General features: G+C 39.4%; 97 protein-coding genes, 23 tRNA genes, 6 rRNA genes, 1 pseudogene and 1 other annotated feature (2 of these 128 only partly in view). Of the genes and pseudogenes, 105 read left to right on the plus strand and 22 right to left on the minus strand.

Features of this window, described 5'->3' with window-relative positions; all coding sequences use genetic code 11:
* The 11 genes from QNH29_RS01065 to QNH29_RS01115 all read left to right on the plus strand — a co-directional run.
* Positions 1-710, plus strand: partial view of a hypothetical protein gene (locus tag QNH29_RS01065; RefSeq protein ID WP_283863064.1) — the 3' portion only. It extends 472 nt beyond the left edge of the window; only the last 710 of its 1,182 coding nucleotides appear in the window; its start codon lies beyond the left edge, outside the window; its stop codon occupies positions 708-710.
* A 111-nt stretch (positions 711-821) separates the two neighbouring features.
* A complete protein-coding gene (locus QNH29_RS01070) occupies positions 822-1,769 on the plus strand; it encodes an NAD-dependent epimerase/dehydratase family protein (RefSeq protein WP_283863065.1) in 948 nt (315 codons plus the stop codon).
* Entirely contained in the window at positions 1,753-2,688 is a 936-nt protein-coding gene (locus tag QNH29_RS01075) for a lysylphosphatidylglycerol synthase transmembrane domain-containing protein (protein ID WP_283865508.1), read from the plus strand. The genes QNH29_RS01070 and QNH29_RS01075 overlap by 17 nt, the downstream gene beginning before the upstream one ends.
* The gene (locus tag QNH29_RS01080) at positions 2,685-4,154 is read left to right on the plus strand and encodes an alkaline phosphatase family protein (RefSeq protein ID WP_283863066.1); all 1,470 of its coding nucleotides are present in this window, start codon (positions 2,685-2,687) and stop codon (positions 4,152-4,154) included. Before QNH29_RS01075 ends, QNH29_RS01080 begins: the two co-directional genes overlap by 4 nt.
* Entirely contained in the window at positions 4,147-4,920 is a 774-nt protein-coding gene (locus QNH29_RS01085; RefSeq protein WP_283865509.1) for a glycosyltransferase family 2 protein, read from the plus strand. Before QNH29_RS01080 ends, QNH29_RS01085 begins: the two co-directional genes overlap by 8 nt.
* A gap of 67 nt (positions 4,921-4,987) precedes the next feature.
* Entirely contained in the window at positions 4,988-5,749 is a 762-nt protein-coding gene (locus QNH29_RS01090) for a hypothetical protein (RefSeq protein ID WP_283863067.1), read from the plus strand.
* Between the two features lie 30 nt (positions 5,750-5,779).
* The gene (locus tag QNH29_RS01095; RefSeq protein ID WP_283863068.1) at positions 5,780-6,709 is read left to right on the plus strand and encodes an FTR1 family iron permease; all 930 of its coding nucleotides are present in this window, start codon (positions 5,780-5,782) and stop codon (positions 6,707-6,709) included.
* A 71-nt stretch (positions 6,710-6,780) separates the two neighbouring features.
* The gene (locus QNH29_RS01100; protein ID WP_283863069.1) at positions 6,781-8,238 is read left to right on the plus strand and encodes a glycosyltransferase family 39 protein; all 1,458 of its coding nucleotides are present in this window, start codon (positions 6,781-6,783) and stop codon (positions 8,236-8,238) included.
* Positions 8,239-8,426: 188 nt separating this feature from the next.
* Positions 8,427-8,870 (plus strand): YbaK family protein, encoded by a 444-nt coding sequence (locus tag QNH29_RS01105; RefSeq protein ID WP_034676180.1) that lies wholly within the window; start codon positions 8,427-8,429, stop codon positions 8,868-8,870.
* A 126-nt stretch (positions 8,871-8,996) separates the two neighbouring features.
* Complete coding sequence (gene cwlD, locus QNH29_RS01110; protein WP_283863070.1) at positions 8,997-9,725, plus strand: N-acetylmuramoyl-L-alanine amidase CwlD; 729 nt, start codon at positions 8,997-8,999, stop codon at positions 9,723-9,725.
* Positions 9,726-9,848: 123 nt separating this feature from the next.
* The gene (locus tag QNH29_RS01115; protein WP_283863071.1) at positions 9,849-10,904 is read left to right on the plus strand and encodes an Mrp/NBP35 family ATP-binding protein; all 1,056 of its coding nucleotides are present in this window, start codon (positions 9,849-9,851) and stop codon (positions 10,902-10,904) included.
* A 47-nt stretch (positions 10,905-10,951) separates the two neighbouring features.
* Here the strand turns inward: QNH29_RS01115 and gerD are convergent, their stop codons facing one another.
* Positions 10,952-11,518, minus strand: coding sequence for a spore germination lipoprotein GerD (gerD, locus tag QNH29_RS01120; protein WP_283863072.1), 567 nt, complete (start codon positions 11,516-11,518; stop codon positions 10,952-10,954).
* 152 nt (positions 11,519-11,670) lie between these two features.
* Here gerD and QNH29_RS01125 point away from each other — a divergent pair, with 152 nt between their 5' ends.
* A complete protein-coding gene (locus QNH29_RS01125) occupies positions 11,671-12,351 on the plus strand; it encodes a KinB-signaling pathway activation protein (RefSeq protein ID WP_283863073.1) in 681 nt (226 codons plus the stop codon).
* A 25-nt stretch (positions 12,352-12,376) separates the two neighbouring features.
* Here the strand turns inward: QNH29_RS01125 and pdaB are convergent, their stop codons facing one another.
* A complete protein-coding gene (pdaB, locus tag QNH29_RS01130) occupies positions 12,377-13,129 on the minus strand; it encodes a polysaccharide deacetylase family sporulation protein PdaB (RefSeq protein WP_283863074.1) in 753 nt (250 codons plus the stop codon).
* Positions 13,130-13,269: 140 nt separating this feature from the next.
* Here pdaB and QNH29_RS01135 point away from each other — a divergent pair, with 140 nt between their 5' ends.
* The 22 genes from QNH29_RS01135 to glmS all read left to right on the plus strand — a co-directional run bounded on the left by QNH29_RS01135 (position 13,270) and on the right by glmS (position 28,225).
* Positions 13,270-13,500, plus strand: a complete 231-nt coding sequence (locus QNH29_RS01135) for a hypothetical protein (protein ID WP_283863075.1) — start codon at positions 13,270-13,272, stop codon at positions 13,498-13,500.
* 274 nt (positions 13,501-13,774) lie between these two features.
* Positions 13,775-15,324, plus strand: a 16S ribosomal RNA gene (locus QNH29_RS01140).
* 301 nt (positions 15,325-15,625) lie between these two features.
* A 23S ribosomal RNA gene (locus QNH29_RS01145) occupies positions 15,626-18,560 on the plus strand.
* Positions 18,561-18,691: 131 nt separating this feature from the next.
* A 5S ribosomal RNA gene (gene rrf, locus QNH29_RS01150) occupies positions 18,692-18,807 on the plus strand.
* Together the 16S, 23S and 5S rRNA genes with 10 tRNA genes alongside form the textbook arrangement of a ribosomal RNA operon.
* 10 nt (positions 18,808-18,817) lie before the next feature.
* Positions 18,818-18,892: transfer RNA gene (locus QNH29_RS01155), tRNA-Asn, on the plus strand.
* A gap of 26 nt (positions 18,893-18,918) precedes the next feature.
* Positions 18,919-18,991, plus strand: a tRNA-Thr gene (locus QNH29_RS01160).
* Between the two features lie 20 nt (positions 18,992-19,011).
* Positions 19,012-19,086, plus strand: a tRNA-Glu gene (locus tag QNH29_RS01165).
* Positions 19,087-19,121: 35 nt separating this feature from the next.
* Positions 19,122-19,197 (plus strand) — tRNA-Val (locus QNH29_RS01170).
* Positions 19,198-19,235: 38 nt separating this feature from the next.
* A tRNA-Thr gene (locus QNH29_RS01175) sits at positions 19,236-19,311 on the plus strand.
* Between the two features lie 32 nt (positions 19,312-19,343).
* Positions 19,344-19,428: transfer RNA gene (locus QNH29_RS01180), tRNA-Tyr, on the plus strand.
* A gap of 48 nt (positions 19,429-19,476) precedes the next feature.
* A tRNA-Gln gene (locus QNH29_RS01185) sits at positions 19,477-19,551 on the plus strand.
* A gap of 1 nt (position 19,552) precedes the next feature.
* Positions 19,553-19,625: transfer RNA gene (locus QNH29_RS01190), tRNA-Lys, on the plus strand.
* 59 nt (positions 19,626-19,684) lie between these two features.
* A tRNA-Gly gene (locus QNH29_RS01195) sits at positions 19,685-19,760 on the plus strand.
* Between the two features lie 3 nt (positions 19,761-19,763).
* A tRNA-Ala gene (locus QNH29_RS01200) sits at positions 19,764-19,839 on the plus strand.
* A 237-nt stretch (positions 19,840-20,076) separates the two neighbouring features.
* On the plus strand, positions 20,077-20,973 hold the full coding sequence (gene rocF / locus QNH29_RS01205) for an arginase (protein WP_283863076.1): 897 nt from the start codon (positions 20,077-20,079) through the stop codon (positions 20,971-20,973).
* Between the two features lie 208 nt (positions 20,974-21,181).
* Entirely contained in the window at positions 21,182-21,745 is a 564-nt protein-coding gene (sigW, locus tag QNH29_RS01210; protein WP_283863077.1) for an RNA polymerase sigma factor SigW, read from the plus strand.
* A 16-nt stretch (positions 21,746-21,761) separates the two neighbouring features.
* Positions 21,762-22,385 (plus strand): anti-sigma factor family protein, encoded by a 624-nt coding sequence (locus tag QNH29_RS01215; RefSeq protein WP_283863078.1) that lies wholly within the window; start codon positions 21,762-21,764, stop codon positions 22,383-22,385.
* Positions 22,386-22,517: 132 nt separating this feature from the next.
* Positions 22,518-23,351 (plus strand): diadenylate cyclase CdaA, encoded by an 834-nt coding sequence (cdaA, locus tag QNH29_RS01220; RefSeq protein WP_283863079.1) that lies wholly within the window; start codon positions 22,518-22,520, stop codon positions 23,349-23,351.
* Positions 23,344-24,573 (plus strand): CdaR family protein, encoded by a 1,230-nt coding sequence (locus QNH29_RS01225; protein ID WP_283863080.1) that lies wholly within the window; start codon positions 23,344-23,346, stop codon positions 24,571-24,573. The genes cdaA and QNH29_RS01225 overlap by 8 nt, the downstream gene beginning before the upstream one ends.
* Before the next feature lie 37 nt (positions 24,574-24,610).
* Complete coding sequence (gene glmM / locus QNH29_RS01230) at positions 24,611-25,960, plus strand: phosphoglucosamine mutase (protein WP_283863081.1); 1,350 nt, start codon at positions 24,611-24,613, stop codon at positions 25,958-25,960.
* Between the two features lie 248 nt (positions 25,961-26,208).
* Entirely contained in the window at positions 26,209-26,352 is a 144-nt protein-coding gene (locus tag QNH29_RS01235; RefSeq protein WP_283863082.1) for a hypothetical protein, read from the plus strand.
* A 70-nt stretch (positions 26,353-26,422) separates the two neighbouring features.
* On the plus strand, positions 26,423-28,225 hold the full coding sequence (gene glmS / locus QNH29_RS01240; RefSeq protein ID WP_283863083.1) for a glutamine--fructose-6-phosphate transaminase (isomerizing): 1,803 nt from the start codon (positions 26,423-26,425) through the stop codon (positions 28,223-28,225).
* Positions 28,226-28,631: 406 nt separating this feature from the next.
* Here the strand turns inward: glmS and QNH29_RS01245 are convergent, their stop codons facing one another.
* Positions 28,632-29,492 (minus strand): nuclease-related domain-containing protein, encoded by an 861-nt coding sequence (locus QNH29_RS01245; RefSeq protein ID WP_283863084.1) that lies wholly within the window; start codon positions 29,490-29,492, stop codon positions 28,632-28,634.
* A 147-nt stretch (positions 29,493-29,639) separates the two neighbouring features.
* On the opposite strand from QNH29_RS01245, the gene QNH29_RS01250 reads away from it, so the two are divergent.
* The 3 genes from QNH29_RS01250 to QNH29_RS01260 are packed head-to-tail and all read left to right on the plus strand — an operon-like array spanning position 29,640 to position 32,204.
* Positions 29,640-30,617, plus strand: coding sequence for an ABC transporter ATP-binding protein (locus QNH29_RS01250; protein WP_283863085.1), 978 nt, complete (start codon positions 29,640-29,642; stop codon positions 30,615-30,617).
* Positions 30,614-31,417 carry an ABC transporter permease gene (locus QNH29_RS01255; protein WP_283863086.1) on the plus strand — a complete coding sequence of 268 codons (804 nt, stop codon included), beginning with the start codon at positions 30,614-30,616 and terminating at the stop codon, positions 31,415-31,417. The genes QNH29_RS01250 and QNH29_RS01255 overlap by 4 nt, the downstream gene beginning before the upstream one ends.
* A gap of 4 nt (positions 31,418-31,421) precedes the next feature.
* Positions 31,422-32,204, plus strand: a complete 783-nt coding sequence (locus tag QNH29_RS01260) for an ABC transporter permease (protein WP_283863087.1) — start codon at positions 31,422-31,424, stop codon at positions 32,202-32,204.
* 21 nt (positions 32,205-32,225) lie between these two features.
* On the opposite strand, the gene QNH29_RS01265 is transcribed toward QNH29_RS01260, so the two are convergent.
* On the minus strand, positions 32,226-32,486 hold the full coding sequence (locus QNH29_RS01265; RefSeq protein ID WP_283863088.1) for an alpha/beta-type small acid-soluble spore protein: 261 nt from the start codon (positions 32,484-32,486) through the stop codon (positions 32,226-32,228).
* A 101-nt stretch (positions 32,487-32,587) separates the two neighbouring features.
* Positions 32,588-32,796, plus strand: a binding site (T-box leader).
* A gap of 57 nt (positions 32,797-32,853) precedes the next feature.
* On the opposite strand from QNH29_RS01265, the gene argS reads away from it, so the two are divergent.
* Both argS and QNH29_RS01275 read left to right on the plus strand, forming a co-directional pair.
* A complete protein-coding gene (gene argS / locus QNH29_RS01270) occupies positions 32,854-34,548 on the plus strand; it encodes an arginine--tRNA ligase (protein ID WP_283863089.1) in 1,695 nt (564 codons plus the stop codon).
* Between the two features lie 255 nt (positions 34,549-34,803).
* Complete coding sequence (locus tag QNH29_RS01275; RefSeq protein ID WP_283863090.1) at positions 34,804-35,985, plus strand: NupC/NupG family nucleoside CNT transporter; 1,182 nt, start codon at positions 34,804-34,806, stop codon at positions 35,983-35,985.
* A 44-nt stretch (positions 35,986-36,029) separates the two neighbouring features.
* Here the strand turns inward: QNH29_RS01275 and gltP are convergent, their stop codons facing one another.
* The 4 genes from gltP to mgtE all read right to left on the minus strand — a co-directional run bounded on the left by gltP (position 36,030) and on the right by mgtE (position 41,041).
* On the minus strand, positions 36,030-37,307 hold the full coding sequence (gene gltP, locus QNH29_RS01280) for a glutamate/aspartate:proton symporter GltP (protein WP_283863091.1): 1,278 nt from the start codon (positions 37,305-37,307) through the stop codon (positions 36,030-36,032).
* 126 nt (positions 37,308-37,433) lie between these two features.
* Complete coding sequence (uptA, locus tag QNH29_RS01285; RefSeq protein WP_283863092.1) at positions 37,434-38,030, minus strand: undecaprenyl phosphate transporter UptA; 597 nt, start codon at positions 38,028-38,030, stop codon at positions 37,434-37,436.
* Positions 38,031-38,341: 311 nt separating this feature from the next.
* Positions 38,342-39,523, minus strand: coding sequence for an FtsW/RodA/SpoVE family cell cycle protein (locus tag QNH29_RS01290; protein ID WP_283863093.1), 1,182 nt, complete (start codon positions 39,521-39,523; stop codon positions 38,342-38,344).
* 159 nt (positions 39,524-39,682) lie between these two features.
* Positions 39,683-41,041, minus strand: coding sequence for a magnesium transporter (gene mgtE / locus QNH29_RS01295; RefSeq protein WP_283863094.1), 1,359 nt, complete (start codon positions 41,039-41,041; stop codon positions 39,683-39,685).
* 297 nt (positions 41,042-41,338) lie between these two features.
* Between mgtE and QNH29_RS01300 the strand changes: the two genes are divergently transcribed.
* The 8 genes from QNH29_RS01300 (at position 41,339) to QNH29_RS01335 (ending at position 50,707) form a co-directional block, all read left to right on the plus strand.
* Positions 41,339-42,115 (plus strand): hypothetical protein, encoded by a 777-nt coding sequence (locus QNH29_RS01300; protein WP_283863095.1) that lies wholly within the window; start codon positions 41,339-41,341, stop codon positions 42,113-42,115.
* 126 nt (positions 42,116-42,241) lie between these two features.
* A complete protein-coding gene (locus QNH29_RS01305; protein WP_283863096.1) occupies positions 42,242-43,324 on the plus strand; it encodes a D-alanine--D-alanine ligase in 1,083 nt (360 codons plus the stop codon).
* Between the two features lie 131 nt (positions 43,325-43,455).
* Positions 43,456-44,835 carry a UDP-N-acetylmuramoyl-tripeptide--D-alanyl-D-alanine ligase gene (locus QNH29_RS01310; protein WP_283863097.1) on the plus strand — a complete coding sequence of 460 codons (1,380 nt, stop codon included), beginning with the start codon at positions 43,456-43,458 and terminating at the stop codon, positions 44,833-44,835.
* A 96-nt stretch (positions 44,836-44,931) separates the two neighbouring features.
* Positions 44,932-45,621, plus strand: coding sequence for an alpha/beta hydrolase (locus QNH29_RS01315; RefSeq protein ID WP_283863098.1), 690 nt, complete (start codon positions 44,932-44,934; stop codon positions 45,619-45,621).
* A 286-nt stretch (positions 45,622-45,907) separates the two neighbouring features.
* Positions 45,908-47,341 (plus strand): degradosome RNA helicase CshA, encoded by a 1,434-nt coding sequence (gene cshA / locus QNH29_RS01320; protein WP_481858807.1) that lies wholly within the window; start codon positions 45,908-45,910, stop codon positions 47,339-47,341.
* 418 nt (positions 47,342-47,759) lie between these two features.
* Entirely contained in the window at positions 47,760-48,722 is a 963-nt protein-coding gene (uvsE, locus tag QNH29_RS01325; protein ID WP_283863100.1) for a UV DNA damage repair endonuclease UvsE, read from the plus strand.
* Positions 48,723-48,789: 67 nt separating this feature from the next.
* Positions 48,790-49,269: a PH domain-containing protein gene (locus QNH29_RS01330; RefSeq protein WP_283863101.1), complete on the plus strand. Its 480-nt coding sequence runs from the start codon at positions 48,790-48,792 to the stop codon at positions 49,267-49,269.
* A complete protein-coding gene (locus QNH29_RS01335) occupies positions 49,262-50,707 on the plus strand; it encodes a PH domain-containing protein (protein ID WP_283863102.1) in 1,446 nt (481 codons plus the stop codon). The genes QNH29_RS01330 and QNH29_RS01335 overlap by 8 nt, the downstream gene beginning before the upstream one ends.
* Positions 50,708-50,719: 12 nt before the next feature.
* Here the strand turns inward: QNH29_RS01335 and QNH29_RS01340 are convergent, their stop codons facing one another.
* Entirely contained in the window at positions 50,720-51,313 is a 594-nt protein-coding gene (locus QNH29_RS01340) for a rhomboid family intramembrane serine protease (protein ID WP_283863103.1), read from the minus strand.
* A 98-nt stretch (positions 51,314-51,411) separates the two neighbouring features.
* Between QNH29_RS01340 and acpS the strand changes: the two genes are divergently transcribed.
* From acpS to QNH29_RS01370, 6 genes are all read left to right on the plus strand, one after another.
* Positions 51,412-51,762 (plus strand): holo-ACP synthase, encoded by a 351-nt coding sequence (gene acpS, locus QNH29_RS01345; protein ID WP_283863104.1) that lies wholly within the window; start codon positions 51,412-51,414, stop codon positions 51,760-51,762.
* A gap of 128 nt (positions 51,763-51,890) precedes the next feature.
* The gene (locus QNH29_RS01350; protein WP_283863105.1) at positions 51,891-52,901 is read left to right on the plus strand and encodes a LolA family protein; all 1,011 of its coding nucleotides are present in this window, start codon (positions 51,891-51,893) and stop codon (positions 52,899-52,901) included.
* Between the two features lie 129 nt (positions 52,902-53,030).
* Entirely contained in the window at positions 53,031-54,194 is a 1,164-nt protein-coding gene (alr, locus tag QNH29_RS01355; protein ID WP_283863106.1) for an alanine racemase, read from the plus strand.
* A gap of 184 nt (positions 54,195-54,378) precedes the next feature.
* Entirely contained in the window at positions 54,379-54,660 is a 282-nt protein-coding gene (locus QNH29_RS01360) for a CopG family ribbon-helix-helix protein (RefSeq protein WP_192655130.1), read from the plus strand.
* A gap of 4 nt (positions 54,661-54,664) precedes the next feature.
* A complete protein-coding gene (locus tag QNH29_RS01365; RefSeq protein ID WP_034673264.1) occupies positions 54,665-55,015 on the plus strand; it encodes a type II toxin-antitoxin system PemK/MazF family toxin in 351 nt (116 codons plus the stop codon).
* 163 nt (positions 55,016-55,178) lie between these two features.
* Positions 55,179-57,353, plus strand: coding sequence for a Tex family protein (locus QNH29_RS01370; RefSeq protein WP_283863107.1), 2,175 nt, complete (start codon positions 55,179-55,181; stop codon positions 57,351-57,353).
* 245 nt (positions 57,354-57,598) lie between these two features.
* On the opposite strand, the gene cmpA is transcribed toward QNH29_RS01370, so the two are convergent.
* Entirely contained in the window at positions 57,599-57,712 is a 114-nt protein-coding gene (gene cmpA / locus QNH29_RS01375; RefSeq protein ID WP_095251326.1) for a cortex morphogenetic protein CmpA, read from the minus strand.
* Between the two features lie 92 nt (positions 57,713-57,804).
* Between cmpA and QNH29_RS01380 the strand changes: the two genes are divergently transcribed.
* From QNH29_RS01380 to QNH29_RS01485, 22 genes are all read left to right on the plus strand, one after another.
* Positions 57,805-58,278 carry a SprT family protein gene (locus tag QNH29_RS01380; protein WP_283863108.1) on the plus strand — a complete coding sequence of 158 codons (474 nt, stop codon included), beginning with the start codon at positions 57,805-57,807 and terminating at the stop codon, positions 58,276-58,278.
* A 119-nt stretch (positions 58,279-58,397) separates the two neighbouring features.
* Positions 58,398-58,472: transfer RNA gene (locus tag QNH29_RS01385), tRNA-Asn, on the plus strand.
* Positions 58,473-58,479: 7 nt separating this feature from the next.
* Positions 58,480-58,570 (plus strand) — tRNA-Ser (locus QNH29_RS01390).
* 10 nt (positions 58,571-58,580) lie between these two features.
* A tRNA-Glu gene (locus QNH29_RS01395) sits at positions 58,581-58,652 on the plus strand.
* 56 nt (positions 58,653-58,708) lie between these two features.
* Positions 58,709-58,785, plus strand: a tRNA-Asp gene (locus tag QNH29_RS01400).
* Between the two features lie 22 nt (positions 58,786-58,807).
* A tRNA-Gln gene (locus QNH29_RS01405) sits at positions 58,808-58,882 on the plus strand.
* A 1-nt stretch (position 58,883) separates the two neighbouring features.
* Positions 58,884-58,959, plus strand: a tRNA-Lys gene (locus tag QNH29_RS01410).
* Between the two features lie 15 nt (positions 58,960-58,974).
* Positions 58,975-59,059: transfer RNA gene (locus QNH29_RS01415), tRNA-Leu, on the plus strand.
* Positions 59,060-59,125: 66 nt separating this feature from the next.
* Positions 59,126-59,211 (plus strand) — tRNA-Leu (locus QNH29_RS01420).
* 59 nt (positions 59,212-59,270) lie between these two features.
* Positions 59,271-59,347, plus strand: a tRNA-Arg gene (locus QNH29_RS01425).
* Between the two features lie 6 nt (positions 59,348-59,353).
* Positions 59,354-59,430, plus strand: a tRNA-Pro gene (locus QNH29_RS01430).
* Between the two features lie 16 nt (positions 59,431-59,446).
* A tRNA-Gly gene (locus QNH29_RS01435) sits at positions 59,447-59,520 on the plus strand.
* 108 nt (positions 59,521-59,628) lie between these two features.
* Positions 59,629-61,178: ribosomal RNA gene (locus tag QNH29_RS01440) — 16S ribosomal RNA — on the plus strand.
* A 189-nt stretch (positions 61,179-61,367) separates the two neighbouring features.
* Positions 61,368-64,302: ribosomal RNA gene (locus QNH29_RS01445) — 23S ribosomal RNA — on the plus strand.
* Between the two features lie 72 nt (positions 64,303-64,374).
* Positions 64,375-64,490, plus strand: a 5S ribosomal RNA gene (rrf, locus tag QNH29_RS01450).
* 93 nt (positions 64,491-64,583) lie between these two features.
* Positions 64,584-64,657: transfer RNA gene (locus tag QNH29_RS01455), tRNA-Met, on the plus strand.
* A gap of 37 nt (positions 64,658-64,694) precedes the next feature.
* Positions 64,695-64,771: transfer RNA gene (locus QNH29_RS01460), tRNA-Asp, on the plus strand.
* A 181-nt stretch (positions 64,772-64,952) separates the two neighbouring features.
* Positions 64,953-65,426 carry a tRNA (adenosine(37)-N6)-threonylcarbamoyltransferase complex ATPase subunit type 1 TsaE gene (gene tsaE / locus QNH29_RS01465; RefSeq protein WP_283863109.1) on the plus strand — a complete coding sequence of 158 codons (474 nt, stop codon included), beginning with the start codon at positions 64,953-64,955 and terminating at the stop codon, positions 65,424-65,426.
* Positions 65,407-66,114 carry a tRNA (adenosine(37)-N6)-threonylcarbamoyltransferase complex dimerization subunit type 1 TsaB gene (tsaB, locus tag QNH29_RS01470; protein WP_283863110.1) on the plus strand — a complete coding sequence of 236 codons (708 nt, stop codon included), beginning with the start codon at positions 65,407-65,409 and terminating at the stop codon, positions 66,112-66,114. Before tsaE ends, tsaB begins: the two co-directional genes overlap by 20 nt.
* Before the next feature lie 12 nt (positions 66,115-66,126).
* On the plus strand, positions 66,127-66,576 hold the full coding sequence (rimI, locus tag QNH29_RS01475; RefSeq protein ID WP_283863111.1) for a ribosomal protein S18-alanine N-acetyltransferase: 450 nt from the start codon (positions 66,127-66,129) through the stop codon (positions 66,574-66,576).
* Positions 66,573-67,595 (plus strand): tRNA (adenosine(37)-N6)-threonylcarbamoyltransferase complex transferase subunit TsaD, encoded by a 1,023-nt coding sequence (gene tsaD, locus QNH29_RS01480; RefSeq protein WP_283863112.1) that lies wholly within the window; start codon positions 66,573-66,575, stop codon positions 67,593-67,595. The genes rimI and tsaD overlap by 4 nt, the downstream gene beginning before the upstream one ends.
* Positions 67,596-68,128: 533 nt before the next feature.
* On the plus strand, positions 68,129-68,563 hold the full coding sequence (locus QNH29_RS01485) for a Gmad2 immunoglobulin-like domain-containing protein (protein WP_283863113.1): 435 nt from the start codon (positions 68,129-68,131) through the stop codon (positions 68,561-68,563).
* Between the two features lie 38 nt (positions 68,564-68,601).
* On the opposite strand, the gene abc-f is transcribed toward QNH29_RS01485, so the two are convergent.
* Entirely contained in the window at positions 68,602-70,521 is a 1,920-nt protein-coding gene (gene abc-f, locus QNH29_RS01490; RefSeq protein WP_283863114.1) for a ribosomal protection-like ABC-F family protein, read from the minus strand.
* 189 nt (positions 70,522-70,710) lie between these two features.
* On the opposite strand from abc-f, the gene moaC reads away from it, so the two are divergent.
* Together moaC and QNH29_RS01500 are read left to right on the plus strand one after the other, a co-directional pair.
* Positions 70,711-71,208, plus strand: coding sequence for a cyclic pyranopterin monophosphate synthase MoaC (gene moaC / locus QNH29_RS01495; protein WP_283863115.1), 498 nt, complete (start codon positions 70,711-70,713; stop codon positions 71,206-71,208).
* 31 nt (positions 71,209-71,239) lie between these two features.
* Complete coding sequence (locus tag QNH29_RS01500; protein WP_283863116.1) at positions 71,240-71,893, plus strand: redox-sensing transcriptional repressor Rex; 654 nt, start codon at positions 71,240-71,242, stop codon at positions 71,891-71,893.
* Positions 71,894-71,942: 49 nt separating this feature from the next.
* Here QNH29_RS01500 and QNH29_RS01505 read toward each other — a convergent pair whose 3' ends face one another.
* Both QNH29_RS01505 and QNH29_RS01510 read right to left on the minus strand, forming a co-directional pair.
* Positions 71,943-72,143, minus strand: coding sequence for a YdiK family protein (locus tag QNH29_RS01505; protein ID WP_283863117.1), 201 nt, complete (start codon positions 72,141-72,143; stop codon positions 71,943-71,945).
* Positions 72,140-72,862 carry a CPBP family intramembrane glutamic endopeptidase gene (locus QNH29_RS01510; protein WP_283863118.1) on the minus strand — a complete coding sequence of 241 codons (723 nt, stop codon included), beginning with the start codon at positions 72,860-72,862 and terminating at the stop codon, positions 72,140-72,142. The genes QNH29_RS01505 and QNH29_RS01510 overlap by 4 nt, the downstream gene beginning before the upstream one ends.
* 282 nt (positions 72,863-73,144) lie before the next feature.
* On the opposite strand from QNH29_RS01510, the gene groES reads away from it, so the two are divergent.
* Together groES and groL are read left to right on the plus strand one after the other, a co-directional pair.
* On the plus strand, positions 73,145-73,432 hold the full coding sequence (groES, locus tag QNH29_RS01515) for a co-chaperone GroES (protein WP_283863119.1): 288 nt from the start codon (positions 73,145-73,147) through the stop codon (positions 73,430-73,432).
* A gap of 52 nt (positions 73,433-73,484) precedes the next feature.
* Positions 73,485-75,113: a chaperonin GroEL gene (gene groL / locus QNH29_RS01520; RefSeq protein WP_283863120.1), complete on the plus strand. Its 1,629-nt coding sequence runs from the start codon at positions 73,485-73,487 to the stop codon at positions 75,111-75,113.
* Between the two features lie 294 nt (positions 75,114-75,407).
* On the opposite strand, the gene QNH29_RS01525 is transcribed toward groL, so the two are convergent.
* Entirely contained in the window at positions 75,408-75,752 is a 345-nt protein-coding gene (locus QNH29_RS01525; RefSeq protein ID WP_283863121.1) for a hypothetical protein, read from the minus strand.
* A 738-nt stretch (positions 75,753-76,490) separates the two neighbouring features.
* On the opposite strand from QNH29_RS01525, the gene QNH29_RS01530 reads away from it, so the two are divergent.
* From QNH29_RS01530 to QNH29_RS01550, 5 genes are read left to right on the plus strand one after another with little or no spacing between them, the layout of a single operon-like run.
* Positions 76,491-77,423 (plus strand): metal ABC transporter solute-binding protein, Zn/Mn family, encoded by a 933-nt coding sequence (locus QNH29_RS01530; protein WP_283863122.1) that lies wholly within the window; start codon positions 76,491-76,493, stop codon positions 77,421-77,423.
* A gap of 16 nt (positions 77,424-77,439) precedes the next feature.
* Positions 77,440-78,192, plus strand: a complete 753-nt coding sequence (locus QNH29_RS01535; RefSeq protein WP_283863123.1) for a metal ABC transporter ATP-binding protein — start codon at positions 77,440-77,442, stop codon at positions 78,190-78,192.
* 14 nt (positions 78,193-78,206) lie between these two features.
* Complete coding sequence (locus QNH29_RS01540; protein WP_283863124.1) at positions 78,207-79,133, plus strand: metal ABC transporter permease; 927 nt, start codon at positions 78,207-78,209, stop codon at positions 79,131-79,133.
* Complete coding sequence (locus tag QNH29_RS01545; protein WP_283863125.1) at positions 79,130-80,002, plus strand: metal ABC transporter permease; 873 nt, start codon at positions 79,130-79,132, stop codon at positions 80,000-80,002. The genes QNH29_RS01540 and QNH29_RS01545 overlap by 4 nt, the downstream gene beginning before the upstream one ends.
* Before the next feature lie 23 nt (positions 80,003-80,025).
* Positions 80,026-80,415, plus strand: a complete 390-nt coding sequence (locus QNH29_RS01550) for a metal-dependent transcriptional regulator (RefSeq protein ID WP_283863126.1) — start codon at positions 80,026-80,028, stop codon at positions 80,413-80,415.
* A 934-nt stretch (positions 80,416-81,349) separates the two neighbouring features.
* Here the strand turns inward: QNH29_RS01550 and QNH29_RS01555 are convergent.
* Together QNH29_RS01555 and QNH29_RS01560 are read right to left on the minus strand one after the other, a co-directional pair.
* Complete coding sequence (locus QNH29_RS01555) at positions 81,350-82,282, minus strand: response regulator (protein ID WP_283863127.1); 933 nt, start codon at positions 82,280-82,282, stop codon at positions 81,350-81,352.
* The gene (locus tag QNH29_RS01560) at positions 82,282-83,598 is read right to left on the minus strand and encodes a sensor histidine kinase (protein WP_283863128.1); all 1,317 of its coding nucleotides are present in this window, start codon (positions 83,596-83,598) and stop codon (positions 82,282-82,284) included. Before QNH29_RS01560 ends, QNH29_RS01555 begins: the two co-directional genes overlap by 1 nt.
* A 258-nt stretch (positions 83,599-83,856) precedes the next feature.
* On the opposite strand from QNH29_RS01560, the gene QNH29_RS01565 reads away from it, so the two are divergent.
* The 4 genes from QNH29_RS01565 to nhaC all read left to right on the plus strand — a co-directional run bounded on the left by QNH29_RS01565 (position 83,857) and on the right by nhaC (position 88,946).
* Complete coding sequence (locus QNH29_RS01565) at positions 83,857-84,834, plus strand: glutaminase (protein WP_481858808.1); 978 nt, start codon at positions 83,857-83,859, stop codon at positions 84,832-84,834.
* A gap of 51 nt (positions 84,835-84,885) precedes the next feature.
* Positions 84,886-85,929, plus strand: coding sequence for an asparaginase (locus QNH29_RS01570; protein ID WP_283863130.1), 1,044 nt, complete (start codon positions 84,886-84,888; stop codon positions 85,927-85,929).
* The gene (aspA, locus tag QNH29_RS01575) at positions 85,898-87,328 is read left to right on the plus strand and encodes an aspartate ammonia-lyase (protein WP_283863131.1); all 1,431 of its coding nucleotides are present in this window, start codon (positions 85,898-85,900) and stop codon (positions 87,326-87,328) included. Before QNH29_RS01570 ends, aspA begins: the two co-directional genes overlap by 32 nt.
* Positions 87,329-87,536: 208 nt before the next feature.
* Positions 87,537-88,946, plus strand: coding sequence for a Na+/H+ antiporter NhaC (gene nhaC / locus QNH29_RS01580; RefSeq protein ID WP_283863132.1), 1,410 nt, complete (start codon positions 87,537-87,539; stop codon positions 88,944-88,946).
* 945 nt (positions 88,947-89,891) lie between these two features.
* Here nhaC and QNH29_RS01585 read toward each other — a convergent pair.
* Both QNH29_RS01585 and QNH29_RS01590 read right to left on the minus strand, forming a co-directional pair.
* Positions 89,892-90,980, minus strand: a complete 1,089-nt coding sequence (locus QNH29_RS01585) for a M20 family metallopeptidase (protein WP_283863133.1) — start codon at positions 90,978-90,980, stop codon at positions 89,892-89,894.
* Between the two features lie 50 nt (positions 90,981-91,030).
* Positions 91,031-92,080 (minus strand): ATP-grasp domain-containing protein, encoded by a 1,050-nt coding sequence (locus QNH29_RS01590; RefSeq protein WP_283863134.1) that lies wholly within the window; start codon positions 92,078-92,080, stop codon positions 91,031-91,033.
* A gap of 172 nt (positions 92,081-92,252) precedes the next feature.
* Here QNH29_RS01590 and QNH29_RS01595 point away from each other — a divergent pair, with 172 nt between their 5' ends.
* Positions 92,253-92,423, plus strand: a complete 171-nt coding sequence (locus QNH29_RS01595) for a YczO family protein (protein ID WP_283863135.1) — start codon at positions 92,253-92,255, stop codon at positions 92,421-92,423.
* Positions 92,424-92,583: 160 nt separating this feature from the next.
* Here the strand turns inward: QNH29_RS01595 and QNH29_RS01600 are convergent, their stop codons facing one another.
* The 3 genes and pseudogenes from QNH29_RS01600 to QNH29_RS01610 form a co-directional block, all read right to left on the minus strand.
* Positions 92,584-93,477 carry a YsnF/AvaK domain-containing protein gene (locus tag QNH29_RS01600; protein ID WP_283863136.1) on the minus strand — a complete coding sequence of 298 codons (894 nt, stop codon included), beginning with the start codon at positions 93,475-93,477 and terminating at the stop codon, positions 92,584-92,586.
* A 717-nt stretch (positions 93,478-94,194) separates the two neighbouring features.
* Positions 94,195-94,524 carry a DUF1904 family protein gene (locus QNH29_RS01605; protein ID WP_283863137.1) on the minus strand — a complete coding sequence of 110 codons (330 nt, stop codon included), beginning with the start codon at positions 94,522-94,524 and terminating at the stop codon, positions 94,195-94,197.
* A 409-nt stretch (positions 94,525-94,933) separates the two neighbouring features.
* A pseudogene (locus tag QNH29_RS01610) lies at positions 94,934-96,941 on the minus strand (catalase).
* A gap of 178 nt (positions 96,942-97,119) precedes the next feature.
* Between QNH29_RS01610 and QNH29_RS01615 the strand changes: the two are divergent.
* Positions 97,120-97,905, plus strand: coding sequence for an SDR family oxidoreductase (locus QNH29_RS01615; RefSeq protein WP_283863138.1), 786 nt, complete (start codon positions 97,120-97,122; stop codon positions 97,903-97,905).
* A 98-nt stretch (positions 97,906-98,003) separates the two neighbouring features.
* On the opposite strand, the gene QNH29_RS01620 is transcribed toward QNH29_RS01615, so the two are convergent.
* A complete protein-coding gene (locus tag QNH29_RS01620) occupies positions 98,004-99,464 on the minus strand; it encodes an alpha-amylase (protein ID WP_283863139.1) in 1,461 nt (486 codons plus the stop codon).
* A gap of 389 nt (positions 99,465-99,853) precedes the next feature.
* Here QNH29_RS01620 and QNH29_RS01625 point away from each other — a divergent pair, with 389 nt between their 5' ends.
* From QNH29_RS01625 to QNH29_RS01695, 15 genes are all read left to right on the plus strand, one after another.
* Positions 99,854-100,069 carry a sulfurtransferase TusA family protein gene (locus tag QNH29_RS01625; protein ID WP_283863140.1) on the plus strand — a complete coding sequence of 72 codons (216 nt, stop codon included), beginning with the start codon at positions 99,854-99,856 and terminating at the stop codon, positions 100,067-100,069.
* A 42-nt stretch (positions 100,070-100,111) separates the two neighbouring features.
* Positions 100,112-100,474: a DsrE family protein gene (locus QNH29_RS01630; RefSeq protein ID WP_283863141.1), complete on the plus strand. Its 363-nt coding sequence runs from the start codon at positions 100,112-100,114 to the stop codon at positions 100,472-100,474.
* Between the two features lie 41 nt (positions 100,475-100,515).
* The gene (locus QNH29_RS01635) at positions 100,516-101,229 is read left to right on the plus strand and encodes a sulfurtransferase TusA family protein (RefSeq protein ID WP_283863142.1); all 714 of its coding nucleotides are present in this window, start codon (positions 100,516-100,518) and stop codon (positions 101,227-101,229) included.
* Positions 101,230-101,242: 13 nt separating this feature from the next.
* Positions 101,243-102,418: a cobalamin-independent methionine synthase II family protein gene (locus QNH29_RS01640; RefSeq protein WP_283863143.1), complete on the plus strand. Its 1,176-nt coding sequence runs from the start codon at positions 101,243-101,245 to the stop codon at positions 102,416-102,418.
* A 14-nt stretch (positions 102,419-102,432) separates the two neighbouring features.
* Entirely contained in the window at positions 102,433-102,891 is a 459-nt protein-coding gene (locus QNH29_RS01645) for an OsmC family protein (RefSeq protein WP_283863144.1), read from the plus strand.
* A gap of 412 nt (positions 102,892-103,303) precedes the next feature.
* The gene (locus tag QNH29_RS01650; RefSeq protein WP_283863145.1) at positions 103,304-104,434 is read left to right on the plus strand and encodes a GntR family transcriptional regulator; all 1,131 of its coding nucleotides are present in this window, start codon (positions 103,304-103,306) and stop codon (positions 104,432-104,434) included.
* Positions 104,435-105,330: 896 nt separating this feature from the next.
* Positions 105,331-106,275, plus strand: coding sequence for a carbohydrate ABC transporter permease (locus tag QNH29_RS01655; RefSeq protein ID WP_283863146.1), 945 nt, complete (start codon positions 105,331-105,333; stop codon positions 106,273-106,275).
* A complete protein-coding gene (locus tag QNH29_RS01660; protein WP_283863147.1) occupies positions 106,276-107,115 on the plus strand; it encodes a carbohydrate ABC transporter permease in 840 nt (279 codons plus the stop codon). It begins immediately after the preceding gene.
* A 34-nt stretch (positions 107,116-107,149) separates the two neighbouring features.
* Positions 107,150-107,800: a YesL family protein gene (locus QNH29_RS01665; protein ID WP_283863148.1), complete on the plus strand. Its 651-nt coding sequence runs from the start codon at positions 107,150-107,152 to the stop codon at positions 107,798-107,800.
* Between the two features lie 155 nt (positions 107,801-107,955).
* Positions 107,956-109,299 carry an ABC transporter substrate-binding protein gene (locus QNH29_RS01670; RefSeq protein WP_283863149.1) on the plus strand — a complete coding sequence of 448 codons (1,344 nt, stop codon included), beginning with the start codon at positions 107,956-107,958 and terminating at the stop codon, positions 109,297-109,299.
* A 102-nt stretch (positions 109,300-109,401) separates the two neighbouring features.
* A complete protein-coding gene (gene arfA, locus QNH29_RS01675) occupies positions 109,402-110,910 on the plus strand; it encodes an arabinosylfuranosidase ArfA (protein ID WP_283863150.1) in 1,509 nt (502 codons plus the stop codon).
* 105 nt (positions 110,911-111,015) lie between these two features.
* A complete protein-coding gene (locus tag QNH29_RS01680) occupies positions 111,016-112,530 on the plus strand; it encodes a glycoside hydrolase family 43 protein (RefSeq protein ID WP_283863151.1) in 1,515 nt (504 codons plus the stop codon).
* Between the two features lie 235 nt (positions 112,531-112,765).
* Positions 112,766-113,176, plus strand: a complete 411-nt coding sequence (locus QNH29_RS01685; RefSeq protein WP_283863152.1) for a hypothetical protein — start codon at positions 112,766-112,768, stop codon at positions 113,174-113,176.
* Between the two features lie 90 nt (positions 113,177-113,266).
* Positions 113,267-114,262 (plus strand): LacI family DNA-binding transcriptional regulator, encoded by a 996-nt coding sequence (locus QNH29_RS01690; protein ID WP_283863153.1) that lies wholly within the window; start codon positions 113,267-113,269, stop codon positions 114,260-114,262.
* Between the two features lie 179 nt (positions 114,263-114,441).
* Positions 114,442-115,343: the 5' portion of a sucrose-specific PTS transporter subunit IIBC gene (locus QNH29_RS01695; RefSeq protein WP_283865510.1), read on the plus strand. 550 nt of this gene lie beyond the right edge of the window; 902 of the gene's 1,452 nt are visible here — the first part of the coding sequence; the start codon lies at positions 114,442-114,444; the stop codon falls past the right edge of the window.

The following is a 115,343-nucleotide window of genomic DNA, read 5'->3' on the forward strand; positions in this document are numbered from 1 at the left end:
AAGAAGAAATTGAAGAAGCAAAGGGATATTACGCAATTTTGAAATCAACTGTTGAAAAGCGCGATGCAGCTTATGGCACAAATATGGTTTCAGTCATTGATGGCGGTTTCGCTGAAATAGAAAAAGCAGTTGAGGCAGATGATCAGCTTGGATTCCAATTAGGAAAACAAGTAGTAGATAAAACGATGATGAAAACCTTCTATTTTGCGACAGGAGCAATTCCGAATGGCTATGCAACAAAAGCTGCTGCTGAAGCAAAGGAAAATCCGGAAGTGGCGAAAATTGAACAAGCTGAAGGCTGGGCATTTTACCAATCAATTAGCAGCTACCTAAATTCACACTCCCCTGAAGAAGCTGCTTTCATTGAAAGCCAATTTAATTTAGAAACAGATGTAGCGTCTCTAGATCCTGCTGCAGTTAATAAAGCTTTTGTACGTGGTTTCTCTAAAGTTGCGCTGGATGAATATGCAGAAAGCTTAGAAGCATGGGGAGAAGATAAGTCCTCAATTACTGCTTTAGAAGGTGCGCTGTTTATTGATGTCATTGGTGAAGATATCAAAGGAATCATTGGTGATGAGGCCTACAAAACATTAACGGAACAAGCTGGAAAATACCTCGAGGCAGCTAAAGCAAAGGATAAGGCAGCTGGTGAGCCTGTTTTAGCAGAAATTCAAGCTACTTTACAAAATGTAATGGCACAAGCGAAATAAGTAATTTACTTATAAGTGGGAGAAACCTTGTCATCATACAAGGTTTTTCCTTTTGAATAAAACGTCTATAATTGGAATGAAGAGTCCAATTAAATAGATAGAGGTGTTAGGTTGAAGATTATCATCACGGGTGGAGCAGGTTTTATCGGTAGTCATTTAACAAGAAAACTTTTAGAAGAAAATCATGAGGTATATGTAATTGATTGTCTGCATCCATATTATTCCTTAGAGAGAAAAAAAAAGCAATTACAAACTATTGGCTTTTTAAGAAGTGATCAATTTACTTCATTAGATCTTTTAAACAGGGAAGAAACGATTTCTTTCTTTCAGTCGATTTCACCTGACGCTGTAATCCATCTTGCAGCCTTACCAGGTGTTGCATACTCAATTGAAAAACCATTAGAGTACGTTGATTATGATATTAAAGCAACCATCAATGTGCTGGAAGCATGTGGACGAAGTAATGCCGGGCAATTGATTTTTGCATCTTCCTCATCAGTATATGGTAACCAAGAGGGACCTTTGAAGGAGGAAATGGCCACAGGTGAGGTGATTTCACCGTATGCTGCATCTAAATATTCTGCAGAGTCCTTCTGCCATGTATACCGGCAATTATATGGATTTGATACGAAGATATTAAGATTTTTTACCGTATATGGCCCCTGGGTACGACCAGACATGGCAATAGGCATCTTTTTAAAAAAACTGCTTAAGAAACAATCCATTACCCTCTTTGGGGAAGATAGAGTTCGGGACTTTACCTATATCGATGATATTATTGACGGTATTTATTTAGCTTTAACAAAATTAAACTTTAGCGAAGTCATCAATCTTGGTTCTGGGAATCCGATATCGATGTTATCTTTATTAAATGAATTAAAGTGGTATTTTCCCGAGATAGACATGAGGAAAGAGCATTCTCGTGCTGGGGATGTTGTACAAACTTGGGCTGATATTAGCAAAGCAGAAAAACTTTTAGGATATAGACCGAAGGTTAGCTTCCGGATGGGACTATCCGAGACCGTAAAGTGGGCGAATGAACATGAGGCTTTCCTTTAAAACAATAAAGTTTATCTGTTCCGTGATCATAATAGGAGTCTTTTTTTATTTGACAGTTCAGTACTTTAATGGTGAATGGATTATGGAGGGAATTAAGGCGATGATTCAATCCCCCTTCACCTTAACTGCCATATTCTTAATATATTTCCTTTCTTTTTGTTTAAAATCTATAGCTTGGAAGGTCTATTTAAATGGCAGGCCAAGATTTTCAACATGTTTATTGGGAGTTATATATAGTTTATTTATAAATCATGTATTGCCGGTAAAAGCGGGTGATTTGGTTAGAATGAAGGTCCTGAGCACTAGGGATAACATAGGCGGTGAGGAATCGGCCCATTCTGTCATTATACTCAGGCTGCTCGACATATTCTGCTTAATCGGCTTAACAATGATAGGTCTTTTCGTACTTGGAGTTGATTTTAAGATTCCTACAACGCTAATTACGATTGGATTCATTATAATAGGTCTTTTTCTGGTAATCGTCGTGCGGTTTTTTCCAGCATTTTTTAAACGGCAGGTGGAATTATTAAAAAAAGGTTTAAGAGGAAAAAATGGAATGATTATCCTTATTGCTGTCAGCACCAGTTGGGTATTGGAAGCTGCGGTTCTATATGGAACGGTTACTATATACCATCGAGATCTGTCGGTTCTTGAAGCCGTTTTTGCAAACAGTGTAACTGTTTCAGGGCAAATTTTTCAAATAACACCAGGTGGAATCGCCAACTATGAAAGCTTTCTTGTTTTTGCTTTACGTTTGTTCGGAATTACGATTCAAGAAGGCTATACGATTGCCATTGTTACTCATGCAGTAAAATTCTTTTTTTCCTATGTTGCAGGTATCATGGCTATAATCATATATCCCATTCCATTTAACACCATGTTAAGTTGGATCAGAGTGAAAGGAGTGAGGGGAAGATGAAAAGTGCATCAAAATTTGAGAAGGTTGCGGCAAGATGCTGGAATTTATTAAATGAGGGGAAACCCTTTACGCCTATTTTTGTCATAGGTACCATGCTGTTATTTCATGTCGGTGCTTTGACCGAATGGTATTCTGCAGCAGCTTTATTTCAATCATTTTTATACGTAATCCCATTATTAGTAATTTATTATCTTTTTGATTTTCCGCTATTTTTACGAAATTATCTCTGGGTTCCTTTTGTTGTCTTTTTAATCATTTGGAATGATACAAATCTTGGACTCTTATTTTTTTCAATTGGGTTATATTTCTTTTTCACTGTATTTTTTTGGGGAACGCTTTATTATCATTTAAGGATTGGAACATCCTGGTTAAACTTTACCCGCTTCTGGAAGCTTGTAATGAAAAATAGTGATTCAACAAGTGGAAATGCCCAAGAACAACTTCCTAAGTTTTTACTCGTATTGTCTCTTTGGGAATCTATCTTTACAAAAATTGCATTTGGTACATCGGTAGAGTTCCTATCCATTGTTATTTTCTACATATTTATATTTGTCTTTGCATTAATTCTTCATCGTAATCTATTTGATTGGAAGCCAAATATGTATAGTGGATATACAAGAGAACATTTTGCGGAGCCAGACAAAAGTATTTCCGATAAAGTGATTGTTATAGTCATAGACGGAATGCGCAAGGAACGTTTTTATGAGGCAAACACTCCGTTTCTTGATTATTTGAAGGATAACGGCACAGAATACTTGAACATGGAAACCGTCTATCCTGCCAGAACGGTCGTTTGTTTTTCATCGATGTTTACAGGGACATATCCGATGGAACATGGAATCCATTCCAATATGGTTTGGAAATTAGGAATTAAGGTCGAGAGTGTCTTCGATTCCTTAAGAAAGGTTGGCAAAAAAGGGAGGCTTTTTGGATGCGCCCATCTGGTTGATTCGATGGGGAGTGACGTTGAAACCTTTACAGCAGTTATGCATAATGACAAGGTTGACTCTGCTATAATGGAACGAGCCAAGAAAATCATGAAGGAACAAGATCCGGATTTGCTTATTGTGCAAATGATTGCAACGGACCAGACCGGTCACAGCCGAGGTGTGCTTTATGATGAATACTTGCAAAAAATCCATGAAGCTGACGGCCTTATTAAAGACTTTGTCGAGTGGATGACAGAAGAGGGGAAAATGCACAATACGACGCTTTTCATTTGTGCTGATCATGGGCAGGCAGATGGCATTGGTGGTCATGGTCATTTAGATGAGGGTGAAAGATTTGTTCCTTTTTTTGTACATGGACCAAAAATTGCAAAAGGAAAGAAAGTGGAAGGAAAGCACAGTCTTGTCTCATTAGCCCCAACATTGGCCTACTTGCTGGGTGCTCCTTTTCCTAGTCACAGCAGAGGAAAGGTTTTATTAGATTCCATTGAACAGAAGGATGAGAAAGCTAATGGATAAACTTAAAGTGATTGTCTTTTTACCTGCCTTTAATGAAGAGGAGTCCATCGGAAATGTTATTTTTAATATACCAAGGGACTTTCATGACAATGTGGAAGTGAAGATTTTGGTTATTAATGACGGGTCCAGTGATCGGACAGTCGAAGTATCGAAAGGGGCAGGAGCAGACTATATTGTAAGCTTCCCGCAAAATCAGGGACTTGGTGCGGCAGTTCGAGCTGGGTTGCATGAATGCTTTAAAAGAGGGGCAGACATTGGGGTAATGATTGATGCCGATGGAGAATATCCGGCTGATCATATTCCTAATCTGTTACAGCCCATTTTCAAAGGTGAGGCTGATTATACAATGGGTTCCCGCTTTTTAGGCACCATAAAGGGAATGAAGCTCCATCGTCGTTTGGGAAACTATTGTTTTACCTTCTTGCAGACCGTGTTATTGAAGAAATGGATATATGATGGACAATCTGGGATGAGGGCATTTACCAGATCAGCACTTCAGCACGCTGAAATAATTCATGATTACAATTACGCGCAAGTTCTAACGTTAAACCTCGTTCGAAAAGGGTTTCGTGTAAAGGAAGTACCAATACCCTACAATGTGCGTTCAACTGGAACATCTTTTATTACGTTTAAAGGATATCTATCGAGGGTTCTTCCAGCTATTTGGAAGGAGTGGAGCCGTAAGGTTGAGAAAGTTAATATTCCAAGTGATAATTTTAAATTGGAAAAGTCAGATTTGGGTGAAAGATTAACAAAAATAAGCTGATTAATGTAAAAATTACATTGACACAAAGAATGATAATCATTATCATTTGCGACAGGAGGAATAGTTGATGAAAAACCGATTGTATCTAGCTTTTATAGCTATTTTTCTTTTTACCCATGTGTTTTCCACAACTGCGAATGCTTATACATATGGTGATCCCAATAAAGAGGATTTAGCTGAAGCGTATAAAGAAATGTTAATCGAATTAGATAAAAATCCTCCAGATTTCATTACAGCAAGAAAACACTACGAAAATGTAAAAGAAGAAGTAGACATGCATATGGGACCGGATCCATCAAAGATTATTCTGCAAAATTTAGAGGATAAAGATAAAGAACAGACGATTGAAAATTTAGATGAACTTCTAGTATTAAATATTGCAAGACGTTTGGAAAATATCGATAAGAATTTCTCCGAGTTTGATACGAGTAAACGATTGTTGGCGAAAGCTTTGGCTACCTATGAAGCTCTGTCTCCTAAAATAGTAGCAAAGGACTCAGACCTTGATAAAGAAATCAAAGCAGAATTTGATAAAGCTTTAGAATCTTTAGGAAACCCTGGACTTTTCGGTGTTGGCCAAAAAGAACCCGACCAGGATACCTTTAAAACAAGTAAGGAAAAAATCTTATCAACGCTTCAAACGGAATTCGATATAAAAAGTTTAGAAGTTGGCCATTTTTCTGAAAGTGCCACAGAAACAGACAAAGTAACGAATAATGCTTGGACAGATCCATCCAATATTCGAAATTGGATACCAATCATTATTATTGTTTCTGTAATTGCAGCTGTGGTTTTCGTGGCGAAAAGAAAAAGAAAATCCAATAAATAAGTTTGTTTCAATAGGGGAGAGGTGAATTTTATGGAAATACAAGCGTTATTAGTAACATTTCGCGAGGTTCTTGAAGCATTGCTGATTGTAGGTATTATCACGACATACTTAAAAAGAACGGATAACAAGAAATACACAAAATTTGTATGGCTGGGTGCCGGACTTGCAGTATTGGCTAGTCTGGGGGTTGCCATGCTATTTCAGCTTGTTTTCACGGGTTTTGCGGCCATGGCCAACGAAATGTATTTAAAAATAGCTATTATGATTATATCAGCTCTCCTTTTGACGCAAATGGTATTTTGGATGGCTGGACATAGCAGAGAATTAAAAGGAACGACGGAAGACAAGATGAATAAGTTTATTTCAACTGGAAACGTCGTTGGAATGGTTATTCACTCTTTCTTAGTTGTCCTAAGAGAAGGAATTGAAACGGTCTTTTTCTTTGCTGCGATTACAGGCGGGAATATTGGTGCCGCAATGCAGGGATGGGGAGCCATAACTGGCGTTATCATTGCAATTGCTGTTTCTTATCTGTTCTTTAGGGGAACGATGAAAGTATCGCTTAAAACGTTTTTTAGGGTTACAGGGGTGTTTATCATTTTAATCGCTGCCGGTCTGCTGGTTCAGGCGATCTCTATATTACAGGATTTAGAGATAATTGGAAGTATTATCCCGCATCTATACGATTTAACTTGGTTCCTGCCGGAGCATCCGATTGATTATCAACATTATTTACGGGACCATGGAAACGCACCACTATTGTCTGGGGATATTGGAATCTTTTTGAAAGCATTGTTTGGTTACTCATCGATGCCGTCCATAGAAGAAGTCATTGCCTATCTAGGCTATTTTGCTGGTATTTATTTGTTAACTTCTCACCGATCATCTGACGAAGTAAAACAAAATAGTAAAAAAGAGACTAAAGTGTTAGAGACAATAGCAGGCAATCAAAAAAGATAAAGGTGATTAAGAAAGTACAAGGGATTTCCTTGTACTTTTTTCTTCCTATAATATTGTTAGATGGTGATTATATGAAGTTATATAGAAATGTTGATTGGTATCACAATTTACTTGTCATAACGAGTATAGCAGGCATATTCATTTTATTTATCTATCAATTAATGCATATTAATGGCTATGCTTCAACTTGGGATCAGGTTGATTATGCACTTGCGCTTGATCGATTCGATATTATGGCAATGCAGCCGCATTTCCCAGGTTACCCTTACTTTATTCTTGGCGGCTTATTTATTCATCAATTTGAAGAGAATCAAGCAGCTTCATTAACTGTTTTTAATATCCTTTTTTATTTTAGTACAATCTTCCCCATCTATAAGCTCGCCCGAGGGTATGTTTCAAAGCCATATAGTATATTCATTGCAGCCATGATTTACTCATCCTCCTATGTGCTTGTGACTGTTAATCAGCCTATGTCTGAAGGTGCGGGCTTAGCGGCGTTATGGTGGTTTTTCTGGAGTATTGAAAGAGCTTTACAAAAAAAAGGATGGAGTGGTGATTGGCTTCCACTTGTAATCTTTAGTATATTACTGGGAATTCGGCTCTCTTACTTACCTTTCGGTGTTGCGCTTATTTATTTGTTCTGGAAAAAGTGGAGTGAAAAGGAGTATACGCTGAAACAGATCTCTTTACAAATAGTTTTTGCCTTGATGCTGCAGCTTATATGGGTTGGGGGGCTGGTATTTTCTGAAGGCAATATTCAAGGGTTTGTAAAGCTTGCCCTTGCATTCACAAGCGGCCATTTTAATGATTGGGGAAACACTGCAGTCACAAGTGAAAAGTCTGTTTGGACCCGGGTAGTGACCTTGTTATTCAACAATGTGTTTTGGCATGGACTCTCTTCGCTATCGATTATTATTGCTGGCATACTGATCGTTATATGGCTTCTAGGTTTACCCCGCTTTAGGTGGAGTATAAAAACACTTTCGCTGGCTTATTTGGTGGCTTCAAGTTACTTTATCTGGGCATTGTTTGCACAAAATATCGAAAAACCCCGGCATATTGTTCCTGTTGTCTTGTTTATATTGTTTATACTGTTTATTACAATCGCAAAAAGGCTTACCAATCCCTTGATAGGTGCTATCTGCATATTCTTTCTATTGTCGAATTTCATTCAATCCATTCAAATGATAAACGAGCAAGCTTCAGAGCAACCTGCAAGCTATCAATTGGCTGAATACACAAAAACAATGGATAAAAACTCGATGCTGTATACATGGGAAGAAACAAGGGTTTTGCAATATCTCGACACTCCTGTTCCCCATAAAAGGATTTTGACATATGAGGTTTTCTTACACGAAATGAGTTATTATAAAAACAAAAAAATATATTTAACGAGTAAAGTTATTGAAGGTTTTTCCAATCAAGGTATCGATCTTTCTGGAAAAATCAAAAAGGTAAAAACCTTTCAATCCAATCCTATTTATGACCCTGTTTATCATGAGATTACTTTGTATCAATGGATTCAATGATCCAACCCATGGGATTTTATTCAGTTTGTCGGGCACTAATTGGCCAAAAGCTGCAGGTGAAAGCACGTTTTTAATTATATTTGAAAAAAGAGGACCCCATACGATAAAAATTGGCAATTGAAAACGCTTTGGAGTTTGTATTTCTTCTGCCCAAGGGATGAAGAATAGTCATAAGAGGTGAAAAACGAGTGACTGTCATTACAACCTTTAAAGAAAAGCGTCGCGATAAACAAATAAAATACGAACGGTCCGTTTTAAAGGACTTGTCTGTTAAAATGTTAAAAGAACGGGTGCAGCAATATTTTGGCTCATCTAGAATTGCGTCAACGTTTATCATGAATACAGGTATTGAAGAGGCTTGTTATGATGTAGCATTAGAGGCCTACTTATTAGGAGCTAAATTTAGTAAATTTGGGTATTATGGTGAAAATATAGATGATGTACGAAAACGTTGTTATAGAGAAGAGAAGCATTTAATTGATACACTCTATAACTTCCTCCTTTATTGGGGAAATGGCGAAGAAGGAACTATGAGCGAAACTCTTTATTATTCCTGCGAGGGATATATCGATACTTGGTGGAAAGAAGGCTATGAAAAAGCGCAAAGACGCCGAAAACTGCGATTACACTAAAGGATCGTTTGATGAAAACACCAGGATTAGGATTAATCCTGGTGTTTCGAATTTCTTCCTGTTCTAAACAGGTTCCTTGTCCCATATAGTTAAATGAACAGGGACGAGCGGGAAGGAATGATTTGGGTGTCAAAGAAAAGATTAAAGGTCATTGGGTTTTCTGTTGGTTTAATTCTTTTATTTCTGATTTTACAATATGATTTTGTTAAAGAAAATACGTGGGGCGATTCTTGGAATCTTCCGCTATCAGGCAAAATCATCCTAATTGACCCTGGCCATGGCGGTCCAGATGGGGGAGCAGGAAATTCCAAGGTGCTAGAAAAAGACATTGCTTTGAATATTTCATTAAAAGTCAGAGACTATTTACAAGAACAGGGAGCCTTAGTGGTCATGACCCGTGAAACAGATAAAGATTTAGCGGATGAAGGAACAAAAGGATACAGTAGAAGAAAAGTGGAAGATTTAAAAAAGCGTTTAAAAATGATCAACAACTCAGATAATGATTTTTTTGTCAGCATTCATTTAAACGCCATTCCATCCTCAAGATGGAGTGGAGCGCAAACATTTTATGCGCCTCATTTCAAAGAAAATGCCAAAGCTGCAAAGTTCATACAAGATGAGCTGATTGTAAATTTAGAAAATACGACCAGAAAAGCGAAGCCCATTAATTCTGTTTATATTTTAAAAAATGCTAAAAAACCTGGGGTATTAGTAGAAGTAGGCTTCCTTTCAAATCCGAATGAAAGAGAGCAATTAAAAAAGGATGCCTACCAAGAGAAAGTAGCAGCCTCGATTTATCAAGGTGTCCTTCGTTATTTTACGAATGAAAAGGAATTAAAGATAGAAGATGAATAAAGGTGTTCAATCACCTTCTTTTTTTTGGAATAATAATGGATGTGATTCATTTAACTGTTTCTAGAAAATAATATGGTATACTGAAAACTGGAAACGAATTCATAAGGCGAGGTGTTTGTTTACATGTTAACAGAAGTAAAAATCCGTGAAATACTAGGCAGCTTAAAAGAACCATTTTTACATAAAACGCTAGACGAATTAAATGCGATTGAAGAAATAAAAATTAAAGAAGAGAAAAACCATGTCAGCGTAAAATTGCAGATTGCTAAAACTGGCACTGCTGAACAATTACAGCTGCAAACACAAGTAGTCAACTTGCTAAAAGAAGCTGGAGCCCAGACAGTTGGAATCCGTTTTAGTGAGCTGCCAGAATCAGTATTAGCGGAACACCGTTCTGCTGCGGCGGAAACGGAAGACAAGGGTTTACTTTCTTCTAATAAAACAACATTTATTGCCATTGCAAGTGGTAAAGGCGGGGTAGGCAAATCCACTGTTTCCGTTAACCTTGCCGTGGCACTTGCGCGACTAGGTAAAAAAGTCGGGTTAATTGACGCAGATATTTATGGATTTAGTGTCCCGGATATGATGGGAATTACAAAAAGACCAGTTGTAAGAGGAGAAAAAATACTTCCAGTTGAGCGTTTTGGTGTGAAAGTGATTTCAATGGGCTTCTTTGTAGAGGATAATTCGCCAATCATCTGGCGCGGTCCGATGTTGGGGAAAATGTTAAATAGCTTTTTTAATGAAGTCGAATGGGGAGAAATTGAGTATTTACTTTTAGATCTTCCTCCTGGTACAGGTGATGTGGCATTAGACGTTCATACTATGCTTCCAGCATGTAAAGAAGTAATCGTAACTACCCCACATCCAACTGCAGCATTTGTTGCGGCACGTGCTGGTGCAATGGCATTGCGAACGGACCATGAAATTTTGGGTGTCATTGAAAATATGTCATACTTTGAAAGTAAGCTGACAGGTGAAAAAGAATATGTATTCGGTAAAGGCGGCGGTGATAAATTAGCCGAAGACTTGAACACAGAAGTACTTGGCCGTTTACCTCTAAATCAACCTGACTGGAATGACGATGATTTTGCACCCTCCATCTATCAAGAAGACCATAAATTAGGAAAAATTTATTTAGAAATTGCCGAAAAAATGACCAGCCGTTTGAATAAATAAAAGAATGCCTCTTCCAAAGCGGAAGAGGCATTTTATTTACCAGCTATTTATTTTTTCTCTTCGGCTTTCTGTGTTTCTTCAGCGGCCTTTAACAGTAATTCCTGCATTTTTACCTTAAAAAGTGGGCTTTCAAGTGTTTCAGAGATAACGGTTTGGAGATGTTCTCGATATTCTTTACTTTTTAACGCATCTGCCATTTCCTTTTGAATTTCAGGTTCTTTAAAAACTTCTATCATCATGGCTCTATACTCAGGATCCTTCATTAAATCCTTTAGGAGTTTTTCATTCTCGGTTCTCATGTTTTTTGCTACGCCTTGTGCAAATTTGGGATCGCTGAATGTCTTTTTCCATATTTCAATCCCGGCCTCAGTGGTTAGGGTTTGTTGTATGGTATCAGACACCACTTTTTGGTCCATTACTAACGTTTCTTTCATCTTTTCATCAGACATAACCTCTTGAAGTGCTTTCTTACCATCATCTGTTTTAAGTATATCAACAACCATTTTCTTTGTTGCTTCATAATCTATTTGTTCTCCACCGCTAGCCTCAGGAGAAGCACAACTAGACAGAAGCATAGTGAGTAGTAAGGGGAGCACAAGCTTATTACCTTTCATATAAAAGCTCCTTTCACATAATAGTCCTTAATTTTTAGGATGAAGAAAAGCGCTCTAGATTATGCGTGCGGAAAATGGAAAAGATGGATTTTTTACAAGTGGATTGGTACAATCAGTATGATATTTATTTTTTGTTATTGGAGGATAATTGTGTGACGAGTCGTATTTGGGTTAAGCTGTTTATGACTACGCTATTAATTGGCGGAATTACATCAGCAATTGTAGGTTTTGTTATCAATTGGAATGAATATGTGCACTTTTTTACCGATTTTCGAATCATCAATATATTATCCGCCCTATTTTGGTTTATTTTATGGGGCTTACTTTATAGTGTTGTTAGTCAAATGGGCTTTTTTGCCTATCTTACTGTTCACCGTTTTGGCTTAGGTATTTTTAAGTCGGTTTCTCTTTGGAATGGAGTTCAAGTCGTTTTAATTCTTTTTGTATTATTTGACCTTGTGTATTTACGTTACGAAACCTTTGCGAAATCAGGTGAGAGCCTTTTACCTTATATAGGGCTGGCCGCCTTGTTATTAATTCCTGCATTGGCGACTGCATGGTATAAAGCAAAACTAACAAATGGAGAAGCATTTATACCAGCCCTCTTTTTTATGATTGTTGTTACCGTAATTGAATGGTTTCCAGTGTTACGTGTAAATGAACCAAGCTGGATTTATTTAATGTTGTTTTCCTTACTAACTTGCAACGCATATCAGATACTAATACTTCATAAATTAAACATGCAATCACAGCAACACCGACAAAGTAAGCAAATCTCTAATAATAAAATTACAAAATCTCCTAAAAAAATAAACAAAAAAACCGTCCAGTAATTATAGTGGACGGTTTTTTTTTATATTATTTGATTTCTTTTGATTCTACGACCCCATTAGCAATTAGTTGTGAGACCGTTACGAGTTTTAGGCCTTTACGCTGCAATTCCTGGATAATTCCAGGTAAAGCATTTGCTGTTTGTTTAGCAGAGTCAGATGCATGAAGAAGTATAATGTCTCCTTTATCAGCCTTTTTGAGATTTTCTTGAATTTGCAATACTCCAGGATTGGTCCAATCCTTTGAATCTACACTCCAATGTACCATGGTGTACCCATATCGTTCTGCTATTTTTAATGAGCGTTGATCAAAATGCCCAGTTGGAGCCCGGAGAAGCTTAATATCTTTTATATTTAACTTTCTAAAGGCCTCCTTTGCATTTGAAATATCTTTTCCAATCTTCACATCTTCTATCTCTGAATAGTCTTCATATGCATAACCAAGAATCCCAATTTCATACCCTTCCTTGACAATCCGGCTGACAATATCCGGGTGTCGCTCAGCCCATGAACCCGCTAAAAAGAAGGTTGCTGCTTTGACATTTTCCTTTATTAGTACGTCCAGGATGGGCTCTGCTTTTTCATCGCCCCAGCCGATATTAAAGGTAAGTGCTATATCCTTTTCCCCGCGATAGACAGCTTTAGGACCATCCTTTGTTGAAAAAACTGGAGATAGAGAAAGATTTCCCATAAATAAAAACAATGCGGTAAAAAAAGCTGCGATTACTACCAAAAGAATTTGTTTTACAGATCTGCCATTTAACACAAAAAAGAATTTCATATATACCACCTCGTCCATTGCTATCCTTGTCTCATACCTATGCGTATTTTTAAATTAATATGATTAGGAAAAAAATAATTATAAATTTTACTAATTTGGAAAAGACTACTATAACTACATAATTCATAAAGGGTGATTGCATGTTTGGGCTTCTCATAAATGAAAAAGAAGTAAAAGAAATGGAATATTTGATAAAGCGTGAGATGGATGAAATATTATTTGATTTAAAAGATGATCGTATTGACCATATAGTAAAGCGCGCAATGGAAGAGCGATATAAGATTTTGTTTACCCTATTTAAAAGAGTAGCCTCGCCAAATGAATGTATGAAGTACATGAGAAGAGATAATAAAAGCAGAAAGAAAGGGTAAATATCTTACTTAAAAAAATAGAGAATAAATTTTAATATAGTGTGTTGACTTTTGAATCATATGTTGGTATATTAATAAACGTCGCCGCTGACGTAAATAAATAACTTAAAAAAAGTTATTGACTTAATAAGTTAGCTGTGATAAATTAATAAAGTCGCTTTTGGGTGATATGTGATTTTGCTCTTTGAAAACTAAACAAACAAGAACGTCAACAAACAATTTTTTAGCTTTTTATAAAAGCTAAGCCAACGTAACATTTTTGAGCTAATCAACTTTCTTGGAGAGTTTGATCCTGGCTCAGGACGAACGCTGGCGGCGTGCCTAATACATGCAAGTCGAGCGAATCTTGAGGTGCTTGCACCTCTTGGTTAGCGGCGGACGGGTGAGTAACACGTGGGCAACCTGCCTGTAAGACTGGGATAACTTCGGGAAACCGGAGCTAATACCGGATAATCCTTTTCCTCTCATGAGGAAAAGCTGAAAGTCGGTTTACGCTGACACTTACAGATGGGCCCGCGGCGCATTAGCTAGTTGGTGAGGTAACGGCTCACCAAGGCGACGATGCGTAGCCGACCTGAGAGGGTGATCGGCCACACTGGGACTGAGACACGGCCCAGACTCCTACGGGAGGCAGCAGTAGGGAATCTTCCGCAATGGACGAAAGTCTGACGGAGCAACGCCGCGTGAGCGATGAAGGCCTTCGGGTCGTAAAGCTCTGTTGTTAGGGAAGAACAAGTACCGGAGTAACTGCCGGTACCTTGACGGTACCTAACCAGAAAGCCACGGCTAACTACGTGCCAGCAGCCGCGGTAATACGTAGGTGGCAAGCGTTGTCCGGAATTATTGGGCGTAAAGCGCGCGCAGGCGGTCCTTTAAGTCTGATGTGAAAGCCCACGGCTCAACCGTGGAGGGTCATTGGAAACTGGGGGACTTGAGTACAGAAGAGGAAAGCGGAATTCCACGTGTAGCGGTGAAATGCGTAGAGATGTGGAGGAACACCAGTGGCGAAGGCGGCTTTCTGGTCTGTAACTGACGCTGAGGCGCGAAAGCGTGGGGAGCAAACAGGATTAGATACCCTGGTAGTCCACGCCGTAAACGATGAGTGCTAAGTGTTAGAGGGTTTCCGCCCTTTAGTGCTGCAGCTAACGCATTAAGCACTCCGCCTGGGGAGTACGGCCGCAAGGCTGAAACTCAAAGGAATTGACGGGGGCCCGCACAAGCGGTGGAGCATGTGGTTTAATTCGAAGCAACGCGAAGAACCTTACCAGGTCTTGACATCCTCTGACACTCCTAGAGATAGGACTTTCCCCTTCGGGGGACAGAGTGACAGGTGGTGCATGGTTGTCGTCAGCTCGTGTCGTGAGATGTTGGGTTAAGTCCCGCAACGAGCGCAACCCTTGATCTTAGTTGCCAGCATTCAGTTGGGCACTCTAAGGTGACTGCCGGTGACAAACCGGAGGAAGGTGGGGATGACGTCAAATCATCATGCCCCTTATGACCTGGGCTACACACGTGCTACAATGGATGGTACAAAGGGCTGCAAGACCGCGAGGTTTAGCCAATCCCATAAAACCATTCTCAGTTCGGATTGCAGGCTGCAACTCGCCTGCATGAAGCCGGAATCGCTAGTAATCGCGGATCAGCATGCCGCGGTGAATACGTTCCCGGGCCTTGTACACACCGCCCGTCACACCACGAGAGTTTGTAACACCCGAAGTCGGTGGGGTAACCGTAAGGAGCCAGCCGCCTAAGGTGGGACAGATGATTGGGGTGAAGTCGTAACAAGGTAGCCGTATCGGAAGGTGCGGCTGGATCACCTCCTTTCTAAGGATAATGCAGTCCTTGTGGACTGATAAGAAGTTGACCGTTACTTGTTTGTTTAGTTTTGAGGGAGCAATTCTCTCAAAGCTTATTTTTTTGCTCCTGCGCCGCAGTAGTTCGAGGAAGTTATCCCTCAGCTCGTCGCAAGGCAGCATGAAGCTTAGCTCTGATGTCAGTCATGAAGTGATTGAAGTCAGCAGCCTCGTTCTTTGAAAACTAGATAATCGTAAGAAGAAGTCAAAGTAAAACCGAGAATCGCCATTTTAGTTTTTCTCTCTTATTAAATTAAGAGTATAACCATTTAGGTTAAGTTAGAAAGGGCGCACGGTGGATGCCTTGGCACTAGGAGCCGATGAAGGACGGGACTAACACCGATATGCTTCGGGGAGCTGTAAGTAAGCTTTGATCCGGAGATTTCCGAATGGGGGAACCCACTGTTCGTAATGGAACAGTATCTTTACCTGAATACATAGGGTATTGAAGGCAGACCCGGGGAACTGAAACATCTAAGTACCCGGAGGAAGAGAAAGCAAACGCGATTCCCTGAGTAGCGGCGAGCGAAACGGGACATAGCCCAAACCAAGAGGCTTGCCTCTTGGGGTTGTAGGACACTCAACATGGAGTTACAAAGGAACGGGGTAGATGAAGCGATCTGGAAAGGTCCGTCATAGAAGGTAAAAACCCTGTAGTTGAAACTTCGTTCCCTCCTGAGTGGATCCTGAGTACGGCCGGACACGTGAAATCCGGTCGGAAGCTGGGAGGACCATCTCCCAAGGCTAAATACTCCCTAGTGACCGATAGTGAACCAGTACCGTGAGGGAAAGGTGAAAAGCACCCCGGAAGGGGAGTGAAAGAGATCCTGAAACCGTGTGCCTACAAGTAGTCAGAGCCCGTTCATGGGTGATGGCGTGCCTTTTGTAGAATGAACCGGCGAGTTACGATCCCATGCAAGGTTAAGTTGAAGAGACGGAGCCGCAGCGAAAGCGAGTCTGAATAGGGCGAATGAGTATGTGGTCGTAGACCCGAAACCAGGTGATCTACCCATGTCCAGGGTGAAGTCCAGGTAACACTGGATGGAGGCCCGAACCCACGCACGTTGAAAAGTGCGGGGATGAGGTGTGGGTAGCGGAGAAATTCCAATCGAACTTGGAGATAGCTGGTTCTCTCCGAAATAGCTTTAGGGCTAGCCTCACGTTGTAAGAGTCTTGGAGGTAGAGCACTGTTTGGACTAGGGGCCCTCATCGGGTTACCGAATTCAGACAAACTCCGAATGCCAAAGACTTATCCGTGGGAGTCAGACTGCGAGTGATAAGATCCGTAGTCAAAAGGGAAACAGCCCAGACCACCAGCTAAGGTCCCAAAGTTTACGTTAAGTGGAAAAGGATGTGGAGTTGCTTAGACAACCAGGATGTTGGCTTAGAAGCAGCCACCATTTAAAGAGTGCGTAATAGCTCACTGGTCGAGTGACTCTGCGCCGAAAATGTACCGGGGCTAAACGTAACACCGAAGCTGTGGATTGACACCGTTGGTGTCAGTGGTAGGAGAGCGTTCTAAGGGCGTTGAAGCTAGACCGTAAGGACTGGTGGAGCGCTTAGAAGTGAGAATGCCGGTATGAGTAGCGAAAGATGGGTGAGAATCCCATCCACCGTATGCCTAAGGTTTCCTGAGGAAGGCTCGTCCTCTCAGGGTTAGTCGGGACCTAAGCCGAGGCCGAAAGGCGTAGGCGATGGACAACAGGTTGATATTCCTGTACCACCTCTTTATCGTTTGAGTGATGGGGGGACGCAGGAGGATAGGGTAAGCGCACTGCTGGATATGTGCGTGTAAGCAGTTAGGCTGGTGAATAGGAAAATCCGTTCACCTTAAGGCTGAGCTGTGATGCCGAGGGAAATATAGTACCGAAGTTCCTGATTCCACACTGCCAAGAAAAGCCTCTAGCGAGATAAAAGGTGCCCGTACCGCAAACCGACACAGGTAGGCGAGGAGAGAATCCTAAGGTGAGCGAGAGAACTCTCGTTAAGGAACTCGGCAAAATGACCCCGTAACTTCGGGAGAAGGGGTGCTTTTTGAGGTGAATAGCCTCGAAGAGCCGCAGTGAATAGGCCCAGGCGACTGTTTAGCAAAAACACAGGTCTCTGCGAAGCCGCAAGGCGAAGTATAGGGGCTGACGCCTGCCCGGTGCTGGAAGGTTAAGAGGAGGGGTTAGCGCAAGCGAAGCTCTGAATCGAAGCCCCAGTAAACGGCGGCCGTAACTATAACGGTCCTAAGGTAGCGAAATTCCTTGTCGGGTAAGTTCCGACCCGCACGAAAGGCGTAACGATCTGGGCACTGTCTCAACGAGAGACTCGGTGAAATTATAGTACCTGTGAAGATGCAGGTTACCCGCGACAGGACGGAAAGACCCCGTGGAGCTTTACTGTAGCCTGATATTGAATTTTGGTACAGCTTGTACAGGATAGGTAGGAGCCTGAGAAACCGGAGCGCCAGCTTCGGTGGAGGCGTCGGTGGGATACTACCCTGGCTGTATTGAAATTCTAACCCACACCCCTCATCGGGGTGGGAGACAGTGTCAGGTGGGCAGTTTGACTGGGGCGGTCGCCTCCTAAAGAGTAACGGAGGCGCCCAAAGGTTCCCTCAGAATGGTTGGAAATCATTCGCAGAGTGTAAAGGCACAAGGGAGCTTGACTGCGAGACCTACAAGTCGAGCAGGGACGAAAGTCGGGCTTAGTGATCCGGTGGTTCCGCATGGAAGGGCCATCGCTCAACGGATAAAAGCTACCCCGGGGATAACAGGCTTATCTCCCCCAAGAGTCCACATCGACGGGGAGGTTTGGCACCTCGATGTCGGCTCATCGCATCCTGGGGCTGTAGTCGGTCCCAAGGGTTGGGCTGTTCGCCCATTAAAGCGGTACGCGAGCTGGGTTCAGAACGTCGTGAGACAGTTCGGTCCCTATCCGTCGTGGGCGCAGGAAATTTGAGAGGAGCTGTCCTTAGTACGAGAGGACCGGGATGGACGCACCGCTGGTGTACCAGTTGTCTTGCCAAAGGCATCGCTGGGTAGCTATGTGCGGACGGGATAAGTGCTGAAAGCATCTAAGCATGAAGCCCCCCTCAAGATGAGATTTCCCATAGCGTCAAGCTAGTAAGAACCCTGAAAGATGATCAGGTTGATAGGTCAGAGGTGGAAGCGCGGTAACGTGTGGAGCTGACTGATACTAATCGTTCGAGGACTTAACCAATATTAAGGTGAACTCGTTTTACAAACTTCTTCTGAAATTATCTAGTTTTGAGGGAATGAATTTTTTTAAAAAAACCTCTTGATTTTTTGTCTGAAAGACAGTACAATAGAGATTGTCTTTGAGAAAATAAGTCTGGTAATAATGGCGAGAAGGTCACACCCGTTCCCATACCGAACACGGAAGTTAAGCTTCTCAGCGCCGATGGTAGTTGGGACTTTGTCCCTGTGAGAGTAGGACGTTGCCAGGCTTTATAATGTTCCGCAGTAGCTCAGTGGTAGAGCTATCGGCTGTTAACCGATCGGTCGTAGGTTCGAGTCCTACCTGCGGAGCCATTTTTATTTTAATGAATATTGGCTATGCTTCCATAGCTCAGTAGGTAGAGCACTTCCATGGTAAGGAAGAGGTCAGCGGTTCGAGCCCGCTTGGAAGCTTACCTTTTTAACAAACATACGGCCCCTTGGTCAAGCGGTTAAGACACCGCCCTTTCACGGCGGTAACACGGGTTCGAATCCCGTAGGGGTCACCACTTTATCACGTTAATATAATAAAGGCTTTTAAATTGGAGGATTAGCTCAGCTGGGAGAGCATCTGCCTTACAAGCAGAGGGTCGGCGGTTCGATCCCGTCATCCTCCACCAACATTTTTTCGCGATAGCGAAAATAATGTTCCATTTATGCCGGTTTAGCTCAATTGGTAGAGCAACTGACTTGTAATCAGTAGGTTGGGGGTTCAAGTCCTCTAGCCGGCACCATGATTTTCACTATAAAATCAGTTTTAATAAGTGGAGGGGTAGCGAAGTGGCTAAACGCGGCGGACTGTAAATCCGCTCCCTCCGGGTTCGGCGGTTCGAATCCGTCCCCCTCCACCACTTATATTTTTATGAATTATTGTACATACTAGTAAATGTACTAAACATTGGGCTATAGCCAAGCGGTAAGGCATCGCACTTTGACTGCGACATGCGTTGGTTCAAATCCAGCTAGCCCAGCCAAGAGCCATTAGCTCAGTTGGTAGAGCATCTGACTTTTAATCAGAGGGTCGAAGGTTCGAGTCCTTCATGGCTCATCATATTTCACAGTAGACCCCAAGAGATTACTATCTCTACGGGTCTTTATCAATCAAAAGCGGAAGTAGTTCAGTGGTAGAACACCACCTTGCCAAGATGGGGGTCGCTCACTTCGAATCCCGTCTTCCGCTCCATTTGGGGCCTTAGCTCAGCTGGGAGAGCGCCTGCTTTGCACGCAGGAGGTCAGCGGTTCGATCCCGCTAGGCTCCACCAATGTTTTTTACGAAGTAAAATAACCATCACACTACATAAAAAACTTCGCCTTAAATCAGTTTGATTTAAGGCTTTTTTATATTCTTGTCCTCACAGTTATTACTTTAATCTTTAATTGAATATGCTTACCGCTGCCGCTGTTAGCCCGTATATATATGCATGATTTTGTCGAGTTGAGTCATTGTACTGAAAGCGGTTAAAATAGTATTTAAGAAGGGGTAGGAGGTAATATAGAATATGAGGAAATTATCTATAATTGGAATGCCAATGGATTTGGGTCAAATGAGACGTGGAGTTGATATGGGGCCTAGTGCAATCCGATATGCGGGGATTAATGAGAGATTGAAACCGCTATTTGACGAAATTCATGACATGGGTGACATTCCGATTGGAAGACCTGAAGTGGTTATTGATAAAGAATCTAATTTAAGAAATTTAGATCTGGTAGCTGAAAAAAGTACCTTGCTTGCAGAAAAGGTAGATGAAGTGATTCAATCTGGTTCATTCCCGCTTGTTTTAGGTGGAGACCATAGCATAGCGATTGGAACTTTAGCAGGTGTTTCCAAGCATTACACCAACTTAGGGGTAATTTGGTATGATGCACATGGTGATTTGAATACAGCCGAAACTTCGCCTTCTGGGAACATACATGGTATGCCGTTAGCAGCAAGTTTAGGGATTGGCCACCGATCCTTAACTGATTTAGGGGGATATTCTCCAAAGGTAAAACCAGAGCACGTGGTGATCATAGGTGCTCGATCCTTAGATGAGGGCGAAAAAATCTTAATAAAAGAAAAGGGTATTAAGGTTTATACCATGCATGAGATTGACAGACTAGGTATGGCAAAGGTTATGGAAGAAACCATTGCCTATCTAAAAGAAAAAACAGATGGTGTACACTTATCACTAGATTTAGATGGATTAGATCCAAATGACGCACCAGGTGTAGGAACACCGGTAATGGGCGGAATTAGTTATCGTGAGAGCCATTTGGCTATGGAAATGCTTGAAGAAGCACGGATTATTACTTCGGCAGAATTTGTAGAAGTTAATCCGATTTTAGACGAAAAAAATAAAACGGCAAGGGCAGCTGTTGAATTAATGGGTTCCTTGTTCGGAGAAAAATTACTATAATCCGTATGCAGGCAGCTTTCTCTGAAAGCTGCTGTTTTATTTTTCCGCTATTCCTTTCCACAGTTAAAAACTTTCCAAGCTTCCTCTTATTCAAAATAGTTAATTTTTGTTAATATAAAAAGTATGTAAGAAAGAAATTATTTATATTGAAACCTTTTTGCTAGTGGTTCGTAAGATTGTATAGCTGTATTGGAGCTGATAAAAATAGATGGATGCCCTAATAAAAAAAAGAATTAAACAGGTAATTAAAGGCGATCAAGATGCTTTTGCAGAAATTGTTGAAATTTATAGTAATAGTATCTTTCAGCTAGGTTATCGAATGCTGGGAAATCGTCAAGAAGCAGAAGATATTGCACAGGAAGCTTTTATCCGTGCATATGTTAATATCAAATCATTTAATCAGGATTTAAAATTTTCAACTTGGTTATTTCGGATTGCAACAAATTTGTGTATAGATAGAATCAGAAAGAAAAAGCCAGATTACTACTTGGATGCGGAGGTTTCAGGAACTGACGGGCTCACCATGTATTCACAGCTGGCATCCGATTCTCCTCTTCCTGAAAATGAGCTAGAAAGTCTTGAATTACAAGAATCTGTTCAAAAGGAAATTTTAAAACTTCCTGAAAAATATAGATCTGTCATCGTTTTAAAGTATATTGAAGAGTTGTCTTTAAATGAAATAAGTGAAATTCTTGATTTGCCGTTAGGCACAGTCAAAACGCGGATCCATCGTGGACGTGAGGCATTACGTCAACAATTACGACATGTGTGATAAGAGGTGAAACACTTTGAAGTGTGATGAAGAAATCGTTGAGTTAATGCACGATTATTTAGATGAAGAAATAGATCCAGAAAATGAGATGATTTTAAGAGACCACCTCAAAAGCTGCAAGGACTGTGAGACACTGTTCAATGAGTATAAGAAGACTATTGCGGTTGTAAAAGGAACTTCTAGAATGCAGGCACCGCCTGATTTTACTGCGAAGGTGATGGCAAGTCTTCCAAAAGAAAAGAAGAAAGTCAGCTTGCAAAGGTGGATGCGAAATCACCCATTAATTGCTGCTGCATCCTTATTTTTAATCCTTATGACAGGAAGCTTATTTTCAACTTGGAATCAAGATCGAGAATTTTCTGTTTCCAAACAAGAAAATTTAGTTGTTCAGAACGGTACTGTAATTGTCCCTGAAGGAGAAGTGGTCAAAGGTGATGTCATCGTCCGAAACGGCGAGCTTCGAATTGAAGGAGAAGTACAAGGCGATGTCACAGTAATTAATGGTGAACAGTATTTAGCTTCTGCTGGCCATGTAACAGGGCAAATAGAAGAGGTTAATGAAGTCTTCGATTGGATCTGGTATCATATGAAAAGGATTGCTTTTGAGGTAATCGATATTTTTAATAAAGGTGAAGAGTAAAAGTAAGAAGTCACTCCTAGTGAGTGATTTCTTTTTTAATGATAATGATAAGAATGTTTAATAATAAGTACATGTTTAAATTATGGTATAATAAATGGGTTATAAGTTAGACAAATTTACGGAGGAAAAACAATGCCGTTTTTTGAGGATTTTACTATATGGAAGTATTTAGCTAGTATTGTTGATATTCTCCTTGTTTCGTGGGTCATTTATAAACTGTTAAACCTAATCAAAGGAACCAAAGCTGTACAATTATTAAAAGGGATTGTGGTTATCCTCCTTATAAGAGTTGTTAGTGAGTTTTTTGGGTTAAATACGCTGAGCTGGTTAACGCAGCAGGCGATTGATTGGGGATTCCTAGCGATTATCATTATCTTTCAGCCTGAACTTCGGAGAGCCCTAGAACAATTAGGCAGAGGGCGGTTTTTTTCAAGAAGCAATGGACCAGATGATGAAGAGCAGGAGAAAATGGTGGATGCCATTGTTAAAGCGACGGACTATATGGCAAAACGGCGTATCGGTGCCTTGATTTCCATTGAGAGGGAAACGGGGATGAGTGATTACATAGAAACGGGGATCCCATTAGATGCGAAAATTTCTTCCGAATTACTCATAAATATTTTTATTCCAAATACACCGCTTCATGATGGGGCTGTCATTATCCAAAAAAATAATGTAGCCGCCGCTGCCTGTTATCTTCCTTTATCGGAAAGCCCATTTATCTCAAAGGAGCTAGGTACAAGACACCGGGCTGCCTTAGGAATAAGTGAAGTCACAGACAGTATTACCATAGTTGTTTCTGAAGAAACCGGAAATATTTCTTTAACCAAAAATGGGGAGCTTCATCGAAATTTAACATTAGATGCATTTAAAGAACTTGTTTCTCACGATTTAGTTATTACAAGTACGAAGGTAAAACCGGCTTCTTCAGCTCGTTGGAACTGGAGGGGGAAAAATAATGGATAAACTGATGGATAATCCCTGGTTTATTAAAATACTAGCTTTATTAATGGCTGTATTACTTTATTCTGCGGTCCCGAATTCTGGCGGCAAAACCACAGAAATAAATGTTCCAGGTGAAAATACCACAGAAACCTTAGCTGATATTCCCGTAAAAGCTTATTATGATACAGAAAACCTTGTAGTTTCGGGAATACCAGAGACGGTAGAAGTAACAATTGAGGGTCCAATGCCTCATGTTCAGTCGGCAAAGGCCTTAAAAAACTTTGAGATTTTTGTTGATTTAACCAATGCTAAAATTGGTAATCAAAAGGTGAAATTTGAAGTGAGCGGGTTATCCGATAAGTTAAAAGCAACAATTGAACCTAGTACTTTAATGGTATCCATTCAAGAGAAGGTAACGACCGAGTTTACCGTTGAGGCAGAATTTAATAGTGAATTTATTAAAAATGGTTATTCAGCCGGACAACCTGTAGTTAAGCCAAAGAAAGTAAAAATAACAGGTGCGAAAGATGTAATTGATAGAATTACATATGTGAAAGCAGCACTTGAAGGCAGAGATCTCCTTGATAGTACAGTCTCAAAAGAGGCACAGGTACAGGTGCTTGATAAGGACTTAAATAAACTAAATGTGGTGGTTGAACCGGCAACAGTCGAGGTCACTATACCGATAAAAAGAAATGATAAAACAGTTCCTATTAACATTATTGAAAAGGGAACACCACCAGCCGGAATCACGATTGAATCGATTGACTTGAATGTAAATGAAGCAGTGATTTCTGGTGGAGAGGATGTACTAAAAGATACTGACAATGTCCGTGTCGAAGTTGATGTAAGTAAGATAAGTGATAATACGACGATTACGCTGCCGGTGATTATCTCGAATGGGATAACTAAAGTAACCCCTGAAACAGTAGAGGTGACCGTTGTGGTTACAAAAGAGGAAGAAACGACTGTATCAGGTATCCCAATAAATATTAAGGGATTGTCCGACCAATATGAAGCGGTTATTAACGACCCTTCTAATCAATTAATAAATTTATTAGTTTTTGGACCTGGCGCTGCAGCTTCAGGGCTTGGTCCAAACAACTTCGATATTTTCGTTGATTTAACCGGATTTACAGAAGGTGACCATACTGTTCCGATTCAAGTGGATGGACCGCCAAATGTAAATTGGAGACCTGACAAATCATCAGCAAATATTACTATAACAAAAGACAACGCATAAAACACAGCAGTATACATGATAAGGAGCGATTTTGATAATGGGAAAATACTTTGGTACCGATGGCGTCCGCGGAGTGGCGAATAGTGAATTAACACCAGAAATGGCCTTTAAATTGGGGCGCTTTGGCGGGTTTGTATTAACAAAGGATAAGGACAGACCAAAGGTGCTGATCGGCCGAGATACCCGTGTTTCCGGACATATGCTTGAAGGTGCACTAGTAGCTGGATTACTTTCAATTGGTGCGGAGGTAATGCGCTTAGGTGTCATTTCAACACCAGGTGTATCCTATTTAACAAAAGCACTGGGTGCGGAAGCTGGAGTTATGATTTCTGCATCCCATAATCCAGTGGCAGACAACGGAATTAAATTTTTTGGACCTGATGGATTTAAGCTTTCTGATGAACAAGAATATGAAATTGAAGAATTAATAGATATGACAGAAGATAAATTACCAAGACCAGTTGGAGCTGCTCTTGGTCAAGTCATGGATTATTTTGAGGGCGGACAAAAGTATCTGCAATACTTAAAAAATACAGTTGACGAAGATTTCTCTGGTATCCATATTGCATTAGATTGTGCTCATGGAGCAACCTCTTCCTTAGCTACACATTTATTTGCTGATTTGGATGCAGATATATCAGTTATGGGTGCTTCACCAAATGGCATTAATATTAATGCAGGAGTTGGTTCGACACACCCAGAAGCCTTAGCTGCTATGGTAAAGGAGAAGGGTGCCGATGTTGGTCTATCTTTTGATGGAGACGGTGACCGGTTAATCGCAATTGACGAAAAGGGTAATATCGTAGATGGTGACCAAATTATGTTTATTTGTGGTAAATACATGAAAGAACATGGACGTCTAAAACATAGTACAATTGTTTCAACTGTAATGAGTAATTTAGGATTTTATAAAGGACTGGAAGCACTCGGCATTCAAAGTGTGCCAACAGCAGTCGGTGACCGTTATGTAGTGGAAGAAATGAAGAAAAACGGATTTAATCTTGGTGGTGAGCAATCCGGCCATATCATTTTCTTGGATTACAATACAACTGGGGACGGTTTATTAACGGGACTGCAATTGGTTAATATTATGAAGGCAACGAAGAAGACATTATCTGAGCTAGCAGCAGATATGAAAAAATTCCCTCAGAAGCTTGTAAATGTTCGCGTAACAGATAAACATCATGTAACAGATAATGAAAAGGTTAAAACGGTTATAGAGCAGGTTGAAGCAGAAATGAATGGAAACGGACGAATCCTCGTTCGTCCATCTGGTACAGAACCTCTAGTTCGGGTAATGGCAGAGGCGCCAACAGAAGAATTATGCGAATCCTATGTAGACCGAATTGTTTCCGTAGTAAAAGAAGAAATGGAATTAAAAGAATAGATATGAGTTATGCATAAGGGAACGATACAGAGCCCTTATGCATATTTTATTTTATAACTGGTAAAGTCAAACATCTTTACCTGTTATTATTTAGTTGACACATTTTGTCTCTTCAGTTACGATTAATTTGCTTTGTTTTTTAAAAAAGCAAACATCTTACTAAAAAGGAGGATAGTGGTAAAATAACTATAAACAAAAGCGCCTGAACTAACCATGGAGGGTTAGTTGACGAGGAGGAGGTTTATCGAATGTTCGGCGGATACCTCCCGGTTGAACGCACAACCGATTATTTCTTCTTTAAAACATCGAGGCAACTTGGTGCACAAAGAGAAGGAAATGCGCATACTAAACATAGCAACAAAAAGAAAAAGGTATATACAGATACCTTTTAAAACAGAGATAAGGGGGCAAGGTGAGCCTCCAAAAGCATTCTTGCCCCCTGTATCAGGGAGGAAAAGAAAAATGTGTGGAATTGTTGGATATATAGGAGTAAATGATACGAAAGAAATTTTACTAAAAGGCTTAGAAAAGCTCGAATATAGAGGATATGACTCAGCAGGTATTGCTGTAATGAACGCAAATGGAGTTCACGTTTTTAAGGAAAAGGGACGTATTGCTGATTTGCGTGAGATAGTAGCCCTAGATGTTATGGCTAATATCGGAATTGGTCATACACGCTGGGCTACACATGGTGTACCTAGCAGAACAAATTCCCATCCGCACCAAAGCTCATCTAAACGTTTTACATTAGTTCATAACGGTGTAATTGAAAACTATGATCTTTTAAAGCGCGAGTATTTAGCAGACGTAACATTTGTAAGCGAAACTGATACCGAAGTTATCGTTCAGATGATTGAAAAGTTTGTATACGAAGGCTTGGACGTATTAGAAGCATTCCGTAAGACACTTACCCTTTTACATGGTTCATATGCCCTTGCGTTATTGGACGAACAAAATAGCGATACGATTTTTGTTGCAAAAAACAAAAGTCCTTTACTTGTTGGATTAGGTTCAGACTTTAATGTTGTGGCAAGTGACGCTATGGCAATGCTTCAAGTTACGAATGAATACGTAGAGCTAATGGATAAGGAAATCGTAATCGTAAAAAAGAACGAGATAACGATTCAAAATCTAGATGGGGAAACCGTTACTCGTACTTCTTACATTGCTGAATTGGATGCAAGTGACATTGAAAAAGGCACCTATCCGCATTACATGTTAAAAGAGATCGATGAGCAGCCTGCTGTTATGCGTAAGATTATCCAAGCCTACCAAAATGAACAAGGTGAATTAACAATTGCCCCTGAGATCATTACTGCCATGAACAATGCTGACCGAGTGTACATTATTGCGGCAGGAACGTCTTATCATGCAGGTCTTGTTGGAAAGCAGTTCATTGAAAAAATGGCTAAGATTCCAGTTGAAGTTCATATTTCAAGTGAGTTTGGCTATAACATGCCTCTTCTCTCTGAGAAACCATTGTTCGTCTTTATTTCACAGAGTGGTGAGACTGCGGATAGCCGTGCCGTGCTTGTTAACATCAAAGAAATGGGCTATCAATCATTAACAATTACAAATGTTCCTGGATCAACGCTTTCCCGGGAAGCAGATCATACACTATTGCTGCATGCTGGACCTGAAATTGCAGTTGCCTCTACCAAGGCATATACAGCACAATTAGCTGTATTGGCTATCTTGGCGGATGTGACAGCAAAAAGCCGTAATCTTGATCCTGGTTTTGACCTTATCCACGAACTTGGTCTTGTATCGAATGCAATTGAAGTCCTTTGTGATTCTAAAGAGCTTATTGAGCATATTTCTAGAGAGTTTTTAGCGGTAACACGCAATGCCTTCTTTATCGGACGCGGAATTGATTATTATGTTGGGTTAGAAGGAGCGTTAAAGCTAAAAGAAATTTCTTATATTCAAGCTGAAGGCTTCGCTGGTGGAGAGTTGAAGCATGGTACGATTGCCTTAATTGAAGATGGTACACCAGTGATTGCGTTAGCAACGCAAGAAAGTGTAAACCTAAGCATTCGCGGTAACGTAAAAGAAGTTGTAGCCCGCGGTGCAAACCCATGCATCATCTCGATGAAGGGTCTTAACATGGACGAAGACAGCTTCGTCATTCCGGAAGTACATGAATTATTAACACCACTTATCTCTGTAATACCATTACAATTAATTGCCTACTACGCTGCGCTGCACCGTGATTGCGACGTTGACAAACCACGTAACCTTGCTAAATCGGTGACAGTAGAGTAAAGGCAGTGCCCTGATCTTTCATGGATCGGGGCTTTTTAGTTTAGGGTAACCATGAAGCCGTCATGATGATCAAAATCAAAGAAAAATAAGAAAAGTGGTAACCATGAAGCCGTCATGATGACCGAAATTAAAGAAAAATAGGAAAAGTGGGTAACCATAGAGCTATCATGATGACCAAAATCAAAGAAAAATAGGAAAAGTGGTAACCATGGAGCCGTCATAATGACCGAAATCAAAGAAAAATAAGAAAAGTGGTAACCATGGAACATTCATGATGACCGAAACCAAAGAAATATAGTGGTGCCTCATCCAAACAGATCCAATAGAATGCATCACACTTAATTAAGTGAGTCGGCATGTATCAAAATAGGATATTTCCCATGTCCGACTAATTTATAATTCCTAGTTAAAATCTTTCGAATGGTTTTCCTAGAGCCAACCACCTGACACCAATCAAAAATACCATTAGTGGTAACTCGAAGTCTGGAAATAGCATTTTCAATTCTTCAACTCCCCGTACAATAGCTGATTCAATCTCCTCTTCAAATCCGCAAACAGTACAAGCATCCTTCCTTTCGCTGCAGCTAATTAGAAAGGAGCCGCACATAGCACAGGTTAATCCCTTTTTCAATGAATGGTAATTATAGGGGGGTAATTTTGGATAGGGAGATTCAATAATGTGATCTGCTATCATTTTATCAGCAAGTTTTCGCTGCTGTATCCCATTTTGGTTTGAAGGCCGTAAGTTTAGTTTTTCCATAAAGGAGCTTAGCTGTGGGGGAAAAATAATTGTATCGTTTTGGGGAGCTTGATATAGAAAGAATTTAGGATTGATAATTAGATAGGGAATAATTCGGAAATGGAATCCATTTTTTTTGAGATATTGTTGGAGTAAAATTTCTGCTCTCTTTACCTGGTGCAGTGGATTTGTGATTTGTGTTTTTGCATCACATAAAAGAAACTCACCATCCTTGTAAAAATAATTACCTTCAAAATTTTTTACCTCACAAGGGATAATGGTGTCTTGAATGATCAGGGAGGAATCAATTTTAAATTTTGATTGACATATCTCGAGCATGATATCGTTTAATATAAAAATATCCTGATTAAGGTTTGCGGCCGTCAACTGGTCAAATGCAACTTCCCCTTCATAACCTTTTTTCAAATATAAGTACTGCTTCAGCACGTCTTCCGTTAAACTCATACGCCCGTTTAGGAATCCCAATAGTTTTAATAAATCTGATTCAGTTCTAGATCTTAAGAACATAACTCACTCCCTTTCTACTCAAATTATATAGAAATTTCTTCGCCTAAGCTATGACAATATATCTACAAAAACAATTCAAAAAATTCTTGACACTTATCCGCCTGGAATGATACTATTTTCTTCCGTGACAAAAAGGAGGGAAAGTATTTGATAAAACTAGAAGGTATAAATAAGTCCTTTAAAGTAGCAAAGCGTTCCACTGGTTTGCTTCATGCCGCCAAGGCACTCTTTTACCGAGAGCATACGATAGTGGAAGCTCTAAACGACATTTCATTCACAATCAATTCAGGAGAAATTGTCGGATACATCGGTCCCAATGGTGCTGGTAAATCCACAACGATCAAAATCATGAGCGGCATTTTAGTCCCTGATGAGGGAAAGTGCAGTATCATGGGCTTCACACCGTGGAAGAACCGGGTGGACTATGTGAATAATATAGGGGTAGTCTTTGGGCAGCGCTCACAACTTTGGTGGGATGTTCCGGTCATTGATTCATTCGAACTATTAAAGGATATTTACAACGTTCCACAACAAGAATATGAAACTACTTTAGACCTGCTCATCGAAACACTAGAGTTAAAAGACATCATAAACTCTCCAGTCAGACAGCTTAGTTTAGGCCAGCGAATGCGCTGTGAAATTGCAGCTTCACTTATACACAATCCTCAGATTCTATTTTTAGATGAACCGACAATTGGACTAGATGCAGTCTCCAAAATAGCTGTACGCCAGTTTATTAAAACCATTAATCAGGAAAAGGGCGTAACGGTGGTCCTGACTACCCATGATATGAATGATATTGAGGCATTAGCCAATCGCGTAATTTTAATTGGTAAAGGAAGTTTGCTTTATGATGGGAAAATAGAGGAATTGAAAAAACGTTTTGGAGCACGTAAAAAAATCACGGTAGATTACCGTAAAAACACAAATGCTATTGATATACCTGGGACCTCCATCATCCACTGGTCTCATGAACGAGCTGTCCTCAGCATCGATACAGAACAAATCCTTACCTCTGATGTAATTACCGAACTATCAAAGAAAGTAGACATATTAGATGTGACGATAGAATCACAACCGATCGAAGATATTATCGTCCAGCTGTATAAGGAGTTTCAAATATGAAGGTATATGGTTCGATACTAAAACTAAGGCTCTTGATTGGAATGCAGTATCGGTCTGCTGCATTGGCAGGGGTAGCGACCCAATTCTTCTGGGGATTTATTTCAATTATGGTTTTTGAAGCATTTTACGAGCACGCCTCGATAACACCGCCGATTCCATTAAAAGATCTAATTACATATATTTGGCTGCAACAGGCTTTTCTTGCTTTTATTATGCTCTGGTTTCGTGACAATGAATTATTTGATCTTATTACAAGCGGCAATATTGCTTACGAGCTTTGCCGGCCAACAGATTTATATGGTTTCTGGTATGCGAAACTTTTGGCACAGCGGCTATCCAGTGCACTCTTACGCTTTTATCCTATCTTATTAGTGGCTTTTTTCTTGCCAAAACCCTACAACATGACTCTGCCTCCAGATCTAACAACTTTTATCTTATTTATTATTACACTTTTATTAGGACTACTTTTATTAGTAGCTATTTCGATGTTCTTATATATTTCTGTTTTTATAACCTTATCGCCAATGGGATCGCTGTTAGTATTTGGGGTTCTCGGAGAATTCTTTGCTGGTTTAATTATTCCTATTCCGCTAATGCCTCTATGGCTGCAAAAAATTGCTTATGTCCTGCCATTTCGCTGGAGTGCTGATTTTCCGTTTCGAGTTTACTCAGGGCATATCGCACAAAGTGACGCCATAATAGGAGTTTTTGTTCAACTCGGATATCTTATTGGGCTCCTATGGCTAGGAAAATTAGCACTTAACACCGTACTAAAAAGAGTAGTCGTACAGGGAGGATAATGGGATGAGTCTTTATTTTAAGTATCTGCTTATTTTATTTAAATCACAAATGCAGTACCGTACATCGTTTTGGCTTCTATCATTTGGGCAATTTTTCATTCCTTTCTCGGTCTTTGCGGGACTTTACTTTTTGTTTCAACGATTTGGACAAATAAAAGGCTGGGATTTTTTCGAGGTTGCACTTTGTTTTGCTATCATTCACATGGCCTTTTCGTTAAGCGAGTGTTTTGCCCGCGGTTTTGATACTTTTTCAAGTCTAATCGTTAAGGGAGATTTTGACCGAGTTCTTGTACGGCCGCGGAGCACCTTCCTGCAAGTACTCGGATCTAAATTTGAATTCACACGGATAGGAAGGCTTCTACAAAGTGTTATTGTTCTAATTTGGGCTTTAACTAATCTTCCCATTGAATGGGGCTTAATGAAGGCATTAACACTAGTTTTTATGATTGCAAGCGGGGTATTAATCTTTACAGGAATTTATATGCTGGCTGCGACAATGTGTTTTTGGACGGTGCAGGGTTTAGAGGTAGCAAATATCTTTACGGACGGAGGCAGAGAGATGGCTCAATATCCATTAAATATTTATCAAAAATGGGTAACTCGTTTTTTTACCTACGTCATCCCTTTCGGCACCGTCAATTACCTTCCACTTTTATTTATTCTAGGGAAAATAAAGGGCGATGAGATTCTTTATATGCTGACTCCTCTACTAGGCAGCCTCTTTATTCTTCCATGTATTCTCGTCTGGCAATTTGGAGTAAGGCATTATCGATCAACCGGTTCATAAGGAAGCAGCGGGGTCCACTGCTTACCTTTTTTTAGCCATATTTTCCTGTGCCATTCTGACAAGTTCACGGACCATGCTTCCGCCTAATCTGCCGCCGACCTTACCGGCCTGCTGAGAAGTGAGCTGACCATTGTACCCATTCTTTAAAGGAACACCGACCTCCTCGGCAGCCTCAAATTTGGCGTTTTCAGGATTTTGCGTCTGGACGACTCTTGCCTTTAACGCGTCTAATCCATTCCTTGCTTCAGGGACGAGGATTTTATTTCTATTTCTACGGGCCATGTTATCCCTCCTTTATGGGGTAGGATGCCCAATTTAAAAAATAATCAGCAATCACTGGATAAATCCTTTTTTATCCAGTATAATTACTACAACCAATTCGGAAAAAATCAATGAAAAAGAGAGTAGTTCTCTGGGAAGTCGAAGCGAGTCAGGGATGGTGTGAGCCTGGCATGGAGCAGAGAATGAAGCGCACTTTTGAGATGTCTGCCTGAAATCAGTAGGGTAAACCGGAGCAGTCCTCCGTTAACAAGCCAAGCTGGTTCCTTTGGAACAAGTAGAGTGGTACCGCGAGTTAACTCTCGTCTCTTCAACATAGAGACGGGAGTTTTTTGTTTTATAAAAGATAGATAAAATGGAGGTCTTAAAAATGAAGTATAAACAGGAGCTTGCACAGATTATATTTGAAGCACTTGACCATGAAATCCCAGTAAAAGAGCTGGAAGTGCTAATTGAAAAACCAAAAAATCACCAGCACGGCGATTTAGCTTTTCCTTGTTTTACATTAGCTAAGCTAAAAAGAAAATCCCCGGCCATTATTGCTCAAGAGTTAAGTGAAAAGGTCCAATCCCCAACCATCGAAAAGGTAGAAGTAGTAGGAGCCTATATCAACATCTTCTTAAATAAAAAATTAGTTTCAGAAGATACGATAGCCGACATTATCAAACAGCAAGAGAAGTATGGCGCCTTACACATCGGGAATAATCGTCCAGTTACCATAGACCTGTCATCTCCAAATATCGCAAAGCCGTTCTCGATGGGGCATTTGCGCTCAACTGTCATTGGCAACTCTTTAGCATTTATTGTAGAAAAATGCGGATATCAACCAATCAGAATTAACCATATTGGGGACTGGGGCACTCAGTTCGGTAAACTTATTACTGCGTATAAACTATGGGGAGACGCAGCAAAGGTAAAAAAGAATCCTATTAAAGAATTATTGACACTTTATATTAAGTTTCACGATGAGGCAGAAAATGACCCTTCACTTGTCGAACAAGGAAGAAACTGGTTTAAAAAACTTGAAGATGGTGATGAGGAAGCCACATCACTGTGGCAGTGGTTCCGTGATGAGTCTTTAAAAGAGTTTTCAAGAATTTATGAATTGATGAATGTCTCATTTGATTCGTTTTCAGGGGAAGCCTTTTATAACGATAAAATGGACCGTGTTGTGAACCTATTAGAGGAAAAACAATTGCTAGTAGAATCTGATATGGCCCAAGTAGTGGAGCTAACAGATGAAGGATTGCCTCCATGTTTAATAAAAAAATCCGATGGAGCTACCCTTTACGCAACGCGTGATTTAGCAGCAGCCCTATACCGTAAAGAAAACTATGACTTTGATTTGTCACTATATGTTGTCGGAAATGAGCAGAGCCTTCATTTTAAACAGTTAATCGCAGTTTTAGAAAAAATGGGGTACTCATGGGCAAGTAATATGGTCCATATTCCATTTGGAATGATGCTTAAAGATGGCAAGAAAATGTCGACCAGAAAAGGGAAGGTCGTCTTATTAGAGGAAGTACTAAATGAATCAATTGCTATGGCAAGACATAATATTGAAGAAAAAAATCCTAACCTGACAAACAAGGACGCGGTAGCAAAACAGGTAGGTGTAGGGGCAGTAATGTTCCATGATTTAAAGAATTTTAGAATGAATGATATCGATTTTTCACTAGAGGAAATGCTTCGTTTTGAAGGAGAAACTGGTCCTTATGTCCAATATACCTATGCCCGTGCCTGTTCTATTCTGCGTAAAGGAAATTGGCAGATGGCTGAAATAGTTCCAGTCTCGTCTCCATCTTGGGATAAGGAATGGAAAGTTGTAAGTCTGCTTACTGAATTTACAAATGCGGTTAAACGAGCGTATGAGCAGTTTGATCCTTCTCAAATAGCCAAGTATATTGTTGACCTCGCTCAGGCCTTTAATAAATATTATGGCGATGTTAAGATTCTGGAAGACAACGCAGAACAGCAAGCCCGCTTAGCGCTGGTCTATTCTGTGACGATTGTCCTAAAGGAAGGTTTGCGATTATTAGGAATTGAAGCCCCAGAGGAAATGTAAGTTAATATAGAATTAGGGAAAATGTCCACCTTTTCGGGTGGATTTTTTTTTGTAAGGAGTATGAAAAAGTTGAGATGGAATAATAAAAAGTGAAAAACCTGAATTTTACTACTATCTTATATTTGATTGACAGAGGTAAACGTTAACATTATACTCATTTTTGTTATGGAAGAATGTCGATATTTGTCGAAATTAATAGTATTTTCTATCTCTTTATATAATTGGTAGAACAACAAGAACAGGAGAGGAACATCTTTGAAGTACATACTATTTGTAGCAGCAATCATTATCATCTTTTTATTAGCATATACCGCCAGTAACAATAAGAAGAAGATTAAGGTTAAACCGCTTGTCACCATGCTTATACTGCAGCTGATCTTTGCTTTTCTGCTGCTTAATACTGAGGTTGGATTTGTTATTATTTCAGCAGTTTCTACATTATTCGACCATCTATTAAGCTACGCAGCAGAGGGAATTAACTTTGTTTTTGGAGGAATGGCGAATGAAGGTGCTGGACCATTCTTTTTAAATGTCCTTCTGCCAATCGTATTTATTTCTGTGTTAATTGGGATTGCGCAACATATTAGAGTTCTGCCGATTATTATTCGATACCTAGGAGTTGTTTTAAGTAAGGTAAATGGTTTAGGTAAATTGGAATCATATAATGCTGTTGCATCTGCTGTTTTCGGTCAATCTGAGGTATTTATCTCAGTAAAAAAACAGCTTCCTTATATACCTCAGCACAGACTTTATACGCTATGTACGTCAGCGATGTCCACGGTATCTGCCTCCATATTAGGCGCGTATATGACGATGATTGATCCGAAATATGTTATTACGGCTTTGGTATTAAATTTATTCGGCGGTTTCATGATTGCCAACATAATTAATCCTTATGAGGTTCCAGCTGAGGATGATATTATTGATATCCAAGAAGGAGAAAAACAAACTTTCTTCGAAGTCCTTGGGGAATATATTATGGATGGATTCAAGGTAGCTATTATTGTGGGAGCTATGCTGATCGGATTTGTTGCATTAATTAGCATGATTAACCATGTGTTTGAAGCTATTTTTGGAATTAGCTTCCAGATGGTCTTAGGTTATATTTTTGCACCACTTGCCTTTATTGTTGGTATACCTTCAGTTGATATGGTCGAAGCTGGTACGATTATGGCGACAAAATTATTATCGAATGAGTTTGTTGCAATGATGGACTTAGCAAAGATTGCTGATACATTATCAAGCAGAACGGTTGGGATTATTTCAGTGTTTCTCGTTTCTTTTGCAAACTTCTCTTCAATAGGGATTATTACAGGAGCAGTTAAGGGGCTGAATGAAGCAAAAGGAAATCAAGTAGCGAAGTTTGGATTAAAATTACTATATGGAGCAACACTCGTCAGCTTATTAACAGCGGCAATAACGAGTATCATGTTGTAAAAAAACAAGGCTGCCCGGTGATTTGACCCCAGGCAGCCTATTTTTTATTCAATCACAGGTTTAGCATCGCTAATCTCTTTAATATATTTCTCTGCTTTTTCATTATCAAATTGCTTTTCCCATTTTGACATAACTACAGCAGCGAGCGAGTTACCAACCACGTTCACGACAGTTCTAGCCATATCTAAAATTCGGTCGATACCAGCGATAAATGCCAAGCCTTCAAGCGGAATTCCAACAGACCCTAAGGTAGCCAATAGAACAACGAATGAAACCCCTGGAACTCCTGCAATTCCTTTTGAGGTTACCATAAGTACCAGCATAAGCGATATCTGCTGACTGATTGAAAGATCAATGCCATACATTTGTGCGATAAATATTGCTGCTAATGCTTGGTAAAGGGTAGAGCCATCAAGGTTAAATGAATATCCAGTTGGAATAACGAAAGAGGTAATCGCCTTCGGGCAGCCGAAGCGTTCCATTTTTTCCATAATCTTTGGAAGTACCGTTTCAGAGCTGGCTGTTGAATATGCAAGAATTAATTCATCTTTTAAAATTCGAATGATGTTAAAGATATTGATTCCCACAAGCTTTGCCGTAAGTCCTAAAACGACTAAGATAAAGAATATCATGGCCCCATAAACGGTAAAAATTAGCTTACTTAACGGAATTAATGAGGAAACCCCGAATGTTGAAACGGTAACTCCAATAAGGGCAAAAACACCAAACGGAGCAAATTTCATAATTTGATTTGTTACATAAAACATCGCTTCAGCGGTTCCTTGGAAAAATGCAAGAACTGGTTTTCCTTTCTCACCAATGGCCGCAACTCCAAGACCAAAGAAGACAGAAAAGAATATAATGGCTAGCATATCGCCTTTTACGAGCGATTCAAAAAGATTTTGCGGAACAATATTAATAAATGTATCTGCAAGGCTATGGCTTTCTACTTGTTCTGTTGTGGAAATGTATCCGCCAATATCCTTTTTGCTTAAATTATCCATTTCAATACCAGTACCCGGCTGAAAGAGATTGGCTGCGGTTAATCCAATAATAATTGCAATAGTAGTGATAATTTCAAAATAAAGTATCGTTTTCCCGCCTAATGATCCAAGCTTTTTTATATCTCCAACACCAGCGACCCCAACAATTAGACTTGAAATTACGATTGGGATAACAATCATTTTTATTAAGCGGATAAAGATGGTACCAATTGGTTGTAAATATGTTTGCACCTCAGGGTTACCGTAAAAAATTGCACCAACAGCAATACCGAGGATTAATCCGATTAAAATTTGCCAAGCTAAACCAAACTTTTTCAAAAAATCAATCCTTTCGACATAAATCTATTACTTCCGTCAAACAATGACACGTATCTTGTCCATTTTATTTTCTAACCATATAAAAAGTCAAATGAAGCTTTCATGACAAAAAAACAACTACTGGATTCAATCAGTAGTTGTTTTTTTAGTTTTCTTTATTATGAAGTAGATAACACCAAGAACAATGGCACCAATAATGATAGGCATCGTATATTGCGCAGCATATTCTTTAATATGAGACCAATTTTCCCCTAACGCATGTCCTAAATAGAGGAATAGGATGGTCCAGGGTATAACCGCTGCCACTGTATAGAGAGTAAATTTTGCCGCAGACATTTTAGCAATTCCAGCAGGAATGGAGATTGCATGCCGGACAACTGGAATAAATCGGGCGAAGAAAATCACGCCGACTCCGTATTTTTCAAACCATTGTTCGGATAGGTCAATTTGCTTCTTATTAATAAAAACGTACTTACCATACTTTTCTAAAAATGGACGGCCGCCGTAGTAGCCTGCCCAATAGAGGAATAACTGTGCAAAGGTCCCGCCAATTGTTCCAGCAATAATGGCACCTGGATAACCGAGGATTCCCTCTGAAATCATATATCCTCCATACCCTAAGACAATTTCGCTTGGAATAACTTCTATCATTAACCCTAGTGCTATTCCAAAATAACCTAGCTCTGATAAGAACTCTAAAACAGAGAAAATAAATTCCTTCATAGTTCACCTTCACTTTTAATCATTCTACTTTTCTTAGTGTCTAGCTCCAGCGCCCTAGCGGCTAGTGTCCTTCGCTCTCCGCCATACGATAAGTCAAGCACGAATGCGCCTCCGGCTCTTCGTGTTTCCTTTATCTCAGTTGGAGCGCTCCACAAGGGATGCTTCGGCAGCATAGGCTTCGCACGAAGGAAAAGCGTTAGCTTTTACGAGGAGGCCATACGCCGCTGACCAGGGCGCTTCTGCTTTTCTTAGTTTATAACAGTTTCTATAAGAAAGAAATAAAAACAGCGGATTTCCCCGCTGTGTTGAATTTAACTGCTTAACGACCTTGAGGATGTAAACATGTAGTTTCGATGGTGAAAGCGAATGCTGTATATAATTCCCATCGCAAACATATTACCCATTAAGGAACTGCCGCCATAGCTAATGAATGGTAAGGGAATCCCTGTAATCGGAAGCACCTGGATGGTCATACCAACATTTTGGAATACATGGAAAGTCAGCATTGAGATGATTCCTGTGCACACATATGTATTAAAAGGGTCATTCGTGTCTAATGCTGTTTTAATTAAGTGATAGATTAATAGAAAAAATAATCCGATAACAATACTGCCGCCAACAAAACCATATTCCTCACCAATCACACTAAATATAAAATCCGTGTGTCCTTCAGGAATATAAACCTCGCGATTGCCAAATCCTTTTCCGGTTATCAATCCCGACCCAATCGCACTTAATGATTTTAATAGGTGATATCCTGAACTGCTTGAATGATTGAACGGATCAAGCCATGCATAAATTCGATTAAATTTGTATTGTTGTACGTGTAAGTATTTTTCCAGTATGTCAGGCCTTTGAACAACTAAATAAATGATAAAAACAGCAAGTGATGCACCGATACTAAAGATAGGCAAAATAATCTTCCAAGTGATCCCGGATACTAGAATGAAACCAACTAAAATTGATAATAACACGAGTGAAGTACCTAAATCATTTTGCTTCATAATAAAGAAGATGGGCACGCCCGTCGTGATGGCTAATTTAAGTAACAGCCAAAAGTCTGTTTTTACTGTTTTTTCGAGATGTTTTTCCTGATGCTGAGTTGCGACGGCGCTAAGTGCCAAAATTAGAAAGGTTTTAACAAATTCCGATGGTTGAATTGAACCAAGAGGTGTAATAAACCAGCTCTTTGCACCATTTCTAATGGGAGCGATGCTTTCAGGAGCAGCAAGGACACCAATAAGTAAAAGAAGCCCAAAACCATACAAATACCAGGATAGCCGCCTATATTGAAAATTATCAAATAGAATGGTAATGGAAATGATCGCTGCTCCAACTACATACCAGAAAGTTTGCTTAACTAAGAAATTTTCATCGTACTGACCAGCTGTTTGTGCACTATAAATTCCTAAACAACTAACGAGAAAAAATAGAAACAAAATTAATGTTAACGTCCAATCAAAGCGATCCGATTTTTTTGTGATATTGTCCATATGCCACACCCAATTTTTGTCTGTTTATATAGTGATATGCTAACAAAGAAAAGATTTGGTAACAATATATTTAGGAAATTTATTACAACAACTTTACTATTATGACGATTTCACAACATAATATGTTTCAAAAAAATAAAACACGGTCTAAGACCGTGCTTACATGAGATGTTTTAGGAACATTGTTGCGATGCCGAAGTAGGTTAGTAATGAAAAAATATCATTAATTGTGGTAATTAACGGACCAGAGGCAACGGCTGGATCAATATTTAACCGAAATAGAATTAATGGGATAATCGTACCAGCCAGGGTGCCTATAACGAGCGTGAAGAATAGTGAAACACCGACTACTGCACCTAAAATAAAGCTGCCCTGCCATATATAAGCAATGATGGATATAAGGATGGCGCAGGTAACCCCGATTGTTATACCTACACCAAGTTCACGGCCGATTAAGCGAAGGATGACTCCTTTATCAATATCATGAGAAATAAGTCCTCTCACAACAACGGCTAACGATTGAGTGCCTGTATTACCTGTCATTCCAGCAATCATTGGCATGAAAAACGCAATAGCAACGACCTGTTCCAATGTATTTTCAAAGCTTGAAATAATACTGCCGGATATCAGCCCGATAAATAAAAGCAAAATAAGCCATGGAAGCCTCCTTGTGGCAGCAACAAAGGTTTTTGTGTCAAAGTCTATTGATTTCCCAGAGGCTGATAATTTCTCTATATCCTCATTTGCCTCTTTAATGACGACATCAATAATATCGTCGACCGTTACGATGCCGACAAGCATATTATTCTCATCGACTACGGGGATGGCTAGGAAATCGTATCGTTCCGTCATTCTGGCGACTACTTCCTGGTCGGTAGTAACAGTAACAGATATTACACGTTCATACATAATGTTATGAATTTTCTCATTGAGATCCGCTAGCAGTAAATCCCGATAAGAAACCACACCAACCAGTTTTCTAGCTTCATCGACGACGTATAAGTAGTTGATAGATTCAGCAAACTCCGCAAATGTTTTTAACTTATCAACTGCCTCTCGTACGGTGTAATAACTTCGAATCCAGACAAAGCGATTGGTCATCATTCGTCCTGCCGTTTCAGGAGGGTAATTCATAATATCGGTAACGGCTTTAGACTCTTCTACTTTCATACCGGAGAGCAGGGACTCTTTTTTCTCTGGAGATAATTCATCTAGAAGCAGGGCCAAGTCATCATTGTCCATTAAATCCAGGACTTTACTGGATTTCTCAATCCCGAGTTTGTTTAATACCTCAAGCTGTTCTTCTTTTTCAAGTTCCTGCATGAGGTCTGCAAGTCCTTCAAAATTTAAAAATAATAGAAAACGGAGTTTATGTTTCTCAGGTAAATCCTCATATATTTTTGCTGTATCGTAAGGCTGCAATTCCTCGAGGATAGTGAGAAAGTCCGCCTTTTTGTTGTCCTTTAATAATTTTATAATATGGAGAGTTATTTCGTTTTGCGTCATATCTTTAATCATTTACTGTACGCTCCTTTCGAACGGTGCGTTTTCTTTTTATACATGTATGTAAAAAATGATTTGTTGACAGTACTGCTGTTAATACTACTACCGACTAGTATGTGTTTTCCACAAAGGAATCAAGCTTACTGTTTCAAAAGTATCACAAAAATCATTAGAAATGTAAAAGAATTGAAATAAGCTATTTGGACTATTAGTGATAAAATAGTGAAAGATTGGTTAATATTGGCGAGTATTTAAATGAGTACATACACTCATTATTATAATGTTTATTTTCCTGATCGGAGGAGTTTGGCTTTGAAAAAGCACCATCAAGACATACAGGATCTTGTCTACGTCCACTTAAATCAAAATGATCAGTATGTACTATCCTACGGTATTGAATTTGCTGAATTTGCTGCTGCTTTTTCGGGTACATTGAATCATTTGTTATTATTAAAACACCGCTTTGAAGACGGTGAGTTTAATATGCATACTCTGCTCGAATATTGTCCGGACGAGAGAATCGACAGTTTAGCGGCTGAAGATATATATAGCTACGGCGATTTTTGCTGGATTGACTTTGTCGAAGAAGAAGGATTAAATGAACTAACAGGACAGGAAATGGCGGAGATATTATATTTGGGACATCAAAAGCAACATTTAAAACTGCCCTTTTATAATAAGCTTGGTAACCGTTTTGTTTATTTGGCACATGATGATGGATTTTTTAACAAAGTATATTATCGAAGTTTTAAGGACTTTTTCCATCTTTTAAGCTATACGCTTTCCATTAAGTTAGGAAAGTTGAAGCTTGAAAAGACTCTTCTTGGAATCAGAAAAAAACGTTCATATCCCCCAATCAATAAGGAAATTCTCTTATCCTTAACTCCCTTTATTAAGGAAGGTATCTGTATTTCCTTACGGGATGTTGATCATCAGCGAAACAAACTGGAAATCCCGATTTGGGTAATAGGTGATTTCGCAACAATGGATGATATGTACGAGGAATACGAACAAATTTCAGGCGAAAACTGCCATGCCAAAATTATTTTTGATAAAAAAACAAAAGAATGGAAGCTTACCGTAATTTAATCTCTCCATTTCGCTGGGGAGATTTCTTTGTGTTTGTATAATAGATAGTTTTTAGCCAAGCTGTAGGTTTCATAAAATAATAAAAGTGATAAAATAAAATCGTGAATGCGAAAATGGAGGTTTAGTATGAAAACAAAAATTGGTTTACTATACGGAGGTAAATCCGCTGAACATAAAGTATCCTTACAAACAGCTCTAGCGGTCATTAAGGCCCTTGACCTTGAAAAATATGAAATTCATCCGATTTACATAAATGAAGAAGGTCAGTGGATAAAGGGACCTCAGCTCACTGCGCCAGCAGAAGATGTCAAAGCATTAGTATTTTCTAATGAAAATCAGTTATCACCTTTATCATTGGCACCAACTCTTTTCAGCGGTAATCAAAAACAGACTAACGAACCACTGGATGTTATTTTCCCGCTGCTCCATGGACCAAATGGTGAGGACGGAACCGTACAAGGATTATTGGAATTGTTAAACCTGCCATATGTGGGCAATGGCGTATTAGCATCCGCTGCAGGTATGGATAAAGTTATGATGAAAAATGTATTTGCACAAGCTGGCCTCCCGCAGGTAAATTTTGTTGCTTACGTTCGGGCGGAATGGGAAAAGGAGAAAGAGTTGGTATATACTAAAGTCGAAGAGAAACTAGGCTACCCTTGCTTTGTAAAGCCGGCAAACTTAGGCTCTAGTGTCGGAATTAGCAAATGTACAAACCGGGCGGAGCTAGAAGCTGCCTTCTTAGAAGCGTTTCAATTTGATCGCAAGGTAATCATTGAAGAGGGTGTTATAGCCCGTGAAATTGAAGTGGGTATTCTTGGAAATGATGATCCAAAGTGTTCCGTGGCTGGTGAAATTGTACCAAAGAAGGATTTTTATGATTATAAAGCGAAATATGAAGATGGAGATACGGCTTTAATCATACCTGCAGATGTAACTGATGAAGAGTATCAGCAAATCAAAGAGATGGCAATTCAAGCCTTTAAAGCGTTGGATTGTTCAGGTCTTGTACGTGCTGATTTCTTTTTAACAAGTGATGGCAGGGCATTAATCAATGAAGTGAATACAATGCCAGGCTTCACACCATTTAGCATGTTCCCGTTGTTATGGAAGCATACGGGTGTTGAGTATCCGCAGTTGATTGAGACATTAGTAAACCTTGCAAAAGAACGCCATGCTGAGAAACAAAATATTAAATATACCTTTTAGCATACTTTGACACGGCTTGGTGCCGTGTCTTTTGTGAATTGTCTAGCTTCAGCGCCTAGGGGCTCGGGGTCATAAGCCCCTGTGCAAGGCGCTTACGCTTTTCTTATAAAATATCCTACTGGAGGATTAACATGATAAAAAAAACCTTAAAGCAGATTTCGGATATGATTTCTGTCAAAAATGAGATTACCTCATTTGCTGATACAGAAATCAATGGTGTTTCAATCGATTCTCGAAAAATTGAAATAGGAAACTTGTTTATTCCGTTTAAAGGGGAACACTCAGATGGTCATAAATTTGTAGAGGATTCCTTGAAAAAAGGAGCAGCCGCGGCACTTTGGCAAAGTGATGTACCGAATCCCCCCCTGCATTTACCGATTCTTATTGTAGAGGATTGCCTTGCGGCGTTACAGGAATTAGCGAGAGAATATCGCAAACAGTTACAAGTAAAAGTGGTGGGGATAACTGGAAGCAACGGGAAAACTACAACTAAGGATATGACATATTCTCTGCTGTCTACTACCTATAAAGTTCAAAAAACTGAGGGCAATTATAATAACCATATTGGTTTGCCATTAACGGTTTTAGGTTTAGATGACGATACGGAAATCGCTGTTTTAGAAATGGGCATGAGCGGCAGAGGAGAAATTGCATTCCTGACAAAACTTGCTTCTCCGGATGCAGTTGTGATTACCAATATCGGAGAATCCCATCTTCTCGACCTCGGCTCAAGAGAGGGAATAGCTGAAGCAAAGCTCGAGATATTGCAAGGTCTAAAAGATGGCGGTTTGGCCGTGCTTCATGGTGATGAGCCCCTTTTGATGGAACGAATTAATAAATATAAAGGAAATGTGAATGTACAAACATTTGGAAGAACGGAAAGAAATGACTTTTTTCCTACAGAAATTACTCAGTTAGAGCAGGGAAATATGTTTAAAATCAATAAGTCCTCGAAAAGTTTCGAACTTCCTGTATTGGGTACACATAATATATTAAATGCTCTTGCTGCTATGATTATTGCAGATTACTTTAATGTGCCATTTGAAAAAATGAATGAAGGTTTAACTAGTGTTAAACTAACGAATATGCGTATGGAGTTAGTGGAAGGTAGTCATGGTGAAAAAATCATTAATGACGCCTATAATGCCAGTCCTACCTCTGTAATGGCAGCAATTGAACTGGTATCACATTTAAAGGGTTATGATAAAATCATCCTCGTCCTAGGTGATATGCTTGAGTTAGGGCCTCAAGAAGAACAATATCATAAGCAAATTGGTGAAGGTTTGAATCCTGATAAAATAGATTTGTTGTTCACCTATGGTAAATTGGCGGAACATATCGCTGAAGGTGCAAGATCAACATTAGGAAAACAAAGAGTTTTTTCCTTTACGGATAAAAACGAGTTGATAGAAGTACTGGAACAGCATGTAAACAACCATACGTTAGTTCTTGTAAAGGCTTCAAGAGGGATGAAACTTGAGGAAATAGTGACCGCCCTACAAAAAAAGTAGAGGTATAAAAATCTGCAGGATCTAGACCGTATGCTTAAAGCTGTTGATGGAACACTAAGAAAAATAATTCATTCATAGCAAAGTAGGTGGAGAGTCTTGATTGGCTGTTTATGTATTCATGGATTTACAGGGGCACCATATGAGGTAGAGCCGCTTGCTGAGTATTTAATGAAGCATACAGACTGGATATTCAGTGTCCCTACTCTTCCTGGACATGGCGAAAATCTTTCACTAAAAGATATCCATTATCAACAGTGGATCGAACATGCAGAATCTGAATTAAAGAAATTGATTGAAAGATGTGACAAAGTTTATGTAATCGGGTTTTCTATGGGCGGCATGATAGCTAGTCTCTTGGCTGCAAAATACCCTGTGGACAAGCTTGTACTACTTAGTGCGGCTGCCTATTATGTAAACCCCAAACAGATGGCAAGTGAAATTAAATCAATGATGATTGATTTATTTAAAGGAAACTTACAAGATAATGAATTATTTCAACGCTATAAAAGAAAAATAAAAGCAACTCCCATAAGAGCAACCTTTCAATTTCGCAGGCTTGTTTCCTACATTAAACCACTTCTCCCGCAAATAGAAGTGCCAACTCTCATTGCACAGGGAGAATGTGATGGAATCGTACCTCCTAAAAGTGCTGAATACTTGTACCGGACAATTAATGCCAAAACAAAAAAGCTTACGTATATTAAAGATTCTAGCCATCATATATGTCATTGTCAGGAAAAAGAGGCCCTATTTTCCCAAGTGTATGACTTTTTGATGGAAAGGTAATGCTAATATGGGACTCGTTAATAAACCGCATTAATTGCAATCTACTTGTAATAATGTTATGATTATCAGCAACGTGTCTAAAGAACGAGTAAAATAGGGCATACTCCTTTGGAGGGATGTCTTTTTTTTGGTAAAATAAAGATGTTACCTAGTTACGGCATTTTGATGCGAATCACAAGTATTCAGCACATAGATAAAATTTTTATATAATTGAAGGAGAATGAAAACATTGACAAAGTTTGAAGATTTAGGCCTAAGTCAGGCAACTTTAGAAGCTGTCCTTAAAATGGGTTTTGAGGAAGCTACACCAATTCAGTCAGAAACAATTCCAATGGGCTTAGCGGGTAAGGATTTGATCGGGCAGGCTCAAACAGGAACTGGTAAAACAGCTGCATTTGGTATTCCGTTAGTTGAAAAGGTAGACGTGAGCAAGGATGCGATTCAAGGGATTGTTATCGCACCAACTCGTGAGCTGGCTATTCAGGTATCAGAAGAGCTTTATAAAATTGGATCTGGAAAAAGAGTCCGCGTATTATCTATTTATGGAGGACAGGACATCAGCCGCCAAATCCGTTCATTAAAGAAGTTCCCACATATAATTGTTGGTACCCCAGGACGGGTTTTGGACCATATTAACAGAAAAACAATGCGCTTAGACACTGTAAATACAGTGATTCTTGATGAAGCGGATGAAATGTTAAATATGGGATTCATTGAAGATATTGAAAGCATTCTTTCTTCAACACCGGCAGAACGCCAAACATTACTTTTCTCAGCTACAATGCCAGCACCAATTCAAAGAATGGCAGAGAAGTTCATGAAGGATCCACAAATCATTCGTGTTAAAACGAAGGAAATGACAGTTCCGGCTATTGAACAATATTACCTTGAGGTAATGGAAAAAAATAAATTTGACGTGTTAACAAGACTGCTTGATATTCAATCACCTGAGTTAGCGATTATTTTTGGACGGACAAAACGCCGTGTGGATGAATTATCGGAAGCTCTAACGTTAAGAGGTTACACAGCAGAAGGTATTCATGGGGATTTAACGCAGGCGAAACGTATTCAAGTTCTGCGTAAATTTAAAGAAGGAACGATTGATGTCTTAGTAGCAACAGACGTTGCTGCAAGGGGACTTGATATTTCCGGTGTCACACATGTTTACAACTTTGATATTCCGCAAGATCCAGAAAGTTATGTGCACCGTATCGGCCGTACAGGACGTGCAGGTAAATCTGGTATGGCAATGACATTCATAACACCGCGTGAAAAGTCTTATCTGTCTATCTTAGAGAGAACAACGAAACGTAAGATGGATAGAATGACTGCGCCTACACTAGATGAAGCATTAGAAGGTCAACAACGTGCAGTAGTGGATAAGATTGTTCAAACAATCGAAGGAAATAACCTTCAGTTTTATAAAAGAGCTGCCAACGAATTACTTGAAGAAAATGACGCTTCAACTGTCATTGCAGCTGTCTTGAAAATGTTAACAAAAGAACCTGATCAAACTCCGGTGAAGTTAACAGAAGAAGCACCACTTCACACTAAGAGGGACAGAAAGCCGCAAGATCGTGACCGTAGAAGAAGAGATGACAACAGAGGCTATAATTCTTCTCGCGGCGGCGACCGTGATCGTAAAAAGGGACCTGCTAAGCCAAGAACAGGTGAAAAGCGTACAACTGGCAAATCAAAACCAAGAAGCTTTAATCGATAAGAACGTAAGAGAGCATAGGCAATGGCCCATGCTCTCTTTTTTTGGCTTTTGATTCGGACTAAGGATGGTGAAGTTGGAGCTAGTTCGGAACGAATAGGGTTAGTTCGTGCCTGTGCGAAGGCACTTTAAGTCAAAGCGGTAACGATAAGAGTTATTCGTGCCGTGTGGAGGCAACTTTAAGTAAATCGGTAACGAATAGAGTCTATTCGTGCCCGTACAGCGATGTTTTTGGGGGTGAACGGTAACGAGTAACCAAGGCAACCACTTATTCAAAATTACAGACTCAACAAAAGAGCAAGTATTTGAGGTTAAGGTAGAAAAGGTGTGTAAATCAACAGACAAGTTTAACAATCGAGACTCTATTTTACAATTGTATATTGGGAACATTAATGGTAATAGCTTGTTAGGAGTGATTAAAATGATTGTTAAACTTGGTTATGTTGCAATGAGTGTTGAGCTGCAGAATGCATCTCCTTCCCAAACGATGACCTTTGCACAATTTAGCAAAATAAAAGACCGTGAGGCGGCAATTCGTAAGCTAGAGCGAATTGCTGAATCAAATATCAATAATTGTCTGAGGTTATTAAAGCACAATGCTGGAAATGAAATTCATTTCTTTCGGCTAAGTTCCCGACTTATTCCACTTGCCAATCATGAGGAACTTTTAGAATGGGATTATATCAAACCGCTTAAGGAAGCACTAAAAAGGATTGCCGACTATTTGAAAGTTCACCCCATGCGGATTGATTTTCACCCTGACCATTTTGTGGTGCTTAATACACCTAACAAAGAGATACTCTCTAACGCCCTTAAGACACTTGTTATGCATAAAAAGCTGCTTAATGGCATGGAAATTAATACAGAACACCGCTGTGTTCTGCATGTAGGGGGCGGTTATGAGGACAAGGAAACGGCTCTTGAACAGTTTATACATAACTGGGGATACATCCAGCCGGCTATTCAAAAAATGATTATGCTTGAGAATGATGATACAACTTTTACAGTGAAAGAGACGCTGTATCTTTGTGAAAAGCTGGGAATACCAATGATTTTTGATTATCACCATCATTTGGCTAATCATGAAGAAGCGGAGTGGCAGCAAGACTGGGAAAGAGTCGTCACGACATGGAAGGATTCTCCGCTCCCCGTTAAAATGCATATTTCAAGTCCACGTTCGGAAAAGGATTTTAGGGCACATGCTGATTATGTTGATCCAGAAATGTTTCTAGGCTTCTTACAAGAAATAAAAGGAACTGTACCAGAAATCCATTGTATGATTGAAGCCAAACAAAAAGACGCAGCTCTCTTTCAACTGATGGATGACCTGCGAAACCGATCGGGAATTAATGTAATAGACCAATCCAGCTTTTTAGTGGAATAACAAGGATGTTTCTTTACTGACTCCCGTGTATACTTAATAAGAAGGCATGGTGAAGTGGAGGGAAGGTATGATACTAGAACCGCAAAAAAGAATATCTGTAAAGGCACTAACGGTTTGGAGAATCTCAGGTGCCATAAAAATTGTGATTAGCTGGATTTTAGCGTGTATTGCTATCTATTTATTACATATCTTTAAAGGTCCTTTTTGGATATCTCTTTTATTAATAGCCATTGAACTTATTTCTACGTATATTTTCATTTTCTTATTACCATCCCTTAGATGGAAGCGTTGGCGATATGATGTTAGGGAAGAAGAAATTGAACTTCAAGAAGGTATCTTTATTGTGAAACGGACATTAATTCCGATGGTTCGAGTACAGCATGTAGATACTGTTCAGGGACCTATATTGCGTAATTATCAATTGGCCTCTGTTGTTATCAATACGGCTGCAACAGCTCATGAAATTCCTGCATTAGAAGAGAGTGAAGCGGAAGAATTGAGGCGCTTTATTTCGAATCTAGCAAGGGTGGCGGATGAAGATGTCTGAACCGAAAAGGCTCCATCCAATTGTGATTGTGTTAACGATCGGTAAACGAATTAAAGATTTTATTTTTTCATTTATTGCATTGTTTTTTATCTCAAATAAGGATGATGGCGGAAAGTTGCTGCTTTTTGGTGCTGCCGCTATTGCAATCATCGGAATTATCCTTGTCAGTATAGTTTCATGGCTGCGCTATACCTATCGATTAGAGGAGAATGAAATTCGAATTGAATACGGTGTTTTTGTCCGCAAAAAAAGGTATATTCCGTTAGAGCGTATCCAAAGTTTGGATATTTCAGAAGGCCTCCTTCAGCGTTTATGTGGGATGGTAAAGGTTCAGATTGAAACAGCTGGCGGAAGCGGGAACGATGAAGCAGAGGCAGTTTTATCAGCCATCTCTAAAGAAGAGGCTCGCTATATACAAGAATATGTTGCAGGTGCTAAAAATTCTTCCGTCCAAAGCGAGCAAGCTGTTCGTGAAGAACTTAGTCAGATTGTATATAAAATTACACCTTCACAATTGATTTTACTTTCACTTACTTCAGGGGGAGTAGGAGTTGTCCTATCAGCCGTGCTGGCATTTTTGTCTCAGTTAGATGACTTTATTCCCTATGAAAAAATATTTCGCGGTATTGAACAATGGGCTGTTAGTAATCTAATTTTGATTGCTCTTCTCATTTTTGCAGGACTTCTAGTTGCTTGGATACTTGCTCTTTTTGGAACAATGTTGAAATATGCTAATTTTCATGTCACGAAAACGGAACATGATTTAGTTATTTCTCAAGGTCTTTTGGAAAAACGACAAATTACCATTCCTTTAACCAGAATTCAAGCGATTAGAATCAATGAAAATATTGTCCGGCAATGGCTTGGGTACGGGTCTGTCAGCGTCGAAAGTGCTGGTGGTTCAGCAAGTAATAAGGAAGGTTCTAAGGTATTGCTTCTTCCACTTGTGAGGCTGCGGGACATTCAACCAATTTTAGGACCATTTCTAACTGACTATCAATTTACATCAAGTTTTACTCCCGTTCCTAAGAGAGCCGTGAACCGTTATGTTTTTCGAAGCTGGATCATACTTGTTCCGCTTGTTGTGATCTCCATTGTTTTTCTAAAGGTTTGGGGTATTCTCTCGTTGATTATCCTCACCCTGGTAACTATCTGGGGAGTATTAAAATATAAGGATGCCGGCTGGAGATTGGAAGAACAGCAACTGAGTCTCCGTTATCGATCTATGGTACGAACCACTGTGTTTATTAAGAAAAATAAAATTCAAAGTCTAGAATTGAAAGAAAGTTATTTTCAAAGAAGGAAAAGCTTGGCGACATTAGAGGCTTTTGTAAAAGTAGGTTTCGGGGGTGCTGGCGGCCGGGTAATCGACATGGACCGGATGGATGTGAAAAAGGTCTACACTTGGTTTTCAAGGGATTCTCAAAAAGGGGATTGACCAAATAATGGCTCAATCCCTTTTTTTATTATAAAAAATAGCTCCAAGTAAAAATCCGCCTGCTAAGCCAAATATATGAGCAGTAATATTTATATTAGGCTGAATAAACGTCATGATTAAGCTAAGGGCACAAATAATAAGGATGATTTGCGAGTTTTGCTGTGAGAGCATATGCTTACGGAAGAGAATGATGCTAATATAATAACCAAATAATCCAAAGATCGCTCCACTTGACCCAACATGTACATAGGTTAATGGTTCAAGCAGCAGAGTTCCCACATTGGCTGCGACGCCTGAAGCGAGATAGACCAATACGAATTTGCCTCTGCCTAGCAGCCTTTCAAGCGCTGGGCCAAAAAGGACAAGTGAAAAGCTGTTGAATAAAACATGAGTAAAACCGCCATGCATAAAAATAGGGGTTATCAGCCGCCAATATTCCCCTTCCATAATATAGAGGTTTACCCCTGAAAAAGTGGCCTTGAACCAAAAGTTTGGAAAAATAGGTAAAGCAGTAAAAAGATATAATAGAAAATGGATGGCAATAATGGTAGAGACTACTGGGTAAAAGCGAATAAATTCGCGAAAACTCTCTGTTCTCGTAAACATAAATACCTCCTGAATGGACTTACTTCTATAATAGACTGAATTTTGTTCCTGTTGTACTATTATGCATTGTTTAAATTAATTAGAAGGGATACCTGCAGATGATTAAAGGGATTGGAATAGACATAATTGAACTTTCAAGAATTGAAGAGATTGTCACGAGACAACGAAAGTTAATTGATCGAATACTGACTGATAATGAAAAACAAACATTTGAACAGCTTCCTGAACGAAGAAAGATTGAGTTTTTAGCTGGAAGGTTTGCAGCGAAAGAGGCCTATTCAAAGGCTGCAGGTACAGGAATTGGTAAAGAGCTGTCATTTTTAGATATTGAAATTGAAACAGATTCTTTAGGCAAGCCTTATATCGTAAAACCTGAGACCAATGGATTTCTATCAATTTCACACAGCAGAGATTATGCTGTTGCCCAGGTAGTTATTGAAGAAAAATAGAAAAAATCATAATAGATGGCAACCCTTTATCATATTCCAAAAGGTTGTCTCATATATTCATAGGGAAATGGGAGAGACAAGTCTTCTTTAAATTCATATGAAAATGAGACAAGAAGGAGTTGAAGGAATTGAAGAAAAGGTTGTTGCTTGTGCTAACGGGGTTAATGGTCGTCTTTCTACTAGCAGCCTGCGGCTCAAAGTCAAAAGATGATGTGGTGAAAGAGTTAAATGGAAAACTAAATGATTTATCAGGGTATAAAGTTGACGCGAAAATGACGTTAAAAATGGGAACTGATTCACAGGTATACAACGTTGAAATTTGGCATAAAGATCCAACGTTTTATCGTGTGAATTTAAAAAATGCTGAAAAAGACCAAAGCCAAATGATTTTACGAAATAATGAAGGGGTATTTGTATTAACTCCTGCTCTTAAGAAGAGCTTTAAATTTCAAAGCGATTGGCCGCAAAACAGCAGCCAGGCCTATTTATACGAATCGTTAATTAAAGACATCGTTGAAGATAAAGAAGCGAAATTTTCTTCTACAAAAGAACATTATGTATTTGAAACAAAAACTCGCTATCAGAACAATAGTATGCTGCCAACCCAAGAAATTAAACTTAACAAAGAAGATTTATCACCTGCTGTTGTAAAAGTAATGGATCCTGATCGAAATGCTCTTGTGACGGTGGAATTTTCTAAGGTTAAATTTAATGCAAACTTTGATGACAGTGACTTTGATATGAAAAAGAATATGACCCGTGCTGATCTTAACCTGCCTGTAATGGCAGATAGTAAGGACACCGCATTTACGGTTAAATATCCTACTGCCGATCTAGGTGCTAAATTAGTGGATGAAAAAGAAGTGAAACTTGAAAATGGTAAGCGAGTTGTCTTAACTTACGAGGGTAAAAAGTCATTTACACTCGTACAAGAAAAGGTAACAGTCAAAGAGGCATCTACATCACCGACATATATCGATGGCGATTTGGTTGATTTAGGTGTTACAATCGGTGCTGTTTCTGAAGGTTCAATTACTTGGACCATGGATGGTGTAGACTACATGATTGCCTCAAACGACTTAACAGAAAAAGAACTTGTTGAGATTGCAAGAACAGTCCAGGGTGATGTTGAAAAATAAGGGTTTAAGGCTGCAGGCTCTTTATGGGGCCTGCTTTTTAATGTTTGACAATTAAAAAAAGTAGTTTGATAATCAATAAGGTAAAATAAATTTGATAACAGTGACTTTAGTTAATTAGGAAGTGGAATAATGACTGAGCAAGGCTTTTTCTATAGAGATACATGGGCAGAAGTCGATCTAGATTGTATTTCTGAAAATGTGGCCTCCGTTAAAAAACTTTTGCCTAAAAATGTGGATATCATAGCTGTAGTGAAAGCGAATGCTTACGGACATGGGGATGTTCAAGTGGCTGAGAGTGCACTGCATGCGGGGGCGGCCTATCTAGCAGTTGCATTTATGGATGAAGCAATTGCCTTAAGAAATAAAGGGATCAAGGCGCCTATTCTCGTCTTAGGTGCTACACGTCCAGAGGACGTTGAGCTGGCAGTTGAATTTGATATCACTGTTACAGTGTTCCAACTGGATTGGGTGAAATTGGCTCAACCATACCTTCCAAAGGATAAGGTACTTTCCGTTCACATTAAGTTAGATACTGGGATGGGGAGGCTGGGAATCCGAACAAAGGAAGAACTAGAATCGGTGGTCGAAACGATATCTGATGACGAGCGAATTGATATTGAAGGGGTATTCACGCACTTTGCAACAGCAGATGAAGTCGATCAAACTTATTTCGAAAAGCAACTGCATTTATTTCATGAATTATTATCTGTCTTAAAACAACGACCTAAATATGTCCACTGCAGTAATAGTGCAGCGGCTTTACGCTTCACAAAAGCCAATTTTAACGCAGTACGTCTTGGGATCGCGATGTATGGATTAACTCCTTCGCCTGAGATTGAACATGAGCTGCCTTTCCCGCTGAAGGAAGCTTTTTCGCTACATTCAAGGCTTGTTCATGTGAAAAAGCTTGATAAGGGAGAAAAAATAAGTTATGGTGCTACTTATGAGACTGAGGGAGAAGAATGGATCGGTACGATTCCAATCGGTTATGCAGATGGTTGGATTCGACGTCTCCAAGGTCAGGAAGTATTAGTTGAGGGTATAAGAGTACCAATTGTTGGCAGGATATGTATGGATCAATGTATGGTAAAATTACCACATGCTGTTCCAGTTGGTACGACAGTAACCTTAATTGGTAAACAAAATGATGAGTTCATTTCAGTTAATGAGATTGCCCATAAACTAGAAACAATTAATTACGAAGTACCATGTATCATCTCAACGAGAGTACCCCGTCTCTATAAACAAGGCGGGAAAATTGTCGTATTAAAAAACTATCTTCTTCATGAATAACAGGGCTAATAATCAAAATGTAACATAATTATGATAATGCGGGATTTTATTGCATAAAAGGTAGTTTGTTTGGCCTATAATACAGTAGTATTATATTTAGTCTATGCATTTTGGGCATTAAGTGATATTATTAAATATGGTAGATAGAAAAATTGGTGTGTAGTGATGGTGGAGGTGTATGTTTGTGTCTGAATCCGGCGCAACTACGGAAATCTTAGTTAAATTACCGCAACATCTTTTAACCGAGTTAGATGGTTTTGTAAAATTAGAAAACGTTAACCGGAGTGAATTTATTTATCAAGCAACTAAAATGTATTTACGCGAACGTAAAAAGAGACAACTTCGCGAGTCCATGAGACGTGGATACATGGAAATGGCAATGATCAATTTAACAATTGCATCAGAAGCATTTCAAGCAGAATTTGAGGCAGAACACACAGTTGAACGTCTTGTAAGCGGAGGGTAATCCCTTGATTGTCAAGCGTGGTGACGTTTATTTCGCGGACCTATCCCCAGTTGTTGGTTCTGAACAAGGCGGCGTCCGTCCTGTACTTGTCATTCAAAACGACATCGGGAATCGGTTTAGTCCCACAGTTATTGTTGCAGCGATTACAGCTCAAATTCAAAAAGCGAAGCTTCCCACTCATGTGGAAATTGATGCGAAGCGCTACGGTTTTGAACGAGATTCAGTCATACTCTTAGAACAGATTCGTACAATTGATAAACAGCGGTTAACCGATAAAATAACCCATCTCGATGACGAAATGATGGAAAAAGTGGATGAAGCCTTGCGAGTAAGTATAGGTCTCATCGAATTTTAGCATGTATGTACGCTCTTTTAAGAAAGAGCGTTTTTTTATACGTATGCTCTGCCCTCATAATTGTTTCTGCTTTTAGCAAGCTAATTAGCTTGCTTTTTTTATTTATGTGAATCGATAGATGTAATTTGATACAATATGGTAATAGGAATGGGAGGTTTGTGTTGTGAACGATACAGTTGTAAAAGATGAACAGCTTCTTGGAAAGGTAGCTGCCGAATTAACGATATCTCAAAAACAAGTAAAAAGTGTTATTTCTTTATTGAATGAGGGTAATACTGTACCATTTATCGCCCGTTACCGTAAAGAAATGACCGGGGCGCTAGATGAGGTACAAATACGAGATATCCAGGAACGCTGGCAATACATACAAAACCTTGAGCAAAGGAAAGAAGAAGTACTTCGGACCATCGCAGAGCAAGGTAAACTAACCGATGAACTTACACATAAAATAACAAAAGCAGAAAAACTGCAAGAAGTTGAAGATTTATATCGTCCGTATAAGCAAAAGCGGCGTACAAAAGCAACAGTTGCAAAGGAAAAGGGTTTAGAGCCATTAGCAGAATGGTTATTAACTTTTCCGTCAACACCAATCGAGGATAAAGCCAAAGAATTTCTATCGGAAGAGAAAGAAGTTCTTACAGTTGAAGAAGCGATTGCTGGTGCAAAGGATATCATTGCTGAAATGGTCTCTGATGATGCTGAAAGCCGAAAGTGGATTCGGAATGAAACGTTTAAGTCTGGGAAAGTTGAATCAATCGTAAAAGATGCAGACAAGGACGAGAAAAAGGTTTATGAAATGTACTACGAGTATGAGGAGCCTGTAAATAAGATTGTTCCGCATCGAATCCTTGCGTTAAATCGTGGTGAAAAAGAAGATATATTAAGGGTATCTATAAAAATAAATAATGACATTATCTTATCCTACCTGACAAGAAAATGGGTGCGCGCTCAGCATTCACCAGCCGCAGCATTCGTTATAGAAGCGATTGAGGATAGCTATAAGCGTCTGATTCAGCCTTCGATAGAAAGGGAAATTCGAAGCGAACTGACCGATAAGGGTGAAGAGCAAGCGATTCATATATTCTCTGAAAATCTTCGTAATTTGCTCTTGCAGCCGCCGTTAAAAGGGAAAGTAGTGATTGGAGTAGACCCTGCATACCGGACTGGCTGTAAGCTTGCTGTTGTCGATGAAACCGGAAAGGTACTAAAAATCGATGTCATTTACCCGCACCCGCCAGTATCAAAGACAAAGGAAGCAAAGGAGAAGTTCATTCGCATTCTTCGGGATTATAAAGTGGAGATGGCGGCGATAGGAAACGGAACAGCCTCTAGGGAAACGGAACAGTTCGTGGCAGATATCCTTAAAGAAATGGAAGAAGAAATCTATTACTTAATTGTTAATGAAGCAGGTGCGAGTGTTTACTCCGCCTCTGATCTTGCGAGAGAAGAGTTTCCTGATTTTCAAGTCGAAGAAAGAAGTGCCGTCTCCATCGCACGCAGATTACAAGATCCGCTTGCGGAGCTGGTAAAGATTGACCCTAAATCTGTAGGAGTAGGTCAATACCAGCATGATGTTACGCAAAAACGTCTATCAGAATCATTGCATTTTGTCGTGGAAACAGCTGTAAACCGTGTAGGTGTAAATGTTAACACAGCCTCAGCCTCCTTGCTCCAATATGTAGCGGGATTAACCAAAACTGCTGCGCAAAATATTGTGAAAAAAAGGGAAGAGGAAGGAAAGTTTACGAGCAGGGTACAATTAAAGAAAGTACCACGCCTAGGAGCGAAAACCTATGAACAAGCAATCGGCTTCTTGAGGGTATTAGATGGGAAGCAGCCGTTAGACCGAACCGGAATTCACCCGGAGAACTATGATGAAGTGAAAAAACTATTAACAAGCTTAGGTTTTTCAGCTAAGGATTTAGGAACAGCCGAATTACGAGATGCTCTAAGTGGACTGGATCTTAGAGCGGTGTCTGCTGAACTATCTATCGGAGAACTAACATTAAAAGATATTATCGATGCACTTGTAAGACCAGAACGAGACCCACGTGATGACCTGCCGCGTCCGTTATTGAAAAAGGATGTCCTTAAATTAGAAGATTTAAGTGCAGGGATGGAACTTCAAGGTACGGTTCGAAATGTAGTCGACTTTGGTGCTTTTGTCGATATCGGTGTTAAGCAGGATGGTTTAGTTCATATATCGAAGTTAAGTAATCGTTTCGTAAAACATCCATTAGATATCGTATCGGTTGGTGATGTCGTAACCGTTTGGGTTGACTCAGTTGATATGAAAAAGGGAAGAGTAGCGTTAACTATGCTGCCTCCGTCTAAGTAAAGGAATACTAGTGGAAGATGATCGTCTTTATTGATGGTCATCTTTTTTAGTTATTTAATTTGACCTGTATTGTTCATGCTGACCGATAGTGGAGAGAAACTGAAAAAGTGGTAATCATAGAGCGTTCATGATGACCAATAACAGAGAAAAATTGAAAAAGTGGTAACCAATAGAGGTTATTGGCTACCGAGGTCATGGAAATTGTGATTAATGGATTGTTTTTTATTAGTACTGAACAGTTCACCTTATGAAATGTGTTTTTTTCTGTAAAAAAACCAGCATTGATTTAACAGTTTAATTTGGTATCGGTCCTTCTCGTAGAAAGCTCTTTTCATCTGGTTTTGAAACCACGTTGGCATAGTTCACCCTCCCGAAAAGTAGATCATTAAAGGTATATATAATATATGCTATAATAGGTTGTCACGTTCGCTTTAAAAAGGAGGGAATCTAAATGGAGGATAAAGAACTACAAAAACTGGTTGAAAAAGTCTCAATTGAATCTTTTGGGAAGCCCTTTAGGCATAAAGCCTCCTTTAATAGCAGGCTGCGTTCAACAGGCGGCCGATACCTGCTTGGTACTCATAATATTGATATCAATAAAAAATACTTAGATCAACTAGGCTTAAACGAACTAATCGGCATTATTAAACACGAACTCTGTCATTACCATCTACACTTAGAGGGAAAAGGGTATCAGCATCGTGATTCCGATTTTAAAATGTTATTAAAAAAAGTAGGTGCACCGAGATTTTGTAGTCCGCTGCTAGACAAACCTAAAAAACGCACCTCTAATAAAATTCTCCTTTATCAATGTTCAAAATGCCGTCAGGAGTATAAGAGAAAACGAAACATTAATACAAGCAGGTATGTATGTGGTAAGTGCCGGGGTAAGCTTATAAAGGTAAAAGAGTTATCTGTAGATTAAGGAAATAAATTGCAAATTAATTTATCGAAAAATCGTATTGACTTTATAATATAACGTCATTATAATGTAAAGAGTCGACAAGGTAATTGTCCTTGTTTGGCTACTAATTAAATGTTTATTCCGCAGTAGCTCAGTGGTAGAGCTATCGGCTGTTAACCGATCGGTCGTAGGTTCGAGTCCTACCTGCGGAGCCATTTTTATGGGGAAGTACTCAAGAGGCTGAAGAGGCGCCCCTGCTAAGGGTGTAGGTCGGGTAACCGGCGCGAGGGTTCAAATCCCTCCTTCTCCGCCATAAAAACTTAGGCCCCTTGGTCAAGCGGTTAAGACACCGCCCTTTCACGGCGGTAACACGGGTTCGAATCCCGTAGGGGTCATCAGGGACGGGAGATGATTATAGCTCATTTCCTGTTTCTTATTTAAAACATCATTTGGTCCGGTAGTTCAGTTGGTTAGAATGCCTGCCTGTCACGCAGGAGGTCGCGGGTTCGAGTCCCGTCCGGACCGCCATTAATTTAATCTTTAGTAATGTTGGGCTATAGCCAAGCGGTAAGGCATCGCACTTTGACTGCGACATGCGTTGGTTCAAATCCAGCTAGCCCAGCCAAGAGCCATTAGCTCAGTTGGTAGAGCATCTGACTTTTAATCAGAGGGTCGAAGGTTCGAGTCCTTCATGGCTCACCATTTTCAATTCAATATGCGGGTGTGGCGGAATTGGCAGACGCACCAGACTTAGGATCTGGCGCCGCAAGGCGTGGGGGTTCGACTCCCTTCACCCGCACCAGCCAATTATTAACTATTGAAAAACCGTTAATAATCTGGTATGATAGTAAATGTCGCTGTAACACATGCGGTCGTGGCGGAATGGCAGACGCGCTAGGTTGAGGGCCTAGTGGGGGCAACCCCGTGGAGGTTCAAGTCCTCTCGGCCGCACCAAAAAAGTTCTTGACAAGTCAAACTTAGTTTGATATACTATAAAAGTTGCTGTAAAAAATGCGCCCGTAGCTCAATTGGATAGAGTGTCTGACTACGGATCAGAAGGTTATGGGTTCGACTCCTTTCGGGCGCGCCATATTTACGGGAAGTAGCTCAGCTTGGTAGAGCACTTGGTTTGGGACCAAGGGGTCGCAGGTTCGAATCCTGTCTTCCCGACCATTCAATAATTTTATATGCGGGTGTAGTTTAGTGGTAAAACCTCAGCCTTCCAAGCTGATGTTGTGAGTTCGATTCTCATCACCCGCTCCAATTATATTATTTATTGCTCTTTGAAAACTAAACAAACAAGAACGTCAACAAAAAATATTAGTTTCTTCTATAGAAACTAGCCAACGTAACAAATGAGCTAAATCAACTTTCTTGGAGAGTTTGATCCTGGCTCAGGACGAACGCTGGCGGCGTGCCTAATACATGCAAGTCGAGCGAATCATGAGGTGCTTGCACCTCTTGGTTAGCGGCGGACGGGTGAGTAACACGTGGGCAACCTGCCTGTAAGACTGGGATAACTTCGGGAAACCGGAGCTAATACCGGATAATCCTTTTCCTCACATGAGGAAAAGCTGAAAGTCGGTTTACGCTGACACTTACAGATGGGCCCGCGGCGCATTAGCTAGTTGGTGAGGTAACGGCTCACCAAGGCGACGATGCGTAGCCGACCTGAGAGGGTGATCGGCCACACTGGGACTGAGACACGGCCCAGACTCCTACGGGAGGCAGCAGTAGGGAATCTTCCGCAATGGACGAAAGTCTGACGGAGCAACGCCGCGTGAGCGATGAAGGCCTTCGGGTCGTAAAGCTCTGTTGTTAGGGAAGAACAAGTACCGGAGTAACTGCCGGTACCTTGACGGTACCTAACCAGAAAGCCACGGCTAACTACGTGCCAGCAGCCGCGGTAATACGTAGGTGGCAAGCGTTGTCCGGAATTATTGGGCGTAAAGCGCGCGCAGGCGGTCCTTTAAGTCTGATGTGAAAGCCCACGGCTCAACCGTGGAGGGTCATTGGAAACTGGGGGACTTGAGTACAGAAGAGGAAAGCGGAATTCCACGTGTAGCGGTGAAATGCGTAGAGATGTGGAGGAACACCAGTGGCGAAGGCGGCTTTCTGGTCTGTAACTGACGCTGAGGCGCGAAAGCGTGGGGAGCAAACAGGATTAGATACCCTGGTAGTCCACGCCGTAAACGATGAGTGCTAAGTGTTAGAGGGTTTCCGCCCTTTAGTGCTGCAGCTAACGCATTAAGCACTCCGCCTGGGGAGTACGGCCGCAAGGCTGAAACTCAAAGGAATTGACGGGGGCCCGCACAAGCGGTGGAGCATGTGGTTTAATTCGAAGCAACGCGAAGAACCTTACCAGGTCTTGACATCCTCTGACACTCCTAGAGATAGGACTTTCCCCTTCGGGGGACAGAGTGACAGGTGGTGCATGGTTGTCGTCAGCTCGTGTCGTGAGATGTTGGGTTAAGTCCCGCAACGAGCGCAACCCTTGATCTTAGTTGCCAGCATTCAGTTGGGCACTCTAAGGTGACTGCCGGTGACAAACCGGAGGAAGGTGGGGATGACGTCAAATCATCATGCCCCTTATGACCTGGGCTACACACGTGCTACAATGGATGGTACAAAGGGCTGCAAGACCGCGAGGTTTAGCCAATCCCATAAAACCATTCTCAGTTCGGATTGCAGGCTGCAACTCGCCTGCATGAAGCCGGAATCGCTAGTAATCGCGGATCAGCATGCCGCGGTGAATACGTTCCCGGGCCTTGTACACACCGCCCGTCACACCACGAGAGTTTGTAACACCCGAAGTCGGTGGGGTAACCGCAAGGAGCCAGCCGCCTAAGGTGGGACAGATGATTGGGGTGAAGTCGTAACAAGGTAGCCGTATCGGAAGGTGCGGCTGGATCACCTCCTTTCTAAGGATAATGCAGTCCTTGTGGACTGATAAGAAGTTGACCGTTACTTGTTTGTTTAGTTTTGAGAGAACAATCTCTCAAAATATTTTGTTCCTTGAAAACTAGATAATCGTAAGAAGAAGTCAAAGTAAAACCGAGAATCGCCATTTTAGTTTTTCTCTCTTATTAAATTAAGAGTATAACCATTTAGGTTAAGTTAGAAAGGGCGCACGGTGGATGCCTTGGCACTAGGAGCCGATGAAGGACGGGACTAACACCGATATGCTTCGGGGAGCTGTAAGTAAGCTTTGATCCGGAGATTTCCGAATGGGGGAACCCACTGCTCGTAATGGAGCAGTATCTTTACCTGAATACATAGGGTATTGAAGGCAGACCCGGGGAACTGAAACATCTAAGTACCCGGAGGAAGAGAAAGCAAACGCGATTCCCTGAGTAGCGGCGAGCGAAACGGGACATAGCCCAAACCAAGAGGCTTGCCTCTTGGGGTTGTAGGACACTCAACATGGAGTTACAAAGGAACGGGGTAGATGAAGCGACCTGGAAAGGTCCGTCATAGAAGGTAAAAACCCTGTAGTTGAAACTTCGTTCCCTCCTGAGTGGATCCTGAGTACGGCCGGACACGTGAAATCCGGTCGGAAGCTGGGAGGACCATCTCCCAAGGCTAAATACTCCCTAGTGACCGATAGTGAACCAGTACCGTGAGGGAAAGGTGAAAAGCACCCCGGAAGGGGAGTGAAAGAGATCCTGAAACCGTGTGCCTACAAGTAGTCAGAGCCCGTTCATGGGTGATGGCGTGCCTTTTGTAGAATGAACCGGCGAGTTACGATCCCATGCAAGGTTAAGTTGAAGAGACGGAGCCGCAGCGAAAGCGAGTCTGAATAGGGCGAATGAGTATGTGGTCGTAGACCCGAAACCAGGTGATCTACCCATGTCCAGGGTGAAGTCCAGGTAACACTGGATGGAGGCCCGAACCCACGCACGTTGAAAAGTGCGGGGATGAGGTGTGGGTAGCGGAGAAATTCCAATCGAACTTGGAGATAGCTGGTTCTCTCCGAAATAGCTTTAGGGCTAGCCTCACGTTGTAAGAGTCTTGGAGGTAGAGCACTGTTTGGACTAGGGGCCCTCATCGGGTTACCGAATTCAGACAAACTCCGAATGCCAAAGACTTATCCGTGGGAGTCAGACTGCGAGTGATAAGATCCGTAGTCAAAAGGGAAACAGCCCAGACCACCAGCTAAGGTCCCAAAGTTTACGTTAAGTGGAAAAGGATGTGGAGTTGCTTAGACAACCAGGATGTTGGCTTAGAAGCAGCCACCATTTAAAGAGTGCGTAATAGCTCACTGGTCGAGTGACTCTGCGCCGAAAATGTACCGGGGCTAAACGTAACACCGAAGCTGTGGATTGACACCGTTGGTGTCAGTGGTAGGAGAGCGTTCTAAGGGCGTTGAAGCTAGACCGTAAGGACTGGTGGAGCGCTTAGAAGTGAGAATGCCGGTATGAGTAGCGAAAGATGGGTGAGAATCCCATCCACCGTATGCCTAAGGTTTCCTGAGGAAGGCTCGTCCTCTCAGGGTTAGTCGGGACCTAAGCCGAGGCCGAAAGGCGTAGGCGATGGACAACAGGTTGATATTCCTGTACCACCTCTTTATCGTTTGAGTGATGGGGGGACGCAGGAGGATAGGGTAAGCGCACTGCTGGATATGTGCGTGTAAGCAGTTAGGCTGGTGAATAGGAAAATCCGTTCACCTTAAGGCTGAGCTGTGATGCCGAGGGAAATATAGTACCGAAGTTCCTGATTCCACACTGCCAAGAAAAGCCTCTAGCGAGATAAAAGGTGCCCGTACCGCAAACCGACACAGGTAGGCGAGGAGAGAATCCTAAGGTGAGCGAGAGAACTCTCGTTAAGGAACTCGGCAAAATGACCCCGTAACTTCGGGAGAAGGGGTGCTTTTTGAGGTGAATAGCCTCGAAGAGCCGCAGTGAATAGGCCCAGGCGACTGTTTAGCAAAAACACAGGTCTCTGCGAAGCCGCAAGGCGAAGTATAGGGGCTGACGCCTGCCCGGTGCTGGAAGGTTAAGAGGAGGGGTTAGCGCAAGCGAAGCTCTGAATCGAAGCCCCAGTAAACGGCGGCCGTAACTATAACGGTCCTAAGGTAGCGAAATTCCTTGTCGGGTAAGTTCCGACCCGCACGAAAGGCGTAACGATCTGGGCACTGTCTCAACGAGAGACTCGGTGAAATTATAGTACCTGTGAAGATGCAGGTTACCCGCGACAGGACGGAAAGACCCCGTGGAGCTTTACTGTAGCCTGATATTGAATTTTGGTACAGCTTGTACAGGATAGGTAGGAGCCTGAGAAACCGGAGCGCCAGCTTCGGTGGAGGCGTCGGTGGGATACTACCCTGGCTGTATTGAAATTCTAACCCACACCCCTCATCGGGGTGGGAGACAGTGTCAGGTGGGCAGTTTGACTGGGGCGGTCGCCTCCTAAAGAGTAACGGAGGCGCCCAAAGGTTCCCTCAGAATGGTTGGAAATCATTCGCAGAGTGTAAAGGCACAAGGGAGCTTGACTGCGAGACCTACAAGTCGAGCAGGGACGAAAGTCGGGCTTAGTGATCCGGTGGTTCCGCATGGAAGGGCCATCGCTCAACGGATAAAAGCTACCCCGGGGATAACAGGCTTATCTCCCCCAAGAGTCCACATCGACGGGGAGGTTTGGCACCTCGATGTCGGCTCATCGCATCCTGGGGCTGTAGTCGGTCCCAAGGGTTGGGCTGTTCGCCCATTAAAGCGGTACGCGAGCTGGGTTCAGAACGTCGTGAGACAGTTCGGTCCCTATCCGTCGTGGGCGCAGGAAATTTGAGAGGAGCTGTCCTTAGTACGAGAGGACCGGGATGGACGCACCGCTGGTGTACCAGTTGTCTTGCCAAAGGCATCGCTGGGTAGCTATGTGCGGACGGGATAAGTGCTGAAAGCATCTAAGCATGAAGCCCCCCTCAAGATGAGATTTCCCATAGCGTCAAGCTAGTAAGAACCCTGAAAGATGATCAGGTTGATAGGTCAGAGGTGGAAGCGCGGTAACGTGTGGAGCTGACTGATACTAATCGTTCGAGGACTTAACCAATTTAAGGTGAACTCGTTTTTACAAACTTCTTCTGAATTATCTAGTTTTGAGGGAATGAAACCTCAAAAACAGTCTGGTAATAATGGCGAGAAGGTCACACCCGTTCCCATACCGAACACGGAAGTTAAGCTTCTCAGCGCCGATGGTAGTTGGGACTTTGTCCCTGTGAGAGTAGGACGTTGCCAGGCTGTATTTATTTTAAATATGTGTGTATAATTTATTGTTTTTTAGCACAAATTATATTGGTGCACATATAATATTAAAGAAATAATTTTTATTGTCGCGGGGTGGAGCAGTCTGGTAGCTCGTCGGGCTCATAACCCGAAGGTCGCAGGTTCAAATCCTGTCCCCGCAATTAAGTTCCTTTCAAGAAAAACACTTGAAAAGACTTTGGTCTGGTAGTTCAGTTGGTTAGAATGCCTGCCTGTCACGCAGGAGGTCGCGGGTTCGAGTCCCGTCCAGACCGCCATCTATATCTTTTAAAATACGAAACGTTGTTTCGTTTTTTTTATGCCTTTTTGCTTAAATAGTGAAAGTTAGGTAAAATACATAGTGAATGGACATCCTTAGGAGCTATCCTAAGGTTTTTTTTTACAAAAATAAGGTAGAATGTAGATAGTGATAAGCTATGTTAGAATAAAGGTGATTATATGAATCAGTATGAAAAATATACAAAAGACCCCAGTGAAACGTTTGGGCTGGCTTCTAATCTTGCAGGAATGCTTCAGCCAGGTGATGTAATTTGTCTGGAAGGAGATCTAGGTGCAGGGAAAACGACCTTCACTAAGGGATTAGCACAGGGTTTGGATATTAAAAAAACAGTTAACAGTCCTACCTTTACCATAATAAAAGAATATAGGGGCAGGCTGCCTTTGTATCATATGGATGTTTACCGGGTTGCCGATTCCTGTGAGGATTTAGGTTTCGATGAATATTTTGAAGGTGAAGGAGTAACCGTTGTAGAGTGGGCACATTTAATTGAGGAGCAGCTGCCAGAAGAGTTGTTAACCATCTTTTTATATCACGAGGGCCCTGAAAAAAGAAAAATAGTGTTTGTTCCAAAAGGAAATAGATATGAGCAATTATGTAAGGAGATTTTTTTAAATGACCATACTAGCGATTGATACTTCTAATTATCCATTAGGGGTTGCGCTTATAGAAGATAATCAAGTTCTAGGCGAATATATTACGAATTTAAAGAAGAATCATTCTGTGAGGATTATGCCGGCAATTCAGACGCTGATGAAGGATTGTGAAAGAGTTCCAGCACAGTTAACTAAAATAGTAGTAGCCAAAGGTCCAGGCTCTTATACAGGCGTTCGAATTGGTGTTACTATTGCCAAAACATTGGCATGGTCATTAAAAATACCGTTGGTTGGAGTATCTAGTATTGAAATCATAGCCGCTGGGGCAGGAAGGCACTTTGATGGTTATATTTCACCCCTTATTGATGCGAGAAGGGGACAAGTCTATACAGGCCTTTATGAATACAAAAGCGGGGAACTTACGACGGTTAAAGAGGACCGCTTAGTTTTGTCAGCTGATTGGGCAACTTCATTAAAGGAAGTGGACAAACCGATTTTATTTGTTGGGAACGACCTGCCGCTTCATCAAGCTGTACTAGAGGGCACTTTAAGTACCCAGGCAGTGTTTGCTGCGATTACGGAGCATAATCCACGTCCTTCGGAACTGGCTTTACTAGGCAAAGATAAACAGGAGGAAGACATTCATTCCTTTGTTCCTAACTATATCCGTTTAGCAGAGGCAGAGGCGAAATGGTTAGAGGCAAATGGGAAAATTCTAAAAGGATAGGATCAAAGAAATATGGTAGATTCTTTTGTTTTTCGATATATGAAGGAAGAGGATATCGATCAAATCTTAGAGGTGGAACATGCCTCTTTCGCTACTCCATGGAGCAGAGATGCTTTCTATAATGAAATTTATAATAACAAATTTGCAGTTTATATTGTTTTGGAGGAAGATGAAAAAATTATTGGTTATGTTGGTGCATGGGTTGTGATTGATGAAGCCCATGTAACAAATTTGGCCATCCTGCCTTCCTATCGAGGAAAAAAACTCGGTGAAGCATTGCTTCGCAAAATGATGACTGTTGCAAAGGATATGGGAGCTAGAAGCATGACACTTGAGGTTCGGGTGACAAACAATGTAGCACAATCTCTTTATCGTAAGTTAGGTTTTCAAAATGGCGGCATTCGGAAAAATTATTATACAGATAATCAAGAAGATGCCCTAGTAATGTGGGTGAATATATGAAAAAAGATCAGTGGATTATGGGAATAGAAACCAGCTGTGATGAAACAGCCGTAGCCATTATTAAAAATGGCAGGGAGATTGCTGCCAATGTGGTGGCCTCTCAAATTGAAAGTCATAAGCGTTTTGGCGGCGTCGTACCTGAAATTGCCTCTCGTCATCATGTTGAACAAATTACAATAGTCATTGAAGAGGCTTTAAAAGAGGCAGACATTACACTATCTGAGTTGGACGCCATTGCCGTAACAGAAGGACCGGGATTAGTGGGAGCACTGTTAATTGGTGTAAATGCAGCTAAAGCTCTTGCATTTGCTCATAACATTCCACTTGTTCCTGTTCATCATATTGCTGGTCATATATATGCAAATAGGTTAGTAAAAGAATTAAGCTTTCCTCTTCTTTCTTTAGTGGTATCGGGTGGACATACAGAATTAGTGTATATGAAAGAACAGGGACATTTCGAGGTCATTGGTGAAACAAGGGATGATGCGGCAGGCGAAGCCTATGATAAAGTGGCACGGACTTTAAAACTGCCTTATCCTGGCGGACCACATATCGACAGGCTTGCTCAAGAGGGAAAGGATACTCTGGATTTGCCTAGAGCTTGGCTGGAAGAAGGTTCTTATGATTTTAGCTTCAGCGGATTAAAATCAGCGGTTATCAATACTGTTCACAATGCAGAGCAGCGTGGTGAAACAATCGCACCAGAAGACCTTGCAGCAAGTTTTCAGGAAAGTGTCATAGAAGTTTTGGTGAAAAAGACGGTAAAAGCAACCGAGGAATATATAGTGAAGCAAGTACTTTTAGCCGGCGGTGTTGCAGCAAATAAAGGTCTTAGGAAAGCACTTGAGGGGGCATTTTCAACTAAGGCCAATATTGATTTGGTTATTCCGCCATTAAATCTGTGTACAGATAATGCAGCCATGATTGCTGCCGCAGGAAGCATAATGTTTGAAAAAGGTATTCGTGCCGACCTTTCATTAAATGCAAACCCTGGTTTAGATATTGAACTATACAATTAACTTTAAGTCCTTCTGAATAAGAAGGGCTTTTTTTGTTGGAACAATCAAATGGACTGTTCCAATAAAATAGAGGCAAGGAAAATAGGGGAACAATTAGAACTGGAAAGATACAATAAGGGAAAGGGAAAAAATCAATGATGGACCGTGTACAGTAAAAACAATGTCGATTAAAATCTAATCACTTTAAAGGTATCAACCGAATAATCCACAAATTAAGGAGTAAAAAACAACCAATCTGTGGATAACTTTTTTCAAAAAATTGTGCATTGCTTGAATTATGTGGGTAACTAGACTATTATTTGTGGACAATGTGGATAAAAAGAGGTTTTTTTGTGGATAATGTGGAAAAAGAGCAAGAGAGTTGTTGAACTAGGTTTTTATATGTGAATAACGTTGTGGAAAAGAGAAACTGGGTTGAAAAATAAGAAATTCCCACGAATTTTGTCGACTCGTGAAGCAATATGTAGAGTTCTCGTTTTAGGTGATAATTGAATATAATAGATAAAAAAGACCTTTTGAAAGTGGGGATAGGGATGAAAAGAAAGTTCTTATTAGCGGTCTTCATCGTTCTCTTCTTTGGATTAACTGCCTGCAATGTAGATATTAATATATCAACAGATGACAAGAAACCTGATGTTATTGATAAGGGCAATAATCAAGAAGAACCAGTTAATAAACAGTACGAGAACAATGCATTTAAGGAAGTAACAGTATCAAAACCGAATGGTAAGATAATAGTGAAGGGAAAGGCAAGAGTGTTTGAAGGTGTTTTTCAATATGCAGTAATCTCTGGAAAGGAGATCTTATTGGAAAACCATTATCAAACAGAAGGTGCTCCTGCATGGGGGAACTTTGAAATATCAATTGATGAAGAGCTTATGAATAAAGGTGCGGACTCCATTGAGCTATTTGTATATTCTGCAAAGGATGGATCAAAAACAGACATCTTAACCATTCCATTAAAATAATAAAGGAGGCTTGGATACAATATCCAAGCCCCTTTTAATTATTCAGCCAGTTCAGCCCATTCGTCCATTAGCTGTTCAAGCTCAGACTTTGCCTTTTCATTTTTAAAATTTATTTCGAGCACTTTCTCATGGTCCTGAAATATTTCAGGATCGCATAACTTTTCATCGTTATCCTGGATGAGTGCCTCCAACTCTTCTATACGTAATTCGATTTCTTCTAATTTTCTTTTGCGCTGACGCTCAAGCTTTTTACTTTCTTTATCCTGATGATAGGAATTTTTATCTTGAACTTCGGAAGCTGTTTGTTTTTTTACAACGTTCGCATTCTCTATAGCCTTGAGTTCCTCTTCCTCCAACTTTTTCTCTAAGTAATAGTCATAGTCGCCTAGATATTCTGTGCTGCCATGTTTGCTAAGCTCCAAAACTTTGGTGGCTATTCTGTTAATAAAGTAGCGATCGTGAGAGACAAAAATAATCGTCCCAGGGTAGTCGACTAGTGCATTTTCAAGTACCTCTTTACTGTCGAGGTCTAGATGGTTCGTTGGCTCGTCCAATATTAAAACGTTTGCCTTTTCCAGCATTAATTTGGCTAACGCCAATCGTGCTTTTTCTCCGCCGCTCAATGTAGATACAATTTTTAATACATCATCACCCGAAAACAGGAAGTTACCTAAGACTGTCCGTATTTCTTTTTCATTTTTTAACGGCCATTCATCCCAAAGTTCATTGAGAACACGCTTATTTGATGTTAACTCTGCCTGTTCCTGGTCATAATACCCAATTGCTAGATTTGCACCATATTGAATTGTGCCAGCCAGCGCCGGAAGCTTTTTAATAATGGTTTTTAAAAGAGTAGACTTCCCAATTCCGTTTGGACCAACTAAGGCAATGCTTTCACCGCGATATGCCCGCATCGAAATATTCTCAGATACTTTTTGTCCATCATAACCAACTGCTAAGGAGTCCACGGTAAGAACATCATTTCCAGTTTGTTTCTCAATTTCAAAGGAAAAGGTGGCGGACTTCTCATCTCCTAAAGGACGGTCCATCAATTCCATTTTTTCAAGTTTTTTGCGCCTGCTTTGAGCTCGCTTCGTTGTCGACGCACGGGCTAAGTTGCGCTGGATAAAATCTTGAAGATTCGCAACCTCTTGCTGCTGCTTCTCATATAGCTTCAAATCACGTTCATAATTGGCAGCTTTTTGGTCAAGGTATGCGCTGTAGTTTCCATTGAATTTTTGAATTTGCTTACGTGAGACTTCATAAACTTGTGTGACAACTTTATCTAAAAAATAACGGTCATGGGATACAATTAATATCGCCCCGTCATAACCTTGTAAATACTGTTCAAGCCAGGAAAGTGTATCAATATCAAGATGGTTTGTCGGCTCGTCAAGGATTAAAATATCCGGTTTGGTTAATAGTAGTTTCCCTAGTGCAAGGCGCGTTTTCTGTCCGCCGCTTAAGGAAGAGATCATTACGGTATTATCTCGGAAATTCAGTCCGTGCAGGATGGAGCGAATATCTGCTTCATACTGATAACCGCCTTGTTCTTTAAATTTTACTTGTAGTTGATCATATTCATTTAGGATTCTCTCGTATCTGTTAGTATCCTCTATTGCAGCAGGATCTGACATTTGAACTTCGAGCTGTCGAAGTGAGCTTTCCATAGCTCTTAGTGATTCAAATACGGTCAGCATTTCATCCCAGATCGATAAATTCGATTCCAGTCCGGTATTCTGGGCTAAATATCCAATGCTTACTCCTTTGGGCTTAATGATTTCACCGCCATCATGTGACAAATGCCCGGCAATAATCTTTAATAAGGTCGATTTCCCTGCACCGTTCCGCCCGACAAGAGCAACACGGTCCCGAGTTTGTAATTCTAGTTTTATATTCGATAAAATTAGGTCTGCACCATAGTATTTTGCTAGTTGATTAACTTGTAATAATATCATTGTTTTTCACCTCTATTACTAAAATAAGTGTACCTTATTCGAACAATGTCGGCAATAAAGTGTCTTAGTGTTGGAGAAAATTAGAAAATATCTCGGAAGAAATAAATGTGAATTTTTCATCATTCGTTCAAAGTTTCACAGACAAATTGTGAAAAATATAGTATGATTTTTTGTGGGAGGATATTGTTTATGTCTGAATTTACTCATTTTAACGAAGAGGGAAGAGCGAAAATGGTGGACGTTAGCGAAAAGCCAGAGACGGCTCGTACGGCACTTGCTCATTCCAGCATTACGGTTAGTAAAGAAATATATGAAAAAATTACAAATAATGATATGAAAAAGGGCGACGTTCTAGCAGTAGCGCAAGTTGCTGGTGTTATGGGAGCAAAGAAAACATGGGACCTAATCCCGATGTGCCATCCTATACCTTTGACGGGGATAAATATATCCTTCTCTTGGGAAAAAGAACATGATACAGCTTTTACATTAAATATTGCAGCTTCTGTCAAAACAAAAGGAAATACAGGTGTTGAAATGGAAGCGTTAACAGCTGCCTCCACATGTGCACTAACTATTTATGATATGTGTAAAGCAGTAGATAAAGGCATGGTCATTGGAAAAACCTATTTGGTTGAAAAAACGGGCGGGAAAAACGGGGATTTCCACCGAACCGAACAAATTAGATAAATGCACAACTATTTATGAGGGGTGGGAGAATATGAGTAATGAAACAATGAAAATACCACAAGCGACAGCGAAACGGCTGCCCTTATATTATCGATTTTTGAAGAATCTGCATTCTTCTGGTAAACAGAGGGTTTCGTCTGCAGAATTGAGTGAGGCAGTAAAGGTGGATTCGGCAACAATTCGCCGCGATTTTTCTTATTTTGGAGCCTTGGGTAAAAAGGGATATGGCTACAATGTCAATTACCTCTTAACCTTCTTTCGGAAAACACTTGATCAAGATGAATTAACAAAAGTAGCGTTAATTGGGGTAGGTAACCTCGGTACTGCCTTTCTAAATTATAACTTTTTAAAAAATAATAATACCAAAATTGAATGCGCATTTGATGTCGATCCTAACAAAATGGGAACAACCATCCGGGATGTACCAGTGTACCATATGGATGAGCTCGAGAAGGTATTAAGTAATGATGACATTCATGTTGCCATCCTGACGGTACCTGCTCCAGTGGCTCAGGTGATTACGGACCGGCTTGTGAAATCCAACATTAAAGCGATATTGAATTTTACACCTGCAAGATTAAATGTTCCTTCAACGATTAGGGTTCATCATATCGACTTGGCTGTCGAATTGCAATCACTCATTTACTTCTTGAAACACTATCCTACAGAGGAAACAGAAGAATAAAGTAAAAGACCTTTTCACTATGTAATGTGAAAAGGCCTTTTTAATTTGCTTACTTTTTAATCTTGTCCTTGTATCTATTGTAAAAGAAAATCATTCTTAAGCCAGACCCGAAATCAAATGTGGCTAATATAACAAGCAAGTAACTGAAAAATCCCCATCCGTTTAGGGTGACATCTTCAATCGCAAAATAAGTAAATAAGCAGCCGAGCACCATATAAATGATTCCGGAAAACAAGGGTGAACGTCTCATAGAAAGCCTCCGATAAAGTTTTGAATACCTTCTGCCTCACGAATAATTGCATCAATTTCATCTTTATAAACTGACTGGATGACTACTACTAATGTATTCATCGCAACATGGGCAAAAATCGGTACAAGGATATGTTTTGTTTTTACATAAAGAAACGCAAAAGTGAAGCCCATTGCTGAATAGAGCAGGATATGCTCCGGCTCCATATGGGCTAAGGCAAAAATAACAGAGCTGATTAACGCTGAAAAGAAAAAGTTAAGTCGTTTATGAAGAGTACCGAAAATGATTTTCCGAAAAACAATTTCCTCTAAGATTGGTCCAATTACTGAGCTAACTAAGATGGCAAGCGGAAAGGACTCAATAATGTTAAGGATTTGCTGTGTGTTTTCTGAGCCCATTTCAACCCCGATAAGCCGTTCAATATTCGCAGCTAAAGATTGGGCGAATAAGGCTAGAAAAACCCCTAATACAGCCCAGACCGCGGAATAGCCAAAGGAACTGCCTCTTTCATCTAATCGAGCTTTGTTCATTTCCTTTCTTAAAATGAACAAAATAATAATTAGAGCAAGGGTGAAGCTGAAAATTAACCAATAAGGGACAACGAGCCCTTGATTGATTCCTAAATAGCCAAATAGAAACATCAGTCCAGGAATACCTACTGCGCTTGATAACTGCATTGCTATATAGACAATTAAAATAATCCAATATTCCCTTTTCAAATTAATAAATCTCCTTTAAGCAGCTAATGAAAATATTTTACCCTATTCTTCATTCTACTAATAATAGCAAGGTTGTTTCAATTTTAAAGATTATGTTTACAAACGATGTATATTCCTGAGTATAAATCGCATACTTGTAAGGTTGTAAAAAATTATAAAAAATTTCAGCTTCATACTTGCAAAATTTTTTTCCATTTATTATTATAATAATTGTGTTAGCACTCAAGTATAGAGAGTGCTAATAAGTCAGAATTACATATTTATTTGAGGAGGTTGTTTGATTTGTTAAGACCACTAGGTGATCGTATTGTCATTGAGCTTGTCGAATCAGAAGAAAAAACTGCAAGCGGTATCGTGTTACCAGACTCAGCTAAGGAAAAGCCTCAAGAAGGAAAAGTTGTTGCCGTAGGTACAGGCCGAGTGCTTGAAAGTGGCGAACGTGTTGCTCTTGAAGTTTCTGTAGGCGATCGTATTATCTTCTCAAAATACTCTGGTACAGAAGTGAAGTTTGAAGGAAACGAATATTTAATTTTACGTGAAAACGATATCCTTGCTGTTGTTGGACAATAAGGATTTAAAAAAACAATATTGAGTTTAAAAAATACGAGGAGGTTTTTTGAACATGGCTAAAGAAATTAAGTTTAGTGAAGAAGCACGCCGCGCAATGCTTCGTGGTGTTGATGCGCTTGCAGACGCAGTAAAAGTTACTCTTGGACCTAAAGGACGTAACGTGGTTCTAGAAAAGAAATTTGGTTCTCCACTTATTACAAACGACGGTGTAACAATTGCGAAAGAAATCGAATTAGAAGACGCATTTGAAAACATGGGTGCGAAGCTTGTTGCTGAAGTAGCTAGCAAAACAAACGATGTTGCTGGTGACGGAACTACAACTGCAACAGTTCTTGCTCAAGCGATGATTCGTGAAGGCTTAAAGAACGTAACTGCTGGTGCAAACCCAATGGGTATCCGTAAAGGAATTGAAAAAGCAGTTGTTGCAGCGGTTGAAGGATTAAAAGCAATTTCTAAGCCAATCGAAGGCAAAGAGTCTATTGCACAAGTTGCTGCGATTTCTTCTGATGATAGAGAAGTAGGTCAACTAATTGCAGAAGCAATGGAGCGCGTTGGTAACGACGGCGTTATCACAATTGAAGAATCTAAGGGCTTCACAACTGAATTAGACGTTGTTGAAGGTATGCAATTTGACCGCGGATATACTTCTGCTTACATGGTAACAAACACAGATAAAATGGAAGCTGTTTTGGAAAATCCATATATCTTAATCACAGACAAAAAAATCTCAAGCATTCAGGAAATCCTTCCTGTCCTTGAACAAGTAGTACAACAAGGCAAACCATTATTGTTAATCGCTGAAGATATCGAAGGTGAAGCACTTTCTACTTTAGTATTGAACAAACTTCGCGGAACATTCAATGCAGTTGCTGTTAAAGCTCCTGGCTTTGGTGACCGTCGTAAAGCAATGCTTGAAGATATCGCTGCATTAACTGGCGGTGAAGTGATTACTGAAGAGCTTGGCCGTGAATTGAAAACTACTACAATCACATCTTTAGGACGTGCTTCTAAAGTTGTTGTAACAAAAGAAAATACAACAATCGTTGAGGGTGCTGGTGCAACTGAAGAGATCCAATCTCGAGTTAACCAAATCCGTGTTCAATTAGAAGAAACCACTTCTGAATTTGACCGTGAAAAGTTACAAGAGCGCTTAGCGAAATTAGCTGGCGGTGTAGCAGTAATCAAAGTTGGTGCTGCAACTGAAACTGAATTAAAAGAGCGCAAGCTTCGTATCGAAGACGCTTTAAACGCAACTCGTGCTGCGGTTGAAGAAGGTATCGTATCCGGTGGTGGTGTTGCCCTTCTTAACGTATATAACAAAGTAGCTGAAATCCAAGCTGAAGGCGATATCCAAACTGGAGTAAACATCGTATTACGTGCGATCGAAGAGCCAGTACGTACAATTGCTCACAACGCTGGTCTTGAAGGTTCAGTTATCGTTGACCGCTTAAAGCGCGAAGAAGTTGGAACAGGCTTCAACGCTGCTAGCGGTGAGTGGGTAAACATGATCGAAGCTGGTATCGTTGACCCAACTAAGGTTACACGTTCTGCACTTCAAAACGCTGCATCTGTAGCGGCTATGTTCTTAACAACTGAAGCAGTTGTTGCTGACAAGCCAGAACCACCAAGTGCTGGAATGCCTGACATGGGCGGAATGGGCGGAATGGGCGGCATGATGTAATGGCCGCTAAGACCCCTTGATTAATAAGGGTTTTAAAGTGAATCGCTAACAAATTGCTAAAATCGGGTATATAAAAGAGGCTTCTCATTGGATGATTAAACCTTTGAGAAGCCTTTTTCTTTTGCTTACGAGAGAAGTGCTGGATCAAACATAATCAATTAGATCAGGCTTCTGCAAACAGGCTAGATAACTGTTGTAGTTATAGCCTTAGTTTTAAGTTGGTTAGTTTAAGTAAAATCCCTCGCAAAGTGTCATTAAAACATATGCTATATACTTGAGACGAGAATGTAAGGATTATTTTCCTTTTAATATCCAAAAACCTACTAATATAATTGTTATACCAAGTGCAGAGCGCCAACTAGGAACTTCCTTTAGAAATATAAAACCAATTGCAACACTTACTAGAATTTCCAATCCTTTAGATACAATAAGAGAGAAGGTTAAGTTACCTACAACTTTTGTTAGAAACTTTACTCCATATCCAATCATCATACTGGCGGATAGAAAAAAGGGAAAAAGTTTTATATAGTACCACAAAGTTGATAGAATATGTGAATCAATGTGCTTGGTGTGATAAGCATATATAGCATTAATTATTACTAACCCACCTAACATTAACAAAAGGGCAAGAAAAATCATAAATGTTGGTCTCCAATTTGCTTGTTTCTATAATTTTTGCCTAAATACAAATATTTATGTGAAGACCAACAACAATTTATCTGAAAAATTCCGTTAAGCATATCATGGTAATAAATCCAAAGATGTATGGAATGGTAGCTGCTCGTTCATATCCATCCCCATGACTTTATGGAATAAATTCTTAATATATAACAAAAATGGGACGGAGGGACAGTAACTGTACTCTTTGTTCCTTTATTGCCTGTTCTCTAGTAAGTGATTATTGACTACTGGAGTACAGGCATTGTTTTTTACACACAAAAAAGGCGTACTTTTACCACAATGTTTGCTCTTAATGTTAAATTTAGATATAATCAAAAATTTTTTAAAAAAGAATTTTTTTGCATGAAGGAAAGTTTTATGGTGGTGGTGAATATATATAGAGAGAGAGGAGGAGGGGGAGTATGCGAAAATATTCAAGGATCCAAAAAAAAATTGTTGCATTTTCTTATGTCTGTAAATGTTTAGGGATTATTAATAAAGAAGAATATAAGCAAATAACAGGTAAGACCTTTTTAAATAATCCAACTAAAGACTAGGTTGTCTGTATCTTTTTTTTCGAAAAATTAATTTCAATTGTAATGTGAAAAAATGAATTTGCTCTATCTATAGTGATTCCTTTTTTTTGACCAAAAAGTTGCGCGTGTGCAAAATAGATGTCCGTTACCAATAAATCATAAAGGAAAAGAGGTATGTTTTATGTTCCACTATTTGAAAAAATACTTGATTGTTCTAGCAGTTCTAACTTTGTCACTTGTAGGTTGTTCAAGTACGGAAAAAACAAACAATAGCAGCGATAAATTAATCGTAACAACGACGATAGGAATGATTGCCGATGTAGTCAAAAAGGTTGGAGGTGAACATGTAGAGGTGACGGGCCTAATGAAATCGGGTGTTGACCCTCATCTTTATAAAGCATCTCAAGGGGATATAAAAAAGTTGGAGGATGCAGATCTTATTTTCTACAATGGTTTACATTTAGAGGGGAAAATGGTTGACATTTTTGAAAAGATGTCAAAGGAAAAGCCGACTGTTGCTGTCACAAAGGATATTCCAGAATCAGAATTACGTGCACCAGATGATGGAGCATACAGCCATGACCCTCACGTATGGTTTAATGTTCAGCTTTGGATTACAGCTACTAAAACAATCGCAGACGAACTATCAAAGATTGACCCTGATAACGAAGCGGATTACTCGAAAAATGCTGAAGAATACATTCAACAATTGGAAGAACTAGATCAGTATGCGAAAGAGCAGATTGCTACAATTCCGGAACAAACCCGCGTATTAGTGACAGCGCATGATGCTTTCGGTTATTTTGGTGAAGCATATGACATTAAAGTAATGGGTCTACAAGGGATGAGCACAGCTTCTGAATACGGGTCTAAAGATGTTAGTAGCTTAAGAGATTACTTAGTTGAAAACAAGATTAAGGCTGTTTTTGTAGAATCAAGTGTTCCGAAAAAAGCAATTGAAGCTGTTATTGAAGGAGCTAAAGAACAGGGTCATGAAGTGGTTATCGGCGGAGAGTTGTTTTCTGATGCTATGGGAGAAGCAGGCACAGAGGAAGGCACATACTTAGGAATGGTCCGACACAATGTTGATACAATCGTGAATGCATTAAAGTAAAGGAGTCGATGAGAAAGTGACATCGCCAGTAACAGTAAATAATTTGACAGTTGCCTATCAAAAAAAGCCTGTTTTAGAAGATATCTCATTTAGTGTACCTGAAGGAAAGCTAATCGGTATTATTGGACCGAATGGGGCAGGGAAATCCACGTTAATTAAAGCCATCCTAGAATTAATCCCAACCATTAGTGGAAAGGTACAAATCTTTGGGAGCAGCTATAAACAAAGTCGAAAAAAAGTGGGGTATGTACCACAGAGGGAATCGGTGGACTGGGATTTTCCAACCGATGCCCTTGATGTTGTCACAATGGGTAGATACGGTCATTTAGGCTGGTTTAAACGTCCAGGTAAGACAGACACAGCCATTGCCATGGAATGCTTGGAAAAAGTAGGTATGAGCCAATTTGCAAACAGGCAAATAAGTCAGTTATCTGGTGGACAGCAACAGCGGGTATTTTTAGCTCGTGCACTAGCACAAGATGCAGACCTATATTTTATGGATGAACCATTTGTCGGAGTCGATGCAGCAACAGAAAAAGCGATTATTACACTCTTAAATGACCTGAAAAAACAGGGGAAAACCGTTTTAGTTGTTCACCATGACCTTAATACCGTGAAAGAGTATTTTGATTGGATTATGCTTTTAAATAAAAAATTGATTGGAATCGGGCCAACAGAGGTGTTGTTTACGAAGGATTATTTACAAACGACGTATGGTGGTAAATTAACGATGCTAGAAAAAGATACTTCCCCGATCATCATAAGCTGAGGTGAGGAATAAACATGAACTGGCTCGAAATATTTCAAGACCCTAATACGCAATGGATATTGCTAGGAACAATGTTGTTAGGATTAAGCAGCGGGGTCATTGGTAGCTTTGCCTATTTACGTAAGCAGTCATTAATGGGGGATGCTTTAGCTCATGCAGCTCTCCCAGGTGTTTGTATTGCCTTTATGCTGACAGGAACTAAATCGATCTTCTTCTTTCTAATTGGTGCGATTATTGCTGGGATTGTCGCAACCTTCATGATTGGTTATATTACGAGAAATTCTCGTATTAAGCAGGATTCTGCCTTAGGGATTATTTTAACGGTATTTTTTGGGTTTGGGATTGTGCTTTTAACCCAAATTCAGCATAGTGACAGCGGTAATCAGAGCGGGTTGGATAAATTTCTGTTCGGTCAGGCTGCCTCGATGGTGCAATCTGATGTGTACACGATGACAATAATTAGTATCATTCTTGTCACATTGTCGATTTTGTTTTTCAAAGAATTTAAGCTCCTTTCCTTTGACCCAGGTTTTGCAAAGGGGATTGGACTGCCAACGTTAATTTTGGATCAATTTATTATGCTATTAATTGTTACAGCAGTGGTGGTAGGAATTCAGGCAGTTGGGGTGGTACTTATGGCAGCTTTACTTATTACACCAGCAGTCGCCGCTAGGTATTGGACAGAAAAGCTACACATTATGGTGATTATGTCAGGTATTTTTGGGGCGTTGAGTGGGTTCACTGGTACAATCATCAGTACGACAGCTAATAATCTTCCGACAGGACCACTTGCAGTATTATCAGCAACCGTTATATTTTTGTTTTCGGTCATATTTGCACCAAGAAGAGGTGTTATTGCAAAAAGCTTGCTGCAGCTTTCTGCAAGGAAAAACTATAACAAACAATATACGAGTCAAAAAGTAAAGGAGAAGTCCTTATGAATGATATGTGGATTATCCTCATTGGTGCACTGGTCGCCTGCTCCTGCTGTATCGTAGGTTGTTTTCTTGTTTTACGAAAGATGTCCATGATCGGTGATGCGATTAGTCACTCGGTTTTACCTGGAATTGTTCTCGCCTTTTTATTCAGCGGCGGTTCAAGAGACTCCATTTTCATGATGCTAGGTGCTGCAGCTTTAGGTTTGATAACCGTATTTTTAATTCAAATGTTTCAAAATTCAGGTGTACAATCAGATGCATCAATCGGGGTTGTTTTTACTGCTTTATTTGCAGTAGGAGTTGTGTTGGTGAGTATTTTTACCCGAGAAGTGGATTTGGATTTAGATTGTGTGCTTTATGGAGAAATAGCCTACGCCCCTTGGGACACTTTTGAGATTGGCGGTAAAAGTCTTGGTCCAAGAGCGGTGTGGGGGGTAGGTGCAAGCTTGCTGTTGAACATAATTGTGATCGGGTTATTTTATAAGCAGTTTAAGCTTTGTTCCTTTGATCCTGCATTAGCAGCTGCTCTTGGTATCCCAGTCGCATTATTTCACTATTTATTAATGGGGTTAGTTTCTGTATCAACGGTAGCATCCTTTGAAAGTGTAGGTGCAATTTTAGTTGTTGGAATGATTATTGTACCTGCTGCCACAGCTTATCTTCTGACGGAAAAATTAAGTATTATGATTGCCATTAGCATGGTTATTGGCATCATCAGTTCGGTAGTTGGTTATTATGTTGCCTATTTATTTGATGCTTCTATAGCAGGTTCTATGATTACCGTCGCTGGTGCTATCTTTTTACTTGTATTCTTGTTATCACCAACACATGGTGTTGTGATGAAGAAATGGAGAAGAATGAAAATGGTCTGATTGGAGGGGAATGAAACTTCTATATGACTTCAGCAAATGAAGAGAAATACCTAGAAGAGATTTATTACTCAGTCTGTAAAAACGGTTATGCCCGCGTTTCACATTTGGCTAAATCATTAAATGTTTCCGCCTCTTCTGTCTCCAAGATGCTTGGAAAGCTAACACAGGAGGAATTTGTTGATTACAAGCCTTATGGGATTATTACTTTGACAGAAAAAGGGTTAACAAGTGGAATGAAGCTGGCTAAAAATCATCAAATCCTCGTTAATTTGTTCCGTTATATTGGCATGGAAGAAGAGGAAATTGATCAAGAAGTAAGAAATATAGAATACTATATTAGCAATAAGGCTTTAGAATGTATTAAAGCTTTTTTGGCGGAAAGAGATTTTACAGTTCGGCAACATTTAAAATAAAAAAGCAGTGGCAAATGGCATAGATCTATGCTCCTGACATGAAGAAGTAGAAAAAGCTTTAATATAATAGTTGGTTGAAGAAGTAGTCAACTGCTGCCCCTAAACATTGAACTTATGTCCCGGGGGAGCAGGGCGCTATATTCAATTCCTTGGGATAATCCCCTGCGGGTTAACTATAATAAATTAGAAGGGTTGTGCCTGGGTTTAAACCCTAATGAATTAACTAGCTCTTCTGGGACATTACTGAAGAACAATATAAAAAATAAGAAGCTATGCTTGTTAATGCGTAAACCTCACCACCATCCCAATTGTTTCCACATACACTCTAGACATGTTGAGTGTTTGAACAATGGTGACGATTTCTGCATTAAATTGCTAACATTTTGCTAATGCAATCCAGTGAAAAACGGTAATATCCCTTTAAAGATGTTACAGACAGAAATTAACAAAACCTTGATTTATCGCACTTTTCGCACACATCGTTAAAGATATTATACACTCTCATCATACGGGCGGTATGATGTAATTAGGGCTTTAAAACCCTGTTATATCAACGTCTAAAATAATAATATGCTTTTCTTGTCCTCGGATTTGTCCCCGTTCTATAAAAAACCCGGCAACCTATGACAAAAAGCTAACTATAGGAGAAGGTCTTTCATCAGTTTGCTAAACTGATGGGAGGCCTTTTCTTCCATGTTTGATGTCATATCAGCTGTGGTGTGAGGTTACTCTTTTATTTTGTTAAAAGGTACAAAGGATTATGGAGACGGTTTAGATGATGGAAGCAACACAATAGACTCGAAGTTTCTGTTAAGAAGTTAGATATAACTCAGGAATATCTAAAATGTGGCCATTTTCTTATAACTAACTTCTAAAATAAAACTAAACTTGAATAGGTAGTTCATTGTATAGTGGTGGTTGTTCTTATTTGGTTTTATCTTTCTAACATCATACGTTTTGCTTCAAAATATAAAGCTTGAATAAATTTCTTTATATTGATTCGTGTGGAAGTGAACACTGGTTTTGAGTCATTTTTTAACTCTGTCATCTTTTTGCGAACGATAGTAAAGTCAAAAAACTGGGAAGAATACTTTTCAAATTTTGCATTTGAGAAATCTGTTAGTCCCAAAGATGCTAAGTGATTCAATGACTGATTAATTGTTCTTCGAACTCGTTGTTTAGAAGCTTTTGCCTCCCTTCTTAAAGCCCCTTCATCAGCAGTAGCTCCAAGCTTTTTATTGGCTAAATACTCATAAATATCATTAAGAGATGGTAATCCGTGTTCAAATGTATTCTTTTTCTCATAATTAAATAAAAAAGCCAATATTTCTATTAAATCTTTGCTGCCACTCTCACCAGAAATACCTAATTCTGTAAAAAGTAATTCACCATAATTTTTAATATTATATTCCTTAAAAGATGTCTCCTTGTGATGTAACATTGTATCCATATGAAGTACAGTATTTAATGACTTTTGAATGTCATGAATTGATTTTTCTAGTCGAGTATGATCCATGACTTTTCGGATGATAGCAAGCACTTCTATCTTATTAATTGGCTTTAAAATGTAGTTTTCTATTCCAAGTGTATATGCTTTACTAATCAGTTCTTTTGACTCTATTTGAGAAATCATTATGATTTTACCTTTAAAAGTCGGTTTGATATATTTTATGGTTTCAAGACCATCACGATTTGGCATTAATAAATCAATCAATAAAATATCGACCTTTTTTAAATTTAAAGTTTCTCCATTTAATAATGCCCCATCATCGGATTCGCCAACAACTTGACCTAGTTCTTCATCCTCGATAAATTGAGCAAGCATGGACCGAACGATTACATCATCATCTGTTATATAAAAGTTCATCAAGAATTCTCCTTTTCAATCAAGTTATCAACAGGCAAAAGAATAATGAAAACTGTTCCTTTTTCGTTTGAGCCGCGTTTGAAGGTGACGTTTCCATTAAGCTTTTTGACCATATGTTCAACAAAAGTTAATCCAATACCTGTTGAGGGATACCCCATACCGTCAAATTTAGTAGTAAAGCCAGGTTTAAATATTAATTCCCTATTTTTATCTGTAATTCCTGGGCCGTCATCTTCGATCTGAAATTGAACCGAGTTATGTAGGAAACCTACCTCTATATGGATTGTTCCCTTTTCTATAATCGCTTCTACAGCGTTTGCAACTAAATTGTTAACAATCGATAGAATGGTATAAATATGGTAATTGGGGTGATTTCCTTTTATGTTATAACTAAAAAGAATATCTTTTTCTAATAAATGTGCATACTTTTCATTTGCTCGTACAATTATTTTAATCAGATCAGAAATATTGACATAGTCTGTAAAACCTTCATTTGAGATAAGTTTTGATAAGCCTGCAAAAATTCTCTGATTATCTTTTTTAATCTCGTGTATTTCACCAGCTATTTCTAGTAATTGTTGACTGGTTTTTTTAATAAATTTATTGTCTACAATTTCATTTTGAATGAATTTTCTATATAATTCGTAAGTTTTCATTGTAACTGTTTCCGAATTTTGTAGTGTTTTTTTTAAATGAATAGATTCCTCATATAAATTAGATACGTGCAATAACATATGTTCATTATGCTTTCGAACTTCTATCTCCCGGGATTGTGCTTCATAAAGTTTCATCATACTAAAGACCCCTAAAACCATAAAGCTATGAGTAAGAGCAATAAAAAACATCTCAATAAATGAGCCTGAAGTAATCGTAACTTTAAAAATAATATACTGTATAAATATCTCTACAAGATTGGACAATATTTCAATGGTTATCCCAAAGAAACCAATGATCAAAGGTCGACGATGAAAATGATTTACTTTTACTATATAAAAAATGCAAGTATAGGTGAAGTAAAAGAAAAAACTGGGATAATGAGTTTCGAAAGAAATTAGCCAGTTAAAGTTTGCTTCCATTATGAAATCTAATAGAATACGAAAAAGTACAACTAGCATTGCTGTTAGAAAGCCTGGGATAATGGCGGTTTTTCTTAAAAATAATAGGAATAAGAAAAGGGTTGGCGGACCTAAGCTAACTCGAAACGTCTCATTAATGGGATAAAAATTTATTTCACCTGCTATTGGAACAAAAAGTATCATGAGTAGAATAATGGTACGATCTTTCCTTAATAAAAGATTAACACTCAAAACGATCACTTCCCATTTAAGATTTCGAATAGTAATGATAGTTTAAATAAAAAGTTCTTCTGAATCAACAACGGATTATCTGAATATTATTTAGCTGTTCAGCTTAGTGTATGTGTATGAAATAGTAATAAATTAAAAATAATTTTCTGGTGAGTTTGTAGTGTTCTGTTTCTTTTTGTAGCATAGATCCTAAACTGAATTATATCGAATGAACTTAGAAAGTGGAAAGCGCTTACAGAGGGGGGCGGGAAAGTGTATCAGCAAAAGATAAATGAAATAAATCAAGAGAGTGACCTCATGGAGGAAAAATACCTTGATGAATGTGTCAGGAAATACCGTTTGCTTGGTATGAAAGGCCGATGTGCTGATTATATCCCAGCTTTAAGCGAATCTAACCGATCGGATTTAGGAGTTTACATGATTAGTTCTGATGGTCTTGAGATTAAGGCAGGAGATTGGCAAGTTCCTTTTACTTTGCAAAGTATTTCAAAAGTGATTAGTTTTATAGCGGCATGTTTAGACCGTGGAATTCCATATGTATTAAATCACGTTGATGTCGAACCAACAGGGGACGCTTTTAACTCTATCGTTCGTTTAGAAATGCATAAACCAGGTAAACCGTTCAACCCAATGATTAACGTGGGAGCGATTACAGTCACATCTCTTCTTATTGGGGAATCCCCAGAGCAAAAGTTAGAATCGATCTATGTATTAATAGAAAAAATGATTGGGAGACGACCAACCTTTAATGAAAAGGTATTTCAGTCTGAGTGGAAAACAGCAAATCGAAATAGAGCTTTAGCTTATTATTTGAAAGAAAGCGGATTTTTAGAGTCAGAAGTAGAAGATGTGTTAAAAGTTTACTTAAAACAATGTTCAATTGAAGTAAATACAAAAGATATTGCGTTAATTGGGTTAATTATATCTAATAATGGTTACGACACAATTCAAAAAAGACAAGTCTTTCCTAAACAAATAGGGAAGTTAATCAAAGGTTTAATGCTAACTTGCGGGATGTATAATGCTTCAGGGAAATTTGCAGCATTTGTTGGAATTCCAGCAAAAAGTGGCGTGTCGGGTGGGATTATGGCATCAGTTCCAGCTAGATATCGACAAAATACACCTTTTCAAATAGGGTGTGGTATTGGGATTTATGGACCTGCTATAGATGAATATGGAAATAGCCTGGCAGGTGTTGAGTTATTAAAACATCTTGCAGAGGTATATGAACTCAGTATTTTTTAATTATTGAGCTATTTTATTACTGAAAATGAAAGTTATAAAGGGGATATTATCTTGAAGAAGTTGCTGTTACTTACTACAGGTGGGACAATCGCTTCATTAGAAGGAGAAAATGGATTAGCTCCTGAGATGAAGGGAGATGAACTTTTAAGTTATCTATCAGGAATAAATTTACATTGTCAGATTGATAGTAAGCCTTTGATGAATATAGATAGTACAAATATGCAACCTGAAAACTGGTCTAAAATAGCAATATCAATATATGAGCATTACCATAATTACGATGGCTTCGTTATTACACATGGGACAGATACAATGGCTTACACTTCGGCTGCGCTATCTTATATGCTTCAAAATAGTGGGAAACCCATTGTGATAACAGGATCTCAAGTCCCAATTTCCTTTCAGCAAACAGATGCTAAAAGAAATATCTCTGATGCGTTTCGGTTTGCTTGTGAAGACATTGGTGGAGTATATGTTGTTTTTGATGGGAGAGTTATACAAGGGACAAGAGCAATTAAAGTAAGAACAAAAAGCTATGATGCGTTTGAAAGCATTAATTATCCTTATGTGGCTTTTATAAATAAAGAGTGTATTCATTATAATATACCGATCGATACGTCAAAGAATAAAGAGATTAAGCTTGATACTTCCCTTTGTACAGATGTTTTATTAATAAAGTTGTATCCTGGCATGAAGCCGGAATTCTTTGACTCTCTTAAAAATTTATGTAAAGGGATTGTAGTTGAGAGTTATGGAAGCGGTGGTATTCCATTTGAAAGAAGAAACATTGTGGAAAAATTAAATGACTTGACTAAATACGGAATATCTATTGTTGTTACTACTCAATGTCTAGAAGAAGGAGAGGATATGGATATTTATGAAGTAGGGAGAAAAGTTGATCGTAATTCCATTATTCGTTCAAGGAATATGAATACTGAAGCCATTGTTCCAAAATTAATGTGGGCTTTAGGCAAGACAGAGGATCCGCAAAAGGTGAAGATGGTTATGGAAACACCAGTTGCAAATGATTTAGATTTTAAAACTTACAAGGGGAGTGAAGAAAATGGTGATAGACAAGAAAGAATACCGAATTGAGAGAGATTTTCTTGGAGAAAAGGAAATACCTGCAAATGTTTATTATGGAATTCAAACGTTAAGGGCTGTAGAAAATTTTCCAATCACTAGCTATAAAATTCATACAGAAATGATAAAAGCGCTAGCAATGGTTAAAAAAGCAGCAGCGCTTGCCAATATGGATAGTAAGCGTTTATATGAAGGAATTGGTAATGTAATTGTTCAATCTACAGATGAAATTCTAGAGGGAAAATGGCACGAGTATTTTATAGTCGACCCGATCCAAGGTGGAGCCGGTACGTCAATGAATATGAATGCAAATGAAGTCATTGCAAACCGTGCGCTTGAATTACTTGGCCATAATAAAGGAGAATATGGAAAATTAAGCCCTAATAGTCATGTGAATATGTCGCAATCAACAAACGATGTATTTCCGACAGCCATTCATATCTCGACACTTAATATGCTGAACAAGCTTCTAGATACCATGAATGACATGTTAAATGTCTTTAAGGAAAAAGCTCAGCAATTTGACCATATTATAAAAATGGGACGTACTCACCTTCAAGATGCTGTACCCATTCGCCTAGGTCAAGAATTTGAAGCTTACAGCCGTGTATTGGAACGTGACATTAAACGGATTGGACAAACACGCCTGCATCTTTACGAAGTGAATATGGGAGCGACGGCTGTAGGGACAGGGTTAAATGCTGACCCCAAGTATATAAAAAATGTTGTAAAGTATCTTTCAGATATTAGTGGCTTACAGCTTGTAGGAGCTGAACACCTTGTCGATGCAACACAAAATACAGATGCTTACACAGAGGTGTCAGCAGCATTGAAGGTCTGCATGATAAATATGTCCAAAATAGCGAATGACTTAAGATTAATGGCATCTGGACCACGTGCGGGATTTGGAGAAATTACCTTACCATCACGTCAGCCTGGTTCCTCCATCATGCCAGGAAAGGTAAACCCAGTAATGCCAGAGCTTATTAACCAAGTTGCCTTTCAGGTTATTGGAAACGACCATACGATTTGCTTAGCCTCTGAAGCAGGGCAGCTTGAATTAAACGTGATGGAACCTGTGTTGGTTTTTAACTTGCTGCAATCCATCAGCATCATGAACAATGCATTTCGAAGCTTTACAGACTTTTGTTTAACAGGTATAAAAGCAAATGAAGACCGGATGAAAGAATATGTTGAAAAAAGTGTAGGATTACTTACAGCTGTAAATCCTCACATAGGGTATGAAGTTGCATCGCGAATTGCTCGAGAGGCCATCTTAAAAGGTAAATTGATTAGAGAGCTTTGCCTACAATATCAAGTGTTGACAGAGGAAGAGCTTGATTTAATATTAAATCCTTACGAAATGACAAATCCTGGAATATCCGGTAGTGCCCTTTTTGAACGAGTGTAACAAACTATATTTTTATAAAATAAAACTTAAAAGATAATAAGCTCCTATTATAAAAATCATCCCATTAGGAACCATAGTATGATGTAATAGATATTCGTTGTTAAACATTTCCTATGTATCTCTTAATTTTGAGATGACTTATAAAAGAAAAATGAACGTTTAAATATAAAATTCCGAAAGAGCTTTATTGTCGATAGGGGGAGTAGGAGTGAGGAATGTACGATTACCATCAATGGCAGAGATTATTCTCACATTGGGATTGTTTTTAGTTATTGTTTTTTCATTTACCACTTTGTTTGATTTACCGATACAGCTAGCGCTATTTATATCGTGGTTCATTGTTATTTTACTTGGATTACACTTAGGACACAGATACCAGCAATTGCAAGGTGCTATTACAAACGGGATTTCGAATGGTCTTGAGGCCATATTGATTCTCGTTGCAGTCGGTGCCCTTATCGGGACTTGGATTGCAGGAGGGGTCGTTCCGACACTTATTTATTACGGATTAGAGTTTATCCACCCAAACATTTTCTTATTAGCCACTCTCGTTATTTGCTCGATTACATCTTTGGCGACAGGTACGTCTTGGGGAACAGTCGGAACTGCTGGAATCGCAATGATGGCAATTGGAGAAGGGATGGGTATCCCTCTGCCGCTTGTAGCTGGTGCCGTTCTTTCCGGTGCATACTTTGGAGATAAGCTTTCTCCACTATCTGATAGTACCGTACTCGCAGCATCAATGTCGAAAGTGGATGTTATTGCACATGTACGTGCCATGTTATATTTAGATATCCCAGCATACATCATTACTGCTATTCTTTTTACCATCGCAGGGATTATGTATGGCGGGAAAAATACAGATTTAGAAAAAGTAGAATTTCTCAAGACTGCATTACTAGAAAACTTCGATATTCAAATTTGGATGCTAATTCCTGCGATATTTGTCATTCTATTGCTCGCACTAAAACAACCTTCTATGCCAACTATTGCTGCAGGGGCTCTCTTAGGGACCATTTGGGCTACCGTATTCCAAGGGATGGATTTTTCTGTGGCCCTCGGTACGGCTTACAGTGGTTTTTCAATTGATACAGGCATTGAATTCATGGATGGCCTTCTGAACCGTGGGGGGATCCAGGGGATGCTTGGCTCAATCGTCGTTATTATTTTCGGATTGGGATTTGGTGGTCTATTGGAGCATTTAGGAGTACTAAAAGTAATAGTATCCAAATTCCAGAAAAAGCTAACTTCAGCAGGTAATGTGACTCTGTCAACGTTAATTGTTGCCTTTTTAGCGAATGTATTTGGTTGTGCAATGTACGTTTCATTAATTTTAACACCAAAGATCATGGAAGAAAACTATGATAAATTATACATTGATCGAAGAGTTTTAGCTCGAAATTCTGAGGTCGGCGGTACGCTAACCTCTGGGATGATTCCTTGGTCCGACAACGGAATTTTCATGGCAGGGATTCTAGGCATATCTACCTTTTCCTATGTTCCATTCATGTGGTTAAGTTTTGTTTCCATTGCACTTGCGATCATTTATGGTTATACAGGGAAATATATTTGGTACACTAACAATAACGTAAAGGAACTTCGACAGCAGGCTAACTAATGGTGTTAGCCTCTTTTTTTATGTCTTTTATTACATGAAGATGTGCATTGCTAGTAAACCAAAGTGAAGTGTTTAAATATATTGCTAGTAACATGCATTTTCATTAAATCCCGTTACCTTATGGGTTTTATGGTGCATGCATCAGCACAAAATGGCCAAGCCAATCCGTTCATCCTGACGTGTGGATAGGTTCAGTATGACACTTGGAGAGGCTCAAGTTGACCCAAGCAATACCAGAGATTTCTTCATTAGAGTACTTAAAATATTATGTCCTCTCATCTTCCATTTTGATTTCCATCAAGCAAATTTATTTTTTATAAAAACCTGTCCTTTTTCCGATTTTATTTCTATATAACAGGTGCAGGACCATGAACCAATTGGTGGGCTGCTTGTGTCTGACGACCGTGTCTAGGTTCCTTTTTAAAAAGATTCATTAAAGGAGGAGAGGTTCAGTTGAGCAGGTTATTAGGAGCGTCCTATTTAGCACTAACTCTAAAAGAGCTCATATACGAGTTAACTGTGGAGTATTGACCAACGATTACAGAATATATGTTTGAAAATGCTAACATTTTGCTAACGCAATCTCATGAAAAACGGTAAATTCTCGTTAAAGATGTTACAATTAGAATTAGCAAAAAACTTGATGTACCGCAATTTTATCACACCTCATTAAAGATGTTATACACTCTCATCTTACGGGCGGCATGATGTAATCATGTCCCTACAATCCCATAAAAAACGGGATTTTTGGATCTTTTGAGCCTAGGATAACAAAAGGCTAACATTTTCTTGAATAAGGTTATTAATAAGAGGCTTCCCATGAGTTCTTTGAACTTATGGGAAGCCTCTTTCTTCATCTCTATTGTTAGTTCGGGATTTAGCCCAGCTGTTTTCAATAAACGTCTCACAAAAATTCGGGTAACCAGGCCGTTCCTAATCAAATAATCATCGTTGAGTTTCTAGATAATCATCCAAGTTCAAAATAAAATCCACAAGCACATCCTGATATTCCCTCACCGATTCGATAAAAACCATTTCGTTCTCTCCATGCCAGTCGCTGCCAACGGGGCCGAATTCTACGGCTGAACCTCCGTACTTGTTGAAAAACTGTCCATCGTTGGAACCATGCTGACCGAATATCGTTACTTTTTCGAGCTGGGTGATTCGTTTAATTGATTCGCCCAATGCTTTTACATAAGGATTGTCTGCTTTTGTTTTGACCGGATTATTGCAATTATGAATTGTTACTGCAGCGTCTGTTATTGCCTGAATCTGATGAACAATATCCTCTGGAGACTGGTCTGGCAGATATCTGATATCCAGGGACATTTCACATAAATCCGGTACCTTATTATAAACGGTTCCGCCTTGGATCTTCGCCAGATTGATAGATGGCTTAGTAAACATAGGGGACCTTTCTTGTGCAAAAGGAAGCTCTAAAATTTCTTCAAAGAGATTCATAGCTTTGGTTATTGCATTCGTACCTTCCCATGGACGACTCCCATGGGCTGATTTCCCCTGGACTGTAATATCGAGCTGAAGCACGCCTTTAGATTGGATGGCAATCCCCATATTTGTTGGTTCACCACAAATAATAAAATCACCCAAATAGCCATTCTCTGTTAAATATTTGGTCCCGTTAATGCCGCCAGTCTCCTCGTCTGGAACGATTTGAAGCATGACCATGGAAGTTAAGTCCCTGTCTTTCAAATATGCTGCTACCGCCATGAAAGCAGCCACTCCTGCTTTCATATCCACTGTACCGCGGCCATACATTTTTCCATCTTTGATATAGGGTTGGAACTGTCTTTCCTCCGCTTCAATGACATCGATATGTCCATTTAATACAACTGTATGATCACCTTGGCCTATTTCACAAACGAGCATGTGAAACCCATTATTCTGTATTTTTTTTACGGGGAGGCCTTGATCTGTTAACCATTGTTCACAATAGGCAATCGCTTCATTTGCACCTGCTTTTGTAGAGCTGTCTATTTTTATGAGTTCTTTTAGTAAGGGGATTGGATCGCCCATTTTATCCATCCTCCTTTTTTTAAGTTTAATCAAACGTTTTACTTTCAATGTTACTCTTGAAGTGCTTCCATCACCTTTTGTTTATTTATCGAAACGACAGTATCATGTCGTGCTAGCTCGATATCAGATTTTTGACGGAGCCATTCCTCTTGTACCTGTTTACCGGCGGTTAGCGCAATGATTGCCGCAGGAATATCCGCTCCTGCTGAATGGGTAAAAGCATAACCGCCGCCAAAGCGGGGGTTGATGTCAATAATGTAATAATCGGTACCATTGAAATAGACATCCGTGTTCATGTAGCCTACATGGCCAAAACCTTTACTTAATCGCTGTGCGATTTCTGTTAATTCCGGTATATTGACCGTAATGCACCGGTCGATATCTCCGCCCCTCATACCTAATTGCTTTCGAGCGAATGAGGTAAGAAAGCGGCCATTTAAATCGTTAAACATATCCAAACTAAATTTATCACCTACAATTACTTCCTGAATAATGACATTGTCCTCCGGTTCCCTTGATGTATCGCCATCCAATGGACTTTCTTTTATCTTTCGAACGACAAGCTGATAGGCAAATTCCATATCCTCTACATTATCGATAATTTCAACACCTATTGAGGCAGAACCGTTACGGGGTTTCACGATTAATGGAAAGGATACTTCTTGTTTTTCCAATGCAATCTTCGCATCTTCAACATTGAGGTAGGTAAGAGGAGTCTTAACACCAAACGGTTCGAGCAGCTCCGGGTACTTTGCTTTGTCCCGCACCTTTTTGACAATATTTAAATCCGGGGCAAATACGGATATACCTAATTTCTCCAGTTCATTTTTGTGTGCAGATATTTGGGGCACTTCCCAATCATTCAATGGAACAAGACAGTTCACCTGATGTTTCTTACAAATCTCCACTATTGTTTCAATATAATTAGAATCCGTTTGCTGTGGAATGACATAGTTTTCGTCCCCTGCCTGGAGCGATGGGGCATTATATTCGGGATCAGCCGTAATTACTTTCCCGTCGATACCCGCATTTTTTAAAGCATCCTGAAAAAATCCTACAAAGTCTATTCTTCTTGCAGTTGATGTCAATAAGATATTCAATTTTATTCCACTCCTCGGTGTTTAAATAAGTTTATTAGAAAACAAGATACTAATATTTACCCGCCATGCTAAATTTTAACCCTGCTTTCTGTAATAATTCATCACGTGTAAATGTTTAATGCCTATTATCAAAGGTTATATAATACAAAACGATATATCTGAGGTGAAAAATATGAGTAAAGACAATACACCAAAAGAGAAAAAACAAAATGCAGCTGAAAAGTTAGAAGGTCAGGAATTTGTTGATGAAATTCCGTTAGAAGATTTGAAAATAGAGGTGGAAGATGAAAGGGATAAATTTAAGACTAAGGATGATTCACAAAGTGAACGTAAGTATAAATGATAAACTTACAAAAATTTGTCCGCGTAAACTACATTAGAAAAATAGAAGGCCTTTCGTCAGTTTACTAAACTGTTGGAAGGTCTTTTATATGGAAAATAAGTCAGTCCCCCAGATTTTGAGGGGGACTGACCCAATAGATAAACTCTTTAGACTCCATCCATTAGAATCTATTAGTATTCACACAATTGCTGTCAGTAGTGTTTTCTTTGACGGAAGCATCGCCCTCTTTGGTCACTTTTGCTTCTTCACGCTTAATATTTTCTGTTACCTGTTGGGTTTCCGTGACTTGTTTCTTGCCAATTACCAGTTCTTCAGCAACGACGGGTTTCTTCGTCACTTCTACTTTCTCCTCAACAAGAGGAACGCGGATGGTCTCATTATCGCCGATTGGTGTGGTTGTGTAGGCATCAGTATTGTCGACTGATCGTCTCTCAACATAGACCTCTTCATTCGTTACTGGGACATTTACTGTTTTCTGTTCTTCAACCACATCTTTTTTCACCTCTACCTCGCCTGTCTGAACACGCTGTTTATTCACATCCAACTGTTCTTCACGCAGCTCTAGTGATTGTTGCTGATCTGTTTCGAAAGTATTATCAAGACCTGTTTGGTTACGAGCAAAGTCTTCCGTAGAGATACCGGCGGCAGCACTATCGTTCTCTAGTCTTTTTTCAGCAAGAAGCAGAATCATTCCTGAGTTTATGTCCTGTTCGTATTTTAATGCATCTGCTTCACTAATACCCTGAGCAATCAAATGATCAAAATAGGTATTTCTGCCGTCATCACGGGCGGTATTATCTACAAATGGGGTAAACAAGCTTGCCAAGAACCCTACGTGCTCTTCTGATGGTGAATTATTCTTGGTGGCGGCTATCTCCTGAGAAGCCACCCCAGTTTCATTTTCGATGGTGGAAGGGACATCTGCTGTATTGGCAATAATCGAAAAGTCTTTTCTGGAATATCCTTCGTTTTGAAATACGTCAATGGCCTGAATTACTTCATCAATGGAATGATAAACTCCTAAAACTGTTTTACTCATCGTTATAGCCTCCATTTCTATTTTTTGTTTGCTGATAATGCGTACAAGATATACTTACCCGGTTTAACACTAGTGGAAACAATTTTTTCGGCGTGATCAATTCTCCATAGTTTTTAGAGGATTCATTTTTTGGGGGGAAAACTGTTAATATTGTTTTATTTATATAAAAATAAAGGATATTTCCTCGACAATAAATTTTTATAGAAAATAGGAAAAGAGCTGATTTAAAAGGATTTACTACACATTTAATCAATTGATTAGTTAGTATAAAATTTGTTCCTTTTTGTAGGAATATGTAGTTCGTTAGTTTCTATTGTCAGTTTTTAAATTAATTCCTAACAACAGAATTTTTTATACGACAATTAATTCTCTTGAAAATGGCAAAAAGTCCTTTTGCTAAAGGGTTTATCTACTATTCAATCAATCGTTTAATTAGCTAAATCGGTTTTAACTAAACGATTGATTAGAAAAGCCTTAAATCCTAATGCAACCTGTGTTTAATCCTCCTTAGTAGAGAGAAAATTGTCGAGAAGAGGATCTAGTAATAAACGGTGGTAACATTTATCAAAATTACAGCTTAAGATCCCTAGCAATAACTAAAAAGGAGGATATGATGCTGGGGATGACACAAATCCTTGCATCTAATCGCAATGGAAAGTAACTGTTAAAGTAGGGATTCGTGATCTATTTAGAGAAATTCCAAAAAAAGACCCCAAAGTGGAGTCATTAAGTTCATGCGAAATTTTTGCCATTATAATAATAAGCAGATTCCAAAAATACACTAAATGCAACTTCCAATTCAGGAATGCCCATTGAGTGAACGTGTTTTGTGATAATGTTTGCGAATTGATCTTGAATTTCTTGACCACGCTCAAACCATTTCACTTCAATGAAAGGAAATCCTTGAACTTGTAGTTGATTAAAAACAAAGCTGGTTTGCGGTACCTCTAATGTGAAATTATCTGTCTCACATTTACAGAGTTCGGCTAATTCATTTACCATTGAGGTACTCATTTGTTTTACTTGATCTAGTGAAAATCCTTTAAAAATTAATTGGGGCATCTTGTATTCCTCCAGAGTTATTTTTTCTTCTTAATATTTTGCCTTAGTTTTTGCAAAACATTAAAAATAAGGCTCCAAAAACTTATTGGACTGTTGCCTCCTTGAATAGAAAAAGTATATTCGAATGAAGATGGAAAGCTTTTGAAACGAATAATCCCCACCAAGTTGACAGGCGGGGATTATTTTTCTCTTAAGTTAATTTATTAATCTTAACAGAGTCGTTATGATTATATGCAAGTTTATTAACTACCTCTAGCAATACATTGGCTTCCGCTAATACCATCGCTACTGGGGGAGATTATCATAACTGTAGGACAAATACGAGCCATAATTTGAGCATCATGCCCTGTACCAGATGTCATTCGTTGTGATTGGGGTCAGTGCCCGCTTTAATTTTCAGGGCTTTGGCTCATAATTTACGTTCCCAGAAACGACCCTTTGCAATTCCTTCTACGAATTGAGGAATCTCAGCCTTGGTTAAATCGTAAACACCAGGTGCATCTAACACCACACGACATCTTTCCAGGGCAGTGTAATCTTCAACGGCCATTGCCAAAGGTTTAAAGTGTTTATAGGTAGTTTCAATGAATTCCAATACAGACGGATCGGCTTCGGAACTTGTACTGATTAAAATTGCTGCATCAAAAAGACTTGAATCTGCCGTATCAAACGTATCTGTTACTTTTAGAACGGGACTAATCGTATACAGCCTTTTTGCAACAATACTATAATTTATATTATATTGTGCCAGTGTTCGAATCCAATCGGTTAATTTTTCATCATCGGGTTTACCATCTAACAAAATGGCGGTACATTTAGTAGACGGTTGCTTCACTGTATTTGCCATACTAAGGGCAGGAGACTTTTTATCCGATTTTACTTCAAGATTTTCCTCAGGAAGTTCTGCTCCAATATTGCCTGCGACTTCTTCCGCCACTTGCCGGTCAATATGATTTAGTAGAGCAACCGCGTTATTTTTAACCATTTCTGATTTACATTTTCCTAGCTCAAAGCTGAATGCATCCTTCAAGTGCTTTTGTTCAAATGGAGCTAAACTGTTGTAGAATAACTTCGCTTGAGAATAGAAATCTAGAAAACTCTCACTTCGGCCTCTAATTTTACGCCCATCAATTTTTTCCTGATAGGATTCATAGCCTCCTAGTTCAACCGGTGCCGGTTCAGGCTGATTGGCATTTAAACCGTTCCTATGATAGCTTGTTTGTCCTTGATGGATCGCCATCTGATGCATTCCATCCCGCTGATTATTATGAAATGGACAGACAGGTTGATTAATTGGAATCTGGTGGAAATTTGGACCTCCTAAGCGGGATAGCTGTGTATCCGTATAGGAAAATAAACGTCCTTGTAAGAGAGGATCGTTTGAAAAATCAATCCCTGGCACTTACATGACCGGGATGAAAAGCGACTTGTTCGGTTTCGGCAAAGAAGTTGTTGACATTACGGTTCAAGGTCATTTTACCCACAATCTTTACGGGGACTTCTTCTTCTGGCCATATTTTTGTCGGATCTAAAATGTCAAAATCAAAGTTGAACTCATCTTTTTCAGGAATAATCTGCAGGCCTAACTGCCATTCCGGAAAATCCCCTTTCTCAATCGCTTCATACAAGTCTTGGCGATGGAAGTCAGGGTTTTTACCTGCAATCCTCTGTGCTTCATCCCACACTAGCGAATGTACACCAAGAAGAGGCTTCCAGTGAAATTTGACAAAATGCGCTTCGCCATCCGCATTAATCAGTCTGAAGGTGTGCACACCAAAGCCCTCCATCATCCGAAGGCTGCGTGGAATGGCACGGTCACTCATGGCCCACATGACCATATGGGCGGATTCATGATTTTGGCCAATGAAGTCCCAAAACGTATCGTGAGCACTAGCGCCTTGTGGAATATCTGTATGTGGTTCGGGTTTAAGAGCATGTACAAAGTCAGGGAACTTAATAGCATCTTGAATAAAGAAAACAGGCATATTGTTACCGACTAAATCGAAGTTACCTTCATCCGTATAAAATTTGGTCGCAAACCCTCGGACGTCACGAACCGTATCGCTTGAGCCTCTCGAGCCCTGTACTGTTGAGAAGCGAACGAAAACTGGCGTGGTTTTGGAGGTGTCAGTGAGAAAGTCAGCTTTTGTATATTCAACCAAAGAATCATAGAGTTGAAAAATCCCATGTGCACCTACGCCACGGGCATGAACAACCCGTTCAGGAATCCGTTCATGGTCAAAATGGGTCATCTTTTCTCGAAAATGAAAATCCTCCATCAATGTAGGCCCTCTTAATCCAGCCTTTAATGAAAACTCATCTTCCGATACTTTTAGCCCTTGGTTGGTTGTTAAAGGAGCAGTTTTTTCATTGTTAATGGTAAAGCTACTTAATTGAACAGCCTTCTTATTTTCCATAGTGTCCTCCTCACGAAAATATGTAACCACAAAATAAAGAAAGAGCAGGTAAAGCAACTACACTCTCCATTCGGTACCCTTTTTATAGGAAAGTGAAACCTAGTAATATATTCTTTATGTTTCAAAATCTCCATGGTGGATATAGTAATATACATCACCATTAAGGAGGTTTTTTACTGTGGAAAATCTGCTTCAAAATCAGGTTGCTTTTGTTACAGGGGCTGGATCAGGGATAGGAAGGGCTTCTGCTTTAAGGCTTGCTCAAAATGGAGGAAAAGTTGCGTTAGTAGATTTGCATAAAGAAAACGTGGAAGAAGTCAAAAAACAAATCGAAGATATGGGAAGCGAAGCGCTGGTCTTGGAAGCCAATGTTTCTCAACCGAAGGAAGTAGAGAACTGCTACAAAAGAACCATTGATCGGTGGGGAAGACTCGATGTTGTCTTTGCAAACGCGGGGATTAATGGGGAAGTGGCGCCTATAGAAGACTTGGAGCCGGAAGAATGGGACTTAACGATTTCCAATAATTTAACGAGTACCTTTTTAACGGTAAAATATGCAATCCCGCATTTAAAGGAGAATGGGGGAAGTATCATTATTACTAGTTCCATTAATGGGAACAGAATCTATAAAAATATTGGTATGTCCGCCTACAGTACATCAAAAATCGGCCAGATGGGCTTTGGTAAAATGGCAGCGCTTGAGCTTGCCAACTATGGGATCAGAGTCAACATGATCTGCCCAGGAGCGATTGAAACAAACATCAATGAAAACACATGGAAAGAAAAAGAAAAACTGAAAAAAGTAGAAATCCCCATCGAATACCCAGAGGGGAACCAACCATTAGAACACAAACCAGGAAAAGCCGAACAAGTCGCCGATCTAGTACTATTCCTTGCATCCAATCAATCGAACCACATAACAGGAACCGAAATATACATTGACGGGGCGGAATCACTTTTATAGGTGCCTGTCACCACAAAAAGACAAAACACACAAAATGTCCACGTACAGTGGACATTTTGCCTTTTAGGGTTTCTTGAATTACCCATTTATAGTTTGCTTTACTCGCTTGGTTGGTAAGCCCAAACGGAAACACAGCCGCCGTTAACTGGGAAAGTGGCATATCCATCTTCTTCGATGGTAATTTCGTCATGCCTTGAGTTTGTTAGGTCTACCCATGTTTCTCCAGCCTTTCTTTCGCCAACGTACATTCTTTTCTCGCCATCCTCTCCGTTAGAAATGACGACTGCACAACCAGAGTGCTTATGTTCTTTCACACCCAGCCGAACCCAGCCAATGGTATTAGGATGGTCGAAGTAATCATGCTGTTCTCCGTATGCTTTTTCATACCTGGCAAGGAGGAGGCAGTCCAGTATTTCTTTTTTTCCTTCTGCCGGCTTCGGACCGCCAATTCCGTAATAATCACCATAGAATAGACATGGATTTCCATCTTTTCTTAGGAGTATCAGGGCGTATGCACTTGGCTTAAACCAGTCCTGAACCCACGATTCAAGGGATTCTTCGGGCTGAGTGTCATGATTATCAACGAAGGTAACAGCATTTTGAGGATGGGAATTGACAAGGGTATCCTCGAAAATACTGGTTAAATCAAAATCACTGCCTTCAATGGAGGCTTTATGTAGATTATAATGCAAGGGAACATCAAATAAATCTATTTGATAATCGACATGGTCAAGGTATTTTTGACAGGCATGAAGCTCAGTTTTCCAGACTTCTCCGACAAAATAAAAATCATCTCCTCGGTGTTTACGCATCTCCTCTACAAACTCGCGAATGAAGTAGTGATTAATGTGCTTGATTGCATCAAGCCTGTATCCATCGCAGTTAAGGGTATCCGCAAGCCATTTTCCCCATTCTATCATTTCTTTTTTTACCTCAGGATGTTCATAGTCAATATCGGCAAGCATTAAATAATCATAGTTCCCCAATTCATTATCCACATGTTTACTCCAATCCTTGTCATCGCCAAGGATTTTAAATATTCCTGATTTCCCCGTCTTTTCATCATAATCCGTTCCGGTAAAATGTTCATACCTCCATTCAAAAGGTGAATATTTTCCTTCACGTCCTGGAAATGTAAATTTTGTCCAAGCTTCAATTTCAAAGGGTTCCGATATTTCTGCGGTCCGGTCCTCCTGGTTCACTTCAATAACTTTAATTAATTCCGTCTCGTCAGCACCTGCTTTATGGTTCATCACTACATCTACATATACTTTAATGCCGGCATTTTGACACTCAATTATTGCTTCTATCAGTTCTTGTTTCGTCCCATATTTTGTCCGAATGGAATCTTTTTGGCTAAATTGACCCAGATCGTATAAATCATATGGAGCATAGCCATTATCATCAGGTGAGTCCGCTTTTGTTACTGGTGGTATCCAGACAGAGGTAATTCCTTTTTCCTTTAATTCTGGCGCTATCTCCTTTAGACGTCTCCAGTGGCTTCCATCCGGCTCTAGATGCCACTCGAAAAATTGCATGATTGTGTTGTTTCCTTCCATTTTCTATCCTCCTCATCTATTCATCAATAGGTATATCAATACTTACCCGGTTTGATCATAAACGAATCCTGCCAAAAGCAAATAAGGCTGGGACAAAATCCTTCTCTAACAACTAAAAACCCTTAAAAACAAGTAATTGTAAAAAAGTGTTCACAATTAAGGACTGCTTCTTTTGAATAGGGATCAGTCCTTTTTGTGTTGGTGCATCAGCCTTTTACCGCTTGTATCTAAAAAATAGATTGAATACGATTTGGTTTATCGATAATAAAGGTTTATTTTGGAAAAATAACTTACCTATAATTATTGAGAAGGTGAAAAAAGCAAATAGTTTATAGGATTACTATAGTTGGAAGGGAACGAAAAAGATGGGACAGCAATATATACCAATATTGACATATGATGCGGGTCCAACAGGCTGTGGCGAATTAATTATGAAGTTGTTTTTAACAATGAAAAAGATGAATAGTGGAGAAATTATTGAGGTTATCTCATATGACCTTGGGGCACGAGAAGATATACCTGCATGGTGTCGATTGCAAAAACATCATCTATTGCAGCGGGACGATAATGGGAAAATTAGTCATTACTTTATTAAAAAAGGCTGATTTAGTCTTTTAAATATCAATGAATTATTAGGAGGAAATAGGATGTCAGGAAAATTCTTAGTTAGTTTAACAAATGCAAAAAATGATTCAGATAAAGCGACCGTAGGTTTTGTGGTTGCAAATGCTGCCGTTGCATCAGGTCAAGAAACGGTTGTCTTTTTAAATGTTGAAGGCGCTTACCTTGGGTCGAAAGGCTATGCAAAAGATATTCATGAAGAAGGATTTGCTCCATTAAAACAACTTATGGACCAATTTATTGAAGCCGGTGGAAGTGTTTGGGTATGCAGTCCATGTTTCAAAAAACGTCATTTTAACGAAGAAGACTTAATTGAAGGCGCTACAATTGTTGGTGGAGCGAAAGTGGTTGAATTCTTAACTCAAGGCGCTGCTTCTATAACCTATTAATCTTTACAGCAGCCATATTTTGCTTAGGAAAAGGTGACTTTATGGAGAATCCAAAGGCAGTTTGTGATGGTGGAGACTTAGATTGTGGTTCAGGTTTATTGTTAATCATAAAAAAAGCAATGGACCCCCTATTAGATGGGGAAGTATTAGAGGTTCGCAGTCGTGAGCGGACGGTTGCTGATGATTTGCCAGCTTGGTGCAGGATGGTTAATCATGAGTTTCTAGGTTCGGAACCCGGGGATCATACAATAAGATACTTTATCAGAAAAGGCGCCCGACAAGAAGAATTAGGGGCAGACTTAGAAGCTGCGAAAGGGTATAAATGGAATGTTCGTGTACAAGGTGAAAGAACGTTATCTGCAAAAGTTCGTTCTAGAAACCATACTTTTGTTGTCGGAAAACCTGCTGATTTTGGTTCTAAAGTTGCTGCCCCTAGCGCAATAGATTACTTAATTGGGGCACTTGCTTCAGATCTAACGGTAGGTTTCAAGGCACTTGCATCAAGAAGAAATCTAGAAATTGATCAATTAGAAGTCTCCTTAAAGGCTGGATTGGATAATGTTTTATTTCATCTGGAAATGGAGGATGTCGGCAGCCCAAAAGTTAAGGAAGTTACAGGGACTTTTTATGTCTCGTCCCCTCAATCGGATGAAGATTTAGAAAAGCTTTGGAACAAAACGCTTGAACGTTCTCCAATCTATCAAACTCTTAAACCATCAATTAATATCAATATACAATTTGTGATTGTATATTGAGGAGGTTGTTTACATGGTGTTATTGAAATTTCCAACTACTGTCATCGGCAGTTGGCCTCGCTCCAAAGAAGTCCTGAGAGCTTTGCGAGATAAACGGGCGGGTCGCATAAGTGAGGAAGAATTCCAGGTTGTTGCAAATCAGGCGGTTTTACAATGCCTAAAATGGCAGGAGGAAGCAGGCATCGATATTGTTTCCGATGGTGAACAGCGCCGGGATAATTATATTTCTTTTGTCGCTGAACATTTGAATAATGTTCGCATGCTTAGTGTTTCTGAATTACTAGATTATGTAGAAGATAAATCTAGCTTTGAAGAGATTCTGGGAACATTAGATGTTCCGGCTTTTTCAATGTCTAATCCCGCTGCTGTCGGCAAGATCAGCCGTAAAAAACCACTGGCGCTAAATGACTTTCTCTTTTTAAAACAACACACGGACAAAGCGGTTAAAGTGACCTTACCCGGCCCTTATTTGCTAACAAGATCGATGTGGGTGGAGGGGCTATCTAGCGTTTCTTATCCCGCCAAAGAGGATTTGTCGGTAGATATTGTTCGTGTACTGCGTGAAGAATTAGAGAACCTGATTGCAGCTGGAGTTGAATTTGTTCAATTTGATGAGCCTGTTTTAACAGAAGTTGTGTTTACGAAAAAGAATGCTAATCGGACATTCATGTGTGGAGCACTTACAGCAAAAGCGGACGCAGAAGAGGAGTTAGTGTTTGCCTTAGATTTAATCAATCAAGTTACAGCTGGAATGCTTGGAAGAGGAACAACCATTGGCGTTCATATTTGCCGTGGGAACTGGAGCACACAGGATGAAATCCTGCTGCAGGGTCCTTATTTTCCACTAATTCCTTATCTTGAAAAAGCAAATGTTGATCAATTAGCACTTGAATACGCGACACCTAGAGCGGGAGAAATTGAGGCCATTCGCAGCATTGAGGGGAAAACCATCGGGTTTGGCGTCATTAATCCAAGAACCGCTGAAATTGAATCTGTTGAGGATATTGTCGCACGAGTAGAAGAGATAAGAGCGATCGTACCTGATGATAAAATTTTTTTAAATCCGGATTGTGGTTTTGGAACCTTTGCACAGCGCCCAATGAATAGTGATGAAATTGCCTGTCAGAAATTAAAAGCTATGGTAGAAGCTGCAAAAAAATTAAGAGATATGGTGAGCGTTAAATCCTAGGAGGAATGAGAAGTATGGGACAGCAAATTAAGGTGAGGGTGGAAGGAATCGGAAGTGAAATGAGAACAGATTCAGTGGCAGGTAAGCATAAAATTGCCATTGATGAGCCGGTTGCAATGGGCGGTAAGGATTCTGCCATTGACCCGCTTTCAGCATTTTTAGCGTCACTTATCGGTTGTGAAAACGTAATGGCACAAATCATTGCGAAGGAAATGGACTTTGACCTTCAAGGAATCTCATTTGACGTAGAAGGTGAACTTGATATTAGCGGTTTGATGGGTAATTTAGAAGTAAAACCATATTTTGAAAAAGTAGTTGTAAAAGCGGTTGTTGAAACATCTGAATCACAAGAAAGAATCAATGAAATGCAAGCAGCTGTTGATTTACGCTGCCCGGTCTTTAGAACAATAAAAGACGCAGGAATCCCAATTGAAAACCAATGGGTAAAAGCACCTGTTACAGCTCAAATTTAATTTCAGGGTCAGTCCCCAGTAGGTTATAGCTTTAATTCAAGGGGGGATTGACCCCTTTTTGGAAGTTATTGATTTCTAAAACAGAAGTGGTATGAAAAAATATAATGAAGCCCTATTCAATAATAAGTGGATAGGGCTTTGTGCATTTGTATAACGACCCAATGTAACGGGAGCAACTAGTCAGTTAAGGAATGTAAGATATAGATGATGGTTAATAACTAACCTAACAGAGCAGACGAACAATTATTTGAATATACGTACAATTTATAATAAAATGAAATAATGATTGAAAACTTACGTATAAGCTGACGATAAAAACTGAAAATATATTTTTTAATTAGTTTGTAAGCGGTTTCCATCGGTCGAAAAAATAGACTAATAAATATTTTGCAATAAAGAGAGAGGTGTTTGTATGAGTACAAAATATGACATTGTGAAACAAGAAATACAATCGAGAATACTGGATGGAACCTATCAACCTCATCAAAAAATATCCTCAGAAAGTGAACTAATGAAGCAGTTTGGGGTTAGCCGTCATACAGTTCGTGCAGCGATTGGCGACCTCGTCAATAAAGGATGGCTATATAGGGAACAAGGAGCAGGTACTTTTTGTGCCGACCGATCATTGGATAATAGGTCATCAAGTGGGGTTACTCAGAGAAATATTGCCATTATTACTACCTTCATTTCAGATTATATTTTCCCTTCTATCATTAGAGGAGCAGAATCCTTTTTAAGCCAACATGGTTACAATGTTAGTCTTTTTAGTACCAATAATGATCATGAGAATGAGAAAAGGATTTTAGAGAAAATATTAACAGAACCCTTTGATGGGGTCATTATTGAACCAACAAAAAGTGCCATATCAAACCCAAATATAGGATACTACCTAAATATGGAACGTTTAAACATTCCATATATTATGATACATGCTTATTATGAAGAATTGGAGCCGTTAAGTATTACGATGAATGATGAGAAGGGCGGTTATGTTCAAGCGGAACACCTTATTCAATTAGGGCATACGAACATTGTTGGTTTTTTTAAAACGGATGATCTTCAAGGTGTGAAAAGAATGAAAGGCTTTATTAAAGCACACCGACATTATGGTGTTACCATTAATCCAAATGGAATTGTGACGTATGATTCAAGTGACAAAGTAAATAAACCGATACAGACTTTTATTGAACTATTAGACCAGGGTTTAAAGCCAACAGCAATTGTTTGCTATAATGATGAGCTGGCGATTAGCATGTTAGAAGTACTTCGAGAGAAAAATTTCCGTGTTCCAGAAGATTTTTCAATGGTAGGCTTTGATGATTCTCTAATCGGAAGACTGGCCGCAGTAAAATTAACGACGATCCAACACCCGCAAAGCAAGATGGGGGAAACAGCAGCAAAGATGATTGTAGATTTAGTCAAAGAAAAGAATAACCAACCCAAAAAAACAAATGATAAAGTACAGTCCATTATATTTGAGCCTAGCCTAATTGTACGTGACTCGACCAAAAACTTAGAGGGAAAAACAGTCACATCTAAATAAAATTTCCATATGTCAACAATGGTTAATTTCCCCCCGATTTACAACGGTACAAATTTCCCCAATTTCAGCGTCCAACCTTTTATTGGTTGAACGCCTGCCCGTTGTTTTTCTCTAAATCTTTATGATTTTCCTTTAATGCCTTCAATCAAGATTTATCCTCTCTTTATTTTTAATTTTGATATAACTCTCTAATCTTTTAAAGATTCCCATTCTTTAACACTTGTCTCTCCACTAAAAAAATTTTTTATGTATCGAGAAAATTATCCTTTATATTGGTGGATTTTAAGGAGTGACATTTTAAATCCATAAGGAAATATATAAGGGAATTAACATGAAGTTAAATCTAAAGAATTAGGAATTTTGGCGCAATTCTAAAAAATACTATTGCAAATTTTTACTAAATTACATATAATTTTTTTAGAGAAACACATACGGACAAGTTAGGTTAATTTGATTAAGATGTTAAAATTCGTTCGTATATCTATTTAAGAAAGATTGGTAGATACTTTTAAATTTTTGCAAATTTGTAAGCGTTGACATCAGTGGTTAATGACAGAATCCGTTTCATCTTAACAAAGGAAAATGGAAATATGAAGGAGGTGCCTGACTAAAAGATAGTTAGATGAAATGTCCAGAGAGTAAGGAAGAAAGTCTTTCAAACTGTTTATTAATCCTTAACTGTCAAAATACACAACATCTAAGAGAATAAACCTCTAAGAATGATAAGTTCTTTTCTTCGTAATTACTTCCAGTTTGTAACAACACAGAATTGCCACTACATAAGATTATGGAATTTTACACAATAAGAATAAAAGAAAGTATGAAGAAAGTTTAACTGGTCTAACGCAAACCTAAGAAGAAATTATCACAGAGTATTTCCTAAGGGAGGTTTTCTAATGTTACCTGCGTCAAGTACACCACAAGAACTCGCGACTCCTGTCAAGCGACAAAATAAAATACTTAATTTCTTAAATTCTAAAAAAGTAGTTCCCTATATTTTTGTATCACCGTTCATACTCTCTTTTCTAGTTTTCTCCTTATACCCGTCTATCAAAGCTATTATTATGAGTTTCCAGAAAGTATTGCCAGGTCAAGTTACTTATATAGGGATGAATAATTATTCGAGAGTTTTTAATCCCATATTTTATAAAGCGCTCTCAAATACAGCCATTTATGTTGTTTTAACAGTAGTCATTTTAACGATTGTACCAATCATACTTGCTGTTCTATTAGACTCAAAACTAGTAAAATTTAAAACATTTTTTCGTGCTTCGTTATTCTTGCCTTCTCTGGCTTCAACCATTGTAGCTGGTATGGTTTTCAGACTTATGTTTGGTGAAACGGATACAGCTGCTGCAAACCAGATTCTTAACTGGTTGGGTGCTGAATCAATGGATTGGAGATACAAAGCGTGGTCTGCCATGTTTTTAATGGTGCTCCTTTGCTGCTGGAAATGGATGGGGGTAAATATCCTTTATTTCTTAGCTGGTCTTCAAAATGTTCCGAAGGAATTATATGAAGCTGCTGAAATAGATGGTGCTACAACCTTCCAAAAATTCACGAATGTTACCCTGCCTTTCTTAAAACCAGTAACCATCTTCGTAGCAACGATTTCTGTTATCGGTGGATTTAGAATGTTTGAAGAAAGCTTCGTGTTCTGGGAGGCCGGTTCTCCAGGAAATATTGGTTTAACGGTTGTAGGTTATATCTATCAACAAGGTATTCAACAAAATGACATGGGATTCGGTGCAGCAATTGGAGTTATCTTAATGCTGATTATCTTTGTAGTAAGCTTTATCCAGCTCATTCTAACAGGTGCCTTTAAAAAGGAGGGCCAATAGATGGAAAAGAAACAATTTAAGATCATTCCGTGGATTGCAAACCTTGCGTTTTTAATATTTTCTCTTATGGCTCTATTTCCAATTATTAACCTATTGATTTCTTCTCTTAGGCCTTCATCGGAATTGATGCGTAACGGTATTAGTATTACGTTTGATCCAAGTACGATGAGTGTTGATAACTATACGTATATTTTTACACAGGGGGGGAATTATTGGAGCTGGTTTATGAATAGTTTGGTGATCACAACCATTACTATTGTACTTTCTCTATTCTTCTCTTCGATGGTAGGGTATGCTTTGGCATTATATGACTTTAAAGGGAGAACCTTAATTTTCGGCTGTGTTCTATTTATATTGATGGTGCCATTTGAAATTCTGATGCTGCCATTATTTCAGTTAATGGTCAACCTGAATTTAATCAACACGTATACGGCGGTTATTCTGCCGGCAGCAGTTGCACCAATGGCCGTGTTCTTCTTTAGACAGTACGCGCTTGGTCTTCCGAAGGAATTAATGGATGCTGCCAGAATTGATGGTTCAACTGAATATGGTATTTTCTTTAAAATTATGCTGCCGCTTATGACTCCATCTTTGGCAGCGATGGCGATCCTTCAAGGATTAGGAAGTTGGAACAATTTCTTATGGCCATTAATTGTATTAAGATCAAATGATATGTTTACCTTACCGATTGGTTTAGCAACATTATTAACTCCATATGGCAATAACTACGATATATTAATCGCAGGTTCGGTGATGACCATTTTACCTATTATCATTCTATTCATCTTCTTCCAGCGGTACTTTGTAGCAGGACTTACTGTTGGCGGAGTAAAAGGATGATGTAAGGCAGTAGTATAAAGAGGTGGCTAGTAAGATGAATGGAAAACAGATTGTATCAAAACTAGATTATTTATTTCATTGGATTGTTCGCCTTGTGATATTGAATGGACTTTGGATTTTATTTTCCATCCTTGGATTGTTTGTAGCCGGGGTATTCCCAGCTACGGCTGCTGTATTAGGTGTAGCCAGAAAGTGGATGATGGGCGAACAGGAAATGAATATTTGGAATACATACATACAAATTTATCGGAGTGAATTTTCTTCGGCGAATAGGATGGGTTGGATCATTTCCGTAATTGGCATCATTCTGTATTCAAACTATCGTGTGATTTTGAATCATGCTGGTGAATTTGTTTTTGCTGTCCCATTTGCATTTTACTTGCTGGTTTTTTTCTATATCATACTCGTAATCTGGTCGTTTCCATTAATGGTACACTACAAAGCTACTTGGAGGCAGCATTTTAAAAATGCCATCATTATTGGTTTAACAAAAATTCATTATACGATTTTTTGTGGTGCCTCAATCTTTGCAATCATCTATTTATCGCTTAGCTATCCCGGTATCATACCCTTTTTTACCATAAGTCTAATGGGGTTTGCATGCATGTGGTTTACACTAAAGATTTTTAACCAACTCGATCAAGGAGGAAACCAACAACCATTAAAAACTGGAAAAGCCATTTAATTTATAACGTTTTTAACATTCTATCTCTTAATGAAAACGCTTAAGAAATAGAGAATATAGTTGTTTCTAAATTGAAGGAGGTGATGTATTCTCTCAGTGAAACTTATGTTATCTCATTTCAATTAAAAAAATAAAAGTAGGGGGAATACAAAAAAATGAAAAAGAAAAGTTTATTATCCATCCTTTGTGCCTTAATGGTAGTCATGTTAATGGCGTGCAGCGGTGGCGGAAAATCAACCTCTGGAGAAAAGGCAACCGATAAAGAAGTAATCGGTGGAGATGAGAAAGGGGCTACAGAATTAACTTTCTGGACCTTTGCTGAATTGCATTTGGACTTCTTTAAGGATGCGGTACCTCGCTGGAATGAACTACATCCGGATAAGAAGATTAAACTTGTGGCCGAAACCTTCCCATTTGATCAAATGCACAATAACCTATTGCTGGCATTACAATCTGGTAAAGGAGCACCTGATATCGTGGATATCGAAGTTGGCCGCTTCCCTAACTATTTGCAAGGTGAACCACAATTCTTACCTATGAATGAATTAGTTGAACCTGAAAAGGATAATTTCATTCAATCACGTCTCGACCTATATTCTAAAGATGGCAAGTATTATGGTATGCCAACACACGTTGGAGCAACTGTCATGTACTATAATAAAGAAATTATGGATAAGGCTGGCGTTGATATCGATTCCATCAAGACATGGGATGACTATGTTGAAGCAGGTAAAAAAGTAGTCGAAAACACTGATGCTTTCATGACGAATGTACAGACAGGCGATATTATGCAATTCCAGGCGATGATCGCCCAGCAAGGCTCAGATTTTACTGATGAAGATGGAAATATCACACTTGATAATGAAAAGAATGTAAAAACCCTTCAATTTTTAAGTGATATGGTTAATAAGCACAAAATTGCTGAGGTAATGCCCGGCGGAGAGCCGCATGCTGAAGAATATTATGCTTATATGAATGAAGGAAAAGCGGCTTCTGTTTCTATGCCATTATGGTTTATGGGCCGTTTCACAGATTATATGCCAGATCTGAAAGGTAAAATGGTTATCCGTCCTATGCCTGCCTGGGAAGAAGGAGGCGGCCGTTCCGTTGGTATGGGTGGAACAGGTACAGTGGTTACAAACCAAACAAAACATCCTGAGCTTGCAAAAGAATTCCTGGCATTTGCAAAGCTTTCAAAGGAAGGAAATATTAAGTTATGGACAGTCTTAGGTTTTGACCCTCCACGCTGGGATGTTTGGGAAGACCCTGCTATTCGTGAAGATAACAAATTTTATCAATACTTCGGTAAGGATATCTTTGATACATTGTTAAGTATTAAAGATGAAATTCCAAATATAAATGTAAATGAAAATTATCCAGATGCTGTAACTGAAATAAATACAAACACATTGAACAACGTCCTTAGACAGAATTCACAAACTCCTAAAGAAGCCCTGAAACAAGCACAAGAAACGGTAGAAGCCAACACAGGTAATTAAAGATAAAGAAAAGGGTCTGCTTACTTTTGATCAGTAAGTTTGACCCTTTTCAGCCATTTTAAATTCAAAGATTTATAGCTATGATTCTGAGAGGAGAAAACCATGAGTAAAAAGGCAAAAATGATTTTGGAAAAGGATTTTAAAATCTCTGAAATTGATAAGCGTATCTATGGCTCTTTCGTTGAGCATTTAGGCCGGGCGGTTTATGGGGGTATTTATGAACCGGGCCACCCTCAAGCAGATGAAAATGGCTTCCGGCAGGATGTAATAGAAATGGTAAAAGAGCTTCAGGTTCCAATCATTCGTTATCCGGGTGGAAACTTTGTTTCTGGATACAAATGGGAGGATGGCGTAGGGCCGGTTGAAAATCGCCCACGCAGGCTAGATTTAGCATGGCACACGACTGAAACCAATGAAATTGGTACAAATGAATTCATGAAATGGGCCAAGTTTGTAAATGCCGAAGTAAACATGGCAGTCAACTTGGGAACACGCGGGATTGATGCTGCCAGAAACCTGGTAGAGTATTGCAACCATCCAGGTGGTTCCTATTATAGTGATCTACGTATTTCTCATGGATACAAAGAGCCTCATAAAATTAAAACCTGGTGCCTTGGAAATGAAATGGATGGCCCATGGCAGATAGGCAGCAAAACGGCAGTAGAATATGGACGAATTGCGCAGGAAGCAGCCAAAGTAATGAAATGGGTTGACCCGACCATTGAACTTGTTGCATGCGGGAGCTCCGGCCGAGGCATGCCGACCTTTGCAGATTGGGAAGCAACTGTGTTGGATCATACCTATGACCATGTTGAATTCATTTCGCTTCATCAATATTACGGCAATCGTGATAATGACATCTCCAACTATTTGGCAATGACTCTTGAAATGGATGACTTTATACGTTCAGTTATATCGATCGCAGATTACATAAAAGCGAAAAAACGAGGCAAGAAGAATATTAATCTTTCCTTTGATGAATGGAATGTATGGTACCACAGTAATGATGCAGATAAGAAAATTGAACCTTGGAGCATTGCACCGCCACAACTGGAAGACCATTATAATTTTGAGGATGCCCTGTTGGTTGGATGTATGCTGATCACCTTATTAAAGCATGCTGACCGGATAAAAATTGCCTGTATGGCACAACTGGTAAATGTCATCGCCCCTATTATGACGGAAGAAAATGGAGCTGCCTGGAAGCAGACTATTTTCTATCCTTATATGCACACATCTGTATTCGGGCGCGGAATTGCTCTAAACCCAATTATATCAAGTCCAAAATATGATAGTAAGGACTTTACGGATGTTCCTTATTTGGAATCAACAGCTGTATACAATGAAGAGAATGAACAGTTAACGATTTTTGCGGTAAACCGCCATTTAAAGGAAGGCTTGGAACTAGAGTGCGATATTCGTAATTTTGATGGATATGAGATTGTGGAGCATATCGTTCTTGAAAACAATGACTTAAAACAAACCAATTCAGCTAAAGGCACACCGGTAGCTCCACATTCAAATGGTAATGCCGCGATTGACAACGGCTTGGTTACAGCTGTATTACCGAAATTATCCTGGAATGTAATTCGTTTAGCAAAACGTAAATAGTTTTCAATCCATTTCCATATCGTTTCCTTCTTTCTAAGGGAAAGGGTATGGAAATAATTTTTTCTAAATAGATGATAAAGAATTAAGAGGTGTGGAGATAAACATATGAGTAACACCATTTTAACCAATCCCATTATGTGGGCGGATGTCCCCGACGTAGATGTGATAAGAGTCGGAAGCGTTTATTATATGATTAGTACAAGCATGCACACGATGCCTGGGTGCCCAATTATGAAATCGGAGAATTTGGCAAATTGGGAAATGATCGGATATGTATTTGATACCTTGGAGGAAAATGATGCCCATAATCTGTTAGATGGAAGGGGTATATATGGACAGGGCTCTTGGGCGGCAAGCTTGCGCTATCATAATGAAACGTTTTATGTATGTTTTTCAAGCAACGATATGGACCGGTTTTATATGTATCAGACGAAGGATATCGAAAGCGGAGATTGGAGGCGCTCTACTTTTGAAGGAAGATTCCATGATCCGGCTTTGCTTTTTGACGAGAATAGAGTGTTTGTTATTTATGGCTGTGGGGATATACGCATTACAGAATTGACAGAAGACGCAACGGCAATAAAACCTGGTGGCGTTAACCAGTTATTACTGGTTACCGAAATTGAAGATATCGGGTTGCGATGTGAAGGCTGCCATGCCTACATAATAGATGGGCAATATTATTTACTGTTTATCGAATGGCCAAAAAGCGGCAACGGCCGAAGAAGGCAGATATGCTACCGCTCAGAGCAACTTTTCGGAGAGTATGAACGTAAAGTGATTTTTGATGATGATATGGAGTACCACAATAAAGGAATTGCACAAGGAGCAATTTTTGATACGCCGGATGATGAGTGGTATGCGATGTTGTTTCAAGATCATGATGCTGTCGGCAGGATTCCCTATGTGTTACCGGTAAACTGGCAGGATGGATGGCCGATGATTGGAAATGATGGAAAGGCACCAAGAGAATTGGAACTAAATATGCCTACTTCTTCTAAATGGCCATTGGTGATCAGTGATGAGTTTGATCATAAAGAAAACAAGCTCGCTCTAAATTGGCAGTGGAATCATAATCCGGACCATAATCTATGGTCATTCACGAAGCGCCCGGGCTATCTGCGTTTGGAAACGGGTCATTTAACCGACAGTGTTTTGTATGCTCGCAATACGTTGACTCAAAGAACGGAAGGACCTTCCTGCACCGGAATAACTATGATGGATATTTCAAACATGAAGCCTGGCGATCATGCCGGGTTGGTTGCCCTCCAGAACAACTTTGGAACTGTTGGGATTAAGGCAGGAGAGAACGGATGCAACTACGTTGTCATGTGTGTAAATAGTGGTAATGGCAGTGAAGAAGTAGTGGAAGATATTCCGTTTTCTAGTAATCATATTTATTTAAAAATACAATTTAACTTTGAAGATAGTTTAGATCTAGCAAAATTTTTCTATTCTGAAGACGGAGAAAATTGGTGTAACGTTGGGCGTCCATTAAAAATGAAGTACACTTTAGATCATTTTATGGGTTACCGTATTGGCTTATTTAACTATGCTACTACAAAGGTTGGAGGTTTTGTTGATTTTACTTATTTCCACTATGAAAAGAACTCCATTTAATAGTGCAAAAACAATTGCTAAAAAATTAGGCAGTGGTTTTGCATCTCGTTTGATTATGGTAGAAAAACCAGAAAACTAGTCGAAGTTTGTATATAGCGGATTTTTAAAGAAGCTTCTCCTTAGTTGAGCAAACTTGGGGGAAGCTTCTTTTTTCATATATTGTGTTACAATGAAGATATAATTTTTTGATCGTTACAATTATATTATAGGAATAATAAGAGTGAGGGCGGAAAAAATGTACTCTGTTCTAACATATTTTGTTACCCTTTTTGTTATTGTAATATCAGTTTTTACTACACTTTTTATCAAGAATGAATTAGAACGATTACTCCGAGAAAAAGATGTGCTCCCTTTTCATATATGTAATGTCATTATTATCTTAATGGTTTCTATGATAGCACATGCTGTAATGACGATTTATATCATTGGGAATGAATTCGGCTGGATCTTACAATTAATAATTAACATGTTCATTATTATACCAATTTATATTTTAGGGCACTTTGCATTTGAAAAATATAAATCAACTTATCGAAAATACATACCCACGGAGAACAGTAAAGTTATTGTTCTTAACGAAAAGTACTTAAAAAAGAAAAAACAGTCTTCAAAATTCAAGAATTATAATTCTTTTTCTAAGGAATAGTAAAAGCGTCTATTTATATTAACAGAAACACAAAGTTTTTTTGATTAGATAATTTATATATGAATTTTCAATGTTATGAGGTTGAGAATTATGAATACAATTTTAGATATTGCCAAGCTCGCGGGTGTAGCAAAAAGCACGGTTTCTCGGTATTTAAATGGCGGATCGGTGGGAGAAGCAACCAAGAAGAAAATTGAACAGGCTATCAAGGAAACCGGATATTCTCCCAATCCTTTTGCACAGAGTTTGAAAGCGAAGAAAACGAATATTATTGGAACGATAGTCCCGCGGCTTGATTCCTTTGCTTCTTCCCAAACGCTAATTGGCATCGATGAACAATTAAAGCAGATGAATTATCAAATGCTTATTTCCAATACAAGTCAAAATCTCGAGCGGGAGATTGAAAGCATTTATAGCTTCGCCAATCAAAAGATAGCGGGGATTATTTTGCTTGCCACCGAAATTACCGATCAGCATATCCAGGCATTTGAAAGTGTTAAAGTTCCTGTACTGTTAATTGGACAAGAGCATGAGAACTTTCATAGTCTGATTCATGATGATTTTAATGCTGGTAATGCGATGGGGCGGTATGTACTAGAGAAAGGATATCGAAAAATTGCTTATCTAGGCGTTACGGAACGGGATATTTCAGTAGGTGTGAAACGAAAGCAGGGTTTCAAAAAGGCGATAATAGAAGTAGACGATTGTGATGTTCGCTTCTATGAGACTTTATTCAATATTCCTGCTGCACAGGCTAGTGCAAAAGAAATCATCGAAGAATTTGATCCGGATATATTTGTTTGTGCAACCGATAATATTGCTCTTGGGGTTTTGAAGGCGTCGTATTCAGAGGGATTAATGATACCGCAGGACTTAGCCGTTACCGGGTTTGGCGGCTATGATGTAACGGGTATTATTCATCCTGGCATTACGACTGCGAAGTTTTTTTACAAAGAAGCGGGGGAAACGGCTGCAAAACATATTATAGAACTGGTCAACGAACGCTCTTTGGAAAAAGTTACCGTTTCCAAATTTGAAATAATTGAGAGAGAAAGCGTTGACAATCTCTTTCATCGTCCCCTATAATAAAGATAAGAAACCGGTTCCAAAAAGAGAACCTTTTCATCTGGTAACATTTGAATTTGGTATCTCTTTTAACCTATTATTTTTTTAGTTAATTTCGGAACCGGTTCCACCTGTAAAGGGTTTTATTTTTACCCTCAAGTGGAACCGGTTCCTAAACCAAAGAAAAGAGAGGGATTATGATGGATCACAAAAAAATTGCTCGGGAAGTACTGGATGCCATTGGCGGGCAGGAAAATTTATCAGCCGCAGCGCATTGTGCTACACGTTTACGTCTTGTTTTACAGGATGAATCTGTTGTTAATCAAGCAGCGTTAGACAACATGGATGTCGTGAAAGGGACTTTTTCAACAGGAGGCCAGTATCAAATTATTTTAGGCTCAGGAACAGTGAACGAGGTCTATAAGCACTTGGCGGAAATGTCTGGTCAAACGGAAATGTCAACGAGTGATGTGAAAGACGCGGCGGCGAAGAAATTAAATCCAATTCAGCGATTCGTCAAAATGTTGTCAGACATTTTTGTTCCGATTATCCCGGCGATTGTAGCTGGTGGTTTACTAATGGGGATTAACAATATCCTAACGGCTCCAGACTTATTTATTGAAGGTAAATCCTTAGTGGATGCCAATCCAGAAATGGCTGATTTAGCGGCACTTATAAATACATTTGCAAATGCAGCCTTTGTCTTTTTACCGATACTAATTGGTTTTTCCGCAACGAAACGGTTTGGAGGGAATCCTTTCCTTGGGGCCACTCTTGGAATGCTGATGGTACACCCAGACTTATTAAATGGGTACGGTTATGGAGCAGCAGTACTCAATAATGAAGTCCCTGTTTGGAATATATTTGGTTTAGAGATCGAGAAGGTAGGCTATCAAGGTAGTGTACTTCCTGTACTTGCAGCGTCATTTATTTTAGCAAAGATTGAAACAGCCCTTAGGAAGGTTGTCCCATCTGCTTTAGACAATCTATTAACACCGTTATTCTCTATCTTTATTACCGGGATTTTAACGTTCACTTTGGTAGGACCGCTGACACGCTCGGCTGGTAATCTTTTAACAGATGGAATCGTTTGGTTATATGA

Origin of the sequence: Neobacillus sp. DY30, assembly GCF_030123065.1 — a bacterium.
In the GTDB taxonomy this organism is placed as follows: Bacteria; Bacillota; Bacilli; order Bacillales; family Cytobacillaceae; genus Neobacillus.

Excerpts from the sequence above, each read along its gene's own strand:
- QNH29_RS01075 (WP_283865508.1), top strand. The coding sequence starts at position 1,753 with ATGAGGCTTTCCTTTAAAACAATAAAGTTTATCTGTTCCGTGATCATA.
- QNH29_RS01080 (WP_283863066.1), top strand. The coding sequence starts at position 2,685 with ATGAAAAGTGCATCAAAATTTGAGAAGGTTGCGGCAAGATGCTGGAAT.
- QNH29_RS01085 (WP_283865509.1), top strand. The coding sequence starts at position 4,147 with ATGGATAAACTTAAAGTGATTGTCTTTTTACCTGCCTTTAATGAAGAG.
- QNH29_RS01090 (WP_283863067.1), top strand. The coding sequence starts at position 4,988 with ATGAAAAACCGATTGTATCTAGCTTTTATAGCTATTTTTCTTTTTACC.
- QNH29_RS01095 (WP_283863068.1), top strand. The coding sequence starts at position 5,780 with ATGGAAATACAAGCGTTATTAGTAACATTTCGCGAGGTTCTTGAAGCA.
- QNH29_RS01100 (WP_283863069.1), top strand. The coding sequence starts at position 6,781 with ATGAAGTTATATAGAAATGTTGATTGGTATCACAATTTACTTGTCATA.
- QNH29_RS01115 (WP_283863071.1), top strand. The coding sequence starts at position 9,849 with ATGTTAACAGAAGTAAAAATCCGTGAAATACTAGGCAGCTTAAAAGAA.
- gerD (WP_283863072.1), bottom strand. The coding sequence starts at position 11,518 with ATGAAAGGTAATAAGCTTGTGCTCCCCTTACTACTCACTATGCTTCTG.
- pdaB (WP_283863074.1), bottom strand. The coding sequence starts at position 13,129 with ATGAAATTCTTTTTTGTGTTAAATGGCAGATCTGTAAAACAAATTCTT.
- QNH29_RS01135 (WP_283863075.1), top strand. The coding sequence starts at position 13,270 with ATGTTTGGGCTTCTCATAAATGAAAAAGAAGTAAAAGAAATGGAATAT.
- rocF (WP_283863076.1), top strand. The coding sequence starts at position 20,077 with ATGAGGAAATTATCTATAATTGGAATGCCAATGGATTTGGGTCAAATG.
- sigW (WP_283863077.1), top strand. The coding sequence starts at position 21,182 with ATGGATGCCCTAATAAAAAAAAGAATTAAACAGGTAATTAAAGGCGAT.
- cdaA (WP_283863079.1), top strand. The coding sequence starts at position 22,518 with ATGCCGTTTTTTGAGGATTTTACTATATGGAAGTATTTAGCTAGTATT.
- QNH29_RS01225 (WP_283863080.1), top strand. The coding sequence starts at position 23,344 with ATGGATAAACTGATGGATAATCCCTGGTTTATTAAAATACTAGCTTTA.
- glmM (WP_283863081.1), top strand. The coding sequence starts at position 24,611 with ATGGGAAAATACTTTGGTACCGATGGCGTCCGCGGAGTGGCGAATAGT.
- QNH29_RS01235 (WP_283863082.1), top strand. The coding sequence starts at position 26,209 with ATGTTCGGCGGATACCTCCCGGTTGAACGCACAACCGATTATTTCTTC.
- glmS (WP_283863083.1), top strand. The coding sequence starts at position 26,423 with ATGTGTGGAATTGTTGGATATATAGGAGTAAATGATACGAAAGAAATT.
- QNH29_RS01245 (WP_283863084.1), bottom strand. The coding sequence starts at position 29,492 with ATGTTCTTAAGATCTAGAACTGAATCAGATTTATTAAAACTATTGGGA.
- QNH29_RS01255 (WP_283863086.1), top strand. The coding sequence starts at position 30,614 with ATGAAGGTATATGGTTCGATACTAAAACTAAGGCTCTTGATTGGAATG.
- QNH29_RS01260 (WP_283863087.1), top strand. The coding sequence starts at position 31,422 with ATGAGTCTTTATTTTAAGTATCTGCTTATTTTATTTAAATCACAAATG.
- QNH29_RS01265 (WP_283863088.1), bottom strand. The coding sequence starts at position 32,486 with ATGGCCCGTAGAAATAGAAATAAAATCCTCGTCCCTGAAGCAAGGAAT.
- argS (WP_283863089.1), top strand. The coding sequence starts at position 32,854 with ATGAAGTATAAACAGGAGCTTGCACAGATTATATTTGAAGCACTTGAC.
- uptA (WP_283863092.1), bottom strand. The coding sequence starts at position 38,030 with ATGAAGGAATTTATTTTCTCTGTTTTAGAGTTCTTATCAGAGCTAGGT.
- QNH29_RS01290 (WP_283863093.1), bottom strand. The coding sequence starts at position 39,523 with ATGGACAATATCACAAAAAAATCGGATCGCTTTGATTGGACGTTAACA.
- mgtE (WP_283863094.1), bottom strand. The coding sequence starts at position 41,041 with ATGATTAAAGATATGACGCAAAACGAAATAACTCTCCATATTATAAAA.
- QNH29_RS01305 (WP_283863096.1), top strand. The coding sequence starts at position 42,242 with ATGAAAACAAAAATTGGTTTACTATACGGAGGTAAATCCGCTGAACAT.
- QNH29_RS01310 (WP_283863097.1), top strand. The coding sequence starts at position 43,456 with ATGATAAAAAAAACCTTAAAGCAGATTTCGGATATGATTTCTGTCAAA.
- cshA (WP_481858807.1), top strand. The coding sequence starts at position 45,908 with ATGGGTTTTGAGGAAGCTACACCAATTCAGTCAGAAACAATTCCAATG.
- uvsE (WP_283863100.1), top strand. The coding sequence starts at position 47,760 with ATGATTGTTAAACTTGGTTATGTTGCAATGAGTGTTGAGCTGCAGAAT.
- QNH29_RS01330 (WP_283863101.1), top strand. The coding sequence starts at position 48,790 with ATGATACTAGAACCGCAAAAAAGAATATCTGTAAAGGCACTAACGGTT.
- QNH29_RS01335 (WP_283863102.1), top strand. The coding sequence starts at position 49,262 with ATGTCTGAACCGAAAAGGCTCCATCCAATTGTGATTGTGTTAACGATC.
- QNH29_RS01340 (WP_283863103.1), bottom strand. The coding sequence starts at position 51,313 with ATGTTTACGAGAACAGAGAGTTTTCGCGAATTTATTCGCTTTTACCCA.
- acpS (WP_283863104.1), top strand. The coding sequence starts at position 51,412 with ATGATTAAAGGGATTGGAATAGACATAATTGAACTTTCAAGAATTGAA.
- alr (WP_283863106.1), top strand. The coding sequence starts at position 53,031 with ATGACTGAGCAAGGCTTTTTCTATAGAGATACATGGGCAGAAGTCGAT.
- cmpA (WP_095251326.1), bottom strand. The coding sequence starts at position 57,712 with ATGCCAACGTGGTTTCAAAACCAGATGAAAAGAGCTTTCTACGAGAAG.
- QNH29_RS01380 (WP_283863108.1), top strand. The coding sequence starts at position 57,805 with ATGGAGGATAAAGAACTACAAAAACTGGTTGAAAAAGTCTCAATTGAA.
- tsaE (WP_283863109.1), top strand. The coding sequence starts at position 64,953 with ATGAATCAGTATGAAAAATATACAAAAGACCCCAGTGAAACGTTTGGG.
- tsaB (WP_283863110.1), top strand. The coding sequence starts at position 65,407 with ATGACCATACTAGCGATTGATACTTCTAATTATCCATTAGGGGTTGCG.
- rimI (WP_283863111.1), top strand. The coding sequence starts at position 66,127 with ATGGTAGATTCTTTTGTTTTTCGATATATGAAGGAAGAGGATATCGAT.
- tsaD (WP_283863112.1), top strand. The coding sequence starts at position 66,573 with ATGAAAAAAGATCAGTGGATTATGGGAATAGAAACCAGCTGTGATGAA.
- QNH29_RS01485 (WP_283863113.1), top strand. The coding sequence starts at position 68,129 with ATGAAAAGAAAGTTCTTATTAGCGGTCTTCATCGTTCTCTTCTTTGGA.
- abc-f (WP_283863114.1), bottom strand. The coding sequence starts at position 70,521 with ATGATATTATTACAAGTTAATCAACTAGCAAAATACTATGGTGCAGAC.
- moaC (WP_283863115.1), top strand. The coding sequence starts at position 70,711 with ATGTCTGAATTTACTCATTTTAACGAAGAGGGAAGAGCGAAAATGGTG.
- QNH29_RS01500 (WP_283863116.1), top strand. The coding sequence starts at position 71,240 with ATGAGTAATGAAACAATGAAAATACCACAAGCGACAGCGAAACGGCTG.
- QNH29_RS01505 (WP_283863117.1), bottom strand. The coding sequence starts at position 72,143 with ATGAGACGTTCACCCTTGTTTTCCGGAATCATTTATATGGTGCTCGGC.
- groL (WP_283863120.1), top strand. The coding sequence starts at position 73,485 with ATGGCTAAAGAAATTAAGTTTAGTGAAGAAGCACGCCGCGCAATGCTT.
- QNH29_RS01525 (WP_283863121.1), bottom strand. The coding sequence starts at position 75,752 with ATGATTTTTCTTGCCCTTTTGTTAATGTTAGGTGGGTTAGTAATAATT.
- QNH29_RS01530 (WP_283863122.1), top strand. The coding sequence starts at position 76,491 with ATGTTCCACTATTTGAAAAAATACTTGATTGTTCTAGCAGTTCTAACT.
- QNH29_RS01540 (WP_283863124.1), top strand. The coding sequence starts at position 78,207 with ATGAACTGGCTCGAAATATTTCAAGACCCTAATACGCAATGGATATTG.
- QNH29_RS01545 (WP_283863125.1), top strand. The coding sequence starts at position 79,130 with ATGAATGATATGTGGATTATCCTCATTGGTGCACTGGTCGCCTGCTCC.
- QNH29_RS01550 (WP_283863126.1), top strand. The coding sequence starts at position 80,026 with ATGACTTCAGCAAATGAAGAGAAATACCTAGAAGAGATTTATTACTCA.
- QNH29_RS01555 (WP_283863127.1), bottom strand. The coding sequence starts at position 82,282 with ATGAACTTTTATATAACAGATGATGATGTAATCGTTCGGTCCATGCTT.
- aspA (WP_283863131.1), top strand. The coding sequence starts at position 85,898 with ATGGTGATAGACAAGAAAGAATACCGAATTGAGAGAGATTTTCTTGGA.
- QNH29_RS01585 (WP_283863133.1), bottom strand. The coding sequence starts at position 90,980 with ATGGGCGATCCAATCCCCTTACTAAAAGAACTCATAAAAATAGACAGC.
- QNH29_RS01595 (WP_283863135.1), top strand. The coding sequence starts at position 92,253 with ATGAGTAAAGACAATACACCAAAAGAGAAAAAACAAAATGCAGCTGAA.
- QNH29_RS01600 (WP_283863136.1), bottom strand. The coding sequence starts at position 93,477 with ATGGAGGCTATAACGATGAGTAAAACAGTTTTAGGAGTTTATCATTCC.
- QNH29_RS01605 (WP_283863137.1), bottom strand. The coding sequence starts at position 94,524 with ATGCCCCAATTAATTTTTAAAGGATTTTCACTAGATCAAGTAAAACAA.
- QNH29_RS01620 (WP_283863139.1), bottom strand. The coding sequence starts at position 99,464 with ATGGAAGGAAACAACACAATCATGCAATTTTTCGAGTGGCATCTAGAG.
- QNH29_RS01630 (WP_283863141.1), top strand. The coding sequence starts at position 100,112 with ATGTCAGGAAAATTCTTAGTTAGTTTAACAAATGCAAAAAATGATTCA.
- QNH29_RS01635 (WP_283863142.1), top strand. The coding sequence starts at position 100,516 with ATGGAGAATCCAAAGGCAGTTTGTGATGGTGGAGACTTAGATTGTGGT.
- QNH29_RS01640 (WP_283863143.1), top strand. The coding sequence starts at position 101,243 with ATGGTGTTATTGAAATTTCCAACTACTGTCATCGGCAGTTGGCCTCGC.
- QNH29_RS01645 (WP_283863144.1), top strand. The coding sequence starts at position 102,433 with ATGGGACAGCAAATTAAGGTGAGGGTGGAAGGAATCGGAAGTGAAATG.
- QNH29_RS01650 (WP_283863145.1), top strand. The coding sequence starts at position 103,304 with ATGAGTACAAAATATGACATTGTGAAACAAGAAATACAATCGAGAATA.
- QNH29_RS01655 (WP_283863146.1), top strand. The coding sequence starts at position 105,331 with ATGTTACCTGCGTCAAGTACACCACAAGAACTCGCGACTCCTGTCAAG.
- QNH29_RS01660 (WP_283863147.1), top strand. The coding sequence starts at position 106,276 with ATGGAAAAGAAACAATTTAAGATCATTCCGTGGATTGCAAACCTTGCG.
- QNH29_RS01665 (WP_283863148.1), top strand. The coding sequence starts at position 107,150 with ATGAATGGAAAACAGATTGTATCAAAACTAGATTATTTATTTCATTGG.
- QNH29_RS01670 (WP_283863149.1), top strand. The coding sequence starts at position 107,956 with ATGAAAAAGAAAAGTTTATTATCCATCCTTTGTGCCTTAATGGTAGTC.
- arfA (WP_283863150.1), top strand. The coding sequence starts at position 109,402 with ATGAGTAAAAAGGCAAAAATGATTTTGGAAAAGGATTTTAAAATCTCT.
- QNH29_RS01680 (WP_283863151.1), top strand. The coding sequence starts at position 111,016 with ATGAGTAACACCATTTTAACCAATCCCATTATGTGGGCGGATGTCCCC.
- QNH29_RS01685 (WP_283863152.1), top strand. The coding sequence starts at position 112,766 with ATGTACTCTGTTCTAACATATTTTGTTACCCTTTTTGTTATTGTAATA.
- QNH29_RS01690 (WP_283863153.1), top strand. The coding sequence starts at position 113,267 with ATGAATACAATTTTAGATATTGCCAAGCTCGCGGGTGTAGCAAAAAGC.